The organism is Gordonia sp. NPDC058843 (genome assembly GCF_042743165.1).
Lineage (GTDB): Bacteria > Actinomycetota > Actinomycetes > Mycobacteriales > Mycobacteriaceae > Gordonia.
Window position 1 is genome coordinate 1 of record NZ_JBHYNC010000010.1, and the last position, 115,343, is coordinate 115,343.

Consider the following 115,343-nt stretch of genomic DNA (forward strand, 5'->3'; position numbering starts at 1 on the left):
GCCGGCAACATCGTCGAACGATGTTGCCGGCGGTCTCGTCTGTGGGTCAGGCCACGCGGTGCCGCTGCTCGGCGAGCACCGGCAGGATCTGATCACGGATGCGCCGCTCGGTGGCCACGCCGTCGATCGGGATGAGGATCACGGCGTCGGCCACCTCGGCCGCGTAGATGTCGCGGACCAAGGTGATCAGGCCGTGTGTCGTCCCGATGTAGCGGATCGTCCCGGAGTTCCCGTCCGACGGTGCCGCCACCGCGGCCGAGGCTGCGGCGCGGGCCGATGCGGCGTCCGGCGCGACGGCCACCTCCACCTCCAGGGCGACCACGAACTTCGCCTGATCGTGGCTGCCGGCGCGGAGCAGAGAGCGCGCACGCTGGGCATCACGCAGGGTCTCACGCCGCACGACGATCGGAAATGTCTGTGCGAGTTCATCTCCGGCGATGGCGACCTGGAATCCCGGGCGTCCGATGCTGATCGGGGCGGTCGGTGCGGAAGTCGGTGCGGCGATCACGGTTCCGTGGTCGGCACGTGCGTCGAGTTCGATGGTCATCGGTCACCCCTCGTCGAGTTCGGTAGGACGGTCTGTTCGGTCAGTGCGCGTAGTACATCGAGAAGCCGGTCGATGTCGTCGGAGGTGGTACCCGCGCCGAAGCTCGCGTGAACCGCGCCGGCCGGATGGCCGAGGCGCTTGAGCAGCGGGTGGGCGCAGAACCTGCCGTCGCGCACGCCGATACCGTGGTGCGCACTGAGGTGCTCAGCGACGACGCCTGGCGCGATCCCCTCGACGGTGAAGCCCGCGATCCCCACCCGATCGGTGGAATCGGCGAAGATCCGCAACGGCGTGACGCCGTGGATCGCGGCCAGTCCGGCATCGAGACGTTCGGACAACCGCAGTTCGTGTAGCCCGATCGCCTCCGGCCCGACGTCGGCGAGCGCACGACACGCCTGGGCGAGCGACACCGCACCGAGTACGTTCGGCGAGCCCGCCTCGTGCCGCGCTGCCCCGGTGTGCCAGATGCCGCCCTCTGCGCGACCGTCCGGATCGACGTCCGAGGTCGCCCCACCACCGGCGAGGTACGGGTCGGCGGCGTCGAACCAATCCCGCCTGCCGATGAGGACTCCGGCGCCGAACGGTATCTGATTCAGCCCGCTCGCTTCGCTCCCGGCGCCGAACGGTATCTGATTCAGCCCGCTCGCTTCGCTCCCGGCGCCGAACGGTATCTGATTCAGCCCGCTCGCTTCGCTCCCGGAGCCGGCATGTGCCGGGAGCCCGGAGAAGGCCAGGTAGTCGATGCCGTGACTGACGACGGACACCGGCCGGTGCGCGACGAGTTGGGCGGCGTCGACGAGGATACGAGCGCCGTGCCGGTGCGCGACCGAGGCGAGCCGACCGATCGGCAGCACCTCGCCGGTGACGTTCGACGCCGCCGTCACCGCGAGCAGCGACGCGGGCGCCGAGGCGAGTTCGGCCTCGAGCGCGACCAGGGTGTCCTCGATGGTGTCGCGCGCCGGGACGACCCGGGCCCGGTTACGACCGTCGCGGGGGGCGCACCACGGCAGGAGGTCGGCGTGGTGCTCGATGTCGAGCACCACGACGTCCCCGGGAGTGATGTGGGCGGCGAGGTCGATCGCATCGGTGGTGTCGCGGGTGAAGACGACCGTGTCGTCGACCCGTCCACGGACGAACTCGCGCACGGTCTCCCGCGCGGCCTCGTACCGGGCGGTGGTGATCTGCGACAGGTGGCCGGCGGTGGTCGGTGCTGACAGGACAGCGGTCAAGGCTGGAGCTCCTCTGAAATCCACGCTTGCCACGCCCGGTTGGTGCGCGGCCAGGTCGTCACCCGGAGCACCCCACCGCGGAGGAGGGTTGCCGACCAGCGAGCCGGGGCTTGTCACTGGCACTCATGACCTATCAGCAAGACTCGTCGATGCCTCGTAGACGTGTCAATTTTCACTCATCGTGATCGGAAGTTAGGGCACACTTACCTGTAGCGTGTCAGGGGTGTCAGCGACTGATGTGTTCGTGTTGTCCCGTCCGCACGGCACCGTGCGAGGCAAGGGTGCCGTCCGTACTTTCACCGACGTCGACGCGGCGTCGGCCGCCCTGCGTTCCGGGGCGATCGACGGGCTGACCGGCGCGATCCCGTTCGACGCCGCGGACCCGGCCGCACTGGTGGTGCCCGAGGTCCTGCACTTCGACGACGCGCCCTTGGCGGGCGGTCCACCGCTGTCGCGTACCCCCGTCTCGACCATCCTGCGCCCGTCCGCCGACGAGCACCGCGAGCGCGTCGCGCACGCGGTCAAACGGATCGTCGACGGCGACGTCGGCAAGGTCGTCCTCGCCCGCAGCGTCGACTTGGTGCTCGACGCCGAGGTCGCGCCCCACGAACTGCTCGACGCCCTCGCGGGCGGCAACGCGGGACACAATGCGTTCGGCGTCGACCTCGGCGCCGCCACCGGCTCGGGATCATGGCTACTGGGTGCGAGCCCCGAAGTGCTGCTGCGGAAGTCGGGTTCGACCGTCACCTGTCACCCATACGCGGGTTCGGCCCCGCGGTCGCCCGATCCGGCCGTCGACCGCGCCGTCGCCGACGAGTTGTTCGCCTCCGCAAAAGATCTCGCCGAGCACGCATTTGTCGTCGATCACCTCCGGGACCGGTTGGCGCACCTGTGCGATGACGTCGACGCGCCCTCGACCCCGCAACTGCAGTCGACCGGGGAGGTCTGGCATCTCGCCACCCCGATCCGCGCGACCCTACGCGACCCGTCTACCACCGCGCTGGACCTCGCATTGCTGCTCGGCCCCACCCCCGCCGTGTGCGGTACCCCGAGTGATGTTGCCGCGCAGATCATCCGAGAGGTCGAGGGCGAGCGCGGCTTCTACGCGGGCGCGGTCGGCTGGTGCGACGCCGCCGGCGACGGTGAGTGGATGGTCACGATCCGGTGCCTCGAACTCGACCGCGATCGTCGCAGTCTCCGAACGTGGGCCGGTGGCGGCATCGTCGAACATTCCGATCCCCAGGGCGAACTCGAGGAGACCGCGTTCAAACTCCGGACGGTCCTGAACGCGTTGGGGATCGACGGACTCGACTAGCGCGGGCGAACCCGCGGCCATCGCGTCAGCCCAGCGCCTGATCCAGATCGCCGAGCAGATCGTCGACCCCTTCGAGCCCGACCGACAACCGCACGACCGAGTCGCTGAGACCGATCGCCGCGCGTCCGTCGGGCCCCATCGCGCGATGCGTGGTGGTCGCCGGGTGCGTGATCAGCGACTTCGAATCACCGAGGTTGTTGGAGATGTCGACGATCCGCAGGCCGTTGAGCACCTCGAAGGCGCGCTTCTTGCCGTCGATGCCGTCGTGGTCGTTGAGTTCGAAGGTCACCACGGTACCGCCGCCCGACATCTGCGACGTCGCCAGCTGGTACTGCGGATGTGACTGCAGGAAAGGATATTTCACCCATCGCACACGCGGATCGGCTTCCAGGAACTCGGCGATCCGGAGCGCGGAGGACACCGAGGCATCGACGCGCAGACGTAGCGTTTCCAGACCCTTGACGAGGGTCCAGGCATTGAACGGACTCAACGCGGGACCGGTGTGCCGCATGAGTTGCTGCACGGGCCCGTCGATGTACTCCTTCGTTCCGAGTACCGCGCCGCCCATCACACGCCCCTGGCCGTCGATGTGCTTGGTACCCGAATACACGATGACGTCGGCGCCGAGTTCGAGTCCGCGCTGCAGCAGCGGGGTGGCGAAGACGTTGTCCAGCACCACCTGCGCACCTGCCGCGTGCGCCAGTTCCGACACCTTCACGACGTCGACGAGGCTCTGCATCGGGTTCGACGGGGTCTCGAAGAAGACCGCGTCGGTGGGCTTGGACAGAGCCCGCTCCCACTGCTCGAGGTCTTCACCGTCGACGAACTCGGTCTCGATCCCCCACCGTGGCAGGATCTCGTTGCACACCACGAAACACGAACCGAACAGGCTCCGGGCGGCGACGAGACGATCGCCCGCCTTCAACAGCGCGCCGAGCGCCACGAACACCGCGGCCATGCCGCTGGCCGTGGCGAAACAGGCTTCGGCACCTTCGAGCCGGCGGAGTCGTTCCTGGAACATCTCGACGGTCGGATTGCCGTAGCGCGAGTAGACGAATCGCTCGTCCTCGCCGGTGAAGGCGCGCTCGGCGGCCTCGGCGGAGTCGTAGACGTACCCGCTCGTGAGATAGAGCGCTTCGGCGGTCTCGTGGAAGCCGGAACGGGCCAGCCCGCCGCGGACCGCGATGGTGTCAGCCGAGAGTCCGCCGGGTAGTTCGCGACTCACGGGTAGGTCAGGACTCACGATTGCCTCCACGGCAGGTTCTCGGCACGCCAGCCCGACGTCCCACGATGGTCGTTCTCGTCGAGAGCGCCCTCGAATCCGTCGACCACGTTGTAGGCCTTCGCGATTCCGTCGGCGGTCGCGGCCTGTGCAGCGCCGATCGACCGATGTCCCGAGCGGCAGATGAAGATGACCTCCTGGTCGTCGGAGACGCCCGAGTCGCGCAGCTGGGTCACGAAGTCGTCGTTGCGACGGCCCTCGGGAAAAGTGGTCCACTCCGCGAAGATCGCGCGCTTGCCCAAGACCTCGAGGTCGGGCACACCGACGAAGGACCACTCGGCCTGCGTTCGACAGTCCACCAGGACCGCGTCCGGGTTCTTCTCGAGCTTCTCCCACGCCTCACGCGGGGTCAGGTCACCGGCATAGGTCATGAGGAACACACCTTCCATTCGCCGTTCTCGCGCACCACGGTCGTGTCCACGACGTTCACGTCGTCGGGGGTCTTGTCATAGTGCCAATGAACCTTCGCGGTCGCCCGGTCACCGTTGACCACCAGCTCGGTGATCTCCGGGATCTCGATGTGCCCGTTGGCGACCAGCGACTCCCGGTTGTCGGCGAGGAACTCCTCCTCGGAGACGAAGTCGGCCGCGTCGACGTCGGCCGCGCAGGTGTTCGCCCGGTACTCGGCGAAGTTCGGACCGTTGCGCGCGGTGTAGACGTCGTTGATCGCGTACTGGACCTGGGCGGAATCACCGGCCCGATCTTCGGCGGGGCGGGTCAGATTGGACAGGACGACGCCGAGCACGACGAGACCCACGACGCCGGCCGCGGCGAAGAACGGCCAGGCGTTCTTCCACGACGGGGGCGTCTGGTCACCCTCACCTGCAGCTTCGGCCATGGCGGGGAGTCTATCGAGCGTCCCATCGGCAGGTGAGACCGGCGTCGACGCTCGTCCGGGCACCCCGGGCCGGCGCCGGGCGACCTCGACATCGAACCCCTTCTGAGTAAGGTGGCCCTAAGTACCTCGGACAACGACGACGCCGAACGCAACGACCAGCGAGGACCCCGGATGCGCTCTTCCACCCACCGCCCACTGACCCTTCTCGTGGGGCTGCTCGCGGCAGCTCTCGTGGCCACCGCGTGTTCGCCGCCGGACGAGTCGGTCGACTCCGGGATGGCCCAGGTACCCGCCCCCGAGGCCGGCGCGATCCCGGTGACCGTGCAGCAGGCCTACGCCCCGGCGACGGTCTCGCAGGCACCGAAGCGCATCGCGGCGATGGGCGTCGGCGACGGTGACACCCTGCTCGCCCTGGGCGTCACCCCGACGACGATCGCTCCCTTCGCCGACCCCGATCAGGCGGCAGCCCCGTGGAACGCCGAACTGCTCGCCGATTCGACCCCGGTGGTCCTGCCCAACGCGTCCGGCGCCTTCGGCGACGAGATCCCCAAGACGCTGGCCACCGAACCCGACCTCATCACCGCCGTCGGGGCCGACCCCACTCGCGATCAGTTCGACCTGCTGAGCAAGACCGCACCGACGATCCTGCGGCCCGCGCAGTTCCAGCCCTGGCAGGTGCCATGGGACGCGCAGACCCGCCAGATCGGCGCGGCCGTCGGACTACCCGAACTCGCCGATCGTAAGGTGACCGAGACCGAACAGTTCCTCGCGGGCGTCCGCGAACAGAACCCGCAACTGGCCGGCAAGACCGCGGTCGTGGTGACCGCCAGCCCGACCGGTGGTGTCTCGATCTACGGCTCCGGCGACGGACGCGGACAGACCGTCGCGGGTTACGGCCTCACCTTCCCGCCGGCGTTGCAGCCCGCGGTCACCAGCGGCTTCTACGGTGAGCTGCCCGCGGAGAGCCTGAATCTCCTCGACTCGGCCGACGTCGTCATCGCCGTCGACTGGGAGGGATCCAACGACCGACTGAAGTCGAACGCGGCGTTCAACCGCCTGGCCGTCACCCAGTCGGGTCGCGTCGTCTACCTGCCACAGGAGGTCGGCAGCGCGATGTCGGTACCGACCGTATTGACCATCCCGTGGGTCGCCGACCAGGCCGTCGAACCGATCGCCGACGCCGCGGCGAAGGCGTGAACCGGCCCGCGACCTCCACAGTCGATCACCCGTTCAGGTGAGGGTTACCTCACAGACGGATTTTGGTCGTGGACAGCAAGCGCCTACCGTAGAAGGGATAGGCCTTATCCATACGCGCAGTGCCGGGGTATCTGGACTGTAAAGCCTCGTCGGCGCGTGCTGAGCAACGGAAGACACCTACTCCATGAGCGACAACAGCCGCCCGCTGCGGGTTGCGATCGTCGGTGCCGGTCCCGCCGGGATCTACGCCGCCGACGCGTTGATGAAGTCCGACACCGCCAAGGACCGCGGAGTCAGCATCGATCTGTACGAGCGCATGCCCGCTCCGTTCGGTCTGATCCGCTACGGCGTCGCGCCCGACCACCCGCGGATCAAGGGCATCATCACCGCCCTGCACAAGGTCCTCGACAAGCCGCAGGTGCGCCTGCTCGGCAACGTCGACTACGGCACCGACATCACCATCGACGAACTGCGCGCGCACTACGACGCGGTGATCTTCTCCACCGGCGCCACCGACGACCGCGTGCTCGACATCCCCGGCATCGACCTCGACGGCAGCTATGGCGCCGCCCAGTTCGTCGCCTGGTACGACGGCCACCCCGACTTCCCCCGCACCTGGCCCCTGGAGGCCGAGAAGGTCGCGGTCATCGGCGTCGGCAACGTCGCCCTGGACGTCGCGCGGGTGCTCGCCAAGACCGGCGACGAACTGCTGCCCACCGAGATCCCCGCCAACGTCTACGAGGGCCTCAAGGGCAACAAGGCCATCGAGGTCCACGTGTTCGGCCGTCGCGGACCCGCCCAGGCGAAGTTCACCCCGCTCGAGCTCAAGGAACTCGACCACTCCCCCAACATCGAGGTCGTGGTCAATCCCGAGGACATCGACTACGACGAGGGTTCGGCCGTGGCCCGGCGCGGATCGAAGATCACCGACCAGGTCGCCACGATCATCGAGAACTACGCGATCCGCGAACCCAAGCAGGGTGCGATCCACAAGCTGTTCCTGCACTTCTTCGAAAGCCCCACCGAGATCCTCGGCGAGGACGGCAAGGTCGTCGGTCTGCGCACCGAGCGCACCCAGCTCGACGGCACCGGCAACGTGAAGCCGACCGGGAAGACCACCGACTGGGAGGTCGGCGCCGTCTACCGTGCGGTCGGTTACCTCTCGGACAACCTGCCGCAGATCCCGTTCGACTCGCAGGCCGGGGTCATCCCCAACGAGGCCGGACGCGTCTTCGACGAGGGTCAGCAGCTCACCGGCATCTACACCACCGGCTGGGTCAAGCGCGGGCCGGTCGGCCTCATCGGCCACACCAAGGGCGACGCCAACGAGACCGTCGACTGCATCCTCAAGGACATGGAAGCCGGCACGCTGCTCGAGCCGGCACACCCGGGTGAGGACGCCATCGTCGAACTCCTCGAGTCGAAGAACATCCCGTTCACCACCTGGGACGGCTGGTACCGGCTCGACGAGCACGAGCGCGCACTCGGCGCCGCCGAAGGCCGCGAACGCGTCAAGGTCGTCGAACGCGAGGACATGCTCGCCGCTTCGGAGCCGACCAAGGTGTCACGCCCCTCCGCCTGACACACGCACAAGAGCGGCGGCCGAGATCTCTCGGTCGCCGCTCTTTCGCATGCGCCCGGCGGGTGCAGGGGCGTCCTCCCCGCACGCCGCCCGGCGCGAAATGCTCAGTTGTCGTGGACGTTCAGTTGTCCTCGTTCAGATGTCCTCGTTCAGTTGTTCTCGGATCGATTCATCGACCGGGGATCGCGGGAACGCCTGCGACGTCGGTGCCGCCGCCGGTCAGGGCCGACGACGCGGACGAGCCGGTCCCGAATCGGTCCAACGGGTTGTCGACGCGCCGGACGTTCCACCAGAAACCGGCGTTGTCGGTCAGGTTCTCGGCGTAGTCAGAGATCGCGTACCCGGCGATCGACGACGGGAAGCATCCGAACCAGACGGTCTTGATCGTGAGGGACTCGTTCTTCTTCAGCTGCGACTTGAACTTGGTCGCGCCGTTGATCTCTTGCAGTGTGACGTTGCGGAATTCGCCGTCGCGCGCCGTGACCCGCATGAAACGGGTCATGCTCCACGCCTGATTCCACGGCGTGCCCGGTGCTCCGAACTGGCAGTAGACTCCGCCCGTCATCTGGAGGTTGGGGACGGCGGCCTGCGCGGGCGCGGCGCCGACCAGCGTTCCCGCGGCGACTCCTGCGGCGACCACAACCCCTGTGAGAGCCCGTTTCAGCGATTTCATCGATCCTCCTCGTTCGTAGGCGACACTGTTGTGTTTCCCGACGTCGCCGTCATGGGCGGTTCACCCGTCCCACCGGCGACCGGTCTGGCTGCTGTCGGCCCCGAGATGCTCACCGACACCGGGACTATCGACCCAGCCTGAGCGAAGTGTTACCGCGCGCACAGCATTCCCTCAGCATTCGTCGGCAATTCGTTATCCGAACGACACCGAGTACGAGCGCGCGACACAGGGCGCGGAAAGGGACCGAGCAAGGTTGGTAAGGTTTACCTTCGTGCGCCGATCCCTCCGACTTCTCGGAATCCCGCTGCTGTTCGCGGTCCTCGCAGCGCTGGTCGTCGCGTCCGTACTCTTCGGCACCCGCCCCGTCCCCCTCGACGAGATCTGGCCCAGCTTCGCGGCCGGCACCCAGGAGATCTGGAACGCCCTGATCGACCTGCGGATGCCGCAGGTACCCAAGGACACCGACGTCGACGGCATCGTGTGGGATCTGCGTGTCCCCCGCACGCTGCTCGGTCTGAGTGCCGGGCTCGCGATCGGGGCGGCCGGCGCCATCACCCAGGGCCACACCCGCAACCCGATCGCCGACCCCGGGATGCTCGGCGTCAACGCGGGCGCCGCCTGCGCGGTGGTGGGCGGCATCTACCTGCTGGGGATCACGAGCCCGATCGCGTTCATGTTCTTCGGGCTCGTCGGGGCGATCATCGCCGCCACCGTCGTGTTCGGGTTGTCGTCCCTGAGCGGTTCGAGCCCACTGACCCTGGTCCTCGCGGGCACCGGACTGACCGCGATGCTGACCGCCATCACATCCGCGATCGTGCTCGTCGACACCAATTCACTGGACCAGTGGCGCTTCTGGAGTGTCGGGTCCACCGCAGGCCGGGGCATCGACGTGTTCTGGGCGAGCCTCCCGTTCATCTCGGTGGGGCTCGTACTCGCACTGGCCAGCGGATTCTTCCTCAACGTCCTGAGTCTGGGCGACGACATGACCAAGGCACTCGGTTCCCGGGTCGTGCTGATCCGCGCCCTCGGCGTCCTGACGATCACACTGCTCATCGGCGCCGCCACCGCCGCCTGCGGGCCGATCGTGTTCCTGGGTCTGGTCGTACCGCACATCGCCCGCGCCTTCGTGGGCGCCGACTACCGATGGATCATCCCGTATTCGGCGCTGCTGGGCGGCATCCTCCTCGTCGGGTGCGACATCCTCGGCCGGATCGTCGCCCGTCCCGGCGAAGTGCAGGTCGGCGTGATGCTGGCGCTGGTAGGCGCACCCTTCCTCATCGTCATGGTCCGCCGACAGAGATTGGGGACCGTGTGAACCCGCCGACCTCCATCAAGACCGAGACCGAAACCGCGGAGAAGGCCGGAACCAAGGCCCGGATCGCTCCTCATCCCGGCGGTTATCGGATCGCGGTCGAGCCGCTGTCGATGGTCGTTCGGCCGCGAATGCTCGCGGTCGCGCTCGTGGCCACGACCATCACGGTGTTCCTGTTCCTCACGAGCGTCGGCGTCAGCGACTTCCCCCTGACCCCGATCGACGTCGCCCGAATCCTGCTCGGCGGCGGCACCCGCGTCGAGAACGTCGTGGTCTTCGACGTCGCCCTGCCCCGTGCGCTGGTCGCGCTGCTGGTGGGATTCGGTCTGGGACTTGCCGGTTCACTGACCCAGCTCATCGCCCAGAATCCGCTGGCCACACCGGACATGCTCGGCATCACGGCCGGCGCGAGCGTGGCGGCCGTGACCGCGATCGCGTTCTCGACCACCAGCTGGGGCGCCTGGCTGGGCGATCTCGGTGTCCCGGCGGCCGCGATGATCGGCGGATTGGTCACCGCCGTCGCGATGTACGTCCTCGCATGGCCGGGACGTAAGGCCAACAGCGGCATCAACCCGTTCCGGCTCGTGCTGATCGGCGTCGGTATGACCTGGTTGCTGCAGGCGCTGACCCAATTCCTGCTCTCCCGCGCCGACATCCGGGATGTCGGTCGTGCGCAGGTGTGGATAGTCGGCTCGGTGGCGAACGTCGGCTGGTCCAACGTGTGGCCGGTCGTCACCGGGGTCTGCGCGAGCATCGTCGTGGTGATCATCCTCGCCCGCCAGATCGGGATGCTCAGCCTCGGCCCCGATCTCGCCCGTGGGCTCGGTGTCCGCACGGGCGCGGTGTCGACGACCTTGCTCCTGACCGCGGTCCTGGTCAGCGCCCTGAGCGTGTCCGCGGCCGGCCCGATCGCCTTCGTCGCACTGCTCGCCCCACAGATCGCCCTGCGGCTGGCCGGCACCGCCGTGCCGACCCCACTGGTGTCGGGTGTCATCGGTTCGGCACTGGTCCTGGGCGGCGACCTGCTCTGCCGCACGGTTCTGCCGGGCGGTCTGCCGGTCGGTATCGTCACCGCCGCGATCGGCGGTCCGTTCCTGATCTACCTGATGGTCGTCATGTCCCGAAAGGCGAGCGTATGACTGCGTCATCCCTCGAAACCTCCGCCACCACCGCGCGATTGCGCGGCGTCGGACTCACCGTCGGCTACGACGAACGGATCGTCATCGACGGCCTGGACATCGACGTACCCGACGAGCAGGTCACCACGATCATCGGCTCGAACGGATGCGGCAAGTCGACGCTGCTGCGGTGCCTCGCGCGTCTGCTGCCACCCCGGGCAGGCGCGGTGTACCTCGACGGCGACGACATCTCCTCGGTCCGGCCCAAACAGGTCGCCCGCACTCTGGCGATCCTGCCCCAGAATCCCATTGCGCCCGAGGGTCTCACCGTCGCCGACCTGGTCGGGCGCGGTCGCCATCCGCATCAGCGCTGGTTTGCACAGGCAAGCGCGGCCGACGAGGCGGCGGTCGCCCAGGCGATGGAGATGACCGACACGCTCGACCTCGCCGACCGCACGCTCGACGCCCTGTCCGGTGGCCAGCGCCAGCGGGTGTGGATCGCCCTGACCCTCGCCCAGGACACCGACCTCATCCTGCTCGACGAGCCCACCACCTACCTCGATCTCGCGCACTCCATCGACGTCCTCGACCTGGTCCGCCGGCTCCGCGACGAGCACGGCAAGACCGTGGTCATGGTGCTGCACGACCTCAATCTGGCCGCGCGCTACAGTGATTCGCTGTTCGTCATGCGCAACGGCGCGATCGTCCGGACCGGCTCACCCGCCGAGGTCATCGATGCCGACACCCTCGACGAGGCATTCGGCCTCCGGGCGCACGTCATGACCGACCCGATCACCGGCGGCCCGCTCATCGTGCCGCTGGACTCACGGACCCACGCCAAGTCCTCATCCGAAAGAACCGGATAACCACTGCTCCCGAGCCCGAGAGGCCTGCTGCGTCATTGTTCCCGAGCTCCGGAGGCCTACTGCGCGTCACTGTTCCCTAATCCGAAAGAACCGCATAACCCCTGCTCCCTGAGGTGCGAGGAGCGCAAGCCGCCGGGCCGAGCAAGCGACGAAGGAGCGCGTCGAGGTCGACGAGCCTCGAAGGGCCTGGTGAGACACGTTGCGAGACCCTTCGTGGCTCGCTCCGCTCGCACCTCGGGAACCAAAAGGCCGCTTCCCTCGCACCTCAGGAAGCAGAATCCGATCCCGGATCATCGTCCCGCCGCGCCGAATTCGCGAGCATCCGCTCGCGAAGCGAGTCGTAGACCGGCGGCGACCCGGACAGATGCGCGACGAGAACCGCGGCGGCCGTTGCGGCCAGCATGGGGAGGGCGACCGTGGTCGTCGCGGTCATCTCCATCACGACGACCATCCCGGTGAGCGGCGCCCGGACGACCGCACCGAACAGCGCCGCCATCCCGGCCAGGATCATCGCACCTCGAAACCCCGCGCCACTCGAATCCGGTTGCTGGACAATGATGTCCGCGACTTCGGCGAAGGCGGCACCCCACAGCGCGCCCAGCGCCAGCAGTGGCGCGAACAGGCCACCCGGGGTCCCCGCGGCGTACGACAACGGACCCGCGACGAACCGGACCAGGAAGAGCGCGACGAGCGCTGGGAGCACGACGCCACCGTCGACGACGGACTGGGTGAGTCCGTCCCCGCCGCCCGCGGTGCGCGCGTCGGCGGCGAGCAGAGCGCCGATCACGGCACCGATGAGGGCAGCGCGTCCGATCGGTGGCACCCGTGCGAACCGGCCGACGCAACCGAGCGTGCCGAGAACCAATCGGCTGTAGGCGACGCCGATCAGTCCCGACACCAGCCCGAACACCACGAAGACGGGCAGCACCGTCACCGAGGGCACGTCGAGGGCGGGTACGTCGAACTCCGGGCGGTCGCCGAGGATCACCCGCCCGGCGGCCACCGCCGCCACCACGGCGAACACCGTGGGCACCACGAGACGCAGCCGGACCGAGCGGCCCACCTCCTCGAGGGCGAACAGCGCGCCCCCGATCGGGGCGGTGAACGCCACCGCCAGCCCCGCGCCGCTCAGCGACGTCTGCATCACCCGGATGTCGGCGTCGTCGAGGCCTCCGCGCCTGCCGGTCTCGGCACCGACGACGGCGCCCATGTGCACCGTCGGTCCTTCCCGACCGAGCACGAGACCCGACCCGATCGCGGCGAGCGCGCCGGCGAACTTGGCCGGGATGAGCCGCAGCGGGGCCGGGGACGCCTCACCGCGCTCGACCGCCTCGACATGTTGGATTCCGCTTCCGGCCGCGGTCGGGACGAGACGGACGGCGACAGCCCCGAGGGCTGCGCCCGCCGCGGTGACCGCAATCGGGACGAACCACCCGGGGACGCCGAATCCCGCCGACCAGTCGAGCATCTCGATGCGCCAGCGGTCCAGGTGTCCCAGGCACCACCGGAACGCGCCGCCGAGCAGACCGGTCACGAGCCCGGCGACGACGGCCAGCACGCATAACCGCACCAGGCCTCGATCGGCACGCTGTGGCGAGATCACACGTGGACGCTACCGCGCCGGACCGGCTCCCGACGGCCGACTGCCGATGCCCGACCGACCACCCCGTGCCCGGCCCTCAGACCGGCTGAATCAGCCGTCCCTGCACCACAAGCGAGGCATTCTGCTTGAGCCTGCGCACCCGGATGCTCACGGCGTACCCGATGACTCCCTCGGTCGCGGCGACCCGGGTGCGCAGATAGTCGTAGAAGTGTGCGGTGTCCCGGCAGATCACCGACACCATGAGGTTGCGCTCCCCGCTGATCGCCGCCGCGAACGCCACCTCATCGTGGGCCGCGAGTTCGGTCCCCACCCGGTCGAGAGCCGACGGCGTCACCGTCAGCCAGAGTGTCGCGCTGAGGTCGAAACCGAGCCGGTCCGGCAGGATCTCGACGTCGTAGACGAGGGCGCCACCGCGTTCGAGCGCGCGGAGACGGCGGCGTACCCGTCCGACCGTCCATCCGCAGATACGAGCCAGCTCGCGGTGGGCTCGCCGGCCGTCCTGGACCAGGGCGTCGACCAACGTCGCATCGTCGGCGGTCAGGCGCCCGCCGACCGCAGGAGCATCCGATGCCGTCTCGTCGTGCTCGACCTCCTCCTGTGAATCGTCGCCGGCACCGGCCGCGCCGGACAGAAGGAGATCGCGGTCGGCGTCGGAGAGGTGGCCGCCGAATCCGGTCCATCTCGATGCGGGGTGCCCGGGGTCGTAGGCATGCAGGACGAGGTCGATGCTGACGTCGGTCACCGAGGCCCGGGCCGGGAAGGTCTTCGCGATCGCTTCCTCGCCCGCCGCGCCGAGTGGCGCCCGGATGAGACAGATGATCTCCGCGCCACCGGACGCGACGTACGCGAAGGCGACATCGCGGCGACGGGCCAGCGACGACGCGAGCGGTTCCATCCGGTCCGGACGGCAACGGACCCGCGCCACCCACTCCGACTGGCCACGCACCGACGGCTTGATGATGCCGACGACCTTCATCACGCCAGCTCGTCGCAGCGCCTGATAGCGGCGCGCCGCGGTCTGTTCCGAGATCCCGGCCACCTCACCCAGTTGACGGAACGTCGCCCGTGGCGCCACCTGGAGTGCGCGGAGGATCGTACCGTCGATGTCATCCATGGTGGAGGAAGTGTATCGCCGAGGCGCCCAGTACGACGCATTCGTTTCGCCTCAGCGAATCTGTCCGTGGTTTCGCGAACCCGACACAGACAATTGGGGCCTGCGCCGTTCGGCGACCCTCTTCCTCGACAGCGAAAGCGAGAGCGTGACCGCGACCACCTCCCCCGTTCACACCGGCGTACCCACACCTCCGGAACGCCGGACGGCCACCATCGTGATGGCCTGCCTGGGCGTCTTCGTCGCCTACCTGCCCATCACGAGCGTCGCCGTGACCCTGCCGGCCATCGGCGCCGCGTTCGGCGCGTCGACCGCTCAATTGTCCTGGGTCCAAGATGCTTTCGTGCTGCCGATGGCCGCTTTCATCCTGACTGCGGGCGTCTTCGGTGACGTGCACGGCCGGCGGAAGGTGTATCTGGTCGGCCTGTGCCTCACCGCATTGGGCGCACTGGTCGCGTTGTTCGCGCAGTCGATCGCGATGGTCTGGATCGGACAGGCCCTCGCCGGCACCGGGGCCGCAGCGTTGTTGCCGACGACCCTCGCGCTGATCAGCCACGCCGTCCCAGACGTTCGCGAACGCGGCAAGTTCATCGGCATCTGGGCGTCGGCACTGATGCTCTCGCTGACCGTCGGACCTCTCGTGGCAGGCCCGGTCGCCGAGTCGGCCGGCTGGCGCTGGATCTACCTGCTGCCGATCCCGGTGGCGCTGATCGCATTCGGAGTCGCGGCCGCGACACTGCCGGAATCTCGCGCACCGCATGCCCGCCGCCTCGACTGGCCCGGTCAGATCTCGGCTGCGGCTGCCGTCACCGCGCTCGTGTTCGGCGTCATCGAGGCCGGCGTCTACGGCTTCGGCGACCCCCGGGTCATCGTCGCGCTGCTGATCGCCGTGATCGCCGCGGTCGTGTTCGTCGTCACCGAGAAGCGTTCGCCGAGTCCGATGCTCGATCTCGACCTCTTCCGGAGTCGCGCCTTCACCGCCACGACGCTGGTCGCGATGATCACCTTCCTCGCCCTGATCGGTTTCATCTTCGTGCTGAGCATGTACTTCGGCTTGGTGCAGCAGCTCGGCACCATCCAGGCGGGCTGGCGACTGGCTCTCATGAACGCCGCCTCGATGCTGGTCGGCGCCCTCGCCGGCAAGATGATGCACCGGATCCACGCACGGTTCCTGATCGGCGGCGGTCTCCTCATGGTCGCGGTCGCGCAGTTCGCACTGCTGACCATCGATGCCGACACCTCGTTCGCGGCCATCTCCTGGCGTCTGGTCGTCCTCGGCCTGGGCATGGGCCTGGTGATGGCACCGATGACCGCGACAGCGGTGTCGTCGGTGCCGTACCACCTGTCGGGCATGGCCGCGGCCGGCAACAACGCGTTCCGTCAGGTCGGCGGCGCACTCGGTCCGGCCGTACTCGGCGCCCTCCTGACCGCAGGAGCCGTGAATTCGTTGCCGCAGAAGCTCATCGACGCCGGCGTCGACGAACCCGTACGCGATCGCGTGGTCGGCGCGGTGGATGCCGAGGGCCTGGCCGCCGCGAGCGGTCTCGACCTCGGCGCCGACACTCCCGCCGTGATGAGCGCCGTCGGCGACGCCTTCCTCGACGGGATGCATCTGTGCCTGACGTTCTCGGGAGTCCTCTCCGCGGGCGCGGCGATCCTCGCTCTCGTGATGTTGCGTCCCGGGCGGGCCGTCGAGCAGCAACCGGCCGGCTGAGCGACGGCCGACCACCTACGGCGCAACGGGTGGTGCCCCGCCGAGCCCCTCGGTGACCGCCGCCGCGGCGGTCCGCACCTTGCCGCCGAGTTCCATGACATCCCGCCCGAGCATCGTCGTTCGCGAATCGACGATCGCGACGATGACGGCGGGCACTCCGCCAGGCGCGAAAGCGACGGCGTTGACGGAGATGGGTCGGTACTCAGCAGCCGGATCGATCTCGCCGACAACGACATCGGTGGTCAGCCGGCGCTGCGCCTCCCGCAACGCGGTGACCGCACGCCGCCCTGCGACACCCGTCCCACGCAAATCGGCAACCGTCGCCGACAGCGACCGCTCTCGCTGGTCGGCGCACTCCACCGCGTACCCGCGGTCCCGGATCACCTCGAGGATCGGTCGGTACAGCTCGCGCAGCTCAGAATGGTCGATTCCGACGTTTCCCGCGCCGAGGAGCAACCACTCGTCCAATCGGTCCGGTGAGTACCACGCGGCCAGCCCGGCGCCCAGTGGTGGCGCGATCTCCAGCGTGTCACCCAGGCGCAGGCCGAGTGTGCCGCGACGGCCGGTCACCGGTTGCACGATCTCCCCGATTGCCAGATCGGCCCCGGTGGGGACGAAAGCGATTGCGGCCATGTCGCTCTCGTCGGCCAGGTCGCGCATCAGCGGGCGGGCGACCTCGACCGGGGCCATGGCTCGCGAGGCGGCCTCGCCGATCGGGACCACTGCCGGCCCGAGCCGATAGCCCTTGGTGACCGGGTCCCGGAGCAGCCACCCCGCTTCGGTCAGCGCGATGACCATCGGATAGCACGTGGGCTTCGAGACCCCGAGGTGCCGCGCGATGTCGGCGAGGCTCCGGGCCGTCGTCGGCTGATCGGTCAGCAGTTGCATCAGCATGACGATGCGTTCGGTCTGCGGGGAGGAGCGCGCCATGAACCCATCGTGCCATCGCCTGGGTGTTTGCATAATGCGACTCTGGCGTTGCACTGTGATCGCAGTTACTCTCGGCCGCATACATTGGACGGCTCTCGAAAGGTCCCACAATGGCAACTGTCAACGGCGGTCAACTTCTTGCCCGCGCACTCGCCCAGGCCGGCACGACGGAGGTCTTCACCCTCCACGGCGGACACCTCGACGCCTTCCTGATCGCCTGTGCCGGTGAGGGAATCCGGCTCACCGACACCCGGCACGAGGCCAGCGCCGGCCACGCCGCCGACGCCTACGCACGCGTCACGGGCGGCTTCGGTGTCTGCGTGGTCACCTCGGGACCCGGGTTCACCAACGTCTACACCGCGCTGGCCAATGCCTACCTGGACCGCTCGCCGACGCTGTTCGTCGTCGGGGCGCCTCCGCTGCGCGAGACCGAGACCAACCCGCTGCAGGGCGGATTCGACCAGATCGCCGCAGCCGACCCGGTCACCAAGTGGGCCTACCGGATCACCGACGCCGCCCGCGTCCCCGAGATCGTCGCGCTCGCGATCCGCAAGGCCACCAGCGGCGTGCCGGGCCCGGTTCTGCTCGAACTACCGATCGACGTCATGTTCGGCGAGGCCGACGACGACCACGTGCGCTTCCCCACCAACTACCGGGTCTCGGCGCGGTCCGGGGCGGACCCCCACGCCGTGACCCTGGCCCTCGACCTGCTGCACACCGCATCGAACCCCGCGATCGTGATCGGCGGCGGGATCACCTTCTCCCGTGCCGAGGAAGCGCTCGTGGCCTTCGCCGAGACTGTCGGCGTACCCGTCTTCTATCCGGGCAAGGCCGACGGTGCGATTCCGGCCGACCACCCGCTCGCCGGTGGCGGACTCCTGTCGATGGGCACCATCCCGGCCCTCGGGGCGCCCACCCCCGACGTCGTCGTCATGGCGGGCACGCGAGCTGGGATGTTCACCGGCGGCCGCGCCAGCATGTTCCCGGGCGCCAAGATCATCCAGATCGACATCGACCCCGCCGAGATCGGCCGGATCTACGACGTCGAGGTGCCGATCGTCGCCGACTGCCGCGCCGCGCTGGAGCAGCTCACCGCTGCGGCCGTCGGACGGAACTGGCCGGACTGGACCGAGTGGGCGAGCACCGTGAAGGCCGCCAAGGGCGCGCACGCCGCCGGATTCCCCGACGCCACCACCGACACCGGCAAGATGCACCCCTACTTCGCGGCCAAGGCCATCGTCGAGGCCTGCCCGCCGGACACCATCTTCGTGCTCGACGGTGCCGAGGCCCCGTCCTGGGCAGAGTTCTTCGTCGCCGTCGGCCGTCCGGGGAGCGTCCTGCGGCTGGGTTACCTCGGATGCCTGGGGGTCGGACCGGGATTCGCGATCGGAGCGGCCCGGGCCCGGCCCGGCGCACCCGTCGTGCTGATCACCGGGGACGGCGCGGCCGGTTTCCACCCGCAGGAATTCGACACCATGGCCCGTCACCACCTGCCGGTGACCACCGTCGTCTTCAACAACGCCGTCTGGGGTATGTCGATCCACGGGCAAGAGGCCGTCTTCGGGCCCGAGGGCGTGGTCGTGTCCGAGCTGGCCGACAGCGACTACGAGAAGATCGCGGAGGCCTTCGGCGGAATCGGCATGCGCGTCAAGCACCTCGACGATCTCGCGCCCGCCGTCGAGAAAGCTCTCGGCGCCGGTGTCCCCGCGTGCATCAACGCCGAGATCGAGCCGGGCGTCGTCCACCCGATCACGACCATGATGCTCGGCGACGTCACCAGCACCGACGAGATCGTCGTCCCCTACTACGAGAACCTGCCCCGATGACCACGGACCACACCCGTCGAGAGGGAGAGACCATGACGGACAAGCGTGTCGACGGCAAGGTCGCCGTCGTCATCGGCGGCGGCTCGGGCATCGGCGAAGCCGCGGCCCGGACCCTGGCCGCCCACGGTGCCACGGTGACCGTGGCCGACGTGAATCTCGAAGCGGCCGAATCGGTTGCGGGAGAACTCGCCGGCGGTGCGCGGGCTCGTTGGGTCGACGTGACCGACGAGACCGCGGTGGCCGCGCTCTTCACCGGAACGAAGGACGACCTCGGTGGTGTCGACATCGTGGTGAACTGCGCCGGGTTGAACATCCCCGGTTTCATCGTCGATCTCGAAGCGGCGCAGTGGCACACGACCATAGAGTTGTGCCTCACCGGCTCGTTTCTGGTCACCAAGCACGCGGGACGAACGCTGAACGACGGCGGATCGCTCATCGGCATCGCCTCGCTCAACGCCCGTCAACCGGCCGCCGGCTTCGCGGGCTACTGCTCGGCCAAGGCGGGCATGGTGATGCTCGCCGAGGTGGCCGCACTCGAGTTGGCCCCGCGCGGCATCCGGGTCAACTCGATCTCGCCGGGACTCGTCGAGACACCGCTGGTGCAGACTCTCACCTCGATCCCGGTCATTCAGGACGACTTCACCGACAACACCCCGCTCGGGCGGAACGGCCGACCGGGCGAGATCGCGGACGCTGTGCTGTATCTCGCCTCCGACGACTCGCGATGGGTCACCGGGGAGACGATCAACATCAACGGCGGCGCGCACCTTCGCCGATACCCCGATGTGATGCGCCACCTCGCCGAACTGTCGGCCGCCGAATGACGGCGCCGGCCGAGTACCGTCTCGCCGAGCAGATCCGACTTCGGGCCCGCCGGCGGGGAAGCGCACCCGCGCTGTCCGGAGCCGGGATACACCTCACCTACGAGCAACTCGACGATCGCACCAGTCGCCTCGCGAACGTGCTGCGCGACCGCGGTATCCGAGCCGGCGATCGGATCGCCGTGTTGGGGAAGAGTTCCCCGGAGATCATCGAGACGGTGCTCGCGGCCGCGAAGATCGGCGCGGTCACCGTTCCGCTCAACTGGCGGCTCTCGGTCCCCGAGCTCGACGAGGTCGTCGACGACGCACAGGCACGTCTGATCGTCTGCCACCGCGATTTTCTCGATGCGGTGACGGAGATCCGTTCCGGTGCAGATACTCTCACCGATCCGATCGTGTTCGGCGATCCACGACAACCGCTCTCCTACGAACAGTTGCTGGCAACGGCGGCCTCGCACGATCCGGGCCATGTCGGTGACGCCGACGACGTGGTGCTCCAGCTCTACACCTCGGGTACCACCGGCCGGCCCAAAGGCGTGCTCACCTCCAACACCAACCTGGGCGCGTGTACGCAGGCCGGTGGGCCGTGGGGTTTCGACGACTCGTCGGTCAGTCTGTGCGCCATGCCCCTCTTCCACATCGGCGGGCTGGGCTGGGCTCTGGTGGGGCTGGCCTACGGTGCACATAACGTGGTCATCGCCGACTTCACCCCGGAATCCCTCCTGGACACCCTGGTCTGCGAACGCATCACGAACGTCTTCCTGGTACCGACCGTCATCGGCATGCTCGTAGACGTACCGGGCGCCGACCAGGCCGATGTCGCGGCATTGCGGTCGATCGCCTACGGGTCCGCGCCGATCACCCCCGCACTCCTGCGACGGACCCTGCGCACCTTCGGCACCCCGCTGTTCCAGGTGTACGGACTCACCGAAACCCACGGCGCGGTCACCCAACTCGACGCCGCGGACCACAGCACCGACCCCGAGCACGCACACCTGCTCCGCTCCGTGGGCCGCCCGTACCCCTGGGTGGAGCTGACCGTCCGTACCGCATCTGGAATCGAGGCGCCGCTCGGCGAGCAGGGCGAGATCTGTGTGCGGACACCGCAGGCCACGCGCGGCTACCACCGGCGCGACGCCGAGACCGCGGCGACCATCGGTGCCGACGGCTGGCTGCACACCGGCGACATCGGCCGAGTCGACGCCGACGGATATGTGTACGTCACCGACCGGCTGAAGGACATGGTCATCACCGGCGGCGAGAACGTCTATCCCACCGAGGTCGAGGCCGTTCTCGGCGACCACCCGGACGTCGCGCAGGTCGCGGTGGTCGGCCTGCCGCACGACACCTGGGGCGAAGTGGTGACAGCGTTCGTCGTGCCCACGCCGGGGCACGAACCCACCGAGGCCGATCTCCGTGTCTTCGCCCGGACCCGGCTGGCCGGCTACAAGGTCCCCAAGACCATGCACATCGTGGAGGCGCTCCCGGTCGGAGCGACCGGGAAGATCCTCAAACGCACCCTGCGCGAGCAGTTCGCGTAACCCATCGCGCCGGTCGCGTCAGCGTCGGCGACCGCCGACCAGTGAGGTGACGTAGCGTTCGGGCACGTCGAACCACACCTCACGGGCCGGGAGACGGTCGAGCACCGAAGGCGGGAGTTCGGTCGCATAGGTCAGACTCAGTGTCCCGCTGAAATCGGGATGCACGCGGTCGAGTTCCGGGATCTCGACGACGAGCCCGTCGGCTCCGAGGCCGGCGCGGACCATCGTGCCCGCGGGGGAGATCCACTCGTGGTCGACAGCGCGGCCGGCCTTGCCGGGAACGGTCGACATCGTCCCCAGGATGCGCCGGGGCGTTAGCGCGAGTGCGCCGGTGAACGGCCGGACGTTACCCTGCGCCGACCGCCCCGGCACGCGTCCGCTGAAACGCAGTGCCACGGGGACGAATTCGACGATGTGGTGGGCGTGCTCGGATACCACCTGGCCACGCAGGTCGTCGGGGAGCTTGCCGATGCCGAGCATCCGGCGCAGGGAGGCCACGGCCACACCCTAGATCCCCGGGCACCGATCCGTCAGGCGAATGTCGCGGCCACGTCCGCGGCACGTCTCAGTTGATCGGGATCGGAGCTCGTCGGGATGAGTTGCACCTCGTCGGTGCCGATGTCGGCGAATCGTCGCAGGACCTCGGCGAGCTCGGCCTCGCTGCCCGCCCATCCCGTCGTCGGGGCGATCGCGTCGACGAACTCCGATGGGATCCAGTTCATGTAGTGGTGCAGGTGCCGGGTCACCTGGTCGCGCGGCGCATCACCCTCCCCGATCGCGAACCAGAACGACGTCGCCAGATGCGGTGCCGCCCGGCCCGCATCAGCCCACGCCGACCGGGCGACGTCGAAGAGCTCGTTCTGCTTGCGGGTGTCGAGGTCGAGGGTGACCCCGGCGATCCCGTCGGCCCACTCCACGGCACTGCGGATGGTCTTGGGTCCGGTGGTGCCGACGTGCAGCTCCGGACCGCCCTTGCGATACGGAGCCGGACCGACCGGCAGGACCGACTCGGTCACCTTCTCCCCGGCCCACACCCGCTTCATCGTCGCGGCACGATCAGCCAGTTGACGCATGGTCTGCGTCGACGGATCCGCGCCGACCGCCCGGTAGTCCTCGTGGCGTCCACCGACGCCGAGCGCCACCGTGAGGCGTCCCGCCGACAGCATGTCGCCGGTCGCCAACGACTTGGCGAGCATCACCGGGTCGTGCAGCTGCGGCACGATGACCGTCATCACCAGCGGAACCCGGCGGGTCCACGCCGCCAGCGCGCCGAGAAAGGTCAGGCATTCCGGATTGTCGAACGCGATGCGTTCACCCCAGCACAGGGAACTGAACGGACCGTCGTCGATGGTGGTGGCCCATGAGTGGAGCTTCTCTGCGTCGAGATCGGGCTCCATCACGGGCATAGTCATCCCGATGCGCACGAGCGCCATTCTGGCACGGACGCCCCATGCCCGGACGTGGTTTCGCAGATGTCGCGCACCGTTGCGAGAAACGCAACGATGCGCGACATCTGTTGTGTCAGTTCTGGTTCCGTCCCGGACTACCGGACGCGGCCCGGCCCACACTCGCCGCACGCACCGGCGAATTCTTCAGCTCCTTCAGCGCGGTTCGCAATCCGCGGCGCTTGCCGGTCTCCGGGTCGACGCCGAAGTGGTCGCTCATCCCCTCCCGGATCGCGAACCGCAGCTCCGACGCCGTCTCCGGCGCGTCGTCGGCGGTCGCCTTCAGCAGCGAGTTCGGCAACGCCAGTTTGGCGATCGTGCGGAACGACTGGAAGTACTGACCCAGTAGTGAACCCGTCGTGTACGGCAGGTCGTACTTGTCGCAGAGTTCACGGACCCGCACACCGATCTCCTCGTACCGACTGCTGGGCAGGTCGGGGAACAGGTGGTGCTCGATCTGGTGACTCAGATTGCCGCTCATGAACCGCATGAGCGGTCCCGCCTTGAAGTTCGCCGAGCCCAGCATCTGCCGCAGGTACCAGCGCGGCTGATCTTCGTTCTCGAACTCCTCGACCGTGAACTTCTCGGCTCCGTCGGGGAAATGTCCGCAGAAGATGACCATGTACGCCCAGTAGTTGCGCACGATGTTCGACGTGAAATTCGCCGTGAGCGTCGTCTTCCAGTTGGGTCCGGCAAGCGCCGGGAAGATCAGGTAGTCCTTGGCGGCCTGCTTGCCGACCTTGGTGCCGATCACCTGGAGATCCTTGGCGGCCTGCCGGTACGTCTTCTCCTTGTTCCGTAGCTTCTCGGTCTCGAGGTGGTGAAGGGCCACCCCGATCTCGAAGAACGTCCCGAGGGCGAAGTTGTAGAGCGGATTGCCGACGTTCCACCACTCCCAGCGCTGGTCCCGGGTGACGCGGAGGATGCCGTAGCCCACATCGTCGTCCATCCCGACGACGTTCGTGTACTTGTGATGGACGAAGTTGTGCGAGTGCTTCCACTGCACGCTCGGGCAGGTGGTGTCCCATTCCCACGACGCCGAGTGGACCTCCGGATCGTTCATCCAGTCCCACTGCCCGTGCATCACGTTGTGGCCCAGTTCCATGTTCTCGATGATCTTGGCCAACGAGAGCATCGCGGTACCGGCCGCCCACGCGACCTTCTTGTTGCTGAACATCAGGGCGAGTCGACCGCCGGCCGCGAGACTCCGCTGGATGGTGATCGCGCGCCGGATGTATCGTGCGTCGGCCTCGCCGCGCGACTCCTCGATGTCACGACGGATGGCATCGAGTTCGGCGCCGAGGGTCTCGACGTCGCTCTCCGTGAGATGTGCGTATTGATCGATGTCGGTGATGGCCATGAAGCCTCCTACAGATCGAGGGTGCATTCACCAGACACGGCGCTGATGCATGTCTGGATTCGTTCTCCTTCGCGACGCTCCTCGCCGGTCCGCAGGTCACGGACGTAACCTCCGGCGAGCGGCACGACGCAGGTCTGACAGATGCCCATCCGGCATCCGAACGCCATCTGGATCCCCAGGTTCTCGCCGGCTTCGAGCAGCGTTGTGGCGCCGTCGATTTCGGCTTCCTTGTCCGAGATCGCGAACTTCACGGTGCCGCCTTCACCGCCGTGATCGGTGCGGGCGATGGCGAAGCGTTCCACGTGCAGCCGCTCGCGCAGACCGCCGTCCTCGTAGTGGGCCTCCATCGCGTCGAGCAGCGCCACCGGTCCGCAGGCCCAGCACTCGCGCTCACGCCAGTCCGGCGCCCACTCGTCCATCCGCGAGACGTCGAACTTGCCCATGTCCTTGGTCAACTGGAGATTGAGGTCGTAGTCGTCGGCCTCGTCGGCGAGCTTCTCCATCTCGTCGAGGAAGATGACGTCGTCACGCGTGGGAGCGGAGTGGATGTGGACGATGTCGGGCGTCTGACCATGCGAACTCAACTGTCGCAGCATCGCCATCACGGGAGTGATGCCGCTGCCGGCAGTCACGAACAGGATCTTGCCCGGAACCGGTTCGGGCAGGTGGAAGTCGCCCTTCGGCGACTGCAACCGGATGATCGTCCCGGGGTTGACGCCGTCCACGAGGTGCGACGACAGGAAGCCATCGGGATTGGCCTTCACGGTGATCGCGATGGTCTTGTTCTCGTTGGTGCCGATCGACGTCAGCGAGTACGACCGCCAGTGCCACTTGCCCTCGATCTGCAGACCGATGCCGACGTACTGGCCCGGTTTGTAGGAATCGGGAAAGCCCCAGCCCGTCCGGATGGTGACGGTCGCGGTGTCCTCGGTCTCCTTGGAGACGTCGAGCACCTTGCCGCGGAGCTCGCGCGCGCTCCACAGCGGATTGATCAGATGCAGGTAGTCATCCGGCAACAGCGGAGTGGTGGCCCGTGCCACCAGACCCCGGATGATGTTGACCTCCGGCTTGCGGGCTTCGACCCCCGCAGCCGGCCGCTTGCTCCACTTCAATAGGTTCACACAGACTCCTCCCCTGGAATCCCCTCGGCTGGAGTTACTGGCGGGTATTACCCTTCGGTGAACGACTGTACACATCAATCGGTGACCGCGGTCACAAGCTTCCATAATGGCAGTTCGGGGCGCATTCGGCGACCCCGGCGGATCACCAGGTGAAGGCGCCGCCGGTCCAGATCCCGGTCGCGATCAGCGCGAAGAGGAGTTCGATGCCGATCGTCTTGACCGCGGCCTTGAGCGCCGAGAACGCGCCCCGCCAGGCACCGTCGAAGCTGCGCGTGCGGCCCAGTTCGGACGCCAGGGCACCGACGATGAAGCCGAGAAGCAGGCCGATGACCGGCACGACGAAGAACCCGACGATGCCGACCAGGCCCCCGACCACGACCGTGCGGTTCGGGATCGCGTCCGCGCGCAGGGACCGGCCGGCGACCAGGTACTTCAGCACCTCGCCGACGCCGATGACGACGAGGGCCAGGGCGAACACCGACCAGGCCCAGCCTCCGACGACGAGCGCCCAGACGAACAGCGCGCCGACGATGAGCAACGTGCCGGGCAGGATCGGCACGACGATGCCGACCAGGCCGACCATGATCACGGCTGCGACCAGCAGCTCACCCCAGAACGGCACGCGGGTGTCGTCCGGTCACTCGCCGGATCCCGACGACGCACCGGGGCGCGCGTCGGTGGGCCGGTCGCCGGTCTTGACCATCGAGGTCATCGCCGGGGCCTGTTGATTCGGGGCGGGTTGGTTCGGGGCGGGTTGGTTCGGCGCCTGACCGTCAGGGGCCTGACCGAGCGGGGCGGGGCGTCGCGGCGGAACCGCCGGACGCGGCGGGGTTCCCGATGGCGGCATCGGGCGCTGACCCCCGACCGGTCGGGGCGCGGGGCGGGGTCCGGGTGGCGGCCCCGGACGACCGGGCGGCGGCATCGACGGCGCCCCCACGGGTTTCGGCACCCCGGCGGGTGGACCCGCGGGTCCGCGGGGCGGACCGGCCTGTCCCGGCGGGGGGCCCGGGCGTCGGGGCGGCGCCGGCGGCGGGGTCGGTGGCAGCGCGGTGACCGTACGGACGGCGGCGCGGCCCGGCACCGGCGTGACGAGCGACGCGGCGCGGACGGCTCGCTCACGCGCGGCCGGGACGTCGTCGGCGGTCGCGGTGACCACGCCCATGCGCCGGCGATGGAAGCTCTCGGGCTTGCCGAACAGTCGGATGTCGGTCTCGGGCACGGCGAGCGCCGCGGCGACGTTCTCGAACCCGATACCCGGCTCATCGAGCTGTCCGTAGATGACGGCCGAGGCACCCGGGGACGCGAGTGTGACATCGACCGGGAGGCCGAGGATCGCCCGCGCATGCATCTCGAACTCCGACAGGCGCTGTGTCGCCATCGTCACGAGTCCGGTGTCGTGCGGCCGGGGGCTGACCTCGGAGAAGTAGACGTCATCCCCCTTGATGAACAGTTCGACGCCGAAAACACCACGCCCGGCGAGCTTTCCGTCGCCGAGAGCGGTGGCGATGCGTGCCGCGATCGAGGTCGCCGAGGCATGCGCGTCGGTACTCATCTCGTGCGGCTGCCAGCTCTCCACATAGTCGCCGTTGATCTGCCGGTGACCGATGGGTGCACAGAAGTGGGACGTGAGCCTTCCGGTGGCCGGATCGATCGCCCGGACCGTGAGAAGGGTGATCTCGTAGTCGAATTCGACGAAACCCTCGACGATCACCCGGCTGCCCTGCACCCGACCGCCGGTGTTCGCGGTCTCCCACGCCGACGCGAGATCCTCGGGTCCGCGCACCACCGACTGGCCCTTACCCGACGAGGACATGACCGGTTTGATCACGCACGGGAACCCGATCTGGCGCGCTGCGACGGTGAGTTCCTCGAGGGTGTCGGCGAAGAGGTACGGCGACGTCGGCAGGCCGAGCTCCTCGTCGGCGAGGCGCCGGATCCCCTCGCGGTTCATCGTTGCGACGACCGCGCTCGCGGTCGGGATCACCTCGGCGATACCTCGTTCGGCGACGTCGACCAGGGCCTCGGTGGCGATCGCCTCGATCTCGGGCACCACATACGCGGGCCGATGCTTGTCGATGACCGCGTGCAGCGCAGCGGCATCGGTCATGTCGATGACCTCGGCGTGGTGGGCCACCTGGTGGCCGGGCGCATCGGCGTAACGATCCACGGCGACGACCTCGACGCCGAGGCGCTGGAAGGCGATCACGACCTCCTTGCCGAGTTCACCGGCTCCGAGAACCATCACCTTGGTCGCGGTGGGACTCAGCGGCGTGCCGATGACGTCCGGTGGCCCGGTCGTCGGCGCCGGCTGGGCTGCGCTGATCGCGCTCTCGCTGTTCGACGTCATCCTCAAATCCTACTTGCCGTCAGCACAGATCCTGCCGGGAGCGGTGCGCTCATCCCGTCACCTCGTGCACGAAGCACCATCGCCACGCCTCGCCCGGCTCGGCCGACCGCATGACCGGGTGCCCGGTGTCGTGGAAGTGTCCCGTCGCATGCCGGCGCGGACTGGAATCGCAGCAGCCGATGTGCCCGCACGTCAAGCACTTCCGCAGATGGGCCCAGTGGGTCTCGCCGATCGCGACACAATCCTGGCAACTGCGGTCGTCACCCGACGCCGGTGCCGGATCGCCGGCCGGCGCGGCGTCGAACGCCTCGAGCTCGGCGCACCGAGCCGTGGATGTCGGGGCGTCGGAACCGGACTCCGGCGGTCCGGACGCGGCCCCGGTCGAGGACATCCGGCGAAAGATCTGCATGACCGACATTATCCACCGCGGCGCGCGGGATTAGAGTCGCTCGAATGGGCGCATCGCTACTTCTGGTCGCGGTCATCGCCGTGGCGATCGCCGCGCTGTGTCGGCGGTACGGGTTGTCCTCGCCGCTGGTCCTGGTCACCGTCGGTCTCGGGCTCGGTTGGATTCCCGAGCTGCCCTCGGTCGCCCTGGAACCCGAGCTCGTACTGTTCCTCATCCTGCCGCCGCTGCTGTATTCCGCCGCGCAGGAGAGCTCATACCAGGCGTTCCGCGCCAACTGGCGCGCGATCGGATTCCTGGCGGTCGGCCTGCCGCTGGTGACGACGCTGGTCGTCGGATATGTCGCCTACCTCGTGGTCCCCAACCTCCCGCTCGCCGCGGCCCTGGTCCTCGGTGCCGTGGTCGCGCCGCCGGACGCGGTGTCCGCGCAGGCCATCGGCCGGCGACTGGGACTGCCGCGCCGGATGATGACGCTGCTCGGCGGGGAGAGCCTGCTCAACGACGCGACCGCCCTGACCGCGTTCCGGATCGCGCTCGCCGCGGCGGTGGGCGCCACCGCGACGGTCGGCGAAGGGGTCCTGACGTTCGCGGTGGCGGCCCTGGGCGGCCTGATCGTGGGGCTCGTCGTCGGAGTGGTCGTGTCCTGGGTCCGCGTCTGGCTCACCGATCCGCCGATGGAGACCGCCATCGGCATCATCGTCCCGTTCGCCACCTACTACGCGGCCGAGGAACTGCACGGCTCGGGTGTCATCGCGGTGGTCACCGCCGGGCTGTATCTCGGGCACCGGTCGGTGCGGCTGGGCTACGCGACGCGTCTGCAGGACGAGGCGGTGCGCAAGTCGATCGACACGATCCTCGAGTCGTTCGTGTTCCTGCTGATCGGTCTCCAGCTCCCCATGCTCATCGAGGGGGTCGAGAACGAGTCGTGGACGCAGGTCGCCATCGACGCCGCGGCGGTCCTGGCGGCAACCATCCTGGTGCGGATCATCTGGGTCTATCCCGCGACCTACCTGCCCCGACTGCTCTCTCGCCGCATCCGCGACCGCGAGCCGTCACCCAGTCCGGCGTCGGTGTTCGTCGTGTCCTGGGCCGGCATGCGCGGCGTGGTCTCGCTGGCCGCCGCGTTCGCCATCCCGGTCTACACCGAGACGAACGAACCGTTCCCCGCCCGCGCGGAGATCCTGTTCCTGACCTTCGTCGTCGTGGTCGGCACGCTGCTGATCCAGGGCACGACCCTGCCGTGGGTCATCAGGTTCCTCGGGGTGAGCGGCGACGAGCGGGCCCAGGACCGTCTGGCCTATGCGGCCGCCCAGGACCGGGCGTCCCGGGAAGCCGAACGACGCCTCGACGACTACGCCGCCGAACTGGCCGACGATGATCCGCGCCGGCTCCAGGTGATGATGCTGCGCAAGTGGATCACGACCCAGCGCAACGTGGCGTGGGAGGAACTGGGCCGGGGCCCCGAGGACCTGGGCGAGAGTCCCACGTCCGCCGGCGCACGACTGCGGACCGAGGTCCTGCAGATCCAGCGCGCGGTGTTCATCGCCGAACGCGATGCCGGTCGCATCGACGACGAGGTGCTGCGGATCGCCCTGCGCCGCCTCGACTTCGCCGAGGGGCAGGGCGACCGCGACACCTAGCTCCCTGCTCCGAGAGAAGCGCAAGCGACGAGCCTTCTGCTCCCTAATCCGAAAGAACCGCATAACCCCTGCTCGCTAATCCGAAAGAACCGCATAACCCCTGCTCCCTGAGGTGCGAGGAGCGCAAGCGACGAGCCTCGAAGGGCCTGGTGAGACACGTTCGAGACCCTTCGAGGCTCGCTTCGCTCGCACCTCAGGGAGCAGTGGGGGTCTTTCGTGGACCACGACGGTCGCCAGGCCGCAGTTACTGAGGTCCGGCGAGGAAGGTTGCGAGGCCCGGCGAGGTCAGCCGGTGATGAGCCAGGCGATCAGGACCAGGATCAGCAACGCCAGCAATGCGATGGTGACCGGCGAGCGCAGCGTCTTCTTCACAATCCGGTCCCGTCGTCGTCGGCGAAGCGTCGTCGGTCGACCAGCGTGGCAGCGGCGTCGACCAGCAGACTGAGCAGATAGGCGATGAGTATCGCCACCGGGATCACGACGGCGACGGTCACCAGCAACTGGGGCACGAAGGACAGGCCCGTGAGCCACTCCTCCACGCTGTCCCACCAGGCGAAGAACGCCGACACCTCATCACCCCGTCATCCGAGTTCCCGATCGCGAACAGCAGTGCGTCTGTCCGCGTCCTGCGAGTTTCGAGGTCCGTGATCACCGCCACCGCCCGGCTCCCGAGAGCCGAGTGGCGTCGGCGAACGGCCGTCGCAATGATAGGACCCATGTCTGTCGCAGATGACTCCACCGTAACGTCCCTGCCGACCGTGTCTCCGCGGGCGTCCGGGACCGCGGCCGATGCCGATGTCTCACCGGTGGCTCCTCCGACGCCATCGCACACGAGCGCGTTCCCGCCGATCGGCGACTACGCGTTCCTCTCCGACACCGAGACCAACTGTCTCATCGCCCGCAACGGCTCGGTCGAGTGGATGTGCGTGCCCCGGCCCGATTCGCCGAGCGTCTTCGGCGCCGTCCTGGACCGCAGTGCGGGCCACTTCCGGCTCGCACCCTACGGCGTGAACGTCCCGGTGGACCGGCGCTATCTGCCCGGCAGTCTGATGGTCGAGACCACCTGGCAGACCGACACCGGGTGGATCATCGTCCGCGACGCTCTCGTCATGGGTCCGTGGCACGACAACGAACGCAGGTCCCGGACACACCGACGGACACCCACCGACTGGGACGCCGAGCACATCCTGTTGCGCACCGTGCGCTGTGTGTCGGGCACCGTCGAACTGCACCTCAGTTGCGAACCGGCCTTCGACTACCACCGCGGGACAACGAAATGGGAGTACTCGGGGCCCGCCTACGGTGAAGCGATCGCAACCGCCAAGGACACCGACGCCGACACCCCCACTCTGAAACTCACCACGGATCTCCGTCTGGGTCTGGAGGGTCGCGAGGCGCGGGCGCGTACCCGGCTCGTCGAAGGTGACAACCGATTCGTCGCACTCAGCTGGTCCCGCCAGCCCGCGCCGCAGAACTTCGAGGAAGCCGCCCACAAGATGTGGGCGACGAGCGAGTCGTGGCGGCAATGGATCAACATCGGCAGTTTCCCCGACCACCCGTGGCGCTCACATCTGCAGCGCTCGGCCCTCACGCTGAAGGGACTCACCTACTCCCCGACCGGCGCACTGCTGGCGGCCGCGACCACGTCACTTCCGGAAACCCCGCAGGGTGAACGCAACTGGGACTACCGCTACGCGTGGGTGCGCGACTCGACCTTCGCACTGTGGGGCCTGTACACGCTGGGCCTGGACAGGGAGGCCGACGACTTCTTCTCCTTCATCGCCGATGTCTCGGGCATCACCAACGGCGAACGCCATCCGCTGCAGGTGATGTACGGCGTCGGCGGTGAACGCACTCTCGAAGAGGAAGAGCTGTCCCATCTCTCCGGTTACGACGGTGCCCGTCCCGTTCGTATCGGCAACGGCGCGTACAACCAGGCGCAGCACGACATCTGGGGCACGATGCTCGACTCCGTGTATCTGAACATCAAGTCGCACGAGGCGGTGCCCGAAACCCTGTGGCCCGTGCTGAAGGCACAGGTCGAAGAGGCGATCAAGCACTGGAAGGACCCCGATCGCGGTATCTGGGAGGTGCGCGGGGAGCCGCAGCACTTCACGTCGTCGAAGGTGATGTGCTGGGTTGCGCTGGACCGTGGGTCGCGCCTGGCGACCATGCACGGCGAGCAGGCCCATGCACGCGACTGGGCCGCGATCGCAGACGAGATCAAGGCCGACGTCCTCGAGCACGGGGTCAACGACCGCGGGGTGTTCACCCAGCGCTACGGCGACGACGCGCTCGACGCCTCGCTGCTGCTCGTCCCGCTGCTGCGGTTCCTGCCGCCGGACGACCATCGCGTGCGCGCAACGGTTCTCGCGATCGCAGACGACCTCACCGAGAACGAACTGGTGCTTCGCTACCGGGTCGAGGAGACCGATGACGGCCTCACCGGCGAGGAGGGCACGTTCACGATCTGCTCGTTCTGGCTGGTGTCCGCGCTCGTCGAGATCGGCGAACTCGCACGCGCGAAGACGCTGTGTGAACGCCTGCTCTCCTATTCGAGCCCGCTCAAGCTGTACGCCGAGGAGATCGACGCCAAGACCGGACAGCACCTCGGCAACTTCCCGCAGGCGTTCACCCACCTCGCGCTCATCAACGCGGTGATGCATGTGATCCGCGCCGAAGAGGCAGCCCACCAGGCCACCTTCCAGCCGGCGAATCACTGACGCACCGCCGACGACCTCAGTCCAGCCGCCAGTCCTCGTAGGCCCGCGGGTCGCCGATCGGTTCGACGTGCAAGGTCACGCTGAGGTCGTCGACTGCGGCGCGCAGCTCGTCCTCGATCTGCTCGGTGAGGTCGTGCGCGCGCTGCACCGACCACTCGCCGGGAACGAGCATGTGCAACTGGACGAATCTCTCGTGGCCGGCCTCGCGGGTCCGGATGTCGTGGAACTCGATGCCGTCGGCACGATGCCTGGCGAGAACGCCGTCGATGGCGGCACGCTGGTCGTCGGGCAGGGCGGAGTCCATCAGTCCCGCACTGGATCGCCATACCAGTCGCCCGCCCACGATCAGAATGTTGACGGCCACCGCGATGGCGATCAGCGGATCGAGCGGCAGCCAGCCCGTGGCCGCGACCAGAAAGACGCCGACGACCACCCCGATCGTCGTCCACACGTCGGTCATGAGGTGCTTGCCGTCGGCTTCCAGAGTGAGCGACCGGTGGCGGCGGCCCGCCCGGATCAGCACCCAGCCGACGACCGCGTTCACGATCGTTGCACCAATCGAGATCGCCAGTCCCACGCCGACTTCCTCGAGCTCCTGTGGATCGAGGAGACGGTCGACTGCCGTCGCGATGATGACGACCGCCGCGACGACGATCATCACCCCCTCGAACACCGCCGAGAAGTATTCCGCCTTGGTGTGCCCGAAGTTGTGGCTCCGGTCCGGCGGCTTCGCCGCCAGGCGCAGGGCCACGAAGGCCCCCACCGCCGCAACGAGATTGACCACGGACTCCAGCGCGTCGGAAAGCAGGCCGACCGAGCCGGTGATCCGCCATGCGATCAGCTTGAGACCGATCACGACGATCGCGGTCACGATACTCAGTACCGCGAACGCCGAGAGGTCGCGGCGTGGGCTACGCGTCGTCACGGCCGGACCCCCGGTTCAGGCCGCGAGCCCCCGGCGCCGCAGCAGCGGGTCGATACGCGGTCGGCGACCGATCAGACCCTCATGTGCGACAAGCGGATCCACGCTGTCGCCACGGGAGAGGGTGGCTTCGGCGAACCGGCGGCCGTTGTCGCGCTGCAGCCCGCCTTCGGCGAGGAACCACTGTTCGGTCTCGGCGTCGAGTACCTCCGACCAGATGTAGCTGTAGTACCCGGCCGAGTAGCCGCCGCCGAAGATGTGGTTGAAGTACGAGCTCCGGTAGCGTGGCGGGATCAGCTCGGTGTGCAGTCCCGCAGCGGTGAGCGCCTGCGACTCGAACGCCTCGACGTCGGAGACCGCGGCGGCCTCGGCCACCGGCAACCGGTGCCACGCGAGATCCAGTGACGACGCGGCGAGGTATTCGATGGTGCTGTGCGCGGACTCTGCGCCCGCCGATTCGCGTGCCGCATCAGCCAGTTCGGCCGGGATCGGATCACCGGTCTCGTGATGTCGGGCATAGTTGGCCAGCACTTCCGGGTGCAGGGCCCACATCTCGTTCACCTGCGACGGGAACTCGACGAAGTCTCGCGGCACCGACGTCCCGGACTGCGACGGGTACTCGACCGACGACAGCAACCCGTGCAGTGCGTGCCCGAACTCGTGGAAGAGGGTGGTCAGCTGATCCATCGTGAGCAGACACGGTTGCCCGGCCTCGGGCTTGGTCAGGTTCAACACGTTCACGATGATCGGCTGGGTGTGCAGCACCGACGACTGGTCGACGATGTTGTTCATCCACGCCCCGCCGCGTTTCGAGGGCCGCGCGTAGAAGTCGCCGAGGAACAGTCCGATACCGGTCCCGGCGTCGTCGAGCACCTCCCACGCACGCACGTCGGGGTGGTAGACGGGCAGATCGGTCAGCTCGACGAAGCGGAGACCGTAGAGCTTGTTCGCGGCGAAGAACACCCCGCGGGTGAGCACGGTGTCCAGTTCGCAGTAGTCGGCGAAACCGTCGAGCGGCACCGACGACTGCGACCGCTTCTCCCGATCGAGCCAGTAGGTGAGATCGGCGGGCCCGATCGTCACGTCGCCCGCGAATTCGGTGAGGCGGGTGAGTTCGCGGCCGCCGGCCCGCATGGCCGAGGCGTTGAGCTCACGCAGCAGGTCGTCGACGGCTCCCGGATCGGGCGCCGTCTGTTCGGCGATCACGAACTCCGCATGGTCGCGATAGCCGAGCAGTTCCGCGCGCCGTGCCCGGAGACGGACGATCTCCAGGACCAGTTCGCGGGTGTCGTGCTCGTTGCGCCGTGCGCACCGATTCACCGACGCGTCGAACACCCGCTGCCGGACATCGGCATTCGTCAGCTCGGTCAGCACCGACTGACTCGTCGGCAACTCGAGTGTGATGAGGTGTCCGCTCTCGTGTCCCGCATCATTCGCCGCGCGGCGGGCGGCGGCGATCTGTCCGGCCGACAGTCCGTCGAGCTCGGCCGCATCGCTGACCAGAACCGCCGAGTCGTTGGTGTCGTCGAGGATCTTCTGGGAGAACGTCGTGGTGAGATAGGCCAGCCGGGAGGCGATCTCGCGCATCTCCTGCTGCGCGTCGGTGGCGAGGCCGGCTCCGGCGCGAACCGATTCCCGATACCGCTTGTCGAGGAGCCGGCGCTGCGGCTCGGTGAGGTCGAGGTCGTCGGCGCGCGCGTGGAGGTCGGAGATGCGCTCGAAGAGAACCGGATTCATCGCGATCGTGTTCGCGTGATCGGTGAGGAGCGTCGAGAGCTCTTGGGAGATCTCGTTCCGCTTCGGATTCGTGTCGGGTCCGACGAGGTTGAAGAAGATCCCCGACGCGCGGGTCAGGTCGCGACCGGAGAGCTCGAGCGCCTCGATCGTGTTGACGAAGGTGGGCGACGCGGGGTCGGCGGCGATCGCATCCACCTCGGCCACATGTGACGCCATGGCCGCCGTGAACGCGGGGAGGAAGTCGTCGTCGGAGATCGACGCGAAATCAGGCAGATCGTAAGGCAGTGCGCTCGGCGCCAGTACCGGATTCGCGCTCGACGTGCCTCGTCCGGCGGTCATCGCTTCCCCTTCGGTCATCACTTCCCCTTCGGCTTGTCACCTGCCGCGTCGGTGGAGAGCGCGGCCACGAAGGCCTCCTGCGGGACCTCGACGCGGCCGATCGTCTTCATCCGCTTCTTGCCCTCTTTCTGCTTTTCGAGCAGCTTGCGTTTACGGCTGATGTCGCCGCCGTAACACTTCGCGAGCACGTCCTTGCGGATGGCCCGGATGTTCTCGCGCGCAATGATCTTCGAGCCGACGGCGGCCTGCACCGGGACCTCGAACTGCTGGCGCGGGATGAGCTCTTTGAGCTTGATCGCCATTCGGTTGCCGTACGCGTAGGCGGCATCCTTGTGGACGATCGCGCTGAAGGCGTCGACCGCTTCTCCCTGGAGGAGGATGTCGACCTTCACCAGGTCGGCTTCCTGCTCGCCTGCCTCCTCGTAGTCGAGGCTGGCGTAGCCACGCGTGCGCGACTTCAGGGCGTCGAAGAAATCGAAGATGATCTCGGCCATCGGCAGCGTGTACCGCAGTTCCACGCGCGTCTCCGACAGATAGTCCATGCCGCCCAGTTCGCCACGACGCGACTGGCACAGCTCCATGATGGCGCCGATGAACTCGCTCGGCGCGATCACGGTGGTCTTGACGATGGGTTCGTAGATGTGCCGGGTCTTGCCCTCCGGCCAGTCCGACGGGTTGGTCACCACGTGTTCGGAACCGTCCTCCATGACCACGCGGTACACCACGTTGGGGGCGGTCGAGATGAGGTCGAGGTTGAACTCGCGTTCGAGTCGCTCACGCGTGATCTCCATGTGCAGCAGGCCGAGGAAGCCGCAGCGGAACCCGAACCCGAGCGCCACCGACGTCTCCGGCTCGAAGGTCAGGGCCGCGTCGTTGAGTTGCAGCTTCTCGAGCGCCTCGCGCAACACCGGGTAGTCGGACCCGTCGAGCGGGTAGAGACCCGAGTAGACCATCGGCCGCGGCTCGCGGTAACCCGTCAGTGCCTGCTCGGCACCACGGCGGGCGGTGGTCACCGTGTCACCGACCTTCGACTGCCGCACGTCCTTCACACCCGTGATGAGATAACCGACCTCGCCGACACCCAGCCCCTTGGTCGGCTTCGGCTCCGGCGACACGATGCCCACCTCGAGCAGCTCATGCGTCGTGCCTGTCGACATCATCAGGATCTTCTCCCGCGGCACGATCTTGCCGTCGACGACCCGGACGTAGGTGACCACGCCGCGGTAGGTGTCGTAGACCGAGTCGAAGATCATCGCGCGCGCGGGGGCGTCGGAGTCGCCCACCGGGGCGGGCACCGTGCGGATGACCTCGTCGAGCAGTTCGGTCACGCCGACGCCGGTCTTGCCCGAGACGCGCAGCACGTCCTCCGGTTCGCACCCCACGATGTGCGCGAGTTCGGCGGCGTAGCGCTCGGGGTCGGCCGCGGGCAGATCGATCTTGTTGAGCACCGGGATGATGGTGAGTTCGTTCTCCATCGCCAGATACAGGTTGGCGAGGGTCTGGGCCTCGATTCCCTGAGCGGCGTCGACGAGCAGGATCGCTCCCTCGCACGCCTCGAGCGCGCGCGACACCTCGTAGGTGAAGTCGACGTGCCCGGGGGTGTCGATGAGGTGCAGGACGTAGTCCTCGTCGCCCTCCGCCGACTTCACCGTCCAGGGCAGACGCACGTTCTGCGCCTTGATGGTGATCCCGCGCTCGCGCTCGATGTCCATCCGGTCGAGGTACTGCGCCCGCATCTGCCGCTCCTCGACAACGCCGGTGAGCTGCAGCATCCGGTCCGCCAGCGTCGACTTGCCGTGGTCGATGTGAGCGATGATGCAGAAGTTCCGGATACGTGCCGGATCGGTGAAGGTGGTGTCGGCGAAGTTGGGAATGGGAACTACTCCTCGAACGAGAACTGCGGTAGAGAACGGGCGCGGATACAGCTTGTGCACCAGTTTCTCATGTCCGACCGACGCACCGCGTCCGGCCACGTTCCCATCGGGTCCGCCGCCGGGTGGCGAGGCGCTACGGTGGCAGCCGTGTCCGCGTCCACCGTCACCACCATCGAGTCCGACGACGTCGCCGCCGAGGTGCACCGTCCGGGGGGCCCGGCGCGCGCCACACTCGTCCTGGCGCACGGCGCGGGCGGTGACCGCAACGCGGTGATCCTCCGGGTACTCGCCGAGGAGTTGTGTGCGCGCGGCTACGTCGTCGCCCGCATCGACCTGCCATACCGTCGCCGCCGGCCCAAGGGTCCACCCAGCCCGTCCACCTCACCGGCCGACCGGGAGGGCATCCGCGCCGCCTGCGCGGCCTTCCGCGTCGAATCCGACGGGCCGTTGATCGTCGGCGGGCACTCCTACGGCGGACGGCAGGCGTCGATGGCCGTCGCCGAGGACGGGACCGCTCTCGCCGACGGCCTCCTGCTGACGTCGTATCCGTTGCACCCGCCCGGCAAACCCGACCGGTTGCGCACCGAACACCTACCGTCGATCACCGTCCCCACACTCGTCGTTCACGGCAGCACCGACCCGTTCGGCACCACGGACGAGATGCGGCAGGCCGTCGACCTCATCGACGCGCCGACGCACATCGTCGAACTGGAGAAGGTCGGACACGACCTCAACCCGAAGAAGAAGCCCACCGCAGCCCTGACCGCCGATGCGGTCCGGGACTTCCTGATGCCCCTGTTCCCCGAGACCGAGGAGAACTCCCGATGACCACCCGCGACGTCCGGCCCACACTCCGGCCGACCACCGATCTGGCCCGCACCATCAGCTACTCCCCCGATCCAGACGGGGACGCCGATCCCGGCGAGATCGTGTGGACCTGGGTCGCCTACGAGGACGACCCGAACCAGGGCAAGGACCGGCCGGTTCTGGTCGTCGGCCGGGACGCCCGTGCCGAACAGACCGACACCGTCCTGGGTCTCATGCTGTCGAGCAAGGACCATCGGTCCGACGGCAACTGGCTTCCGGTCGGAGCGGGAGCCTGGGATTCCCAGGGCCGTCCGAGCTTCGTGCGCCTCGACCGCGTGCTCGTCGTCGAGGACGACAGCATCCGCCGGGAGGGCGCGATCGTCGACCGCCCGACGTTCGACGCGGTCGCGCACGAGCTCCGCGAGCACTACGGCTGGCAGTGACCGGCCGCCGAAAGCCTAGGCGAGCCTGGTGATCTCGACGATGACGTCGAGATCGGTTGCGCCCCCGCCGGTGTAGATGCCCTTCAGCGGCGACACGTCGGCGTAGTCACGACCCACACCCACCGAGACATGCTGCTCGGTGATGGGGGTGTCGTTGGTCGGGTCGTACCCCCACCATCCGCCCGTCCACGCCTCGATCCAGGCGTGGCTCTGACCCTGCACCGTCTTGTCGATCTCGGCGTCGGGTTCGGGATGGAGATAACCGGACACATAGCGCGCGGGGATGCCCAGACCTCGGAGCATCAGCAGGGTCAGATGCGCGTAGTCCTGACACACGCCTTTCCGGTCGGTCCACGCGTCGACGGCGGTGGTGTGCACGCCCGTCGTGCCGGGGACGTACTCCATCTCGGTGTGGACGAACCGGCTCACCGTCTCGACCGCCTCCTGGGGCGTCAGCCCTTTGGTCACCTTCTTGGCCGTCGACAGCAGTTGCCTGTTTCTCGCCACGAACTCTGTGTACGACAGCATCTCGTCGTACCGATCCTTCACGGCGTCGCCGTTGATGTCGTCCCACGACACCTCGTCCTCCTCGGACGGACGGTGTCCGCCCTCGGTCTCGACCACCGACAGGCCCGACACCTCGAGCTCGTCGTGGGGCGCATGCAGATCGAATGCCGTGACCGCCGTACCCCAGTAATCGGTGTAGCGGTACGACCGGGTCGCCGGGACGGTCTCGACCCGGTTCACGATCACGTTCTGCCGCGTGTCACTGCGCGGGGTGAGCCGGGCTTCGTTGTACGACGACGTGACGGGACTGTGGTAGGCGAAACCGGTGGAATGGACGACACGCAGACGCCAGCTCACAGCTCACTCTCCTCGATGACATGCCCGTCGCTCACCCGGGCGTCGGCCCATGAGACATAAGGCGACACATGGAAATACTGTTTCGTGACGGCTTCGTTCACCGCCTGGCAGGTGTCCTGCAGGTCGACCAGCCGGTCCTGCAGATCGTCGAGCAGCTTCCCGGGCTCGAGGAACTCCAGTGAACTGCGCGCGCGACCCAGCAGCAGTTGCGCCTCGGCCTGGGCCCCGACCCGGCTGGGGCCCTTCTCGAGCTGACCCAGATTGCGTTCGGCGACACTCAGGGCGTGGAAGATCGACCGCGGGAACAACCGGTCGAGAAGCATGAACTCGACGATGTTCTCCGCGTCCAACACACCGCGGTAGGTGCGCAGGAAGGTGTCGTGCCCGCCCGCGGACACGAGCACGTTGACCCACGCCGGCGACGACGTCCGATCCCCGGCGCGGGACAACAACATCCGGATGGTCATGTCGACGCGTTCCACCGAGCGGCCCAGCAAGAGGTAGCGGTAGCCGTCGTCGTGGCTGAGGGTGGCGTCGGCGAGGCCGGCGAACATCGCGGCGCGGTTCTTCACATACGACAGGAACTCGTGGGGGCCGAGTCGCCGTGAACGACGCTCGGCGGCGTCGAGCCCGTTGTACGTGGTGTTCAAGCACTCCCACAGCTCACTGGAGGTGACTTCGCGTGCGCCGCGGGCGTTCTCACGCGCCGCGCGGATCAGGTCGACGATCGATCCCACCGCGGCGGCGTCATAGGCGACACGTTCGGTCAGCGACCAGACGTCGAGTTCGTCGTCGTCCGCCGGCGCGGCGAGCCCGAGTACCTGGATGATCAGTCGCGCCTGCCGGTCGACATCGACCGTTGTGTCCTCGAGGATCTGGTGGATCGCGACGTCGAGGATCCGCGCCATGTCGTCGGCGCGCTCGACGTATCTGCCGATCCAGTACAACGATTCGGCGTTACGCGCCAACATCATCGGACATCACCGCCCTGTCGCTGCGTCGCCGAGCCGGACGGGGACATCGGAGTCAGTTGCTGCGTCATGCCACCCATGGACTGTGTCATCGCACCCTGCTGTTGCTGCTGGGTCTGGGTGTGCACGGGATCGGGGGCGCTCTCGGCGGGCCGGGCGGCGGCGACACCGCTCGTCGTGACGACCTTCGCGCCCGACAGCTCCCGATCCCCCTCCGACGTGCGCGAGGCCAATACCCAGGTGTCCTTGGAACCGCCGCCCTGACTCGAGTTGACGACGAGCGATCCCTCCGGCAACGCCACCCGGGTCAGACCTCCGGGCAGAACCCACACGGATTCACCGTCGTTGACCGCGAAGGGACGAAGATCGACGTGACGCGGCCGGATGTCGTCACCGATCTTGGTCGGCACCGTCGACAACTGCACGACCGGCTGAGCGATCCATCCGCGCGGATCGTTGCGGACCTTGCGTGCCAGCGCGTCCAGCTCGGCGCCGGTCGCGTCGGGTCCGAAGACGATGCCGTAACCACCCGATCCCTCAACGGGTTTGACGACGAGTTCGTCGATGCGGTCGAGCACCTCTTCGCACTCGTCGGGCAGCCAGCAGCGCAGCGTGTCCACGTTCTGCAGACTCGGCTTCTCACCGAGGTAGTACTGGATGATGTCGGGCACGTAGGTGTAGATCAGCTTGTCGTCGCCGACGCCGTTGCCGACGGCACTGGAGATCACCACGTTGCCCGCGCGGGCGGCGTTGAGCAGCCCCGCCACACCGAGCATCGAATCCGGCCGGAACTGCATCGGATCCAGGTAGTCGTCGTCGATGCGGCGGTAGATGACGTCGACTCGCTGCTCACCCTCGGTCGTGCGCATGTACACGACGTTGTCGCGGCAGAACAGGTCGCGGCCCTCCACCAGCTCGACACCCATCAGCCGCGCCAGGAGCGAATGCTCGAAGTAGGCGGAGTTCGCGACGCCGGGGGTGAGCACGACGATGTTCGGGTCGGCCTCGTTGAACGCCGCCGATGCCCGCAGCGCGCGGAGCAGGTGGCTCGGGTAGTCGGCGACCGCGCGCACCTTGTGCTTGGAGAACAGGTCCGGGAACACGCGCGCCATCGCACGCCGGTTCTCGAGCACATAGGACACACCCGACGGCGACCGGAGGTTGTCCTCGAGGACGCGGAAATCGCCGTTCTCGTCGCGGATCAGATCGATACCCGCCACGTGGATACGAACGCCGTTGGGCGGCCTGATGTTTGCGGCCTGCCGATGGAAGTGCTCGCAGGAGTGGACGAGTCGCTTGGGCAGCACGCCGTCACGCAGGATCTCCTGCTCGCCATAGATGTCGTCGAGGAAGAGTTCTAGGGCCTGCACGCGCTGGGTGATACCCGCCTCGAGCTTGTTCCACTCCGCCGCCGAGATCACCCGTGGCACAACGTCCAACGGGAACGGACGCTCCTTGCCGGAGAGCGAGAACGTCACACCCTGATCGAGGTAGGCACGCCCGAGCGCCTCCACCCGCGCCTCGACGAGGTCGGATTGATCCTCGTCGGCCATCGCCTTGTAGATGCCGCGGTACGGCGTGCGCACCTCGCCGGCAGCATCGAACATCTCGTCATATGCCTTGCCGTACGGGCCTTTTGCGTACCCGCCGAAGTTGCCGGTGAAGTTGTCCCCGGTGACGCCGTCGCCCGCCGCGCCCTTCGTCGACCGGCCGCCGGAGCCGGAACCCTTGGCCGACGCGGATCGACCGGAGGCCGTCCGTCCCGACGAGGTGGACGACGCCGCTTTCGCGGCTGCGGATTTACGCGCCGCCTTCTTGGCAGGCGCGCTTGTCGATGCGGGGGTCATAAACTGCCATGGTGCTACAGATCGCCGAAATCGGCAGGACGTCGACCGGCCGTGTCATCGACGAAGCCAGAACGGCGCTCGGACCGCCGATCAGAGTGAGCGTCGCGCGGCGATCACCCGCCGCTTGACCCTGCGCAGCACGTTCGCCGCCCGGGTCCGTGCACGGGGGCCGACCTTGGGCAGTGGCGCCGCGAGCACCATCGCCGCGATCGTGTCGAGCGCGACGTCGAGCACCTCACCGTCCGTCGGCTGCGGTACGTCGCCGGCGTCGTGTTCGGCCGAGACCACCAGATCGTCGAGGTCGCCGACGACGTCGTATCCGGCCTCGCGGACCGCCGCGACCATCCGCCGGGACTCACCCGCCGCCCATTCACGACTCTTGTCCGAGAGCCCTTGCGGAGGGCCGGAGGGCGCCTCGAACAGGATCTCCCCGATCAGTTGCCCCTTGATGATCCGCTCGTATCGGCGCCATTCGACGACCTCGGGCTGCAGGCGACGATTGAGCTCACGCAGGAACTCCGCCTGTGCGGCCGAGAGTGAACTGTTCAGACTGGGAACCGGGACACGCAGGGGTGCCGGATCGATGTGCATGACGCGCAGGAACCGATCCCACAGTGTGTCGCACGGCGCGGCGCCTTTCGCCGGCACGGTGACCACGTGCACGCGCTCGGGCCCGACGAATCGCGACCAGCGCTCCAGGATGCCGACGTGGTCCTGGAACTCCCAGAACGGCTCCTCGTCGGGGCCCACGGTGACAGGCCCGCCGTTGCGACGACCCTCGGACGCGAACGCCACCGAGTCGACGAACTCGTCGAACGAGGCCCGACGCTGGTTCTTGACGTTCTCCTGCCACACGGACGGGAGCTGACGACCGAGGTCTCGGACCGTTGCGATCACGTGGACCTCGTCGGCGAAGGACAGATCCGCCATCAACCGTTCGACCTGGTCGACGGTCGCGGTGCTGTACAGCTCGTGCGACAGCAACGAGATCTGCGGCCAGGCCCGGATCTGACCGAGCATCGTCGGCCAGGTGCCGGCGAAGGCGGGATCGACCCAGTCGAGGTACCGCTCCGGCTGCAGGTGAACCGCGGCGTGGAAGTGATCGGAGATCACATTGCCGGGATATAGCAGACCGGAGGACTGCAGGGCCAGGTCCCGGTTTCGCCAGAGGCGATCCTGGAGGTGCGTGGTCCCGGTCTTGGGCAGGCCGATGTGTACGTAAACGACGGACATGATGGGTCCACCGTAGACATAAGTTCACGATGATTCTTATTGGCGGGCGCGAACGCGTGGTGTGTCCTCGACGCGGATTTTGGCGGGCCGATCCCGGCTGGTAATGTTGTGCGCTGTTGCGGTGACGCCGTGGAGATGCTTCACGCGCCGACACCGCCCGGTGCGAGTTCGACCCCCTGTGGCCGACCGCCCGACCCGAACAGACAGACGTATCCACCAGCAACGACAGAGGTATCACGCGTGGCAAACATCAAGTCTCAGATCAAGCGCAATCGCACCAACGAAGCGAACCGCCAGCGCAACCAGTCGGTGAAGTCGGCCCTTCGTACCGCGATCCGAAGCTTCCGTGAGGCTGTCGACTCCGGCGACAAGACGAAGGCTGCCGAGCTCGGCCAGACCGCCAGCCGCAAGCTCGACAAGGCTGCCAGCAAGGGCGTCATCCACGCCAACCAGGCCGCCAACAAGAAGTCGGCCATCGCCCTCGCGGTCAACAAGCTCTGATCTGACACCACCGGCCCCGGCCGGTCCCCGACGGTTCGTCCGTCGTCACATCTTCATACCTTCGATCACCCCGGCAGCATCACGCGGCTGCCGGGGTGATCGGCGTTTCTTCGACCGTCCACCGGTCGAGCCGGCCCCCGCTGGTCGAGCCGGCCCCGCTGGTCCAGCCGCCCACCAACCGAAGTCGCATGCGACATCAATCGGCCGCCGCGACGGTCAGCTCCGTCGACGCCCGTCGGGTCTGAGGCCGGCGACGGTCGCGACCGCATGGGTGAGGCTGTAGTCGGGGTCGGCGGCCTGCCCTTTCACGTCGGCGTTGAGCGCGGCGACCACGCCGATCGCCCGCGCGATCGATTCCGCGTCCCACGCCTTGGCTTTCGCCTGCACGTTCTTGACCCGGTTGGGCGGCATACCCAACTCCCGGGCCGCATCGAAGTGGTTGATCGACCCCATGGGTCGGATCCGCGCGATGGCATGGACGGCCTCGGCCAGGGCATCGGCCAGCAGCACCCGCGGCACGCCGTGATGCAGGGCCCAGGCCAACGACTCCAGCGCGCCCGCACGGTCGCCCGTCACGGCGCGGTCGGCCACCTCGAAACCCGTCACCTCGGGACGACCCTGGTAGTACAGACGCACGGTGTCACGATCGACCTTGCCACCGGTGTCGGCCACGAGTTGCGCGCAAGCGGCGGCCAGCTCGCGCAGTTCCGATCCGACACCTTCGACGACCTGCTCGACGACGTCGGCACCGACCTTCACACCGAGAGCCCGGAACTCGTTGCGCACGAAAGTCATCCGCTCCGACGGCCACTTCGGGGCCGCGGTCTCGTGTTCGACGGCACCAGCCTTCTTGAGCGCCGGGACCATCGACTTGGCCCGGCCTCCGCCGTGGTGAACCACCATCAGCGTGATGCCTTCGGGCAACGACGACGCGGTCGCGGCGATCAGCGCGGCCGGCTCCTTGCCCGCGTCCGCCGCGGCCTCGAGGACGATGACCCGCTCCTCGGCGAACAGCGACGGGCTGAGCATTTCGGCGAGCTCGTGTTCGCTCACGTCGCCGGCACGCACCCGGGTCACCGGCACCGGGGTCCCGGCGGCCTTCGACGCGGCATCGACCACCGTCGAGATCACCCGGCCGGTGAGGAAGTCGTCGTCTCCGAGCAGCAGGTGCAGGCGATCGGTCACGGCGACAATGGTGCCAGACGGCCCCGACACGGCCCTCGGACCGCCACCCCGGCCCCCGAATACGACAAACTGGACAATCACTGTGGGTCAGTGAATCTGCCCGATCGTGGGTCGTTACCGTGAGCATCGGCCAGGAGTCCACCGACGTTCAGGAGTCGACCGCGTGACTGTCGAGCACCCCGGCACCGAGACGGGTGCCGACACCGACGAGGGATACGAGCGCGGACTCACCGCCCGCACCGTGCAGATGATCGCCATCGGCGGCGCGATCGGCACCGGGTTGTTCTACGGCGCCGGTGGCGCGATCGAGAAGGCCGGGCCGGCCCTCATCCTGGCGTACGCGCTGGCCGGCCTCGCGATCTTCATCGTGATGCGTGCCCTCGGCGAACTCCTCATCTACCGGCCGATCTCCGGCGGCATCAGCGAGTACGCTGACGAGTTCCTCGGGCGCTTCGCCGGTTTCAGCCAGGGCTGGACCTACTGGGCGGTGTGGACGACGACGTGCATGGCCGAGATCACCGTCGCGGGCAAGTACATCAACTACTGGTGGCCGTCGGTCCCGGTGTGGGTCACCGCCCTCGTCGCGCTCGTCGTGCTGTTCGGCGCCAACCTGATCTCGGTCGGGGTCTTCGGTCGCGCGGAGTTCTGGTTCTCCGCCATCAAGGTCACCGCCATCCTCGGCATGATCATCGTCGGCATCGGCGTGCTGCTCCCGATCGCGGGGCTGGGACCCGAGACCGGCCCGTCGGTGACGAACCTGTGGAACGACGGCGGGTTCTTCGCGACCGGGTTCAGCAACGCCCTGCTGAGCCTGCAGATCGTCATGTTCGCCTATGTCGGTGTCGAACTCGTCGGCGTGACCGCGGGCGAGGCCCAGAACCCGCGTGTGACACTGCGTAAGGCGATCAACACCGTGCCGTTCCGCATCGGTATCTTCTACGTCGGTTCGCTTCTGGTGATCCTCTCGGTCCGCAGCTGGAAGGACTTCCAGGCCGGCGAGAGTCCCTTCGTCTCCGTGTTCTCCTACATCGGCATCCCCGGCGCGGCCGGCATCGTCAACTTCATCCTGCTCACCGCCGCTCTGTCGTCGTGCAACTCCGGCATCTACTCCACCGGACGCATGTTGCGTTCCCTGGCCCACACGGGTGACGCCCCGCGGCAGTTGACGCGGCTCTCTCAGCGCAAGGTCCCGGCGGCGGGAATCACGCTGAGCGCCGCGGTGATGGCGATCGGCGTCGTGGTCAACGTCATCGATCCCGCGCACGCCTTCGCCTACATCACCGCGGTGTCGACCGTCGGCATCATCGTCATCTGGTCGACGATCCTGCTGTGCCAGATGGCCTATCGCCGTAAGGTCGCGCGCGGCGAACTGCCTCGCTCGGATTACCGGGTCCCCGGTGCCCCGGTGACCACGTGGCTCGCACTCGCCTTCCTCGCGATGGTGTTCGTCCTGCTGTTCTTCGACCGCGACGGCCGGATCGCGCTGATCGTCGGGGCGGTCTGGTTCGCCGCCGTCGGCATCGGCTACCTGGTGTGGAACCGCACCGCAGGCGAGTTGGCCGACCGCGAGGTCTGACCGCGAACCCCTCAGGGCTCACCCGAACGGGGACCACACGTCCACACTCGCCCAGCTCACCCCACCGAGGGTGCGCGCGCAGGCGACCATCCACCACAGCTCGGGCGCGAGTGCGCGCACGAGCAACTCGCCCACCAACGCGCCGACCCCATCGGGCGGTCCGATCGCACCGATGAGTGCGGCGAGGGTGCCGACCACACTGATCACTGCGACCACCGGGGCGACGAGAACGTTCGCGACGATCCCCACCACCGAGAACGTGCCGGTCACCACGACCACGATCGGCGCCGTCACCACCTGCGCGGTGACCGCCATCGCCAGCACCTCGGCAATGCCGGGCGGACAACGCCACTCGCGCAAGCGGTCACGGAGTCGTGGTGCCCACAGCACGATGGCCGCGGTGGCGGCGACCGACAGCGCAAACCCCGGTTGCAGCGCGAGTTCGGGCCACCACAACAGACCGCCGACGACCGCAGCACCCAGCGCCGGAAAGGCCTGCGCTCGACGAGAGGCGAAGAGCGCCAGCACTCCCACGGCGCCCATCAGGGCCGCACGCAGCACACTCGGCGAGGGCCGGACGAGCACCACGAAACCCGAGATCACCACCAGTCCGACGATCGCCGCCGCCCGCGGTGGCACACCCGCACCGCGGACCACCAGAAGTGCTGCGCCGCAGACGATGGCGAAGTTGCTCCCGCTCACCGCCGTGAGATGACTCAACCCCGCGTCGCGGAAGTCGTGCCGCAGTCCGTCGTCGAGCGCGCTCTCGTCGCCGAGTACGAGTCCGGGCAGAAGTCCGGCCGCGTCCTCATCGAGCCCGCGCGCGGCCAGCGTCTGCAAGCGTTCCCGGATCGCGCCGGCCACCTCCTGATGGGCGGGCGGTGAGCCGACCGGCCGCGGTCGCTGCGCCGTCAGCGTCGCCAGCACAAGTGAGTGCTCGGGCGGGGGTCGTACCCGTACGAGCGTGACCGCTCGTTGCCCGGGTAGCAGGCCCGCCCACTCCTGAACATCACCCATCAGATCGGCAGCGGCCGGTGGAACTCGTTGCCTTCCAACCTGTTCGACCTCGACACGGACCCGGACCCGTCCGGCGGACGGGGGGCCGACGACCGTCGGGTCGCTGCGCACGACCAGCACGACCGTCGCCTTGCCGGTCGCCATCGCGAGCGGGTGATCGGAACGGGCCTCCTGCCGAACCGTCAACGACGTCGCGCACACCGCCGCGAGTCCGGCGGCCACGACGACCAGACCGACCACCCCCCATCCGATCCGCCCGGTGAGGAAGACCAGCGTGCCGAGCAGGCCGACCACCCCGGCACCGATCGCGAGCCCGAGCGTGTGACCGGTCGGCATCACCAGCCCGAAAGCCGTCACCGACCACACCGCCGCCGCCGGCACCAGCAGGCGGTAATCCACCGGTCAGACCGTCACGAGGTCGCGCAGTCTGGCCAGGCGTGCCGGGCCGATGCCGTCGACCTCGGCGAGCTGGTCCACGGACGTGAAGCGCCCGTTCCGTTCTCGCCACGACAGGATGGCCTTCGCGGTCACCGGGCCGACCCCGGGCAGCTCGTCCAGGTCGGCCTCGGTGGCGGTGTTGAGGTTCACGAGTCCGCCGGTGTCGGGCGGGCTTCCCGCACCGTCGGCGGGAGCACCGGCACTCGCCGAGCCTGCGCCGGCAGGCGCGTCCGGCGCACCGGGTGCACCGGACGGACCGACCACGGCACTGCGCAGCGACATCTGCCCCTCACCGCCGGCGTAGCCGACGAGGATCTGGTCGCCGTCGCGCAGCACCTGCGCGAGATTCAAGGACAGGAGATCCGCGTCCTTGCGCGCGCCACCCGCCCGATCGATCGCCTCGGCGACCCGCGCACCGGGGACAAGCCGCACCAGACCCGGCTTGTGGACCAGCCCGACGACACTGACCACCAGCTGCGCCGGAGTCGACTCGCGCGGCACCGCAGGCGGCGATGAGTCCGCCACCCGCGTGGTGCCGGCCACTGCACCGAAATCGACGACAGGCGCCGACTCCGAACCGCGGAACAAGCCGAAGGCGGCCACCGCGCAGACGACGATGCCGACCGCGATCAGCGCGAGAGCGGCCGGCGGCGCGACCGCGAAACGACGTCTGGGGACAGCGACGTCATCGGCGTCGTCATCCTCGTCGTCATCGGCATCGGCGAGGCCGTCGCGGTCGGTGCGACGGCGTGGAGGGCGCGCCGGCGGGGTGTCGAGCCACGTCGGCATCCCCCCGATCCCCCATCCGGGGTGCGCGGGTTCGTCGACGGTCCCGCCCGGATGGTCGGGGTCCGACTCGCCCGTCGCGGAATCCGGATCGATGTCGGCTGCGCCGGTCCGGCGGCCCGGCAGCTCGGCCGCCGGAGCCAGTCGGTCCAGCGGGTTCCGCCGTCCTGATGCGCTCATGACGCCACACGTTAGGTGTCGTCGGCACCTCATCTCGGTGCATGAACGCCGAGGATCGAGATCTGTGGACGACTACGCCCTCGTGTGGATGAGCAGCCCGGCGCGCGCCGACCCTCAGTCTTCCTCGAGACCTTCGATCGGATCGAGATGTGCGGCGATCACGACCCCCACCGCGCCGGGTCCGACGTGAATGCCGAGGATGGGACCGAGATCGACGGTCAGCTCAGAGGTCACCACTCGCAGCTTGGCATGGACGGCCGCGCGCAGTTCCTCGGCGACATCGGGACTCTGGCAGTGCTGGATTCCGACCGTGACGGCGCGACCGCCCGCGGAGTCCGCCGCGGCGTCGACCATCTTGTCGAGCGCCTTGGAGAACGTCCGATGACGCTCCTTGAGCGTCAGGGTGCCGTCGACCATGTGGAGGATCGGTTTGATCGACAACGCCGACCCGAAGAGCTTGCCCGCCGCACTGATCCGGCCACTGTTGCGCAGATTGTCGAGTTGCTGCACGCACAACAGGGAATCCACGGTTGCGGCCTGCCGGATGGCGGACTCGTACACACGGTCGCGGTCGGCTCCGCCGGCGGCCGCCTGCGCAGCCGCGATGGCGGTGAAACCGACTGCGAGACCGACAGATCGGGAGTCGACGACGCGAACCTGCCCCGAGAACTTCTCCGCGGCCATCCGAGCCGAACTCCAGGTTCCCGACAACCGGCGGGACATGTGGACGGCGACGACCCCGGCGCCCTCACTCGCTTCCAGGGCCGCCTCGAAATACTCCGCCAGTTCGTTGGGGTTCGCGCCGGAGGTGGTCACACCCGGCGTCGTGACGATGTCGGCGGGGATGTCGTCGACGCCCTCGCGGTAGTCCTTGTCGTCGACGGTGACGTGCAGCGGGACCTGCCGGATCCCGTAGTGCTCGGTCACCGACCGCGGCAGTCGGGACGAGGAGTCTGTGACGACGACGACAGGCACGCGTCTACGTTAACGGGTTCACGCTCCGAGCTCACATGGGCGTCGGTGTCGGCCCCTCGGTGGCGGGGTCTCCGCTCTTCCGGACCGCATCGACGACCGGGAACACCAGGTCGGCGATCCGACGATGGCACGAGAAGCCCCAATGGATTCCATCGGGGTTCATCTCGACGTCGGGATCGTCGAACGAGTCGCGGGTGACCGGATAGAAGTCGACGCACGGTAGACCGTGGCCCGACGCCCACCGTGCCATCGCCGCGGTCGTCGGGATCCGGCCGGCATGGACGTTGCCGTAGTACGGACTGCGGTGGGTGGGCGGCAAGCACACCACGATGGGCAGATCCGGGCGCAGCTGGGCAAGCGCGGCCCGAACCTTCTCGAGGTACTCGATCGTGACGCGCGGCGGCAACGCCAGGGGCCAACCGAGGCGAGATCCGCGGGGTTGTATCCACCCATAGGCCTCACGGATCTTCTGCCGCAACCCATTCGGCCGGATGTACCGGATCTGCTCTCGGAAGGCCGTGGGCAGCGGTGAGGGCAGCGAGTCCATCCCACCGAACGCCAGGACCACCGCGTCGGCTCGAGGCACGGTGGCCCAGATGTTCGGGTCCTGGGTCAACGCCCACCAGACGTCACGACTCGTCCACCCGATCCGGCCGAACAGCCGGACCGACGAACCCGTCGCAGCCCCCACGAGCGTCGGCCAGATACGAGGGTCGTCCGCGGGCAGACCGCCCTGCGGGCCGTAGTACGCGAGCGAGTCGGAGAGGATCAGCACGCACCGTTCCTGCGCGTCGGCGCCGGCCGGCACCTGGTCGGCTGCGGCTGACCCGGTCATCGGAGGACGTCGCTCACTGCACCGCGGGGTCGGAGTCCTCGGCAGAGGCGTTCCACACGTCGAGCCGCCAGCGCGGCAGTTCGCCCGGTGCGCCGTGACCCGACAGCTGGACCCAACTCGTGTTCGCGAGGCCGCCGAAGGCCGGCCAGTTCTCGACCGGCAGTCCGAGCAGCGCCGCCGTCATCGCGGCGATGACGCCTCCGTGGGCGACCAGCACCACCGGAGCCTCCGGGTTGTCGCCGACACCCCACTCCGGCAGCTGCTCGATCAACTCGTCGACCAGCGGGGTGGAACGTCGCGCCACGTCGACACGACTCTCCCCGCCCGGCGGCGTCCAGGTCGCGTCGTCGCGCCAGATGACGCGAGCCCCCGGCATCGCGGCATCGACGTCCAGATGGGTCAGCCCCTGCCACTCCCCGAGATGTGTCTCGCGAAGACGCACATCGGTCGTCACCGGCAGCCCTGTTCGCCGCGCGAGCGCCTCGGCGGTGTCGCGCGCCCGTCGCAGATCCGACGACCAGATCACCACCGGCTGCCGCTTGGCGAGCTCCACCGCTGCCGAGTTGGCCTGCCGTACACCGAGCTCGGACAGATCGGTGTCGAGCTGACCCTGCATCCGACTCGCGGCGTTGTACTCGGTCTGCCCGTGCCGCAGCAGGATCAGGCGTCGGACCACCGGGGTGAGTCGTTCGACGGCGGTGTCGTGAGAATCCGGACCGCCACTCACGAGAGCCCTTCGACCTCGACGACCGGGCAGTCCTTCCACAGACTCTCCAGCGCGTAGAAGCGTCTCTCGTCGGTGTGCTGGATGTGCACCACGATGTCGGCATAGTCGAGCAGCGCCCAGCGACCCTCGCGAGTGCCCTCGCGTCGCAGCGGCTTGTGACCGGCCTCCCGCAGTTTCTCCTCGACCTCGTCGACGATCGAGTTCACCTGGCGCTCGTTGTCCGCCGAGGCGATCACGAACGCGTCGGTGATCACCAACTGCTCGGACACGTCGATCACGGTCACCTCGTGGGCGAGCTTCTCGGCCGCGGCCAGAGCGGCCACCTTGGCCATCTCCAGTGCTTGCGCTGACGCAGTCACACTTGTCCTCTCATTCGCTTACGGCCTGTTCGCCCACGCCCCGCGCCGACCCCTGGGCGTTCTCGGGCGGGGGCCTCTCGGGGCGGTTGGCTCCCGGCAGAGCCGGGGCGGAAACACCGGGCGACGATGCCCGAGCCGCACGATACAGCTTTCGCTTCGCGATGTACTGCACGACGCCATCGGGCACCAGATACCAGACCGGCCGGCCGAGCGACGCGCGCGTGCGGCATTCGGTGGACGAGATCGCCAGTGCCGGGATCTCCAGCAGATGCAGGGTGTCGGCGGGCATGGCCTCGAGATGATGCGCCAGATGTGTCGCGTCGAGTTCGTAACCCGGCCGGCTCACGCCGACGAACCGGGCGAGGCCGAACAGTTCCTCCCAGTCCTGCCACGAGAGGATCGATTCGAGCGCATCGGCTCCGGTGATGAAGTACAGCTGAGCATCCGGGAGCAGCGCGCTCAGATCGCGGAGCGTGTCCACGGTGTAGGTGTCGCCGTCGCGATCGATGTCGACGCGGCTCACGCTGAACTGCGGATTCGACGCGGTCGCGATCACCGTCATGAGGTAGCGGTCCTCGGGCGGACTCACGGTCCCCTGCTCGCCCATCTTCTGCCATGGACGGCCGGTCGGCACGAAGATCACCTCGTCCAACGAGAACCGGTGGGCGACCTCACTGGCCGCGACGAGGTGCCCGTTGTGGATCGGGTCGAACGTGCCGCCCATCACGCCGATACGGCGCGCACGTGGGCGGTCGGGTGACATGGACGGTCAGTCTACGCGTCGGCTCCGATCGGAGACGGCGGCGCTGGTCAGATCGGCAACAGGTCGGCGATGACCGTGCCCAATTGGGTGGCGTTGCGGCATTCGAACATGTCGATCACGTCCTCGTAGTCGGTCGCGATCGAGTCACCCGAACCCCAGTGCTGCTTGGCCTCCGGGTTCAACCAGTAGGCGTGCCGGGCCCGTTCCACCAGCGTCGCCAGCGCGTCGGCATGCGGGTCGTGGTAGTTGTTCCGGGCATCGCCGAGGATCAGCAACGCCCCCCGATGGGTCAGGGAGTCGCCGTAATCGGCGACGAACCCGGCCAGCATGTTGCCGTAATCCGAGTGACCGTCGCGGGTGGAGATGCGCGCGGTGGAGATCATGTGATGCATCGCCGCACCGAAATCCTCCTCGCCGTGGTCGAAGTACTCGGTCACCTCGTCGACGGTGTCGACGAAGGCGAACACCCGCACCTTCGAGAACTGCTGGCGCAGTGCGTACACCAGCCGCAACGTGAACTGGCTGAATCCGGCCACCGACCCCGACACGTCGCAGATGATGATGAGTTCGGGACGCCCCGGTCGTGGCTTGCGGTGACTCAGTTCGATGGGCACCCCGCCGGTGGACATCGAGGCGCGCAACGTCTTCCGGACGTCGACCGCACCGCGATGGGCTCGTCGGCGCCGCGTCTCGAGCTTCGCGGCCAGCAATCTGGCCAGCGGCTCGATGGTCTTGCGGATCTCGACCTGCTCCTTGGCGCCCGCCGACAGGAAGTTGACGTTCTCCGGCAGCGGCGGCACCGCGTAGGCGCCGACTTTCTCGCGACCGTTGCGGTCGGCCATGCGCCGCTGCGTCTCTCGCTCGATCGCCGCACGCAGATCATTGGCCTTCTGGCGCGCCGCCTGCCGGTACAGCGGTTCGGTGCCGGCGCGCCCGCCGTCCTCGTCGCCACCGCCGGCCATGGCCGCCGCGATCTTCGCGATCAGCGTCTGCGGGCTGACCGCCGTGATGGCCTGGTAGGCCGAGAACGCCTCACCCCGCGTCGACCCGTAACGCCCCAGCTCGTCGACGATCATGGCGATGGCCTGGTCGAGCCGACCGTCGTTGGCTGCCGCGTCGTCGGCGAGCATCTCCGCGAGCGCGTCCCGCACCGCGTCGACGTCGAGCTCACCGTCGGGAGTGCGTGGCAGATCCTCGGTGACCGTGCGCATCCCGGCGCCGACCGGGAACCACAGGTCGAAGACCCGGTCGAACACACCGCGATGAGCATGGTCGACGAGCAGCGTCGTCGCCAGACCCTCCCGCAACCGGGAGCGCTCGAGGAGGTCGAGGACTTCCATCGCGCTCGCCGCATCGATCAGCGCCGACGGCCCGACCACGATCCCGCGTCGGCGTAACTCGTCGACGAAGTCGGTGAGGTGCGCTACGAGCGGAGCCGTCATCAGCCCAGCTTGAGTTCTTTGAGGGCCGTCTTGAGGTCCGGTCGGTGCTTGAGCACCACACCCAGCGTCCGTGCGATGAGTCCGTCGTCGAATCCGCCACCGCTCTTCGCCGTCGCCTTCTCACCTGCACCCAGCGCCAGAAGGGTGTTGGCCCAGTCGATCGTCTCGGCGACCGACGGCTTCTTGCGGATGTCCAGGGTGCGCAGGACCCCGACGATCCGCACGAGTTCGGCGCTGAGCGAATCCGACAGGTTCGGCACCCGCGACGCGAGGATCTCCTTCTCGCGCTCGGCATCCGGGAAGTCGATGTAGAGGTAGAGGCAGCGGCGCTTGAGCGCCTCGGACAGCTCGCGGGTCGCATTGGACGTGAGCAACACGATCGGCCGCCGTTGGGCAGCAACGGTTCCCATCTCCGGGATGGTGATGGCGAAGTCGCTGAGCACTTCCAGCAACAGGCCTTCCATGTCGACGTCGGCCTTGTCGACCTCGTCGATGAGGAGCACGGTGGCGCCCTCGCGCGAGATCGCCTTGAGCAGCGGGCGCGGCAGGAGGAATTCGTCGGAGAAGATGTCGGCCTTGGCCTCATCCCACGCACGATCCCCCGTCGCCTGGATGTGCAGGATCTGCTTGGCGTGATTCCACTCGTACAGGGCGCGGGCCTCGTCGATGCCCTCATAGCACTGCAGGCGGATCAGTTCGGCATCCGTGGCCGCCGCGATGGACCGGGCCAGCTCGGTCTTGCCGACACCCGCCGGCCCCTCGACCAGCAACGGTTTACCGAGACGGTCGGCGAGGAAGGTCGACGTCGCAGTGGCGTCGTCGGCGAGATACCCGGTGGCCCGTAGACGTCCGACGACGTCGTCGACACCCTCGAACGAGGGCACGACGGCAGGTCCCGAGCCCGTGTACTGAGTGTTCCCCGCACCCGGGGTGCTGCCGCTCATCAGGCGGGCCGCACGTGGCCGTTGCCCCAGACCACCCATTTGGTCGAGGTCAGCTCCGGCAGACCCATCGGTCCGCGCGCATGGAGCTTCTGGGTGGAGATGCCGATCTCGGCACCGAAACCGAACTGCTCGCCGTCGGTGAATGCAGTGGACGCGTTCACCATCACGGCCGCGGCGTCCACACGCCGCGTGAACTCGTCGGCGGCCGCCAGGTCGGTGGTGATGATCGCCTCGGTGTGGCCGGTCCCGTAGGTGTCGATGTGGGCGACCGCGGCATCGAGACCGTCGACGACCTTCATCGCGATGTCCATCGACAGGTACTCCATCGACCAGTCGTCCTCGGTCGCCGGTTCCATACCCGGCTCGTCGCCGTGGATCACCACGCCCTGGGTCTGCAGGACCGAGGTGATCCGCGGGAGCGCGTCGGCGGCGACGGCCTTGTCGACGAGGACCGTCTCGGCGGTGTTGCAGACACTGGGCCTGCGGGTCTTGGAGTTCAGGATGACTCGCGCCGCTACGTCGAGGTCGGCGAGTGCGTGTACGTAGACGTGGCAGTTGCCGACGCCGGTCTCGATCGTCGGGACCGTCGCGTTCGACACCACGGCTTCGATGAGTCCCGCGCCCCCGCGGGGGATGACCACGTCCACGAGTCCGCGTGCCCGGATGAGCGCGGTGACGCTGGAGCGATCGTCGCTGGGCAGCAGCGACACCGCGTCGGCGCTGACACCCTTGGACGACAGGGTCTCCCGCAGCACGCGCACGAGCTCGGCGTTCGACGACGCAGCCGACGACGACCCACGCAGCAGGACCGCGTTGCCGGACTTGAAGGAGATCCCGAAAGCGTCGACGGTGACATTGGGCCGCGCCTCGTACACGATGCCCACGACCCCGAGAGGTACGCGCAGCTGCCGCAGTTGCAATCCGTTGGGGAGGGTCTTACCCGCGACGACCTCGCCGATCGGGTCCGGGAGCACCGCGACCTGACGCAGACCGTTGGCGATACCCGCGACGCGCGCCTCGTCGAGCCGCAGGCGGTCGAGCAGGCTCACCTCGATGTCGGCCTCTTCGGCACGGGCGATGTCCTCGGCATTGGCGGCGAGGATGGTCTCCGTGGCGGCCTCGATGGCGTCGGCCGCGGCGAGCAGGACCTCGTTCTTGCCCGCGGTCGTCAGACCGCTCAGTGAGCGGGACGCCGACTTGGCGGCTCGGGCGAGTCCGAGGACGACCTTCTCGATCTCGGAATTGCCCGCGGTCTCCTCGGCGCCGGGCCCGCCTTCTGCGACGGTCTGCTCTGCGGTGGGTGCGCTCATCAACATCCTCGACTTCGCGGTGGTTCCGGAGCGGTGCCGCCCTGGAGTGTGCCGTTCTCAAGAGTAGCCCTGGCGGTTTCTCGTCCCCAACGAGATACACCGGGTCCGCACTCAGGCGAGGGCGAGGAACAGCTTCTCCAGTTCGGCCTCGGTCAGCGGCGGCTGCTCTCCGTCAACGGTCTCGATGCACTGCCGCATTCCCGAGGCCACGATCTTGAAACCGGCCCGGTCCAGCGCCCGCGACACCGCCGCGAGTTGGGTGACGACGTCTTTACAGTCGCGGCCCGCCTCGATCATTGCGATCACACCCGCGAGCTGCCCCTGGGCGCGCCGCAGCCGGTTGAGCACGGCACTCATCGCTTCGTCGTCACCGGTCATCACCATCTCCTCAGTGTCGGTGCGCGGGGATCACGTGCCCGTGACCTGTCCGGTCGCGTTGTTTGGCTCCCCGCGATTGTCGGTACCCGATATCGGCTTAGACGCCCACCATACCCCTGGGGGTATAGTGGGCGGCGGTTGAATACCCCTAGGGGTATCTCGATCTCCCGAGCGACGACAGGAAGGAATCACGATGTCACTCGCACTGACCACCACACTGCCCGTCTCCTTTGCGGAGGCGGTCGAACGCACGCGAATCGCGCTCGCCGATCAGGGATTCGGCATTCTCACCGAGATCGATGTCCAGGCGACGCTCAAGACGAAGCTCGACGAGGACATGGAGCCCTACCTCATACTCGGCGCGTGCAATCCGCAGCTGGCGCACCGGGCACTCGGCGTCCAGCGACAGATCGGACTGCTGTTGCCCTGCAACGTCGTGGTGCGCTCCGACCCGGACCACCCCGACCACACACTCGTCGAGGCGATGAATCCCGCTCTCATGGTGCAGGTCTCGGACGAGCCCGGTCTCGAACCCGTCGCCACCGAAGCCGCAGAGAAGTTGCGCGCCGCGATCGACGCTCTGTCATCACCGGCGTGACCGACCGCATCTCGCTTCCGAGACCACCCGAGTTCAATTGACTTACTTCGATTCCACTTCGCCCCCCGTCTGCCCCTGGGTCCTAGCACCGCAACGCCTCCGACAAGACGCGTCGCGAGGGTTCGTCGATGGCCAGACCGTAGGTCTTGGTGACCGCTACGAACTGAATCGCGTACTGACACCAGAATCCGGTCGCGGGTGGCATCCATCGCGCCGGTTCCGAGTCGCTCTTGTCCTGATTCGAATGTCCGTCGACAGCAACGAGATTCGCCGGGTCGTTGGCGAAGTCCAGTCTCGTGGCGGGCGGCCACGACCATGCACCCATGTCCCAGGCATACGACAGCGGGACGATGTGGTCGATCTGCACCGCGGACGCGTTTCGGTCTCGCCGAAAGATGACGAAGTCGCCCGTGTAGGGACTAAGCAGATCACCCGCCAGCACCGCGCGCGGGCAACTCGACACCGGACCGGCTCGGACGTCGTGCAGATCGCGACCGAGAACGTCGTTGCGCGTGTCACAGCCGTTGCCACCGCCGGGTACTGACGCGGCATCGGACCAGGCGCTGCCGAACGCCGACCGGTCGTAGTCCTCGCGGTCGACACGGCTCGTCACGACCGGGATCGACGGCAGGGACGCCGCGGCCTGACTCGCCATCGCCCGCACCCTCGGGTCGACGTCGGGGTCGGCCGAGAAGCCGTCGACGCCGACCGCGACCGCCACCGCCGTGACGACGGCTGCGATGAGCACCACCCACTGGCGTGTCGACCAGGCCGGCGCATCCCGCGGAGTCCAGAGCATCCATCGCAGCCGCATGCGGGCGCGCCGCAGTGCGGGCCAACGCAGCCGAAGATCGCGCACCACCATGCCTTCTCAGACGCATACGGCGACCATCCGGTTCCGCGACGAACCCGGCTCATCGCGGAGGCCGCCGAGTATCGGTCAGGACTTGTCGAGATACGCGATCTTGTTCGGGACGAGGATGCCGTCGACCAGGTCGGCGAGGGGCCGATGCTCGATCAACGTGATGTCCTCGCTCACAACGTCTTCCGCGAGATCGCGGGCGTCCTCGATCACCTCGACGTCCTCGAGTAGCGAGAGGAACCGCAACGAGGTGTTCACGCCGGACTGCAGCGACCCGAGCAGGTCGCCTTCCCGTCGCTGTTCGAGGTCGACTCGCGCGAGTTCGAAGCCGTCGTTGGAACCCGCGACGGCGCGAAGTCGGTCCATCGACGGAGACCCGTCCCGTGCGTTCGTCATCAGCAGGCACAGGCCGGCATGCCGACCGCGTCCCACGCGTCCGCGCAACTGATGCAGCTGGCTCACGCCGAAGCGATCGGCGTCGATGATGACCATCGTCGTCGCGTTGGGCACGTCGACACCGACCTCGATGACGGTGGTGGACACCAGGACGTCGACCTCGCCCCGCCCGAAGGCGTCCATGACGGCGCTCTTCTCATCGGCGGGCAGCCGACCGTGCAGGAGCTCCACTCGCCGGTGCGCAAACGGACCGGAGACGAGCGCCTCGTACTGCTCGAGCACCGACGTCGTCTTCGGGCCCTTCTCCTCGTTCCCATCGGGTTCGGGTTCGGGACCGTCGCCGATGCGCGAACACACGACGTAGACCTGGCGGCCCGACTCTATCTCCTCGTTCGCACGGGACCAGACCCGATCGACCCACGAGGCCCTGCTGGTCGGCACCACGGAGGTGGTGATCGGCTGACGGCCGCGCGGCAGTTCCCGGAGGACCGAGGTCTCCAGGTCGCCGAAGGCGGTCATGGCGACAGTCCGCGGGATCGGGGTCGCGGTCATGACGAGGAAGTGCGGAACGCGACCGTTGCGACCCTTGCCGCGCAAGACGTCTCGCTGCTCCACTCCGAATCGGTGCTGCTCGTCGATCACGACGAGGCCGAGGTCGAAGAACTCCACCTTGTCCTCGAGGAGCGCGTGCGTTCCGATCACGATCCCGGCCTGCCCGGTCACCACGTCGAGCAGCGTCTCCCGCCGGCCCTTGGTCTTCATCGAACCCGTCAGCAGCGCGATGCGCGTCGCACCTTCGGCTGCGGTCAGTTCACCGGCCTCCGCGAGGTCGCCCAGCATCGACCTCATCGTTCGATAATGCTGTGCGGCAAGCACTTCTGTCGGAGCGAGGATTGCGCACTGGAACCCGTTGTCGACGACCCGCAACATCGCCAGCAACGACACGAGGGTCTTACCGGACCCGACCTCACCCTGCAGCAACCTCGACATCGGCTGCGCGCGGGCCAGATCCTCCGCGAGCTCCTCCCCCACCTCGATCTGACCATCGGTCAGCGTGAACGGGAGTCGGGCGCGCAGCTTGTCCTCGAGACCGCCCGGCACACGCGGACACGGTGGCGCCGACTCGCTGCGGCCCGCCAACCGACGCTGCGCGAGCACGGTCTGGATGGCCAGCGCCTCGTCGAACTTCAGCCGATGGGACGCCACCTTCACGTCGTCCTCGGAGTCGGGCAGGTGGATCTTGCGGATCGCCTCGTCGGTGCTGACGAGTCCGCGCGCTCGCCGTTCGGCCTCGGTCAGGGCGTCGGGGATGGGCGCACACTCACTCAGCAACCGCCGAACCGCGCCGAGGATGTCCCAGGTCTGAATGTTCTTGTTGGCCGGGTACATCGGCAGGATGTCCCGGTCGAACATCGTGACCAGCGGGTGGTCGCCGTGCTCTCCGGTGACCTGCTCCTCGATCGCGTACATCTCGGTGAGCATCTTGGAGCCGACGACATCCTCGATCTCCGGATCGCCGTCGGGGAGGATCATCCATTCCGGATGAGACAACTGGATCTGATCGCGAAAGTACTTCACCGCGCCGGCCATCATCACTCGCGCACCGGGCCGCAACAGCCCCTTGATCCGGTAGGCGTTGAAAAAGCTGGCCTCGTAGACGTCGTTGTCGTCGGTGACCTTGACCTTGAGGAACGAGCCCTTGCGACTCCTCATCTTGATGAGATCGGACTTCGTGATCCGCCCGACGATCGTCAGCCACTCACCCGGCTCGGGTCGCTCCTGGTCGGACACATGGCCGCGACGTATGTACCGGCGCGGGGTGTAGCGCAACAGTTCGCCGACCGTGTGCACGCCCACGGTGGCGAGCTGTTCGGCCGGCTTGACCCCCAGGACGTCGGCCAGCGAATCGGACAGTGCGGGTTCCGTCACTCCACACCCACCTGGACGAGGTCGGTGCGCTGACCGGTGCGATACACCGCCAGCTCGATACCGGGGTAGCTTCGCCGCATCTGCTCCCCCACCGCCTCGAGGGCCGCCTCGTCGACGTCGACACCGGCGAGCACCGTGACGAGTTCGCCTCCGGTGGAGAGCATGAGGTCGACGAGCGCGGTGCACGCCGACGTCTGATCCGGCGCCACGACGAGCACGTCGTCGCCGATCAGCCCCAGCACGTCACCCGCGTCGCTCATCCCGGCAAGCGTCATCATCTTCGTGGTCGCCGACTGCAGCGATCCCCAGCGTGCACCGGCCGCGGCCTCGGCCATCGCATAGGCATCGACGTCGGGCACCTCACTCGGATCATGCACGGCGAGCGCCGCCAGACACTGGGCCATCGAGGAGGTCGGCAGCATGAGGACCGAGCGCTGGGTCGAGCGCACCTCGGTCGCCACCGTGACGAGATCCTGAGATGTCAACGCGCCGTTGGCCATGACGACGACGTGTGCGCTGTCGGTGTCGCGGATCGCCCGCCCGAGGTCGTGGGCCGAGAGTCCGTCGTCTGCTCGCAGCACCACCGCGCCGGCCTCACCGAAGAGCTCGGCCGCACCGTCACCGGACACGACGGCCACCACCGCACGTTTGTGACGTGGGGGCGGCTCAGACGAATCCGCCTGTGCCCGTATGGCATCGAGGGCGAAGCAACTGATCCGAACATCCGACAGCTGCCCGATGCCCGCACCGGCCTCCACCGCCGCACCCGGATCGCAGGTGTGTACGTGCACCGAGAAGCGCTCACCCTCACCACTGGAACTGTCGCCGACGATGACCACCGCGTCCCCGAGGTCGTCGAGCCGGGCGCGTAGTTCGGCGATCTGCGCGCCCGCCGCCCCGTCGAGGAGGTACATGACCTCGAAGTCCTGGTCACTGCCGTCGAGGCAACTGTCGTCCGGGCCGTGACCGAGCGTGGTGCTGTCGGTGAGGATGCCCCGGTATCGCCGCCGCCGGTGGGAGACCCCGGTGATCACCTTCACCATCGCGTCGACGATGGCGAGGAATCCGCGCCCGCCCGCGTCCACCACGCCCGCGTTCGCCAGCACCGACAGCTGTTCGGGTGTGCGTTCGAGCGCCTCGGCGCAATCGTCGGCAACCGCACGCACCTGGTCGGCAGGCGACTCGGCCTCGTGCGCTGCGGCCGACTCTGCGGCCACCCGCACCAGGGTCAGAACCGTGCCCTCTCGCGGTTCGCTGACCGCTCGGGTGGCTGCGAGTGATCCGAGACGGAGACCCAGCGTCGACAGTTCGGCGAAGGTCAGGGCATCGGTGTCGCCGAGGATCTCCGCGCTGTCCGCGAGACCGACGAGAACCTGGGAGAGGATGATCCCCGAGTTGCCGCGCGCCTGCGCCACCGCACCGTCGGCCATCGCACGCGCGACCTCGGGGAGCGATGCATCGGGCGGCGTCTGCTCGACTGCCTCGGCCGCCGCGCGCATCGTGAAGAGCATGTTGCTCCCGGTGTCCGAATCCGGGATCGGGAAGACGTTGAGGTCGTTGATCTCGCCGCGCAGCGACTCGAGCTGGTCCACCGAGGCACGGGCCCAGTCGCGCAGCAACTGCGGGTTGACGGTGCGGGCGATCACACGGGAACTCTTTCTCGCAGACGCGGCGCGCGACGGGCGGTGCTCTCGCGGGCGGCGTGACCGGCTGGTGAAGTTGTGTGCAAGGCTACTCGGGGCGTCCGACGGTGCGACGCGTCCGAGCGGGACCGCGTGCGGCGAGTCGGCCCGGATTTGGTCACTCCCCCACGACCTGGTTATCCTTGCAGGGTTGCCTTTCGCCTCGGCGCGCACACCCACCGGTGGTGCCGATCGATCCGAGAGGCTGACCACCAGACCATGATCATCTACCAAGGGAGTTCGACGATGGCTGCCGTCTGCGATATTTGCAGCAAGGGCCCGGGCTTCGGCAAGTCGGTGTCTCACTCGCACCGCCGTACCAACCGACGCTGGAACCCGAACATCCAGTCCGTTCGCGTGGAGGTCGCCCCCGGCAACCGCAAGCGCAAGAACGTCTGCACTTCCTGCCTGAAGGCCGGCAAGACCGCAGCTGTCTGACCTCGTCACCCGTCGCGGGTGAGGAGTCCGGGAGCACGAGACCCGATGCCATGAGCGCAAGCTCCCCGGCGTCGGGTCTTTGGCGTGTGCGCGATAATGTTTCGCGCATGGCCTCATCGACTCCAGCCACCACCGCCACCACCGCCGAGAACGCCGACGCCCTGGTGAGCGAGAGCAACGGCGTACTCACCATCGCGGTCTCGACCGCGGGCGCGGGCAACTCGCTCGACGACGCCGCGCTCGCCGCCGGCGCCCAGGCCCTTCGCGAGGTCGCCCGCGGCCGGCGCGACGTGGGCGCCGTCCTGCTCGTCGGGCTCGGCAAGAACTTCTGCGCCGGCGGCAACGTCCGCGCCTTTGCCGGCGCCGACGACCGTCCGACCTACCTCCGCGAGATCGCCGACAACTTCCATCGGCTCGTCGGCGCGTTGTACGAGGCCGATCGCCCCGTGGTCGTCGCCGCCAAGGGCTGGGCCGCCGGTGCCGGGATGTCCCTGGTGCTGCACGCCGACGTTGCCATCGGCGGTCCGTCGACCCGGCTCCGGCCGGCCTACCGCGGTATCGGTCTCACCCCCGACGGTGGACTCACGTGGACGCTCCCGCGGGCCGTCGGCGCGGCTCGGGCACGACAGATCATCCTGACCGACCGCGTGATCACCGCCGACGAGGCCCAGCAGTGGGGCCTGCTGTCGGAGATCGTCGCCGACGACGAGGTCGAATCGGCCGCGCGAACGGCAGCCGAGACCATCGCATCGGGGCCCCGCGGAGCCGACGCCGCGACGAAACGCCTGTTGGCCGCCTCCGCGGACACCACGCTGGTCGAGCATCTCGCGCTGGAAGCCCGCTCGATCTCCGAGCGGTCCGGGTTGCCCGAGGGCATCGAGGGTGTCGACGCGTTCGTCGGCAAGCGCGCACCGGACTTCACCCGCGGGCGCGCCGACACCGCCCCCTGATCCGAAAGAACCAGAGCCGCTGGTTCTCTGCTCCCTAATCCGAAAGAACCGCATAACCCCTGCTCCCTGAGGTGCGAGGAGCGCAAGCGACGAGCCTCGAAGGGCCTGGTGAGACACGTTCGAGACCCTTCGAGGCTCGCTTCGCTCGCACCTCAGGGAGCAGAGGGGGGTCTTTCGTGGTCCACGACGGCCGACAGGCCGCAGATACTGAGGTGCGAGGAGCGCAAGCGACGAGCCTCGAAGGGTCCGCCACCCGAACGAATCCGGGGAGTTCTGCCCATTCCGCATTCGGAAGTCGTGTCCTACCTTCGGTTTCCATGACCACGACCCTCACCCGCCTGGCCACCGCCGGTGCCTGTCTCGCCCTCACCGCCGGTGCGCTCGCCGTCGGCACCTCCACCGCAGCCGCCGCGCCGGCCGCTCCATCCTGCGACGGCGCGCAACGGACCGTCACCTCCGTCGTCACCGCGCGGTCGGCGGCATCGATCTGTCAGTGGCGCACCGACGGCACGCTCGAATACCGGGGTGTCGCCCGCTCCAGCGGGAACACCCTGCACATCCCGGTGTCCGAGGTGCACGCGCAGGAGAACGGGAGCGGCCGGGCCTACTACGTCGCCTACAACAACGGATACAAGTACTCGGTCTTCGACGGACTGGGCCTGAGCATCGTCGGCCCCGACGGGTTGCTGATCAGCTCCGAGGACGCCATCGGCTGACCGGGACACTCACTCCTCGTCGACGAACGCGGCGAACACGGTGGTCTCCTCGGTCCGGCCACGCAACGAGGTGGTCTCCTGTTCCTCCCAGCGGCCGGCCTCCTTGCGTTGCGCGGCCTTCACCGCGCGCCCGGAGGCCAACGGACGCCGCGGATCCCGCTTGGCCAGCTCCGACAGGCGGGCACTCTCGTTGACCGGGTCGCCGATGACGGTGTACTCGAACCGCTCGATGGCACCCACGTTCCCGGCGACCACGGCCCCGTGGCTCACCCCGATCCCGGCCGACAGATCCGGTACCTCCTCGGCCAGACCGCGCGCGATGTCGCGGGCGGCGGCGAGTGCGCTGCCGGCCGCGTCGTCGAGGTCGATGGGCGCGCCGAAGATGGCGAGCACCGCGTCACCCTCGAACTTGTTCACCAGGCCGTCGTGTTCCTCGACCGACCGCACGATGACCGCGAAGAACTTGTTGAGGATCTCGACGACCTCGGTCGGGCGTCGCTGCGCGGCAAGCGTCGTCGAACCGATGACGTCGACGAACAACGTGGCGGCCAGGCGTTCGGTGCCACCGAGTTCCGGATTCGACGCCATGGCCGCGTCCGCGACCTCGCGTCCCACATGACGTCCGAAGAGATCCTGAATTCGTTCGCGCTCACGGAGTCCGGCGACCATCGAGTTGAATCCGACCTGGAGGTCGCCGAGTTCGGTGCCGTCGTAGACGACGAGGTCAGCGTTCTCGAGGTCGCCGTCGCTCACGCGGTTCATACCGGCACGCACACTGCGGATGGGCCCGGTGACGCTCATGCTCGACAGCAACGTCAGTAGCAATCCGGTGAACAGCGCGGTGATCCCGAGCACTGTGGCCCCGACGAACAGGTCCAGCTTGGAGGTCTCGTCCCGAGCGAGCCCGAAGGCAAGCACCAGCAGGATGCCGATGATCGGGATCGCCGATCCCACCATCCACGAGACGACCGACCGCGCCTTCACACCGGTGCGCTTACGCCTGCGGTGCCCGGCCGAGATCAGCTCCGCCGCAACGGGACGCAGCGTGAAGTCGATGAAGAGATAGGAGATCGCGACCACGACGACACCACTGAGGCTCACCACGAACAGCGTCTTCGGGATCAGCTGGGGGTCGACGATCCCGTACATGATCGTGAGCATGACGGTGGCGATGCCCCACAGGAAGCCCTGCACCAGCGACAACCGCCATGGCAGCCGCATCGTCCGCCGGGCATCGCGTTTGGTGGGGGCGACGTCACGGATCGCCCACCGCAGGTCGCGGACTCCGACGTAGGTACCCCACCCGATCCCCACCACGAAGGCCACGGTGATGTAGACGGGTACGACGATGAAGTTGACCCACCACAGCTCGGCGGTGAACACGGTCGGCTGCGGGATGCCGACCGCGGTGAGCGCGACCGCGACGATCGCACCGAACAGGTTGGCCACCACGATCGACGCGGTGAGCAGCGTCTGGATCCGGATCCGCTGTTTGATCGTGCTCTCGCCGACCGATCCGAGCAGGATGGATCCGTAGTCGCGACTCCCCCGCTTGGCACGCATGGGCACTAGCTAATCACGACTCGAGAAGCGAACCGTCTCCCCGCTCCCTCAGGAGCAAACCGCCCACCCCGCCCCCTGAGGAGCGCAGCGTCACCCCGCCCCTGAGGAGCGCAGCGTCACCCCGCCCCTGAGGAGCGCAGCGTCACGAAGGGTCAGACGATCTCGCGCCGCACGATCGTCTGGTCCCGGCCCGGACCCACACCCACGCACGAGATGTGCGCACCCGAGAGCTCCTCGAGCCGCAGGATGTAGTTCTGCGCGTTCTGGGGCAGTTCCTCGAAGGTCTTGCACTGGGAGATGTCCTCCCACCAGCCCGGCATCTCCTCGTAGATCGGCTTCGCGTGGTGGAAGCCGGTCTGGGTCATCGGCATCTCCTCGACGCGCTCGCCGTCGACCTCGTAGGCCACGCAGATCGGCACGGTGTCGAGGCTGGAGAGAACGTCGAGCTTGGTGAGGAAGTAGTCGGTGATGCCGTTCACGCGGGTCGCGTAGCGGGCGATCACGGCGTCGAACCAGCCGCAGCGTCGGGCGCGCCCGGTGGTGACGCCCACCTCGCCACCGGTCTTGGCCAGGTAGGCGCCCCACTCGTCGAAGAGTTCGGTGGGGAACGGCCCCGAGCCCACACGTGTGGTGTAGGCCTTCAGGATGCCCAGGACGGTGGTGATCTTGTTGGGGCCGATGCCGGCGCCCACGGCGGCGCCACCGGCCGTCGGGTTCGACGACGTCACGTACGGGTAGGTGCCGTGGTCGACGTCGAGCAGGGTGCCCTGCGATCCCTCGAGGAGAACCGTCTCGCCGTTCTCGAGGGCCTGGTTGAGCAGCAGCCGGGTGTCGGCGATGCGGTGCTTGAATCCCTCTGCCTGGCCGAGGACCTCGTCGACGACCTGCGCCGGGTCGAGGGCCTTGCGGTTGTAGATCTTGACCAGGATCTGGTTCTTGAGCTCGAGCGCGGCCTCGACCTTCTGGGTGAGGATCTTCTCGTCGAGGACGTCGGCGACGCGCACACCGACGCGGGCGATCTTGTCCTGATAGCAGGGTCCTATGCCGCGGCCCGTGGTCCCGATCTTCTTGTTGCCGAGGAAGCGCTCGGTGACCTTGTCGATCGCGACGTGGTACGGCATGAGCAGGTGCGCGTCGGCGGAGATCAGCAGGCCCGAGGTGTCGACGTCACGGTCCTCGAGGCCGCCGAGCTCGGTGAGGAGCACGCCGGGGTCGACGACCACGCCGTTGCCGATCACGTTCTGCACGCCGGGTGTCAGGATGCCGGACGGGATGAGGTGCAGCGCGAAGGATTCCCCGCTGGGCAGCACGACGGTGTGCCCGGCGTTGTTGCCACCCTGGTAGCGGACAACCCAGTTGATCCGGCCTCCGAGGAGGTCGGTCGCTTTGCCTTTGCCCTCGTCGCCCCATTGGGCTCCGATAAGCACGATCGCGGCCATGTCCGGTACTCCTTTGTGTGGCGCGCTTGGGACCAAACCCGACCAACACTACTGGGTCGGCGCGCTCGATACGCTATCCGCGTGCCGTTTGCCCTTCTGAGCCAGACCAGCCGCGCCGACGACAAGAAGGCCGTCCGCGCCGCGGTCGCCGATGCCCTGACCGATCCCGACGTCTCCCGCCTCGTCGTCGAGCCGCGCGTCGCGGAGCGGTTCGCTCCCACCGTGGCCCACGAGAACGACATTTTCCTGTCCCAGGTGCTGGCCGCCCTGATGGTCACCGAACGCCTCGACGTCGAGGTCGCATACGTCTCGGCCGAGGCCACCCCGGCGACGCGCCGCTTCGGGTTGCCGCACGGACCCGCTGCGCGCGAGCTGGCCGAGCACGGCACCGCGGTCGCGGTTCCACTCATCCGCGACGACGCCGCGACGGTCCTGGTCGGTAGCGCTCGCCACCTGGGCGCGGAGGGCGCGAAGCTGCATGGCGAGACCTACGTCGACAGCGATCGGCTGTTCGACGGCGAGGTGCGTTCGATCCTCATCGAACCGACCCTGACCGCACCCGGGTTGCGCGCACAGGTGGAACGGATGTTGTTGCCGGGCAAGTGGTTCACCGGACGCGCCTGCCAGACCGGTGGCACCAACGTCGTCGTCGAGCGCGAGGGTGTGGTGAACCCGCGCGTCCTGAAGCGATCGACGTTCTACCGGCACGTCACCGATCTGCTGCTCGTACGCCCCTGACCCGAAATCCCTAGCGGCAGTGCGGATATGGCGCGCATTGCCGCTACCGATTCCCGGCAACTCAGGTGACCGGTCGCGCCTCCGGACCCGTCGTGAGGTGGAGGTCGTCGCGCCGGATGAGCGCGGTCGCCACGACACTGATGATCGCGGTGAGCACGAGGTAGCCGGCCGCCAGCCAGGGCGACCCGCTCGCCGCCCCGATCAGCGCGGTGAGGATCAGCGGCGTCAGCCCCGAGGCGTAGATACCCGAGAACTGGTAGACGACCGACAGGCCGGTGTAGCGCACCGGGGTCGGGTACAGGCTCGCGAACAGCGTGCCCTGCGCGCCGTAGAAGAGCGCGTGGATGACGCCGAAGACGATCACCAGGCCGACGGTGAACCACAGCAGGTTCGACGTTCCGAACAGCGCGAACACCGGATAGACCGCCACGCCGTAGGCGGTGATCCCGATCAAGTAGATCGTCTTGGCGCCGTAGCGGTCGGTGAGCAGCCCGGAGAACGGCAGCAGGGCCGCCATCACGAGCGAGGCGATCGTCACGGCCACCAGGACCGGGACCTTCTCCATGTCGAGTTCGCTGGTCGCATAGGCGATCGCGAAGACACCCCAGGTGTTGAACGCCGAACCCTCACCCCACCGGGCGAGGAGGCCGAGAACGGTGTTGCGCGTGTTCGGCGGGACCACGACGTCGCGCAGGGGCGCGGTGGACTTCTTCGCGAGTTCGGCCACTTCGGCGAACGCCGGCGTCTCGTCGACCTTCAGGCGCACCACGAAACCGATGACCACGAGGACGATGCTCACCAGAAACGCGATACGCCAGCCGTAGGTCAGGAAGGCCTGCTCGTCGAGGGCCACCTGCAGCAGGGCGAAAACACCTGTGCCCAGGGCGAGTCCGAGCGCCAGGCCGATCTGCGGAATGCTCCCGAACAGACCGCGCTTGCCGTCGGGGCTGTGCTCGACCGACAGCAGGACGGCGCCCGCCCACTCCCCGCCCAGCGCGAATCCCTGCACGACGCGCAGGAGCAGCAGCAGGATCGGGGCGAGTACCCCGACCGACGCCGCGGTCGGCAGTACACCCATGAGGGCGGTCGCGACGCCCATCATCACCATCGTGATCGCGAGTGTGCGCTTGCGGCCGATGCGATCGCCGATGTGCCCGAACACGATTCCGCCGATCGGCCGCACCACGAATCCCACCGCGAACGTGGCGAAGGACAGCAGCGTGCCGACGAACGAGCTCTGGTCGGGAAAGAACAACTGGTTGAACACCAGGCTCGCGGCGGTCGCGTAGAGGAAGAAGTCGTACCACTCGACGGTCGTGCCGAGCAGGCTTGCCGCGACGACGGTCCGGAGCCGCTTGCGACGCTCGGCGTCGGTCTCGCCGGCCGGAGCGGGTGTGAGTGTGGAGGTAGCCATGACCGACACACGGTAACGACGCGACCTCCCGATCCGACGACTACGAATCAGCGTGAACGAAAAGTTGCGATAGTGGACCGGCGCCGCCGGTCAGGGCGTGCGGAGACCCGGCCGGGCGATCACCGGGCGGGCGCGAAGTAGTCGTCGAGGGTCACCATCCGCAGCTTGCGATGACGGATGATCTCGACGAGTTCGGGATACACCTTGGTCACCGGTTCGTGATTGGCATGGCCGATGACGATGCTCTGGGGGCGGAAGTACTTGCGCGCGCACCGGATCAGGTACTTCTCGGTGATCAGGCCGGAGTCCGACAGCGAGCCGTACCAGAGGGTCGGCACCGTGTAGCCCAGGTCGGCGGCCACCGCGTCGACGGATGCGTTGTGATAGCCGAACGGCGGCCGATAATACGGGGTGCCGTCGACCCCGAACTGTTTGCTCAGGAACCGTTTGGTCCGGCCGAGCTCGTCGGCCACCCCCCGCGACGACATCGAGGTGAGCGCGGGATGACTCCACGTGTGGTTGCCCAGCTGGATCTGGCCGGACTCGACGAGAGGCCGCAGATCGGCCCGGTGGTCGGTCCAGCCGTCGAACGAGCCGGTGACGAAGAAGGTGAACCTCGCACCCGTGTCCTGCGCGAACTTCACATACGCCCCGATCACCTCCGAGCTCGCGCCGTCGTCGACGGTGAGCGCGAGGTGCCGGCCGGGACCGGGCAGGGCGGTGATGGCCCCGTCGGGCAGCGGGTACCGGGACGCCACCGCCGGTGGCAGCAACACCGACGACGGGGCCTGGGTCGTGCTGACCGGCCGCGCCGGCGACGAGGCGTTCTCGACCGGTTCGATCTCGGCCGCCGGGACCGGCGCCGCACAGCCGGCGAGTGTGCTCGACGTCAGTGCCCCCACGGTCCCCGCGGCGAGAACTGCGAGGAAGTCGCGTCGTTCCATGCGCCGCAATGTAAGGCATAACCGACATTCACGGCTCTGCGACGCACGGTCACCAGGTCATCTCGTCCCGACAACGTCGCTGGTGGTCGTCGGGATCGATCTGCACCGTCGCATGCTCGAGGCCGTGGCGGGCCAGGACGGCCTGCGCGGCCGGCAGCACCTCGCCGTTGGGCCGGCTGCTGCCGAGATGCACGGTGGCCACGTCCATCCCGGTCGTGAGTGTCCAGACATGAAGGTCGTGGACGTCGTCGACGACGGGGATGTCGGCCAGATCGGCGCGCAGTGCCTCGACGTCGACGTGGGCCGGTGCCTGCTGGTTGAGGATGCGCAGCGCGTCGAGCGCGAGCCGCACCGCGCGCGGCACCACCCAGAGCGCGATCAGCACCGCGACGACGATGTCGGCGTACCCCCACCCGGTCGTCATCGCGACGATGCCGGCCACCAGCACGCCGACGCTGCCGACGGCATCGGCCAGCACCTCCAGGTAGGCGCCGCGGACCGCGATCGATTCCTTCGCGTCGGCCCGCAACAGCAGCATGACCCCGAGATTCACCAGCAGGCCCACGAGGGCCACGACGATCAGGGTGAGGCCCGGGACCTGCGGATCGCTGCCGATACGCTCCACCGCCTCGTAGAGAACGAAGGCGGCGACCCCCATCAGCAACACGGCGTTGGCGACCGCGGTGAACACCTCGGCGCGGTGCCAGCCGAAACTACGGGTGTCGGTGATCCGCCCGTGCCGCCCGAGCAACAGCGCGATCAGGCCCATGACGAGAGCGACGACGTCGGTCAGCATGTGTCCGGCGTCGGCGATCAGCGCGAGCGAGTTCACCAGGATGCCGGTGACGAGTTCGACGACGAAGTAGCTGCCGATCAGACCGACCGCCAGCACCATCGGCCAGAGCCGGCGCCGTCCGCCGCTCGTGGGAGCGTGCGAGTGCGAATGTGAGTGCCCCATGATGCCGGTCAATATATGCAGAAGTTCGCATATGTGGCAACAGGCGGGTCAGCGCCGAAGGGTCGCGAGCGCGGAGGAACGTCGCAGGCCGGCGATCATCAGCAGATCGAGGAGTAGCGATCGGATCTCGGCGAGCAGCGCGGCCTCGGACAACTCGCTGTTGGTGACCAGATCGGTGCGGGCCTTGCGCACGATGCTCCGGATCACCCGGGCCGCGTCGGCCTGGTCGGGCGCCTCACCCGGGTCGGCCATCATCATCGCGCGCAGCACCTCGAACGCCCCGCCGAGATCGTCGATGATCTCGATCAGCTCGGGCAGCACCGGCACGCCCCGCTGGGACATGCCGAGGGAACGCCGCGCGATGATCCGGAAGTTGCGGACCGCGTTGTCGATCGGGTCGGCGGTCGCCGAGATCCGGTCCAGCCGCATCCGGGAACCCCAGTAGAGGGGCGAGATCCGGGTGACCTCGCGGCCCCCGGTCATGTCCGACCGCATCGTGTTGATCGCGGCCTGCGTCCCGCGCCCGGACTCGAGTGCGGCCGAGATCTTCTCCTCGTCGTGCTCACGGAGCCCGGCGGCGAGGGTGCGCGCGGCATCGCGGACCGTTGCGAGGACACCGGCCGCATCGCGTCGTGCCCGGCTCGCCGGGTTGACCGGTAGCAGCGCGCCCACGAGGATGCCGACCAGCCCACCGATCAGAGCGTCGAGAGCCCGATGGAATCCGGCCACGCCCCCGGGCGGGAGAAGCGTCGCGACCAGCGCGGCCGACGAGGCGGCCTGCATGGGGACGAGCGGACCGTCGTCGAGGAAGACCGCCACTGTCATCGCCAGGGCGACCACGATCATGATCTGCCATGCGCCCTCGCCCACCAGACTGATGAAGAGGTCCCCGACCAGGATTCCGATCGCGACGCCGCCGACGAGTTCGGCCGCACGTCGCCACCGCTGCCCGAGGGACAGGCCCAGCGAGATGACCGCGGCGATGGGCGCGAAGAACGGGTCGGGATGGACGAAGACCTCTACCGCGATCCACCAGGAGACGCCCGCCGCCAGCGCGCACTGGACGATCGGCACGAGTGACACCCGGAGTCGGCGCAGCCGGTTCTTCAGCGGCGCGGGCAGCGAATTGAACACCCGGCGCAGATGGGACGGGTGGGCGGCACTCGGCGCCATCAGTCGGACGTCATCCCGGGATGCCCGGTCATCGCGGTGCGATCACACGAGCCCGAGTTCGGTGGCCGCGCGCGGATCGCTGTCGTTGAGGAGGTCGAGGCACCGCAGATGCTCGTCCTCCTCGCCGATCAGTTCGGCGGCCCGGGCCAGTGCCCCGACGCACCGCAGGAAACCGCGGTTGGGCTCGTGACTCCACGGCACCGGCCCGAAACCCTTCCAGCCGTGGCGCCGCAGCTGATCGAGGCCGCGGTGGTAACCGGTCCGCGCATAGGCGTAGGCCGCGATCACCGCAGCGGCGTCGATGTCGTCACCGGCGGAGACGGTCTTCGACGACTCGAGCGCTGCTTCGGCCAGGTGGGCCCAGGCGATCGAGGCGGTCGGGTGTGCAGCCGCGACCTCGGCCGCGACGGCGCCGTTGAGCAGGTCCGATTCGGCGTCGTCATCCCCGGTGAGCAGAACAGGTTGTGGGCCGAGAAGATCTCCGAAAGACGTCATGTCCTCTATTCAAGCACCGCGCCCCGACGGGACGCTCGCTCGATCCGGGCCGGGCGGGACGTCCATTCGATCAAACGCCCTAGTGCTGCACCGTCGGGCCGTTCGCTAGGGTGAATGGCGCAATCGGTCCTGCTGCCCTCGGAGATGAACGGCGACGCCGGGCGGCCGGGCCGAAGTCGTGCAATGGCGGAATACGGGGTGAATCAGTCGATGGCGCGATCCGACAGGCCGAGAGCTGCCGTCACCAAGGCAGTGTCGACCCTGAAGCAGGTACGGGAGGATCGCCGCGCTCGGCGGACGGGCACGCAGCCGATCCCCGATACTGTTCCGACCGGCGCCGACGCCGCTCCACCCAGCACCAGCAGAGAGGGCCTCGAGCCAGCCGTGGACGATCCCACCAAGAACGAGACCGCCGAGGACAAGGCCGCCGAGGAGAAAACCGCCGAGGAGAAAACCGCCGCGAACGAGGCGAACCCAGCGGAGTCCACGACCGAGGCGTCCACGACGGACAACGCCGCGAAGAAGCCCGCAGCACCCAAGCCGAAGGGTGGGCGTGGGATCGACGGCGCCACCCAGGTGATCAACCGCGACAGCCTCCCGTCGGTCGAGGACCTCGAAGACCTCGACGACATCGACCCGCTGAGTGAGGCTCCCGACGCCGCGGAGCCCGACGACACCACGACGACCGACGACGCCGCGCCGGTGCCGGCACGACTCGGCCCGAGCGACTCCAAGACCACGGTCATCCGCCGGTCGGACCTCCCCGACGCCGCTGAACTCGAGGACCTCGACGACATCGACCCGACAGCGCCCGCGGAGCCCGAGAACGAGACCCAGCCCGCCGGCACCGACGCCCCGGAGTCCGCGTCCGCTACGGAAGCCGACGCGGAGGCAGCCTCGGATGAGACTGCCGAACCCGCTCCCGCGGGGGACGACACGGACCCGTCGACGGGCACCGCGGTCAGCGCCGGCGTGGCGGCGGCCGGCGCAGCTGCGGTGGCAGCCGGAACGGCTCCGGGCAACACCGAAGACGACACCGCAGCCGGAACCGCAACTGACGAAACCGCCGCTGCGCCAGATGAATCCGAGGTCGCACCGGAAGCCGAGCAGGACTCCGTCGACGTCGAGTTGGGTGACGACGAGCCGGGTGACGACGAGCCGGCCGACGCCGCGGAGCTCGCAGAGCCTGAGAGCGAGACGACAACCGACGACACCGCGACAGACGGCACCGCAGCGGACGAGACCGCAGACCCGGAGACCGACTCCCCGACCGAGGCGATCGTCGTCCCCACCGGTGACGCCCCCGGCACCGACGCCACCCCAGACAACGACGCCGTCCCCGACACGGAAACCGACGCCGACGCCGACACGGAAACCGACGCCGACCCGGGGACCGATACCGATGCGGAGGCCAGGAGTGCCGACGAGAGCTCCGGACCGGATGCCGCAACGACGGTGATCCCTGCGGCTGCGGCAGCCGCGGCGGCCGCCTCGGCTCGAGACAGCAAGTCCGTGCCGGCCGACGAGGATGAGGTCCGGACCGCACCGGAGCCGGCCGCTCCGGCGTCGACCGCGGGGTGGACGACCACCGATCGCGAACCCCAGGTCATTCCCGGCAGCGGGCCCGCTTCGCAGAAAAAGAAGCGCGGCAAGGGCCTGCTGATCGCGGCGGCAGCGGTCGTGGTCGTGATCCTGGCCGTCGTCGGCGGCATCTTCGCCTACAACAGCCTGCAGGCCCCGGCACCCGCCGACGAGGCCGCGACCGTGGCCATGGACTACACGACCGCCCTCTACGAAGGCGACCTCGACACCCTGCGGTCGGTCACCTGCGGTGAGCTCAACGCGTTCTACACCGACTTCGACGACGCCGCGTACCAACGGACCTATGAGGCGCAGCGGGCCCGCAACGAGCTCGTGCAGACGCAGGCGATCAACGCGGTCCGGGTCGTCGAGGGCGGCGACCAGGCCGTCGTCGAAGTGGTCGCGGTGCACACCAACACGCCCGACCAGCCCGAGACCGTCACGCTGAACCTGCAGCGCGACGGGGACGACTGGAAGGTGTGCAACCCCACGTGACGAGCGGACACCGTCCGGGCCCGCCGCCGGCCGGCCTGGGTGACCGTTCTGCGCCGGGCTACTTCACGCCTCCGGCCCGGCCGGTGCCTCCCGCGAGCACGACGCCGCGCGGTGGCCCGTCGCCGACCGCCCGTCCCGCACCGGATGGCCGGGTCCGCAGCAACCGGATCCGGCCGTACCCGGTCGAATCCCCGCGCCAGACACGATCGCGGGTCGATCCGGCCGTCGTGATCGCCGCACTGGTCATGGTCGCGCTCGCCGGGGCGGTCGTCCTCGGCCTGGCCATCACCTGAGCCGGCCCCCGGCCGGCGATTCACCCTCCCGAAACACTTCTGCCCGCACCCTTGTCGGGGTGCGGGCAGACAAGTGGAAACGCGTCAGGCAGTCAGGGACTTACCGTTGGACTTGAGGTCGTTGCACGCCTCGACGACGCGCTCGCTCATGTTCGACTCGGCCTTCTTCGACCAGCTACGCGGGTCGTAGACCTTCTTGTTGCCGACGTCGCCGTCGACCTTCAGCACACCGTCGTAGTTGCCGAACATGTGGCCGGCGACCGGGCGGGTGTAGGCGTACTGCGTGTCCGTGTCGACGTTCATCTTGATGACGCCGTAGCTCAGGGCCTCGTCGATCTCGCTCTTCAGTGAGCCCGAACCACCGTGGAACACGAAGTCGAAGGGCTTGGCACCTTCGGCCAGACCGAGCTTCTTGGTCGCCACTTCCTGGCCGGTGTTGAGCACGTCGGGACGCAGCTTCACGTTGCCGGGCTTGTAGACGCCGTGGACGTTGCCGAAGGTCGCGGCAAGCAGGTAGCGGTTGCCGGAGTCGCTGGCACCCAGCGCCTCGATGGTCTTCTCGAAGTCCTCGGGGGTGGTGAACAGCTTGTCGTTGATCTCGTTCTCGACGCCGTCCTCCTCACCGCCGACCACGCCGATCTCGATCTCCAGGATGATGTTGGCCGCGCCGGCCTTGGCCAGCAGTTCCTTGGCGATCTCCAGGTTCTCGTCGAGCGGCACGGCGCTGCCGTCCCACATGTGTGACTGGAAGAGCGGGTTGCGGCCGGCGTCGACGCGCTCCTGCGAGATCTGCAGCAGCGGACGCACGTAGGTGTCCAGCTTGTCCTTCGGACAGTGGTCGGTGTGCAGGCCGATGAGAACGTCGTACTTCGCGGCGACGACGTGCGCGAACTCGGCGAGCGCGACCGCACCGGTCACCATGTCCTTGACACCCTGGCCGGACCCGAACTCGGCGCCACCGGTCGAGAACTGGATGATCCCGTCACTGCCGGCGTCGGCGAAACCCTTGATGGCGGCGTTGATCGTCGATGACGAGGTGCAGTTGATCGCGGGGAATGCGTAACCGCCCTTCTTCGCCTTGTCGAACATCTCGGCGTACTGCTCCGGGGTTGCAATGGGCATCGACGAATCCTCCAGGGTGTTGATGTGCTCTGGTGTTCGGGTTCTCTCGCCTCGATTGGTGCTTCGGTGGCGAGCAGCCGGACTTCCCGCGGCCGGACTTCTCCCAGTATGGCAGGTGCCACATCACCCGGCGCGGGCACCATTCGTGCCCGGACCTGCTGGAAAACGGCGGTGGCGGACCCGCGAGATTCTGTCCTCGACGGACGCGCAGGTACTCTGGGTCCCCGTGATCGACTCCGCGCTTGCCACCACGACCACCAACCTGGCACTCCTGCCGGGATTCCTGGACCCGGTGAACCTGCTCAATTCGTTCGGCACGTGGATGCTGGCCGGTCTGCTGTTGGTCGTGTTCATCGAGTCGGGCCTGCTGTTCCCGCTGCTCCCCGGCGACTCGCTGCTCTTCACCGCTGGTCTCATCGTCGCCGCGAAGTCGGCGGACATCGAACCCTTCGCCCCGCTGTGGGTGCTGCTGGTCACCATCCCGATCGCCGCGTTCCTCGGCGACCAGGTCGGATACTGGATCGGCAAGAAGGCGGGTTATTCGCTGTTCCGGCCGGACGCGAAGATCCTCAAGCAGGTCTACATCGAGGAAGCGCACGAGTTCTTCGAGAAGCACGGCCCGGCCACGATCATCCTCGCGCGATTCGTTCCCATCGTGCGGACCTACGCCCCGCTCGTCGCCGGCGCCGCCCGCATGCGGTACCCGATCTTCCTCGTCTACAACATCGTCGGCGCGATCGCCTGGGGTGCGGGTGTCACGCTGCTCGGCTACTTCCTGGGCCAGATCGAGTTCATCCGCGACAACATCGACTACATCTTCTTGTTCATCGTCTTCATCTCGGTCCTGCCGATCATCTCCGAGATCGTCAAGCGCATCCTGCGCTCGCGCAAGAAGCTCGTCGAGGAGGAGCCCCTCCCGGCCTCCGACGACGCTGAGAACTCCGCCCCTCCCGCCAACTGAGCCGAAGACCACATCCCGCTGGTTGAGCCGGCCCCGAGCGCAGCGAGGCGCCGAGTCGAAGCCACCCCGCTGGTCACCAGGCGTCGTCGAGGGCGGCGTGCTGACGCACCCATGCGTGCATGGCGATCCCGGCGGCGACGCCCGCGTTGATGCTGCGCGTCGATCCGAACTGCGCGATCGACACCGTGAGGTCGGCCGCACGCTGCGCGTCGTCGCTCACCCCCGGGCCTTCCTGACCGAACAACAGGACGCAGTCGCGGGGTAGGTCCGCCGTCTCGAGCGGCAGCGCACCGGGAGTGTTGTCGACGGCCACCACGGTCAGGCCCGCGTCGCGAGCCCAGGAGATGAGGTCGGACACCGTCTCGTGGTGCATCAGGTGCTGGTAGCGGTCGGTCACCATCGCGCCGCGACGATTCCAGCGGCGTCGCCCCACGATGTGCACGGCGGCCACGGCGAACGCGTTGGCGGTACGCACCACGGTCCCGATGTTCGCGTCGTGTGCGAAGTTCTCGATGGCGACGTGCAACGGGTGCCGGCGGGCGTCGATGTCGGCGACGATCGCCTCGCGCGACCAATACCGGTAGCCATCGACGACGTTGCGGGTGTCGCCGTGGGCGAGCAGCTCGGCGTCGAGGTGCGGATCGTCGGGTAGCGGTTCGTCGGGATGTTCGACGGCCCAGGGCCCCACACCGACGGTCGGTCCGGTCTGCCATTCGGTCGGACCGGGGTCGGCGCCGACGGGGTCCCGATCGGGACCGGAGGTGTCAGGCAAGCCCGAGATCGCCGAGATCGAGGAGGGAGCGGTACGGCACGCCCAGTGCGGTGATGACCGCATCGGCGCCGGTCGCGCGGTCGACGACGGTGGCAACCCCGACGACGTTGCCGCCGATACCGCGGACGGCCTCGACGGCCGTGGACGGTGAGGCGCCGGTCGTGCTGGTGTCCTCGACGACGAGCACGTCGCGGCCCACGATGTCGGGCCCCTCGATCTGACGTTGCATGCCGTGCGCCTTGGCCGCCTTGCGGACGACGAACGCGTCGACCGGCCTGCCGTCGGCGTGCATGATCGACGTCGCGACCGGGTCCGCACCGAGGGTCAGGCCACCGACGGCGGCATACTCCCAGTCCGCGGTCAGTTCCCGCATCAGCTGCCCGATGAGCCGCGAGGCCTGGTGGTGCAGTGTCGCGCGACGCAGGTCGACGTAGTAGTCGGCCTCCTTACCCGACGACAGCGTCACCTTGCCGTGGACGACGGCGAGTTCGCGGACGAGCTCGGCGAGCCGAGCCTTCGCGGCCGGGTCGACCCCGGGGGTCTCGGCGGGAACCGGGGCGGACGAGGACATGCGACTTCCCTCTCGGTCGAAGCTGCCGGGATCGACGATCTCCGACGGTGCGTGGCGTGGTGGCGCGGGTCAGCTGCGGTGGCGGTTGGGGCGTTCACCGGTGTCCCGACGAGGCGTCTCGTCGGACGTCCCGGCGGGACCGCGGGTGCCGGACCCGCGGACGGGCATCGGGGACATCCGCCGGCCGCCGGTGGTCGGCGAGCCCGACGGCGTCGTGCGCGTCGCGGTGGGCGCGGCCGGACTCTCGGGATCGCCCGTCGGCGGCGTTCCGGCGGCCTGGCGCCGACGCTTGTCCCGGAGGGATTCGGTCTTCTCGTCGGCGAGCTCGGCCCGGGTGGGCCCGTGGGGGTCCCGCGGATCGGGCGAGTCCTCGGGTTCCCGGACCGGCGGGAGCACCCGCAGCAGATCGGCGAATCGGCGGACGACCTCCAGGCCGGTGTTCAGCTTGGCCGGGTCGTTGGTCACCGGCATCGAACCGAGCGCCCAGTTGCCCTCGTTCCACAGGACCTCGACGAACGCGGGCGCCTTGTTGGCCAGCGCGACCATCCGCCGGTCGCAGACCCGGCGGGCGACGTCGAGATTGTTGGAGAACATGACACGCGGGCCCATCGCACCCAGCAGTTCCACGTCCTCCTCGGCGGGGGCGAGGACGTCCTCGTGACGCAGGTCGACGACGACGTGCGACGGCGAGGACCGCCGGACGGCGATCACGGTCGCGGTCTCGGCGAGGTCGAAGACCACGGCCTCCACCCCGGCGTAGTGTCCGTACGCGACGTCCTGGACCGGGATGTGGTCGCCCACGTTCATGGTTGCGCGTCGAAACACCTTGCGCAGCTTGGTGTCCGACTCGCGGAACTTGAACTCGTGCTCATCGCCCCAGACCGCACGCTGGTGCCGTGCGACACTCGACCGCTGCCGGTCGAGCCACAACAGGACACCCGCACCCAGTAGGGCCACGGCGGCGATCAGGAAATAGACGGTGGTCATCGCGCTACAGCCTACTATCGGCGGGCCCGCGGTGACGTCATGCGCCTACCCGGATGTAGCCGCGCTCCTTGTCTACGACGTTGACCAGCACGTCGGACGGCTCCTCGGTACCCGCCGCGACGTAGCGCCGGAGGTTGTCGAGGACCTGCTCGGCCAGCGCCTCGCGCCATCCGGTGGCGTCCCCGCTCATGTGCGCCGAGATCGCGACCCCGGGCAGGTCCCACAGTTCGCTGTCGGCGGGCAGCGGCTCGGTGACGAAGACGTCGAGGGTGGCCGCGCCGAGGTGTCCCGACCGGAGCGACTCGACGAGCGCCGCCTCGTCGACGAGTTCGCCGCGACCGACGTTGACGAGGTGTGCGCCGGGTTTCATCGCCGCGAGTACCGTCGCGTCGATCATCCCGGAGGTCTGCGCTGTCAGCGGCGCGATCGCGACGACGGTGTCGAAGTCGCCCACATGCTCGGCGAGGTCGTCGGTGGCGACGACGTGTCCGAAGTCCGGATCACCGTCGCGTGCCGTCCGGCCCGCTCCGACCACCCGGACACCCACGGCGCGCAGCAGTTTCGCGATCGCGCGGCCGATCCCGCCGGTACCGATCACGAGTGCGGAGGTGCGGTGGGTCGCCACGGTCTCGCGGTGTTGCCATTCATGGTCGCGCTGCAGCGCCATCGACTCGTGTAAACGCTTGTGCCGGGCCAGAACTGCGGCGAGCACGAACTCCGCGATCGGCTGGTCGAAGACGCCGTGGGCGTTGGTCACCACCACCTCGGAGGCCCGCAGTTCGTCGAAGAGCAACGAGTCGACGCCCGCCGCGCACACGTGCACCCAGCGCAACGATGCCGTCGCCTTTCCCCAGTTGTCGGCTAGCCCACGAGAGAAGAAGTCCCACAGCACCAGAACATCCGCGCCCGGCAGTGCGGCGCCGAGGTCGTCCGCTGTGCAGAGCCGCACCGTCGCGAGCTCCTCGATCTCGGCGAGGTTTCCCGGCGGAGGATCGTCAGCGGAGATCAGCAGGGCAACCACGGGTGCAGGCGGGGTCATGACCCCACCGTAGGTGACGGGTCGGTGCGTTCGTCGATGACGAAGAGCAGCAGCGTCACCGCGAGGAAACCGGCCGGCACCCAGGCGGCGCGACCACCCAACAGTTGGGTGCAGACCGCCCCGACGAGTGCGCCGCCGGCGAACGCCCCCACCAGACGGCCGTAGACCGCGAGGGCCTTGCTCGCCTCCGGCGTGCGGTCGACGGTCACGCCGTAGCCGGCCTCCACGAGCCGCATGAGATTCCCGGTCGTGGCCACCGCGATGTAGTTGAGGTCACCGATGTTGCGGAACAACTCGATCTGCATGGCCGTGATGAACGAGATGGGGATGGTGACGAACGAATGCGGGACGGAGGTGGGGACGAAGCCGATCGCCACGAGGATCGTCACCTGCAGCGCCATCGTCACCCGGATCGGGTAGACGAGCAGACGATCGAAGCGGCCGGCCTTCACGTGCACCGCGAGTACGACACCGACCAGGAACGCGAGGATCGGCCACAGATGTCCGGACGCCTGGTACCAGTGCCGCTCCGACAGATTCAGCGCGAGGAGGATGACGTTCCCGGTCTGAGCGTTGGCGAACACACCGCCCCGTGACAGGAATGTGTAGCTGTCGAGGAAACCGCAGGCCGCGGTGATCAGCAGGGCAAAGCGCAGCGAGGTCGATGTGGTCACGCCGGCCCTCCTCTCCGGTGCCTCACAGCACCACCGGAACCGACCCCGTGCGACATCCCGACCGGTCGAGGAGCGAGCCCAGCCTCTTCGGCGTCTCGAGGGTGACCGAACGGTCGGCGACCACGAGCCCCGGCACCCGGCTCTCGAGCTGCTGCTCGAACTCGGACAGTTCACCGATGGTGTGCAACCAGACGCCCATCAGGATGTTCGCGGTTCCGGTGACCTCGCAGCAGACACGCACCTGGGGCAGGTCGTCGAGCGCGTCGACGAGCGCCGAGATCGACCTCGACGACGCTCGTGCCCACACGTTCGCGGTGACCGGCCAGCCGCTGATGACGTGGGCCACCTCGCACCTGATCGACAGGACCCGTTCGGCGACGAGCGCGGTCAGCCGACGTCGGACGGTCGGCGCGCTCAGTCCGCTCGCGGCCGCCAGGTCGACCGCCGAGCGTCGACCGTCCTCGGCGAGGGCGGCGATGAGCCGCAGATCCATCTCGTCGGGTTCGTGTGCCAGCGGGCGATGCTCGGGACGGTGCTCGACGAGCACCGATTCGTCCGCATCGGAGAGCGTGTGCACCCGCCAGCGTTCGCTCTCACCGAAGACGCGCATCACCACCCTCGTCCTGGTCCGGGCGACGCCCTCGGTCTCGGCGAGGCGCTGTACCCAGTCGCCGAGGAAACCGAGGTCGGGGACCATGACCGTCAGCAGCAGGTCGCCGTCCCCGGCGGTGCGCTGGATCGTCGCCACATGCCGGTCGCCCGCGAGACGCGCGACGAGGGCTTCGCGTTGCGACGACGCCTGGACCTCGACGAATGCGCTGCAGCGGGTGTTCAGGTACGCGGCCCCGGGATAGGTCACGATCCAGGCGAGACCGCTGTCGACGAGCCGCTCCCAGCGGCGGGCGGCGGTCGCCGCGCTCACACCCACGACGTCGCCGACGACGCCCCACGGCGCCCTCGGCGCGACCTGCAGAGCGTGAACGATCTGATAATCGAGGTCGTCCGGCACGCAACAATCCTGCATCACGAGGTGAACTTTTTTCGGTATCGGCAGACGCCGGGACAGTCCGCGGCAGCGCTCCTACGTTTCCTCCCAACACCCCAGTGGCCGCGCGGGCGGCCCGAGATCTAGGAGGACGATTCGTGAAGGTCTGCGTCATCGGCGGAGGTCACGGCTCTTATGCAGCCGCGGCCGAGCTCAGCGAGAAGGACCACCATGTCACCTGGTGGCGACGGGACTCCGCGGCGTTCTCGTCACTCGTCGAGCGCGGTTCGCTCGACATCGACGACCACCGCGGCCGTCGGCAGATCGACGTCGACGGTGTCGGGAGCGGTGCCGGCGGTGGCATCTCGATCGTCGCCGACCTCGCCGAGGCGGTGTCCAACGCCGAGGTCATCGTGGCGCCGGTCCCGGCCTTCGCCCACGAGTCGCTGGCCCGTCAGCTCGCGCCGCACCTGCGCGACGGTCAGATCGTCTACCTGCCGCCGGGCAGCTTCGGGTCGATCGTCTTCGCGCAGGCCGTGCGCGCGGCGGGCAACCCCGCCGATGTCGCGTTCGCCGAGACCGGGACCCTGCCGTACCTCGCGCGCAAGCACGGTGACACCCGCGTCGTGGTGAGCGGTTACGCCACGCGTCTGCCCACCGGCGTCTTCCCGGCGCGGCACACCGATCGGGCGCTGGCGGTCCTCGGCGAGGTCTACCCCGCCGTCGAGCGCGTCGAGGACGCACTCAGCGGCGCACTGATGAATGCGGGCCCCATCATCCACCCGCCACTCATCCTGATGAATGCCGGTCCGCTGGAACACTTTCCGTCCTGGGACATCCACAATGAGGGCACCCAGGACTCGATCCGGCGGGTCACCACCGCGCTGGACGCCGAGCGCATCGCGGTCCGGGAGGCGCTCGGCTACCACGCGCCGCACTTCCCCCTCGCCGACCACTACACGGCCGACGGCGACGAGTGGATGTACGGCAACGCCGCCCACGAGAAGCTCACCGACAGCGGCGACTGGCGCGAGGACATCGATCTGCACACCCATCGCTACATGGTCGAGGACGTCGAGATCGGGCTGGCGCTGCTGAGTTCCGTGGCGCGGTGGGCATCGGTGCCCTCGCCGGTGGCCGTCGGTCTGCTCGCCCTGGCCGGCGCGGTCACCGGCCGCCCGGCAGCAGCCGGACCGCGGACGCTCGAGAGCCTGGGCCTGGCCGAACTCGATCCCGCCGGCATGCGGGCACTGCTCCAGGACGGACTGGCGCAGTGACGCCCCGGCAGGTCGCCGTGGTCGGCGCCGGCCGGATGGGCCAGGGCATCGCCGCGGCGCTGGCGTTCGGGAACGTCTCGGTGACGGTCGTCGACCTCCGCGACCGCGGCGCCGATGCCGCGGCCTACCTCGACGCGGTGCGCGAGTCGGTTCGGCAGGCACTGGCCCACAAGGTCACGCTCGGCCTCCTGGCGGTCGAGGACCTCGACGATGTCGCGGCTCTGGTGACGGTCGTCGGCGAGGTCGACGCCCTGGGCCCGATGGCCGGGGCGGAACTCGTGTTCGAAGCCGTCCCCGAGGTCGCGGAGGTCAAGCGAGACGCGCTCGCCTGGACCGAGGCCATGGTCGGCGACACCGTCCCCATCGCGTCGACCACGTCGAGTTTCCTCGTCGACGAGCTCGCCGGGGCGTTGACGGCACCCGAGCGATTCCTCAACGCGCACTGGCTCAATCCCGCCGATCTCATGCCGCTCGTCGAGGTCGCGCCGGGCACTGCGACGAGTCCCGGAGTCGTCGATGCCACCCGGGACCTGCTGGTCGCGGTCGGCAAGGTGCCCGTGGTGTGCGCACCCTCGCCCGGTTACATCGTGCCCAGGCTGCAGGCGCTCGTGATGAACGAGGCGGCGCGCATGGTGGACGAGGGCGTGGCCAGCGCCGAGGACATCGACACTGCGGTCCGCATCGGATTCGGTTCGCGGTTCGCGGTTCTCGGACTTCTCGAGTTCATCGACTGGGGCGGGGGCGACACCCTCTTCCACGCGTCGAACTACCTCCGCCGCGAACTCGGCGACAGGTTCGCACCGGCACCCCTCGTCGAGGCGAACATGACCTCCGGCCGCCGTGGGATATCCGACGGCGCAGGCTTTTACGAGTTCGACCCGGCCACCGTCGACGATTACCGCGCGCAACGGATCGCCGACTTCGCCCGTGTCCTCGACGCGGTGGGACGCCTCGCCCGCCATGAGGAGTTCAGCAGGGCCGACTGACGCCAGCGAGCGGGCCGGATTCGACCCGCCACCGGGAATCCCCGGTGGCGCGGTGGAGCGCGCCCGGGGCACCCGATCCGAACGGGTCCAATAAGTCGGCGCGGTAAAGCTTTTCCCGATTCCCCGCATCGTGCGGGTTCGACACAATCGATTCATCCACGAGTACAGCCAACGAACGCAGGCCTTGATGGCCCGTTCGCCCACCGATGAGGAGTGATCCGTGGTAACTCTCGACAACTCTGCACCGCCAGACCCCTCGGCAACCGGCATCGACCAGCCCCGGCGGGAGCGAACCACTCGCGTCGCCGTCGCGTCCGGCGTCGGCACGATCATGGAGTTCTACGACTTCGCGATCTACGGCACCGCGACGGCACTGGTCTTCAACAAGATCTTCTTCAACGTCGAAGATCCATGGTTCGGCACTTTCCTCGGATTCGCGACCTTCGCGGTCGGTTTCGTGATGGCGCCGATCGGCGCCCTGATCTTCGGACATTTCGGGGACAAGTTCGGCCGGCGCAAGGCGCTGACCGCGGCCTTCCTGCTCATGGGCGGGTCGACCTTGGCGATGGGTGTCCTCCCCGACTACCAGGCCATCGGGATCGTGGCACCGATCATCCTGATCTTCCTCCGCATGGTGCACGGCATCTCGCGCGGCGGTGAGATCGGCGGTGCCGCGCTCCTCGCCGCCGAACACGCCCCCGAGCGTCGGCGCGGCCTCTACGGCTGCTTCGTCACCCTCGGTTCCCCGGTGGGCGGCATCCTGGCCAATCTGTCGTTCGCGCTCGTGCTGCTGATGCCGATGGAGCAGGTCCTGGCCTGGGGATGGCGCATTCCGTTCCTCATCGGCGGAGTCGTCCTGGCGATCGGGGTGTGGACGCGATCCCGGGTCAGCGAGACACCGGACTTCGTCCAGTCCAAGCGGGCCGAGGAGAATTCGCCGCCGGCCTTCGCCGTGCTCCGGCAGAACTGGCGTCGTGTCGCCCTGGCAGCCGGGATCAACGTCGGACAGAACTGTTACGCCTTCCTGTTGTTCACGTTCATGCTCTCCTTCTTGACCGAGACCGATCCGGGACGCGGCTTCGAGCGGTCGCCGGTTGTCCTCGGCAGCACGCTGGCGCTCGCCTGTCACGCCGCGACCGTCGTGCTCGGCAGTTACCTGTCCGACCGGCTGGGCCGCAAGACGGTGATCGGATTCGGCATGGTCACCTCACTGTTGTTCGCGCCGATCCTGTTCTGGGTCACTGCATCCGGGTCGCTGACCGCCTGCATCACGGTCATCTCCATCGGATTCGCTCTGACCGGTTTCGTCTACGGTCCGATGCTCACCACCTTCGCGGAGCTGTTCCCGATCACGCAGCGCTACAGCGGTATCGGGATCGGATTCCAGGTCGGCGCGGTACTGGGCGGCGGTCTGGCCCCGATGATCGCGAACCGGATCGTCAGCGCCACCGGCAGCGTGGTTCCGGTCGGGATCTACGCGGCGGCACTGATGGCGATCAGCCTCTGCTGCCTGATGGTCATCCGGGAGACCGCACCCGCTCTCGCCGGGCGACCACCACTCCGGCAGCGCCTCCGCGGCTGACGCGACTCGTTCGGATATTGACAGCATCCTGTCATTAATGACAGGATGCTGTCATTGTCGTCAACGAGGAGACCTCATGAAGACCGTCCATCTCGCCCTGTATCCGACGCTCGCGGACTGGGAGTTCGGATACGTCGCATCGGGCATCAACAACCCCGATCACCAGGCCCGACCGGGATCGTTCCGGGTCGTGACCGTTGGCGTTTCCCGCGAGCCGATCCGCACGATCGGCGGGGTCACGATGGTGCCCGACACCACGCTCGACGCCGTCCGCCCCCAGGACAGCGCGATGCTGGTGCTGCCCGGCGCCCAGATCTGGGAGTCCAACGACGCCTTCGTCGACGCCGCGCGGACCTGGGCCGACGCCGACGTTCCGGTAGCCGGGATATGCGGCGCGACAATCGGTCTAGCGCGCGCCGGCCTGCTCGACGACCGACGTCACACCAGCAACGCTCCGGAGCAGCTGGCACCCACGGGGTACGCGGGCGCGGCGCACTACGTCGACGCGCCCGCCGTCACCGATCGCGGGGTCATCACCGCCGCGGCGGTCGCGCCCGTCGATTTCGCGCGCGAGGTCTTCGCACTACTCGGGGTCTATTCGCCGCCGGTGCTCGACGCCTGGTACCAGCTCTACGGCCACCAGGACCCCAGCGGCTTCTACGCCCTGGCCGGCGAACAGTGAGAGATCACCAGGATCTGCTGTCGGACTCGGCACTGACCGCCTTCCGCCTCAACGGCCAGTTCCTCGCTCTCGCCGAACGTCTCGCCGAACCCGCCGGACTGACCGCCACGCGATGGCAGGTGCTCGGGGCGGTCCTCGACGAGCCCCTGCCGGTCGCGGGCATCGCACGGGCGATGGGGATCACGCGGCAGAGCGTCCAGCGCACCGCCGACCTGCTCGTCGCCGACGAACTGGCCGAGTACCGGGACAATCCGGCCCACCGCCGGGCCAAACTCGTCGCACCGACAAAGGCGGGCCTCGCAGCCGTGCGAGCGATCAACCCGGGGCATCGCGCCACGGCCGATCGCTTGGCCGCAACCCTCGACGCCGCCCGGTGGGAACAGGCCCTGAACGCACTCCACGACCTCAGCGCCGCCCTCGACACTCTCGATGACCAGGGCTGATGTCTAATTGTTGACAATCGTACGATCGAGCGTCACCGTGTACCCATGACCGCCAGTGTTGACTCCCCGATCCGCTCCAGCCAGACCGCGTCGCTGAGCCCGGCGCTGAAGCAGGCGACGCCCGTCGTCGTCGACACCGCGGCGGGTTCGTGGATCCGGGGCACCGACGGTCGCGACTATCTCGACTTCACCACCGGCATCGGTGTGACCAGCACCGGGCACTGCCACCCGCACGTCGTCGCGGCCGCGCAGGCGCAGTGCGCCAAGGTCATCCACGCGCAGTACACCACCGTGATGCACACCCCACTCCTCGAGCTCACCGCTCGCCTCGGGGCGGTGCTGCCCGCCGGCCTCGACTCCGTCTTCTACGCCAACTCCGGTTCCGAAGCCGTCGAAGCCGCCGTCCGCCTCGCGCGGATGGCGACCGCGAAACCCAACATCATCGTGTTCCAGGGCGGTTTCCACGGCCGGACCGTCGCGGCTGCCAGCCTGACCACGGCCGGGACCCGCTTCTCCGCGGGTTTCTCGCCGCTGATGAGCGGCGTGCACATGGCACCGTTCCCGTATGCCTACCGCTACGGCTGGGACACCGACACCGCCGTCGACTTCGCCCTGCGCGAGCTCGACTATCTGCTGCAGTCGCGTGTGGCACCCAACGACACGGCCGCGTTCCTCATCGAACCGGTCCTCGGCGACGGCGGGTACCTGCCGACCCCGCCGCGCTTCCTCCACGGTCTGCGGGAACGAGCCGACCGCCACGGAATCCTCCTCGTCCTCGACGAGGTGCAGGCGGGCTTCGGCCGAACGGGCAGGTTCTGGGGCCATCAGCACGCCGAGGGCCTGACCCCCGACATCCTCGTCACCGCAAAGGGCCTGGCGTCGGGATTCCCGATCTCGGCGATCGCGGCGTCGACGGAACTGATGAGCAAGGCGTGGCCGGGGTCGCAGGGCGGTACGTACGGCGGCAACGCCGTCGCGGCCGCCGCCGCGATCGCCACGCTCGACGTGATCGAGTCCGAGGGCCTCGTCGAGAACGCCCGCGTGCGCGGTGAGCAGCTCCTCGCCGGTCTGCGCCGGGTGTGCGCGACGTTCCCCGGGGTCGGCGATGTCCGTGGCCTGGGGCTGATGGCCGGGATCGAGTTCATCACCACCGATGCCGCCGGCAACTCCGCCCCGGACGCCGCGGCCGCGCTCGCCGTCCAGCAGGCCACCACCGCCCAGGGACTGCTCTCGCTCACCTGCGGACCGTCGGCCAACGTCGTGCGGCTCATCCCCGCCCTGGTGGTCACGGCCGAGGAGATCGACCTCGGTGTCGACCGTTTCGGTGCCGCGCTCGCCGCGGCGCTCGGTTAGACCGACAGCTCGGTCACACATGCCACGGGCGGACATCGCAGCCGAACTCACCGAACTCGGTGTCGACGCGGACTCCTCGACACGGCGCCTCGCCGAATACTCCTACGACGCCTCCAATTACCGTGTCCCGCCCCTCGCGGTCACCTTCCCACGGACCGCCCGGGAGGTCGCCACGGTGGTCCGATGGTGTCACGAACACCGGGTTCCGGTGGTCCCCCGCGGGGGCGGTACCTCGATGGGCGGCAACGCGATCGGCCCCGGCGTGGTGATCGACCTGTCCCGGCACCTCGATCGCGTCCTGTCCATCGACGCCGAGACCTCGACAGCCGTCGCAGGCGCGGGGATCGTCTTGACCTCCCTCGCCGCCGAGGCACGCGAAGCCACCGGCGGAGAGTTCACGTTCGCGCCGGACCCGTCGTCGGCCTCGCGTGCCACGCTCGGCGGTGCAATCGGCAACGACGCCTGCGGCAATCACTCGGTGCGCCACGGCCGCACCAGCGATCACGTCATCGAGCTACACCTGGTCACCGCAGAGGGCCTGATGCTCACCGCGACCCGGAACGAGCTCCGGGCCACCGACGCCACCGACGCCGCGGCAACGGCGCGGGCAATCGAGATCACCGCATCGCTACGAGAACTGGCCGCGGCAAATCTGGCGATCCTGCGTACCCAGCTCGAGACCATTCCACGGCAGGTTTCCGGTTATCATCTCGCGAAGCTGCTGCCGGAGAACGGGTTCGATGTCGCGCGCGCCCTCGTCGGCAGCGAGGGGACCTGCGCAGTCGTCGTGTCGGCGACCGTCGCGCTGGTGCCGGTCTCGACATCCCAGCTCCTGCTGTGCGTCGGCTATCACTCCCCCGCCGACGCCGCGCGGGACGTTCCGGCGATCCTCCCGTTCGCACCGTCGGCCATCGAGGGCATCGACCGCAAGATCGTGGCCACGATGGCCGCACGGCGGGGCCACGACGCCGTCGCCGGACTGCCCGCCGGGTCGGCGTGGCTGTTCATCGACATCGACGAGGAAAGTGCGGCCACGCAATCGGAGTCGGATGTGCCGGCAACCGCCAAACGTCTCCTCGACCACCTGCGCGCAGAGGGTCGGATGGTCGACGCCGCCGTCGTCGACGATCCGGTCCGACGCAAGGCGCTCTGGCGGGTCCGCGAGGACGGCGCGGGTCTCTCGTCTCGGCTGGCCGATCCCGACGACGAGAGCATCGGCGACGGCTACGAATCGTGGCCGGGCTGGGAGGACGCCGCGGTCGCACCCGAGCGGCTCGCCGACTACCTCGACGACTTCGCCGGTCTGCTCGACCGGCACGGCCTCACCGGCGTCATGTACGGACACTTCGGCGCCGGTTGTATGCACGTCCGCATCACGTTCGACCTGCGCTCCCCCGAGGGGCGCGCGGCGATGGCGCGCTTCTGCACCGAGGCAGCCGAACTCGTGGTGCGGCATGGCGGTTCGCTGTCCGGCGAGCACGGCGACGGGCGTGCCCGGTCGGCGCTGCTACCGATCATGTACACCCCCGCGATGATGTCGGCCTTCGCGCGGTTCAAGTCGATCTGGGATCCGCGCGGAATCCTCAACCCGGGCAGCATCGTCGACCCGCCCCCGATCACCGCCGACCTCGCTCTCGCCGACGTGCCGCGCCGCACCTGGCCGACCGCCTTCACACTCGGACACGAGCTGCCGCTCGTCGACCCGTTCGTCCACGCCGTGCAGGGTTGCATCGGTGTCGGGCGGTGCCGCGCGGACTCCGGCGGAGTCATGTGTCCCAGCTACAAGGCCACTGGAGACGAGAAGGACTCCACCCGCGGCCGGGCCCGCGTGCTGCAGGACATGGTCCGCACCGCACCGAGCGTCGACGAGGGATGGCGGTCCACCGATGTCGCCGACGCCCTGGAACTGTGTCTGTCGTGCAAGGCGTGCTCCACCGACTGCCCGACCGGCGTCGACATGGCCACGTACAAGTCGGAGTTCCTCCACCACCACTACCGTCGCCGGCTACGGCCGCTGTCGCACTACTCCCTCGGCTGGATGCCGGCGTGGTTGTCGGCGGCGGGGCTCGCGGCGCCGGTCCTCAACCGCGCACTGCGATCCCGGTTCAGCGCCCTCGCCGCGCGGGCCGGCGGTCTCGACCCCCGCCGCACGATGCCCGCGTTCGCCACGCGGCGCATCCGTCGCAGCCACCTCGGATCACTCTCCCCCGTCGATGACAGTTCCTCGGTCGTGCTGTTCGTCGACTCCTTCACCCGAGCCTTCCGGCCCGAAGCGGCCACCGCCGTGGCCGAGGTCCTCAGGGCTGCCCACTCCGTCGACCGGGCACCCGATTTCGTCGACCGGGCACCCGATTTCGTCGACCGTGCGCCCGATTTCGTCGACCGTGCGCCCGATCCCGTCGGCTGTGCGGCCGACAACTGTTGCGGTCTCACGTGGATCTCGACCGGACAGCTCGATCGTGCCCGAAAAGTCCTGCGCCGGACCGTCGCCGACCTCGACGACGGGACGGACCGACCGATCGTGGTGGTCGAACCCAGTTGTGCCGCAGCGCTGGCGAAGGACCTGCCCGAACTCGTCCCGACCGAGGCCGCGCGTCGCGTGGCGGCACGTGTCCGGAGTTTCGCAGCCCACCTCCCCGCGCTGCTCGACGCGGGTTGGCGACCATCGGTCCTTCCCGACGAGGTGACGTTGCAGACCCACTGCCACGAATACTCGGTGTTCGGCGCACGAGTGGGCGTCGCGGCACTCGAAGCCCTCGGGGTCACCGTGCACACTGCGGACGGTTGCTGTGGTGTCGCGGGCAACTTCGGATTCGAGAAGGGCCACTACGAGGTGAGCATGGCCGTCGCCGAGAACGGCCTCGCACCCACGCTGCGCGGCGACCCCCGCCGACCTGTCGTCACCGACGGTTTCAGCTGCGCCATGGCCGTCGAACATCTCGCGACCGTCGACGACGCCCTCACCCCCGCCGGGGTGCGCGGAGTCCATCTCGCCGAGTTGCTCACCGCCTCCCCCGACACCGGCGGCCACACATCCCCCGACACCGACACCGACGCCCGAGGAGTACGACCATGACGGCCCCCGCCGAAGTCACCGCAGCCCCACGCACCGCTCCCGAAGCCGTGTCCCGCGTGCACACCGACCTCTTCATCGGCGGCACGTGGACCCCGGCCGCAGCGGGTGGCCGCTTCAATGTCGTCAATCCGGCCACTGGCGACGTGCTCGCGCGAGTCGCCGACGCCGACGCCGACGACGCCCGGCGCGCGCTCGAGACCGCGGCCGCACATCAGGCCGAATGGGCGGCCACCTCACCGCGCAGTAGGAGTGAGATCCTCTATCGCGCACATCGGCTCATCATGGATCGGGTCGACGAGATCGCCACCGTGATGACCGCCGAGATGGGCAAGCCCCTCGCCGAGGCCAAGGGCGAGGTCGCCTATGGCGCCGAGTTCTTCCGCTGGTTCGCCGAGGAGGCCGTCCGCATCGGCGGCGACTCCACCACCACCGGCGACGGATCCCACCGGATCGTGGTGAGCAGACAACCCGTCGGTCCGTGCATCCTCATCACGCCGTGGAACTTCCCACTGGCCATGGGAACCCGCAAGATCGGTCCGGCGATCGCGGCGGGCTGCACCATGGTCCTCAAACCCGCCGAGCTCACCCCCCTCACCACCCTGCTCCTCGCCGACATCCTCGTCGAGGCCGGTCTGCCCGCGGGTGTGCTCAGCGTCGTGACCACCAGCGACCCGTCGACCGTCGTCACCGAGTGGATGGAGAGCGGGCTCGCCCGCAAGATCAGCTTCACCGGGTCGACCGAGGTCGGCAAACTGCTCCTGCGTCAGGCGGCCGGCACTGTCATGCGGACCTCCATGGAACTGGGCGGCAACGCACCGTTCATCGTGTGCGCCGACGCGGACATCCCGCGGGCCGTGGACGGCCTGATGTTCGCCAAGATGCGCAACATCGGCCAGGCCTGCACGGCCGCCAACCGAGTCTTCGTGCACCGCAGCGTGATCGACGAGTTCAGTGAGGCCTTCGCCGCGAAGATGGCCGGGTTGCGGGTCGGCGACGGAGCGGCCGACGGCGTCCAGGTCGGCCCCCTCGTCGAACCCAAGGCCGTCGAGAAGGTCTCGACCCTGGTCTCCGATGCCGTGGCGAAGGGTGCGACGGTGCTCTGTGGCGGCGAAAACCACGACGGCCCAGGCTTTTTCTATCCTCCGACCGTCCTGACCGGTGTAGGTCTCGATGCGGACCTCATGCGCACCGAGATCTTCGGACCCGTGGCCGCGATCATCCCGTTCGGCAATGCCGACGAGCCGGACGACCCCGCGGCCGACGACGAGGTCCTCGCGCTGGCGAACGACACCCCTTGGGGGCTGGTGGGTTATCTGTTCAGCCAGGACGTCGACCGCTGCGCCAGGCTGTCGGCTGCGCTGGAAACCGGTATGGTCGGGGTCAACACCGGCGCCGTGTCCAATCCGGCAGCCCCCTTCGGGGGTGTCAAAGAATCGGGACTCGGCCGCGAGGGTGGACGCGTGGGCATCGAGGAGTTCCTCGACATGAAGTACACGGCCACGCCGATTCCCCGTCGCTGACAGCAGTTTCGGCACACCGACCGGCGTTCAGACAGGAGCGAGGAGACCATGTACCTGGGTGCTCAGCTGTTCAGCGACAGCGAGTATGAGCAGCGCCTGACACGAGTCCGGGAACTCATGGACCGTCAGGGTCTGTCGGCGATCATCGTCACCGATCCGGCCAACATCTTCTACCTGATCGGTTACAACGCGTGGTCGTTCTACACCCCGCAGATGCTGTTCGTGCCGATCGACGACGAGATGGTCTTCTACGCCCGCGAGATGGATGCTCATGGCGCACACCGGACGACGTGGCTGCCGGCCGATCAGATCGTCGGCTATCCGGAGAGTTACGTGCATCGGCCCCACCTGCACCCGTTCGACTGGGTCGCCTGGTCGTTGCGGCAGCGACACCTCATCGCGCCGGCCTCCAACACCGGATCCGTGGGCCTGGAGATGGACTCACACTTCTTCTCCCCCAAGGCCTACCGCGCACTGTTCAACGCGATCCCGGAATGGAAGCTCGTCGACAACTTCGAGCTCGTCAACTGGGTCCGGTCGGTCAAGTCCGACGCCGAGGTCCAGTTGATGCGCCAGGCCGGGATGGTGTGCTCCACGGCGATGCGCGCCGCCATCGACACCATCGACATCGGGGTCCGGCAATGCGATGCGGCCGCGGCGATCTCGCAGGCACAGATCACCGGAACCCCCGAGTACGGCGGCGACTATCCGGCCATCGTGCCGATGATGCCCACCGGCCCGGCCGCCGACACCCCGCACCTCACCTGGCATCAGGGCACGTTCGTCGAAGACGAGGCGGTGGTCATCGAATTGACCGGCGCACACAACCGATACCACTGCCCGCTCGCGCGGACGGTGTCCCTGGGCACCCCCAGCAAGGACCTCGACTACGTCGCCAAGGCCACCGCCGAGGGACTGAACAACGTGCTCGAGGCCATCAAACCGGGGGTGGCCACGCGCGAACTCGCCTCGACGTGGAACTGGACGCTCGCGAAGTACGGCCTCGAGAAGCCCTCCCGTCTGGGATATTCGATCGGGATCGGTTACCCGCCGGACTGGGGCGAGCGCACCATCAGCATCCGCAGCGAGGACGAGTCGGTGCTCGAGACCAACATGACCTTCCACATCGTCTGCGGAATGTGGATGGACAACTACGGTTTCGAGTTGTCCGAGTCGGTCCGCGTCAGCCCGACCGGCGTCGAGACCTTCACCGACTTCCCCCGCGAACTGATCCAGAAGTAGCCACAGCCATGCCCCCTGAGAGTCGACCCCAACACAACGACCGAGCACAACCCTGATCCCTGAGGTGCGAGGAGCGCAAGCGACGAGCCACGAAGGGCCAGAGACGAGGTGACGAGATGACCACAACCGAAACCGCCTACCAGAACCGACATTCGGCGCCGACGCTGCCGTTGGCGGGCCGCGCCAAGGACCTCGTCGGGTCGATGATCGACTCGTCGACCTCGCTGCTCGCCGCGCAGTCGCACGACATCGTGCGCTTCGCGATGGGCTCACCGGCGGACGAGGCGGTACCCGCCGACGAGTTCCGTCAGATCGCCGGCGAGATCCTCGACAACACGTCGTTCACCTACGGCGCCACCGAGGGCGAGCCCCGGTTGCTCCAGCTCCTCGTCGACTACCTCGCCACGACTCCCGACCCGTCCACCCTCGACCGGCTTGTCATCACCACCGGTGGAATGCAGGGACTCGATCTCGCCTGCAAGCTCTTCGTCGACCCCGGGGATCTGGTCGTCGTCGAATCACCCACCTACACCAACGGCAGCGCGACCGCACTGTCGTACGGCGCGCAACTGCTCGAGGTGCCGGTCGACGACGACGGCATGCAGGTCGATCAGCTCGAGTCGCTCGTTGCACGCACCCGTCAGACACCCAAAGCCATCTACACGATTCCGACGTTCCAGAATCCGTCCGGCGTGACGATGTCGGAGGAACGACGCAGCGAGCTGTTGCGTCTGGCGCACACCTGGGGCTCGGTCATCATCGACGACGACCCGTACGGGCTGCTGCGGTTCGCCGGCACCGACATCCCGACCTTCCAGACCTTGAGTCCGGGCGACCCGCTGATCTTCTCGGTGCGCACCTTCTCCAAGATCCTCGCACCTGGCTGGCGGGTCGGCTGGGTCGACGCCGACCCCTCCCTGCGCCAGCTGCTGATCAACGGCAAGCAGGCGATGGACACCTGCACCAACGTGCCCAACCAGCACATTGTCGCCGAGTACATCGCCCGCGGCGGTCTCGAGGACCATCTCGCCGGGATCCGGCTGCTGTATCGGGAGCGCAAGGACGCCATGATCGACGCCATCGCGCGCCATCTGGGCGATCGCGTGGTGACGACGAACCCCGAGGGCGGGTTCTTCCTGTGGGTCACGTTGCGCGAGGAGTTCGCCGAGATCGACACGCGGGAGCTCTTCGAGGTGGCCCTCGCCGACGGTGTGGCGTTCATCCCCGGGCCGGCGCTGTCGCCGGGCGGACGCTTCCGCAATTCGATGCGGCTCTGTTTCGCCTCGAGCACCCCCGATCGAATCGACGAGGGTGTCCGACGCCTCACGGCCAGTCTTGAGAAGATGGTCGGGTGAATGGTGAACCAGACCTGACCGCAGCCGAGTCCGCAGTACTCGGCTTCATCGACGAGGCCGCCATCACCTCGCTCACCTCGGCACTTGTCGAGGCGCCCAGCGAGAATCCGGGCGGCACCGAGGCTGCCGCAGTCGCCGTACTCGAGAAGGCCTGCCGCACCCTCGGTTTCGACGTAGCGACGCACGAGGTGGCACCCGGGAGACCCAACCTGGTCGCCACCGTGCGCGCCGGAACAGCACCGGGGTTGATGTTCCTCGGACACTCCGACGTGGTCCCGGCCGGGCCCAACTGGTCGGCCGACCCGTACGCGGTCCGCATCCGCGACGGCCGCATCTACGGCCGCGGCGCCACCGATATGAAGGGTGGGCTCGCCGCCGTCGTCGCCGCGATGACCGCTCTGAGTCGGGCCGGCGAAGTCGGCATCGCACTGTCCGGACCGGTCCGCCTGGTGTGCACCGTCGACGAGGAGGAGCACGGAATCGGGGTGCGCGACTTCGTCGGCCGTCCCACCGACCATGACTTCCTGGGTTGCGTGGTCGCCGAACCCACCGATCTGCAAGTGGTCCGGGGGTGCCGCGGCGCGTCGTACATCGAGGTCGAGGTGACCGGACGCGCCGCACACTCCGGACGACCCGCGGACGGTCGCAGCGCCATCGACGCCGCAGCAGCCATCGTCGAGATCATCCGCGCCGATGGCGCGCGGCTGGCCGAGACCGCCGACGACCTGCTCGGCCACGGCACCTGGAATGTCGGGACCATCGCAGGCGGACAGGGCATCTCGGTGGTCGCGCCCGGTTGTTCACTCGGCATCGACCGGCGCCTGATGCCCGACGAGGACCCCCATCGAATCGCCCAGGACCTGCGAACGACGATCCGCGACAGAGGAATCGACACCGACGGCATCACCGTCGACATCCGCGTGACGATGGAGATGCCCGGTTTCGCGACCGACGCGGTACATCCGCTCGTCACCACGGCCGTGGGTGCGGTCACCGATGCCGGTGCCGACACATCCGTCGGCGGCTGGACCGCCGCCTGCGATGGCGGCTTCGTCAGCCGCGACCTAGGCGTCCCGTCGATCGTGCTCGGGCCGGGGAACATCAACACCGACGCCCACCAGCCCGACGAATCGGTGGCCATTGCCGATCTGGTCACCGCGGCGAGGGCCTACGCCCTCGCCGCGATGCGCCTGCTGAGTTCCTCCGCCGGTTGAGCGCCTACTTCCCGACCTTCTGTCCCTGCAGAGTCGTGAAGTCGTTCTCGCGACTCGGGATCTCGGTACCGCGCAGCGAGCAGCCCGCGGTCTCCTTGAGGAAGCACAGGGCAACCATGCCGATGGCGCATGCGCCCATCATGTAGACCGCCGGGAACAGGTTCCAGTCGGTGCTCTCGACGACCGCGTCGTTGACCAGCGGTGCCGTTCCGCCGAAAGCAGCGGTCGCGACGTTGTAGGAGATCGCGAAACCGGCATAGCGGACCTGGGTCGGGAACATCGCCGGGAACGTCGCCGAGATGGTCGCCAGCTGAGGAATGTAGAGAATACCCAGGATGACGAATGCCACGATGGCCCAGGCGAATCCCTGCCCCATCAACCAGTAGAGCGGCAACGCGAGAACGAACAGGCCGATCAGCGACCCCCACCACATGGGTTTGCGTCCCGTCGAATCCGACCACCACCCGAAGAACGGGATCAGCAACATCATCACGAGCTGCCCGATGAGGTTGACGACGCTGGCCGAGGTCTCGGACAGGTCGATCGTGTTCTGCAGGTAGGTCGGTTGATAGGCCAGCAGGGTGTAGTTCGCGACGTTGAGCGCGATCACCAGGCCGAACATGGTGATGATCGGGCGCTTGTAGTTGACGAGCAGATCCTTGAAGCGGGTCCATGCCGAACCCTTGATCTCGTTGTCCTGCTCGAGTTCCTGGAACACGGGCGTATCTTCCATCTGCGACCGCAGATACAGCCCGATCAGGCCCATCGGCAGCGCGAGCAGGAACGGGATACGCCAACCCCATTGATCCATCTGGCTGTCGGTCAGCGCCAGTTGCAGCAGCAGGACGAACAGGGTGCCGCCGCAGAAACCCGCCAGGGTTCCGAATTCGAGGAACGACCCGTATTTACCGCGCTTGTTGTCGGGCGCGTACTCGGCCATGAACGTTGCGGCCCCGCCGTATTCACCACCGGTGGAGAAGCCCTGGATCACGCGGAGCAGGATCAGCAGGACGGGCGCCCAGAAACCGATCGATGCGTGGGTGGGTAGCAGACCGATCAGTGCGGTCGCGCCGGAGATGAGCAGGATCGTCATCGCGAGAACGGATTTGCGTCCGATGCGATCGCCGATGGGTCCCCAGACCATTCCGCCGAGGGGCCTGAGGACGAAGGAGATCGCGAAACCCAGCATGGTGCCGACGGTTCCGAATTCCCCCGGGAAGAACGCTTGGGTCAGATAGACCGAGGCGGCGGCGTAGACGCCGTAGTCATACCACTCGGTGGCGTTGCCGATCGCCGAGGCGCCGATGGCCTTGCGAAGGAGTTTCTTTCCCTCGGGAGAGTTCGGGTCCGGTGCGAGCTGCTCGTAACTGTCTGCTGTCGTCGTGTCGCTCATCTGCGCTTCCTGAGTCGTGGGCCTCTGAGGGTCGAGCTCTCGTGCTGCGCTCGGTGGACCCGGCCGTGGGCGATCAGCCCCTGGCCACCTGCAGGTTCGCGGCGTCCTCGCCGTCACCGATCAGGCGGCGCAACCCGTCGGCCATGTGCTCGATCATGAGAGCATCTGCCGCCGCGGCATCTCCCGCGGCGATGGCGTCCACCAACGCCTGGTGTTCGTCGATCCGGTCCTTTCCCGAGGAGTACGTCCCTCGCATGGCTCGCAAGCACATCCGCGTCTCCACGAGGATCGTCTCGTGCAGTCGCGAAAGCCTTTGACTTCCGGCATATTCCACCAGGGTCTGGTGAAAGGCCATGTCGGCCTCCGCCATCCCCGCACCGTTCGGCTCCTCGGTGAACGCGCGCATCGCGTCGACCGCCGCACCCAGCGCCTGCACCGCCTCCTGCTCGCGGTGTGTGATCACCTGCTGCACGGCAGCGCGCTCCACGGCGGTACGCGCGACGTACATGTCCCGGATGTCGTCTTCTTCCATCGAGACGACGAACAGGCCGCGGTTGCGGTGGCTGACCAGCAACCCCTCAGCTGTCAGACGCTGCATGGCCTCGCGCAGGGGGCCCCGACTGACGCCCAGGTCGGCCGCCAGCCCCGACTCCGTCAACTGCGAGCCGGGTGCGAAGTCCCCGTTTGCGATCGCATCGTGCAACTTACGCGCGATGATGGCCGGTGTCGATTCCTGAACCAACGGAGACAACACCCGGCGACGTGGCGATTTGCCTTGTTTCGGCTGGTGAACGACGGTTCGATCAATCCCCGGATCCTCCGGACCCGGACTCTCGGCCCCCACCTTCATCGTCACCGTCATTCCCTCTTTCTTACCGTGAAAGGCGCGCGTAGGTCAGCGTTTCCCCGCGCGCGCCGCCCATCCAGACGTCATTGCAGGCGGCCGCGAACTCGTCGAGGCCCTCGACGATGGAGGCGAAGACGTTGCCCGGAACCCAGCCCACGTCACCGTTGACCAGCAAATTGTTGCGGCCGTAGAAGACCGCGAGGTCGATGAGCAGGCGGTGTTCAGCAGGTGCCGATCCGAGTTCGTAGCCGTACGCGGGGTTCTCGAGCACCCCGTCGAACGTGAAATAACACAGGTCACCGGGGATCGGAGTGATGGTCGTGTTCTCCATGCCGGGTTCGGCCGCGGCGAAGGCCGGTAGCAATGTGTAGATCTCGTTGCGCGCGAACTTCCCATGGAAGACCTGTCCACCCAGCGGCAACGCGTCCCAGACCGCCGCTGCCGTGCGAGGCGCCTCGGCGTCGAGCATCCGCGCCACCGCCTGTACGCCGCGCCTCTCCAACGTCACGGTGATGAATCGGTCATTCCGGGACCCCGATCCGGCCCGGAGTTCACCCGTCTGCTGTTTTTCGGTCACGCGCGACCTCCCAACATGGTGAAGCCCGCAGCGGCCTCGTACGCCGCCGCAACGCGCAGCACGGTGGTGTCGTGATGTCGTGCACCGACGAACTGCGCGCCGGTCGGCAGGCCGTCGACGAAACCGCTCGGCACGGTGATCGCCGGCTGCCCGGTGAGGTTGAACGGGTAAGTGTACGGAGTCCATGAGGTCCAGTCCGGTGACGACGACCCGTCCGGAACCGTGCGCCCGGCCTCGAATGCCACGCTCGGCATCGACGGCGTCAGCAGGACGTCGAATTCCTCATGGAGGAGGCTCATCTGGGTGCCCATCTCCATCCGCAGCGCGGTCGCGCTCACGAAGTCGGATGCGCTGAGGCCGCCATGGCGCTCGAGCGCCTCGATCAGCAATGGGTCGACGTGTTCGGCGGCACGCGGTCCGAGCCCCCGGACGACGACATCCGCACCGGCGAACCAGATGATGTGGTACGCCCAGGCCGGATCATCCCACCCGAGGTCGACTTTCTCCACGGTCGCGCCGAGCTGCTCGAGAACCGATGCCACCCGATCGGTATTTGCCTGTACGCCGGCGTCATTGGCGCCGAATCCGAGATCGGCGCTGTACCCGACGCGCAGATCAGCAAGGTCACGAACATGCGCGACCGCCGCACCCGCACTGGTCTCCGGTGGCGGCAGGGCCGACCAGTCACGAGCGTCGAATCCGGTCAGGACATCAAGGAGCGCAGCACAATCGGCGACCGTTCGGGTCATCGGACCGACATGGGCGACCGGCGCGAACGGGCTCGGCGGATACATCGGCACCCGGCCCAGCGTCGGCTTGAACCCGACGATGCCGCAGTAGGCGGCGGGTATCCGAATGGAACCGCCACCATCGGTGCCGACCGACAGTGGCCCCAGTCCGGCGGCGAGCGCCGCGGCACTGCCGCCGCTCGATCCACCCGATGTGCGTGTCGGGTCCCACGGGTTGCGGGTGATGCCGGTACGGGGGCTGTCGGTCACGCCCTTCCATCCGAACTCCGGCGTGGTCACCTTCCCGAGCAACACCGCGCCCGCCTCACGAAGGCGGGCCACCGCGGGTGCGTCGGTGTCCCACACCATCTGGTCGGGCTCGATCATCAGCGAACCACGTAGTGTCGGCCATCCGGCAGTCAGGAGCAGGTCTTTGATCGAGACCGGTACGCCGTCGAGTGGGCCGACGGGCGTCCCGGCGGCAAACCTCGCACCGGACTCCCGGGCCTCGGCGATAGTGCGGTCGCGATCGACCAGGCAGAACGCATTGATCCGGGGATCGACCTCATCTATGGCATCGAGCAGTTCCGTCGCCACCGATTCCGGTGTGAGCGCGCCGGTACGGTAGGCCTCGGCCAGTTCCGTGGCGCTGAGCCATCGTGTGGCGTCCGACATGCGCCCCCTCGGAGACAGTTGGTAGATTGTTGACAATCTACCCCGGAGGTGTAGGCGTGACAACTGCCGTCGCCATGCTCTATCCAGGCCACGCCGCCGAGGACGACTACGAGTTCATCGAGGCAGCCATCGGTGCCGTCGCACCCGCCCTCGAGGTCCGGTTGCCGGTTCTGATCACCGAGGTGGAGTCCGACGATCACACCGTCGAGGCCATGGCCGCGGTAGGTGAGCAGGACCGCCTCGCCGACGGTGTGCGGCGAGCGCAGGACCACCGCCCGTCGTCGGTGATGTGGGCGTGCACCTCCGGCAGCTTCGTCTACGGCTTCGACGGCGCCAGACGTCAGGCCGCCGACGTCGCCCGCCGGGCGGGCCGTCCCGCGTCGTCGACCTCGCTGGCGTTCGCCGAAGCCTGCAGGCATCTCGGTCTGTCGCGGGTCGCGATCGCCGCGACCTACCCGGAGCCGCTGGCGGCGCGCTTCACCGAGTTCCTCACCGACGCCGGGATCGAGGTGATGGCATTGCGCGCCAACGACATCGGGACAGCCACCGAAGCAGGGACATTCGACGGCGATGGGTTGTTCGAGATGCTCGAGGCCGCCGATACAGCATCGGCACAGGCGATTCTGGTTCCCGACACCGCATTGCACACCGCCATGTGGATCACCGACCTGGAGGCCGAGTTCGGCAAACCCGTCCTGACTGCAAACCAGGTCACCGCCTGGGAAGGATTGCGGCTCGCCGGACTGTCGGTCGACGTGCCCGGCCTCGGCAGCTTGTTCACCACTCCCCCAGTCGGCTGATCGACCCGTCGCGGTCAGAAGGGTGGCGGGTCCAGCCGGTCGGCGTTCTGTTCGGCCTCGCGCTGCTTCTTGTTGCGGGCACGTTCGGTTCGCCGGCGGGCCAGTTTGGCGTCGAGTCGGCTGCGGGTGCGTTCGGGGTTGTCGCCCGGGGTGATCACGTGGGGTGTAGGCGGGGCCTGGGCGGCCTGTTCGAAACGGATGCGCCGCAGGTTGGGAAAGGTGTCTTCCAGCGTTTCAGCGTCGCCGGGCAGGGTGACACCCTCGGGGGTGAGGTATTCGGTGACCAGCCGACCATCGGAGTCGCGGTACTGCACATCAACCCAGTCACCGTGGGTTTTCAGCAGGTGCCCGCCGCGGCATTTCGCGTTGAGGTTCTCACTCGACGTCGACCCACCCTGAGTGGGGTCGACGTGGTCGTACTCGGTGACGTGGTCGAGATCGCAGGCGAACGCCGAACGGGTACAACCGGGTTCGGTGCAATACCCGTCGCGGACCCGCACGAAATCGGCACACGCGGTGGTGGGCCGATACCCGTTACCGGGATGGGTCGCCGGATACACCACCACCTCTGCGGCGGCGTCATCGGCGCTGGCGATATAGGTGGGTTGAGTGCGGGCCGGGGTGACCGGAGTGAGCGTGGCATCCGGGCGGGCGGCGAGATCACGCACATGCTCATCACTGATGAGGCCGTGCTCATCAAGGAACCCGACCCCGGATGCTCCGGCGAGGGTCGCGGCGTCGGTGACCACATGGATCACGACCTCAGCGCGGACCGCGTCGCAAACGCGCTGCGGATCCGGGACGACAGCTGTGCATTGCTGTTCGTCGTCGCACTGACACTCGAACGCCGTACGGGTCAGCAGCGCGAACATCGCATCAGACTGACGTATCCCCCGCGTGCGGCCATCCCGCTTACACACCGCATCGGCCAGAATGCCCACGGCCTTAGCCGAGATCCGCACGTTCTCCGCCGACATGACCGCAGTCAACTCTGCGGTGCCGTCGGGCAGTTCGTGGGTCCACACCCCACGTTGGTCGAGGGCGTCTTTCCGGCGTTGGCGTACCGCGTCCGGATCGTGCCGGAAGACGAGTCGGTCGACCATGTCCCGCAACCGGGCCCGATCCCACACACCCGTGCGGCGGCGCAGGGTTGCGGCGATCTCGGCGTCCAGGACAGGGGTGATGGGGTCGTCGGTGGGGATCAACTCGGTACGGGAGATGATCACCCGGATCTGCCACTGCGCCACGATCCCGTCACGCAGGGTGTCAGCAACCTCGGGCAGCCGGTCCCGCAAGGCGATCGCCTCCTCGATGAGGATCTCGGCGTGGCGGCGTGACACCCCGGCCTGGCGGGCGATGCGGGCGGCGCAGTCGGCGTGACCGTCCATCACAAACCCGGAGGCGTTGGTGGTGACCAGGCGGTCGGCCATCACCGCGATCGTCTGATAGCGATGCCAAGCGAGATAGGACTCACCACGCCGTGTCGCATCCAGCCCAGCCATCAACATCACCATGTCGGTCTCACCCACCAGGGCAGGATCGACCCCAGCAAACGAACTCGCCCGGAAGATCGGTCCACACCCTCACCCCACACCCCCCGACAGGTGACACGACCCGCCCCCACCGCGGCGGAATCTGTTACCAACCAATCTAAACCCCACCACCGACAAAACCCGGAGATCATCCACAGCCGATCGCACCGTCGTAGACACGTTGTAACGCATCCGGATTCACTGATTCACGGCCGACTGGCCGGGGCAGGCACTGGCAGACTTCATTTCGTCGACGCGACCTCGATCGAAGTCGCGTCGACGAAATGAAGTCTGGGAGTTGAGGGGTGATGCGGTCGGTCGGCCGCCAAGTGGTTTCGACACGGCTCCTCGCTACGCTCGTCACCTGCTCAACCAGCGGAGGCCGGCTCAACCAGCAGAGGACGCGGCTCAACCAGAAACCCGTCGACTGTGCGCGCGGCTAATCGATCACCGCCTTCGCGACGGTGATGCAGGTGGTGATCCACTCCCGGTCGGTCGCACGAAGCGGGCGCGACGCACGTTCGGCGTCCTGGATAGCCCAGTGCGCGTTCAGGATCATCCGCACGATGACCCAGTCACGAGCACGGTCCGGATCGAGGTCCGCCGCGTCGGTGATCGTGTAGAAGCGGCGTCGGATGTCGTAGCGCACGTCGGATTCGCGCGGACCGAGGCGATTCCACAGCATGGGAGCGAGTTCGTAGTGTGCGTCACCCGACATCGGGCTGGGGTCGATGGCGACCCATCGGCCGCCGGCATCCGCGAGGACGTTCTCGTGGTGCAGGTCGCCGTGCACGATGACACCCACAGTCGTCGTGTCGGTGAGGAAGTCCCGGCCGAGGGACAGTGCCTGCTCGACGAAGCGTCTCGGCACCGGCGCGTCCCGGGCGATCCGGGACAGGGCGTCGAGCCACTGCTCCAGGTGGACGGCGAGCGGTGTCAGACGCCCCGGCGCCGGGATGTGTAAGTCACCGTAGAGACCGGCCACCACCACGCAGGCCTCGTCGTCGTCGAGGGTCGTCAGGTCGCGTCGCGTCAGTCGTTCGAGCAGCAGCGCGCGCCGACGGGGATCGGCGCGCAGCATTTGCACCGCCCCGCGACCGTGCCAATGTTGCAGTCCCAGTGCCTCTTGCGCACCCTCGTCGTCACCGTCGAACGCCACCTTCAGGACGGCGCGCCCGCCCTGCCGGTCGAGCACCGGAACCACGAGCGACTCGAATCCATGCCACAACTCGTCCCCGTCGCGACGCAATCCCCACTCGTCGAGCAGTGTCGAGACCGTGCCCGGAAGGCGCTGCAGCCAGTCCGCCCAGAGCGGGCCGAGTTCGGCCTGCTCCGACAGTCCGGGCGGGATGTCCGACGCGGTGATCATCGCGGCCCGGATCGCACGAACCGGTATCCCATCCCCGCCTCGGTGATGAGATTGCGGGGATGTGCCGGGTCCTCTTCGAGCTTGCGCCGCAGACTCGCCAGGTACACCCGCAGGTAATTGCTCTGCCGCAGATATCCCGGACCCCACACAGCATTCAGGATGTCGCTCTGCGACACCAGTTTTCCCTCATGGCGCACCAGTATCTCCAGAATGCCCCACTCGGTCGGCGTGAGATGGACCGGCTCCTGCCCGCGCGTCACCTGTTTCGCGGCGAGGTCGACGACGAACGCACCCGCGTCCACCACCGGCGACTCCGACGTCGCGTTCGACGCGCTTGCCCGCCGTAGTGCGGCTCGCAACCGGGCCAGGAATTCCTCCATGCCAAAGGGTTTCGTGACGTAGTCGTCGGCCCCGGAGTCCAGGGCGACGACCTTGTCGGCAGCATCGGTCCGAGCCGACAGGACGATGACCGGTACGGTCGTCCACCCGCGCAGACCCTCCAGAACCGTCAGTCCGTCGATGTCGGGCAGACCCAGATCGAGGACGACCACATGCGGATTCTCCCGCGCCGCCGCCGTCAGCGCGGCGGCACCGGTCGCCGCGGTAGTCACCGCGAAACCACGCGCGTTGAGATTGATCCGCAAGGCCCGCAACAACTGCGGCTCGTCGTCGACGACCAGGACGCGCGTCTTCTCCGGACTCATCTTCTCCGGGCTCATCTTCTCCGGGCTCATCTTTTCCGGGCTCACCGGACCGGCCCACCCGTCTCGGTGGGGTCGTCGATCTCGTCGGTCGCAGGAAGATCGACGACCATGGTCGCGCCACCGCCCGGCGTGTCCTCGACGCTGAGCTCTCCCCCGATCGCCGTGACGAATCCCGATGCCACCGACAGCCCCAAGCCCACTCCCGACGACGCACCGCTGGTATCGCCGCCCTGATGGAACGCCGAGAAGACCTGATCGCGGTCCACGACCGGGAGGCCCGGCCCGTGGTCGACGACTCGGATCACGCACCGGGGCGGGTCGGCCGCAGTCAACCGGGCGGTCAGCTCGACCCGCCCGCCGCCGTGCCGGCGCGCGTTGTCGATGAGGTTCGCCAGGGCCCGCTCGAGCAATCCGGGGTCGGTGTATGCCCAGGCGTGACCGAGATCGAAGGTCAGAGCCGGCTCCTCATCGAGTCGGGCCACCGCCGCCGCCGCACGGTGCACGACCTCGGGGAGGAACGTCCGATGTCGGTGCGGCCGAACCGCACCCGCCGCGAGCCGAGAGGAATCCAGCAGGTTGCTCACCAGCGAGGTGAGATGGTCGACCGACTCGTCGACGGTCGCCAGCAGCTCCGCAGTGTCCTCGGGACTGAACGTGACGTCGTCGCTGCGCAGACTCGACACAGCCGCCTTCGCCGCGGCCAGTGGTGTCCGGAGGTCATGGCCGACCGCCGACAGCAGGGCGCGGCGTAGCTCATCGGTGCGGGCGAGCGCTTCCGCCGTCGCCGCCTCGGCTTCCAGCGCACGGCGCGCAACCGCGCCCGCGGCCTGCCCGGCCACGGCCGCCAACACGCGACGGTCTCGCGCCCCGAGCTTCGGGCCGCGTAGGAGCAGTTCGAACTCCTCACCCGGCACGACGCAGACGGTGTCGGCATCATCGGGCGTCGCAGGCGGCGAGTCGCCCACCGCGGCCTCGATCGCGCGGGCAGCCCGCGACGTCCGCCGCACGACCGACACCGCCGACTGATCGTAGGTTTCCCGGAACCGTTCCAGCAGGACCGGGACGTCGGCACCGCCGAGTACGACACTGGAGAACAACGCCAGTAGTTCGGCCTCGCGGGCGGCGTCCTGCGCCTGCGCGCGTCGAACGGTTGCCGAATCGACAAGCGCGGCAACCGCGATCGCGATCAGCAGCATGACCAGGATGGTGATCAGATTGTCGGGCTGGCTGATCGTGAACGTGAGCCTCGGGTCGGTGAAGAAGTAGTTCAGGAGCAGACCCGAGATCACCGCCGACAGGGCAGCCGGCAGGATGCCCCCGAGCATCGACACCGCCAGCACCGCAACGAAGTACAGCGCCGACTGACTGGCGAACCCCAACCACGGGTCGAGAAGCTGCAGCGCCCCGGTCAGGGCGGCCGGAACCAGGATCGCGAAGACCCAGCTGAGCGGCCGGTGGAAACGGGTGTCCCGGATGTCCAAGCGGGAGCGCCGCGACGTCTCGTCGTGGGTCACCATGTGCACGTCGATGCGGCCGCTCTCGCTGACCACGGCGGCTCCGACCCCCTCGTCGAAGATCCGCTGCCACCTCGGCCGCCGCGAGGTGCCGAGCACGAGCTGGGTGGCGTTGACCCCCCGTGCGAAGTCCAGCAGCGTGTCCGGGATGTCGTCGCCGACGACCGTGTGGATCCGCGCACCGAACCCCGCGGCGAGCTCTCTGAGCGCGTCGAGGTCGACCCCCGCACCGGTCAGGCCGTCCCCACGGACCACATGGACAGCGAGGAGCTCCGCGCTCGACCGTGAGGCTATCCGGCTCGCGCGTCGCAGCAGTGTCGGCGATTCGGCGCCGCCGGTGACGGCGACGACGACCCGCTCGCGCGCCTCCCACGTCTCGGTGATCGAGTGCGCGGCACGATAATCCGCGAGCTTGTCGTCGACCTGGTCGGCCAGCCACAGCAGCGCGAGTTCGCGGAGAGCGGTGAGGTTCCCCTGCCGAAAATAGTTGGCCAGGGCACCATCGACGCGTCCGCCCGGATAGACCTTGCCCGCGGACAGGCGCTGCCGCAACGCCTGTGGATCGATGTCGACCAGTTCGATCTCGTCGGCGCCGCGCACGACGTCGTCGGGCACGGTTTCGCGTTGGACCACTCCGGTGATCTGCGCGACGACGTCGTTCAGGCTCTCCAGATGCTGGATGTTGATCGTCGAGTACACATCGACACCTGCGCCGAGCAACTCCTCGATGTCTTCCCACCGCTTGTGGTTTCGAGAACCCGGCACATTCGTGTGGGCGAGTTCGTCGACGAGCGCCACCTGGGGTCGGCGGGCCAGCACCGCGTCGAGGTCCATCTCCTCCAGCGGCGTCCCGCGGTAGGACCGGCTGGTGCGTGGGATCACCTCCAGACCCTCGACGAGAGCGGCGGTCGCCACCCGGCCATGGGATTCGACGACCCCGATCACGACGTCGGTTCCTTCGTCGACAAGGGTTCGGGCCTGCGCGAGCATCTCGTAGGTCTTGCCGACGCCGGGCGCGCAGCCGAGGAACACCCGTAACGTGCCGCGACCCTCGGGGTGGGCGGCCCGCGCCGAGCTCGCCGCTGAGGTCATCGGCCGATTGTAGTGGTCACGGGGCGCGGCACCCCGGCGGCGCGTGACCCAGCGCGAGGTTCACCTCGAGCACGTTCACGCGGGGCTGCCCGAGGAATCCCAGCTGCCTGCCCTCGGTGTGGTCGTCGATCATCCCCCGGACCTCGGCGGGTGTGCGACCGTTCTCGCGTGCCAGCCGGGCGACCTGTAGCTCGGCATAGGCGGGAGTGATGTGCGGATCGAGTCCAGAGCCCGACCCGGTCACCGCGTCGGCCGGCACCTGCGCCGGCGTCACCCCCTCCCGTCGGGCGATCAGTTCACGGCGCGCGGTGACGCCTGCCAGCAGGACCTCGCTGTTCGGGCCCTGGTTGCTCGCCGCGGATGCCGAGGGATCGCCGGTCGCCATCGGCTCGCCCGCAGCACCCAGGACCCGAGCGTGGAGGTACGGGTCGGGTGTCCCCGGTTCGACCCGTGGGTCGACACCGATCAGCGTGGACCCGACGGGGCAACCCGCGGCGTCGGAGACCTGTGAGCCCTCCGCGCCGGCAGTGTTCACCCGCGAGATCGCCCACACGGCAGCAGGATAGGCGACTCCCAGGATGAGTGTGAGACCCAGGATCATGCCTGCGGCGGCGACGCATTGCCGGACGAAGCCGGACCAGACTGAGTTCATGAAGTCATCCCATTCCCGGAAAGAGTCGAACGACGAGGTCGATCAGCCAGATGCCGATGAACGGCGTGACGACCCCACCGACCCCGTAGACGAGTAGATTGCGGCCCAACAACTTCGACGCCGAGTCGGGCCGGTAGCGCACCCCGCGCAACGACAGCGGGATGAGTGCCACGATGATCAGCGCGTTGAAGATCACCGCGGACACGATCGCCGACTGCGCCGAATGCAGTCCCATGATGTTGAGGGCGTCGAGTTGCGGGTAGACGGCGGTGAACATCGCGGGCAGGATCGCGAAGTACTTGGCGAGATCGTTGGCCAGGGAGAAGGTCGTCAGCGCACCCCGGGTGATCAGCAACTGCTTACCGATGCCGACCACCTCGATCAGCTTCGTCGGGTCGGAATCGAGGTCCACCATGTTGCCGGCCTCTTTGGCCGCCGACGTACCCGTGTTCATCGCCAATCCGACATCGGCCTGGGCCAGTGCGGGGGCATCGTTGGTGCCGTCGCCGGTCATCGCGACGAGCCGCCCGGCGGACTGCTCGGAGCGGATGAGATCCAGTTTCTGCTCGGGCGTGGCCTCGGCGACGAAGTCGTCGACGCCGGCCTCGGCCGCGATGGCCCGGGCGGTGAGGGGATTGTCACCGGTGACCATCACCGTGCGGATGCCCATTGCGCGCAGCTGCGCGAAACGCGCTGTCATACCCGGTTTCACCACATCGGACAGCGCGATCACACCCATGACCCGGGCGGGCTGTCCGTCGGCACGCACGCCGACCACGAGCGGCGTACCGCCCGCCGACGAGACCCGTTCCACATCGGCGGCGACTGTGTCGTCGACGGTGCCCTCGCCGACGGCGACCCATCGGGTGACCGCGTCGGCGGCGCCCTTGCGGTACTCGACGCGCGCACCACTGTCCTGCGAGTCCACTCCACTCATCCGCGTCTGGGCTGTGAACGGGATGATCACGTCGGTGACAAGACGCTCTGGGCCCGTCGCCTCGTCCGCCGTCACCCCGTAGGCGGACCGGCAGAGGTCGACGATGCTGCGTCCCTCGGGTGTGTCGTCGGCCAGACTGCATCGGTGAGCGACGCCGGCCAGCTCCTCGACGGACACCCCGCGCGCCGGGTACAGGTCGGTGGCGCGACGGTTGCCGAAGGTGATGGTCCCGGTCTTGTCCATCAGCAGGGTGTCGATGTCGCCGGCCGCCTCGACCGCCCGGCCCGACATGGCCAACACGTTGCGCTGCACCAGACGATCCATGCCGGCGATACCGATGGAGCTGAGCAGGGCGCCGATGGTCGTCGGTATCAGGCAGACCAGCAACGCGATCAGCTTCACCGGATCGGGCGACTGCCCGGCGTACTCCTGCATCGGTCCGACGGCGACGACGGCGAGCAGGAAGATCACCGTGAGGCTCGTCAGCAGGATGTCGAGTGCGATCTCGTTGGGGGTCTTCTTACGGGCGGCTCCCTCGACGAGCGCGATCATCCGGTCGACGAAGGTCTCCCCGGGCGCCGTGGTGATCCGGACGACGATGCGGTCGGAGAGCACCACGGTTCCACCGGTGACCGCCGAGCGATCTCCACCGGATTCCCGGACCACCGGCGCCGACTCACCGGTGATCGCCGACTCGTCCACGGTGGCGATCCCGTCGACGACGTCGCCGTCACCGGCGATGATCTCCCCGGCCTCGACCACGACGAGGTCGCCGATCCGCAGGTCGCTGCCGGCGACCTCCTCGGTCGCGCCGGTTCCGGCGACATCGTTGTCGGCACACAAGCGTCGGGCGACCGTGTCGCGCTTGACCTTTCGCAGACTGTCGGCCTGTGCGCGTCCCCGTCCCTCGGCGACGGCCTCGGCGAGGTTCGCGAACAGCACGGTGAACCACAGCCAGGCGGTCACGGTCCAGCTGAACCACGACGGACGCAGCACCGCCAGCGCGGTGGTGACGACGGCTCCGAGGAACACGACGAACATCACCGGGTTCCTGGCCTGATCCCGCGGGGTGAGCTTCCGTAATGCCAATGGCATCGATGTCACCAGGGAGCGGAGGTCGAACGCGCCGCGCGACACCAGCGTCGGTCCGGCATCAGTGGGGGTCTCGACGTCCGGCGTCGCGGGTTCGTGTGTGGAGACGAGTTGTGTGGTCACAGCAGTGCCTCGGCGATCGGTCCCAGCGCCATGGCCGGGAAGAAGGTGAGTCCGGCGACGAGCACGATGGTCGCCGTCAGGAGGGAGCCGAACAGGAGTCCGGAGGTGGGCAGCGTCGAACGCGTATCCGGCGCCACCGCATTCGGGACGGTGCCGGTGGGGATGGGCAGGACCGCGGTCGATGTTCGGTCGGTGCGGTTCGTCGCAACGGCAACAGGTGAGTCGACACTGATCTCTGTGCCCCCACCGCCGCGCGGGGTCTGCCGCGCGAGGAGCCCGGCCAGCGCGAGCACGAGCACGATGGGCAGGAACCTGCCCATCAGCATCGCCATGCCGAGTGAGGCCTGGAACCAGTCACCGGTCACGGTGAGCCCGCCGAAGGCGCTGCCGTTGTTGTTGGCGGCCGAGGCGTAGGCGTAGAGCACTTCGCTGAATCCGTGGATCGACCCCGGGCTTCCCGCTTCCCCGCTGTTGCCCTGCGCATCGGTCGTCGATCCCAGGATCATGGAGATCCCGGCGCCGGTCAGGACCAGTACCGGCATCACCAGTACGTACAGCGCCGCCATCGTGATCTCGTGCTGTCCGATCCGCTTGCCGAGGAAGGTCGGTGAGCGCCCGACGAGCAGACCACCGATGAACACGGTGATCATCGCCATCACGAGGATGCCGTACAAACCCGAACCCGCCCCGCCGGGCGCGACCTCGCCCAGGAGCATGTTCCACAGGACGGCGCCGCCGCCGACCGCGGAGTAACTGTCGTGGGCGGAATTCACCGCGCCGGTCGACGTGCCGGTGGTCGAGACCGCGAACAGGACCGACCCGGGAACTCCGAACCGGACCTCCTTGCCCTCCATCATGGCCCCCGCCGCCGCGGAAGCGACTCCGGCAGTGCGGCTCTCGAAGACCCACACGAGTGTGAGCATCAGCGACCAGATCGCGGCCATCACCCCGAGCAGGGTCAGTCCCTGTCGTCGGTCACCGACCAGGGTTCCGTAGGTGCGTGTCAGGCAGACCGGGATCAGCAGCAGCGCAGCGATCTCCATGAGGTTCGACAGCGGTGTTGGATTGGAGAACGGGTGTGCCGAGTTCGCCGACAGGGTCCCACCGCCATTGGTGCCGAGTTCCTTGATCGCCTCCTGGGAGGCGAACGGCCCGACGACGCTGCGCGCATCGGCACCGTCGAGAGTGGTCCAACCGAACCCGGTGTGCCAGGATTGCACCACTCCCTGCGTGACCAGCAGTGTCGCGAGTACGAGACTGAGCGGCAACAGGATTCGGATCGATCCGCGCACCAGGTCCACCCAGAAGTTCCCGATCTCACCGGTCGCACTGCGGCTCGCGATCCCGCGGATGACCGCCACCGCGACCGCCATTCCCACCGCGGCGGAGACGAAGTTCTGGACGGCGAACCCGATCATCTGCGTCAGATTGCTCATCACCACTTCGGGCGAAAAGGACTGCCAGTTGGTGTTGCTGACGAAGGAGATCGCGGAGTTGAACGCCATCGATGCAGACACGCCCGACTTGCCGTCGGACCACGGCAGGACTCCCTGCAGGCGTTGCAGAAGGTAGACGACGAGGAAGGAGATGAGTGAGAAACCCAGCACCGCAAGGGCGTAACCCACCCAGGTCTGCTGTCGGCGCGGGTCGACTCGCGCCATCCGATACAGCAAGCGCTCTACGCGCAGGTCCCGTACGCCGCTGTACACACGCGCCATGTGGTCGCCGAGTGGGACGTATGCCACGGCGAGGACGATCACGAGCGCGGCCACCTGGAGCAGGCCCGCCACAGTTGTGTTCACGCCGTCAGAACCTCTCCGGGAACACGAGCGCGACGAGGAGGAACAGAGCCGTCGCGGCCGCGAGCGTGAGCAGCACGACGTTGATCACCCCGTCCGCGGTCACGACTTGGTCCTGACATCGAGGGCCCGCACCGCCAGCACGCACAGGGCGAACCCCGCGATGGCCAGCAGCACGTAGACGAGGTCCGCCACGCAGTCACTCTCCGATCACTTCGACATCCACCACTCCGGTGGTCAGATCGAAGGATCACGCAGCCCGACGGGCGGCGGAAGAGTCTTTAACGCGTTCCATACGCGATCCGCGCGATTATTGACGTCGCGTTGTCGTCCCGCCCGGTTCGTGGGGCCGCGCTGTTTCGGGTGCTACGGCGCAGGCGTGATGACGATCCCCACGCTGCCGGCCTCGCCCCGGCGGAGCTTGCTACCGAGGATGGTGATCTTGCCGAGGAGTCCGTACTTGTCGGCGATGGCCTTCTTGACGCGGCCGCTGTCCGCCGCGTCGAGCACTTCGGCGGTACCGCTGACAGGTTCGCCGATGTTCTTGTGGCCCCTGACATCACATGCCTGGACGACCACCCGCGGATCACGCCGCAACCGTTTCACCTTCCATGAATCGGCCACGGTCCACATCACCAGGCGGTCGCCGTCGAGCGCCGCCCACAGCGGTGAGGTCACGGCGGTGCCGTCCTTGCGGTAGGTCGTCAGGTTCACATACTTGGCGGTGCCTGCTTCGCCGAATGTCGCCGCGCTCGAGGTCATGCGGCAATGCTACGGGCAAACAGCGTCTGCGAATGACCGCTCGACGAGCCCGCGGGACTGTCGGACTCGCCGAACGCCCCGGCGTCGCAGAGTGTCGCCCACGCGGTGACCTGATTCGCCGACAGCACCGGCTTGCCGAGCTCGGCTTCGAGGCCGGCGAGGATGTCGTAGGTCCAGAGGTTGGTGCAGGACACGAAGATCGCGTCGGCGTCGGGATGGTCCGCGGCACGGATGAGGTCCGCGGTCACGTGGTACGGAATCGTCCAGATCTCGTGATCCCGACCGAGCCCGGCGTGCGCCACGACGCTCCGGCCGGATTCGGCGAGGAAGTCGCACAGCAGTCCGGTGAGGGCCGCGGTGTACGGCGTGGCAACCGACAGCGTGCCGATGCCCAGCGCGTCGAGGGCGCGGATCAAGGCCTCCGACGTCGTGACCGCCCGATGGGCGCCGGCCCCGACCATGCAGTTCGAGATCTCGAGCGCCCCCGCCATCCCGTAGACGAAGCTGCCCGACGCGCAGGCGTAACCGAAGGAACGTGGTCCGACCGACGACACGGCCCGCACCGCTGCGGCGATCTCGGCGTGATTGTTCAGGTCGCGACACAGTCCGACGTCGACCGGTGCGTCGATGAAGCCCGTACGGGTGAAGTACAGCGACACAGAATCCGGCATCCACCGCCACAGCTCACGATCGAGCGCCATGTCGAACGGGCACACCATCCCGATGCCGATCTGGGCTGTCATGGAGGGATGATGACATATTGTCGGATTGTCTACAATTGCTGCGGAGATGCACCTCGGAGCGCCGCGTCGACATCCTTGCGGATCACACAACCGTAGGCATGGTCGTTGACCATCCCCGTCGCCTGCATGAGTGCGAACATCGTCGTCGGGCCGACGAACCGCCAGCCGCGCTTCTTCAGGTCCTTGGACAGCGCGACCGACTCCGGCGAGGTCGTCATCGAGCCCGGCACGTGGTCCCGCTTCGGCGCATATTCCCAGAAGAACGACTCCAGCGACCCGCGCTCGTCGATGAGATCGAGGGCCCGCCGCGCGTTGTTGATCGACGCCTCGATCTTGCCGCGGTGCCGGATGATCCCGGCGTCGGCCAGCAACCGAGCGACATCGGCGTCGGTGAACCGAGCCACCCTCTCGACGTCGAATCCTGCAAACGCTGCCCGGAAGTTGTCCCGTTTCATCAGGATCGTCCGCCAGCTCAGCCCCGACTGGAACCCTTCCAGGC

General features: G+C 68.2%; 103 protein-coding genes, 1 pseudogene and 1 riboswitch (1 of these 105 running past the window's edge). Of the genes and pseudogenes, 36 read left to right on the top strand and 68 right to left on the bottom strand.

Features of this window, described 5'->3' with window-relative positions; translation table 11 throughout:
• Positions 1-46: 46 nt before the first annotated feature.
• Positions 47-547: a hypothetical protein gene (locus tag ACFW3F_RS09450; RefSeq protein ID WP_388056583.1), complete on the bottom strand. Its 501-nt coding sequence runs from the start codon at positions 545-547 to the stop codon at positions 47-49.
• Complete coding sequence (locus ACFW3F_RS09455) at positions 544-1,830, bottom strand: aminotransferase class V-fold PLP-dependent enzyme (RefSeq protein ID WP_388056804.1); 1,287 nt, start codon at positions 1,828-1,830, stop codon at positions 544-546. Before ACFW3F_RS09455 ends, ACFW3F_RS09450 begins: the two co-directional genes overlap by 4 nt.
• Positions 1,794-1,907, bottom strand: a riboswitch (SAM riboswitch). (Overlaps the previous gene by 37 nt.)
• 107 nt (positions 1,908-2,014) lie before the next feature.
• Here ACFW3F_RS09455 and ACFW3F_RS09460 point away from each other — a divergent pair.
• Positions 2,015-3,091 carry an isochorismate synthase MenF gene (locus ACFW3F_RS09460; RefSeq protein WP_388056806.1) on the top strand — a complete coding sequence of 359 codons (1,077 nt, stop codon included), beginning with the start codon at positions 2,015-2,017 and terminating at the stop codon, positions 3,089-3,091.
• A 25-nt stretch (positions 3,092-3,116) separates the two neighbouring features.
• On the opposite strand, the gene ACFW3F_RS09465 is transcribed toward ACFW3F_RS09460, so the two are convergent.
• Genes ACFW3F_RS09465 through ACFW3F_RS09475 form a run of 3 tightly spaced genes read right to left on the bottom strand, consistent with a single transcriptional unit; the run spans position 3,117 to position 5,211 of the window.
• Positions 3,117-4,334, bottom strand: a complete 1,218-nt coding sequence (locus ACFW3F_RS09465) for an O-succinylhomoserine sulfhydrylase (protein WP_388056585.1) — start codon at positions 4,332-4,334, stop codon at positions 3,117-3,119.
• On the bottom strand, positions 4,331-4,744 hold the full coding sequence (locus tag ACFW3F_RS09470; RefSeq protein ID WP_388056587.1) for a rhodanese-like domain-containing protein: 414 nt from the start codon (positions 4,742-4,744) through the stop codon (positions 4,331-4,333). Before ACFW3F_RS09470 ends, ACFW3F_RS09465 begins: the two co-directional genes overlap by 4 nt.
• Positions 4,741-5,211, bottom strand: coding sequence for a hypothetical protein (locus ACFW3F_RS09475; protein ID WP_388056589.1), 471 nt, complete (start codon positions 5,209-5,211; stop codon positions 4,741-4,743). The genes ACFW3F_RS09470 and ACFW3F_RS09475 overlap by 4 nt, the downstream gene beginning before the upstream one ends.
• Positions 5,212-5,382: 171 nt before the next feature.
• Here ACFW3F_RS09475 and ACFW3F_RS09480 point away from each other — a divergent pair, with 171 nt between their 5' ends.
• Positions 5,383-6,408 carry an ABC transporter substrate-binding protein gene (locus tag ACFW3F_RS09480; protein ID WP_388056591.1) on the top strand — a complete coding sequence of 342 codons (1,026 nt, stop codon included), beginning with the start codon at positions 5,383-5,385 and terminating at the stop codon, positions 6,406-6,408.
• Positions 6,409-6,592: 184 nt separating this feature from the next.
• Positions 6,593-7,990: an FAD-dependent oxidoreductase gene (locus tag ACFW3F_RS09485; RefSeq protein WP_388056593.1), complete on the top strand. Its 1,398-nt coding sequence runs from the start codon at positions 6,593-6,595 to the stop codon at positions 7,988-7,990.
• A gap of 169 nt (positions 7,991-8,159) precedes the next feature.
• Here the strand turns inward: ACFW3F_RS09485 and ACFW3F_RS09490 are convergent, their stop codons facing one another.
• Complete coding sequence (locus ACFW3F_RS09490) at positions 8,160-8,663, bottom strand: hypothetical protein (RefSeq protein WP_388056595.1); 504 nt, start codon at positions 8,661-8,663, stop codon at positions 8,160-8,162.
• 271 nt (positions 8,664-8,934) lie between these two features.
• Here ACFW3F_RS09490 and ACFW3F_RS09495 point away from each other — a divergent pair, with 271 nt between their 5' ends.
• From ACFW3F_RS09495 to ACFW3F_RS09505, 3 genes are read left to right on the top strand one after another with little or no spacing between them, the layout of a single operon-like run.
• Complete coding sequence (locus tag ACFW3F_RS09495; protein WP_388056597.1) at positions 8,935-9,978, top strand: FecCD family ABC transporter permease; 1,044 nt, start codon at positions 8,935-8,937, stop codon at positions 9,976-9,978.
• The gene (locus tag ACFW3F_RS09500) at positions 9,975-11,114 is read left to right on the top strand and encodes a FecCD family ABC transporter permease (protein WP_388056599.1); all 1,140 of its coding nucleotides are present in this window, start codon (positions 9,975-9,977) and stop codon (positions 11,112-11,114) included. The genes ACFW3F_RS09495 and ACFW3F_RS09500 overlap by 4 nt, the downstream gene beginning before the upstream one ends.
• Positions 11,111-11,959: an ABC transporter ATP-binding protein gene (locus ACFW3F_RS09505; RefSeq protein WP_388056601.1), complete on the top strand. Its 849-nt coding sequence runs from the start codon at positions 11,111-11,113 to the stop codon at positions 11,957-11,959. Before ACFW3F_RS09500 ends, ACFW3F_RS09505 begins: the two co-directional genes overlap by 4 nt.
• Before the next feature lie 265 nt (positions 11,960-12,224).
• Here ACFW3F_RS09505 and ACFW3F_RS09510 read toward each other — a convergent pair whose 3' ends face one another.
• Both ACFW3F_RS09510 and ACFW3F_RS09515 read right to left on the bottom strand, forming a co-directional pair.
• Entirely contained in the window at positions 12,225-13,562 is a 1,338-nt protein-coding gene (locus ACFW3F_RS09510) for a ClC family H(+)/Cl(-) exchange transporter (RefSeq protein WP_388056603.1), read from the bottom strand.
• 76 nt (positions 13,563-13,638) lie between these two features.
• A complete protein-coding gene (locus ACFW3F_RS09515; RefSeq protein ID WP_388056605.1) occupies positions 13,639-14,676 on the bottom strand; it encodes an Lrp/AsnC family transcriptional regulator in 1,038 nt (345 codons plus the stop codon).
• A 145-nt stretch (positions 14,677-14,821) separates the two neighbouring features.
• On the opposite strand from ACFW3F_RS09515, the gene ACFW3F_RS09520 reads away from it, so the two are divergent.
• Positions 14,822-16,387 carry an MFS transporter gene (locus ACFW3F_RS09520; protein WP_388056607.1) on the top strand — a complete coding sequence of 522 codons (1,566 nt, stop codon included), beginning with the start codon at positions 14,822-14,824 and terminating at the stop codon, positions 16,385-16,387.
• A gap of 15 nt (positions 16,388-16,402) precedes the next feature.
• On the opposite strand, the gene ACFW3F_RS09525 is transcribed toward ACFW3F_RS09520, so the two are convergent.
• Positions 16,403-17,317 carry a helix-turn-helix domain-containing protein gene (locus ACFW3F_RS09525; RefSeq protein WP_388056609.1) on the bottom strand — a complete coding sequence of 305 codons (915 nt, stop codon included), beginning with the start codon at positions 17,315-17,317 and terminating at the stop codon, positions 16,403-16,405.
• A gap of 110 nt (positions 17,318-17,427) precedes the next feature.
• Between ACFW3F_RS09525 and ACFW3F_RS09530 the strand changes: the two genes are divergently transcribed.
• From ACFW3F_RS09530 to ACFW3F_RS09540, 3 genes are read left to right on the top strand one after another with little or no spacing between them, the layout of a single operon-like run.
• Entirely contained in the window at positions 17,428-19,143 is a 1,716-nt protein-coding gene (locus ACFW3F_RS09530) for a thiamine pyrophosphate-binding protein (RefSeq protein WP_388056611.1), read from the top strand.
• A 32-nt stretch (positions 19,144-19,175) separates the two neighbouring features.
• Entirely contained in the window at positions 19,176-19,967 is a 792-nt protein-coding gene (locus ACFW3F_RS09535) for an SDR family NAD(P)-dependent oxidoreductase (protein WP_388056613.1), read from the top strand.
• A complete protein-coding gene (locus tag ACFW3F_RS09540; RefSeq protein ID WP_388056615.1) occupies positions 19,964-21,505 on the top strand; it encodes a long-chain-fatty-acid--CoA ligase in 1,542 nt (513 codons plus the stop codon). Before ACFW3F_RS09535 ends, ACFW3F_RS09540 begins: the two co-directional genes overlap by 4 nt.
• 18 nt (positions 21,506-21,523) lie before the next feature.
• Here the strand turns inward: ACFW3F_RS09540 and ACFW3F_RS09545 are convergent, their stop codons facing one another.
• The 7 genes from ACFW3F_RS09545 to ACFW3F_RS09575 all read right to left on the bottom strand — a co-directional run bounded on the left by ACFW3F_RS09545 (position 21,524) and on the right by ACFW3F_RS09575 (position 28,187).
• On the bottom strand, positions 21,524-22,003 hold the full coding sequence (locus tag ACFW3F_RS09545; RefSeq protein ID WP_388056617.1) for a hypothetical protein: 480 nt from the start codon (positions 22,001-22,003) through the stop codon (positions 21,524-21,526).
• Positions 22,004-22,035: 32 nt separating this feature from the next.
• Positions 22,036-22,917, bottom strand: a complete 882-nt coding sequence (locus ACFW3F_RS09550; RefSeq protein WP_388056808.1) for an LLM class flavin-dependent oxidoreductase — start codon at positions 22,915-22,917, stop codon at positions 22,036-22,038.
• Between the two features lie 109 nt (positions 22,918-23,026).
• Complete coding sequence (locus ACFW3F_RS09555) at positions 23,027-24,310, bottom strand: fatty acid desaturase family protein (RefSeq protein ID WP_388056619.1); 1,284 nt, start codon at positions 24,308-24,310, stop codon at positions 23,027-23,029.
• 8 nt (positions 24,311-24,318) lie between these two features.
• Positions 24,319-25,431 (bottom strand): ferredoxin reductase, encoded by a 1,113-nt coding sequence (locus tag ACFW3F_RS09560; protein ID WP_388056621.1) that lies wholly within the window; start codon positions 25,429-25,431, stop codon positions 24,319-24,321.
• Positions 25,432-25,573: 142 nt separating this feature from the next.
• Positions 25,574-26,053, bottom strand: a complete 480-nt coding sequence (locus ACFW3F_RS09565) for a DUF456 domain-containing protein (protein ID WP_388056623.1) — start codon at positions 26,051-26,053, stop codon at positions 25,574-25,576.
• Positions 26,054-26,068: 15 nt separating this feature from the next.
• Complete coding sequence (purT, locus tag ACFW3F_RS09570) at positions 26,069-27,778, bottom strand: formate-dependent phosphoribosylglycinamide formyltransferase (protein WP_388056625.1); 1,710 nt, start codon at positions 27,776-27,778, stop codon at positions 26,069-26,071.
• A gap of 49 nt (positions 27,779-27,827) precedes the next feature.
• Positions 27,828-28,187, bottom strand: coding sequence for a UBP-type zinc finger domain-containing protein (locus tag ACFW3F_RS09575; protein WP_388056627.1), 360 nt, complete (start codon positions 28,185-28,187; stop codon positions 27,828-27,830).
• Positions 28,188-28,231: 44 nt separating this feature from the next.
• Between ACFW3F_RS09575 and ACFW3F_RS09580 the strand changes: the two genes are divergently transcribed.
• A complete protein-coding gene (locus ACFW3F_RS09580) occupies positions 28,232-29,824 on the top strand; it encodes a Na+/H+ antiporter (RefSeq protein WP_388056628.1) in 1,593 nt (530 codons plus the stop codon).
• A 368-nt stretch (positions 29,825-30,192) separates the two neighbouring features.
• Here the strand turns inward: ACFW3F_RS09580 and ACFW3F_RS09585 are convergent, their stop codons facing one another.
• Entirely contained in the window at positions 30,193-30,393 is a 201-nt protein-coding gene (locus ACFW3F_RS09585) for a hypothetical protein (protein ID WP_388056630.1), read from the bottom strand.
• A gap of 147 nt (positions 30,394-30,540) precedes the next feature.
• Here ACFW3F_RS09585 and ACFW3F_RS09590 point away from each other — a divergent pair, with 147 nt between their 5' ends.
• The gene (locus ACFW3F_RS09590; protein ID WP_388056632.1) at positions 30,541-32,547 is read left to right on the top strand and encodes a glycoside hydrolase family 15 protein; all 2,007 of its coding nucleotides are present in this window, start codon (positions 30,541-30,543) and stop codon (positions 32,545-32,547) included.
• Positions 32,548-32,563: 16 nt separating this feature from the next.
• Here ACFW3F_RS09590 and ACFW3F_RS09595 read toward each other — a convergent pair whose 3' ends face one another.
• The 3 genes from ACFW3F_RS09595 to lepA are packed head-to-tail and all read right to left on the bottom strand — an operon-like array spanning position 32,564 to position 37,479.
• A complete protein-coding gene (locus ACFW3F_RS09595) occupies positions 32,564-33,472 on the bottom strand; it encodes a cation diffusion facilitator family transporter (protein WP_388056634.1) in 909 nt (302 codons plus the stop codon).
• A gap of 15 nt (positions 33,473-33,487) precedes the next feature.
• Positions 33,488-35,563, bottom strand: a complete 2,076-nt coding sequence (locus ACFW3F_RS09600; RefSeq protein ID WP_388056635.1) for a M3 family metallopeptidase — start codon at positions 35,561-35,563, stop codon at positions 33,488-33,490.
• Complete coding sequence (gene lepA / locus ACFW3F_RS09605) at positions 35,563-37,479, bottom strand: translation elongation factor 4 (RefSeq protein ID WP_388056810.1); 1,917 nt, start codon at positions 37,477-37,479, stop codon at positions 35,563-35,565. The genes ACFW3F_RS09600 and lepA overlap by 1 nt, the downstream gene beginning before the upstream one ends.
• A gap of 78 nt (positions 37,480-37,557) precedes the next feature.
• Between lepA and ACFW3F_RS09610 the strand changes: the two genes are divergently transcribed.
• Entirely contained in the window at positions 37,558-38,247 is a 690-nt protein-coding gene (locus ACFW3F_RS09610; RefSeq protein ID WP_388056637.1) for an alpha/beta fold hydrolase, read from the top strand.
• Positions 38,244-38,669 carry a type II toxin-antitoxin system PemK/MazF family toxin gene (locus tag ACFW3F_RS09615; RefSeq protein WP_388056639.1) on the top strand — a complete coding sequence of 142 codons (426 nt, stop codon included), beginning with the start codon at positions 38,244-38,246 and terminating at the stop codon, positions 38,667-38,669. The genes ACFW3F_RS09610 and ACFW3F_RS09615 overlap by 4 nt, the downstream gene beginning before the upstream one ends.
• 15 nt (positions 38,670-38,684) lie before the next feature.
• On the opposite strand, the gene ACFW3F_RS09620 is transcribed toward ACFW3F_RS09615, so the two are convergent.
• From ACFW3F_RS09620 to ACFW3F_RS09635, 4 genes are all read right to left on the bottom strand, one after another.
• Positions 38,685-39,533 (bottom strand): transglutaminase domain-containing protein, encoded by an 849-nt coding sequence (locus ACFW3F_RS09620; RefSeq protein WP_388056641.1) that lies wholly within the window; start codon positions 39,531-39,533, stop codon positions 38,685-38,687.
• On the bottom strand, positions 39,530-40,507 hold the full coding sequence (locus ACFW3F_RS09625; RefSeq protein ID WP_388056642.1) for an alpha-E domain-containing protein: 978 nt from the start codon (positions 40,505-40,507) through the stop codon (positions 39,530-39,532). Before ACFW3F_RS09625 ends, ACFW3F_RS09620 begins: the two co-directional genes overlap by 4 nt.
• Positions 40,504-42,351, bottom strand: coding sequence for a circularly permuted type 2 ATP-grasp protein (locus ACFW3F_RS09630; RefSeq protein ID WP_388056644.1), 1,848 nt, complete (start codon positions 42,349-42,351; stop codon positions 40,504-40,506). Before ACFW3F_RS09630 ends, ACFW3F_RS09625 begins: the two co-directional genes overlap by 4 nt.
• A 90-nt stretch (positions 42,352-42,441) precedes the next feature.
• Positions 42,442-43,584, bottom strand: a complete 1,143-nt coding sequence (locus tag ACFW3F_RS09635; protein WP_388056645.1) for a sulfotransferase family protein — start codon at positions 43,582-43,584, stop codon at positions 42,442-42,444.
• 240 nt (positions 43,585-43,824) lie between these two features.
• Here ACFW3F_RS09635 and rpsT point away from each other — a divergent pair, with 240 nt between their 5' ends.
• Positions 43,825-44,085 carry a 30S ribosomal protein S20 gene (gene rpsT, locus ACFW3F_RS09640; RefSeq protein ID WP_388056647.1) on the top strand — a complete coding sequence of 87 codons (261 nt, stop codon included), beginning with the start codon at positions 43,825-43,827 and terminating at the stop codon, positions 44,083-44,085.
• Between the two features lie 216 nt (positions 44,086-44,301).
• Here rpsT and holA read toward each other — a convergent pair whose 3' ends face one another.
• Positions 44,302-45,270 carry a DNA polymerase III subunit delta gene (holA, locus tag ACFW3F_RS09645; RefSeq protein ID WP_388056649.1) on the bottom strand — a complete coding sequence of 323 codons (969 nt, stop codon included), beginning with the start codon at positions 45,268-45,270 and terminating at the stop codon, positions 44,302-44,304.
• Between the two features lie 163 nt (positions 45,271-45,433).
• Here holA and ACFW3F_RS09650 point away from each other — a divergent pair, with 163 nt between their 5' ends.
• Positions 45,434-46,846: an amino acid permease gene (locus tag ACFW3F_RS09650; protein ID WP_388056651.1), complete on the top strand. Its 1,413-nt coding sequence runs from the start codon at positions 45,434-45,436 to the stop codon at positions 46,844-46,846.
• An 18-nt stretch (positions 46,847-46,864) separates the two neighbouring features.
• Here ACFW3F_RS09650 and ACFW3F_RS09655 read toward each other — a convergent pair whose 3' ends face one another.
• The 11 genes from ACFW3F_RS09655 to ACFW3F_RS09705 all read right to left on the bottom strand — a co-directional run bounded on the left by ACFW3F_RS09655 (position 46,865) and on the right by ACFW3F_RS09705 (position 57,000).
• A complete protein-coding gene (locus ACFW3F_RS09655) occupies positions 46,865-48,262 on the bottom strand; it encodes a ComEC/Rec2 family competence protein (protein ID WP_388056653.1) in 1,398 nt (465 codons plus the stop codon).
• A 3-nt stretch (positions 48,263-48,265) separates the two neighbouring features.
• On the bottom strand, positions 48,266-49,267 hold the full coding sequence (locus tag ACFW3F_RS09660; RefSeq protein WP_388056655.1) for a helix-hairpin-helix domain-containing protein: 1,002 nt from the start codon (positions 49,265-49,267) through the stop codon (positions 48,266-48,268).
• 114 nt (positions 49,268-49,381) lie between these two features.
• Positions 49,382-50,242, bottom strand: coding sequence for a DegV family protein (locus ACFW3F_RS09665; protein ID WP_388056657.1), 861 nt, complete (start codon positions 50,240-50,242; stop codon positions 49,382-49,384).
• Between the two features lie 31 nt (positions 50,243-50,273).
• Positions 50,274-51,077 (bottom strand): diglucosylglycerate octanoyltransferase, encoded by an 804-nt coding sequence (gene octT, locus ACFW3F_RS09670; protein ID WP_388056659.1) that lies wholly within the window; start codon positions 51,075-51,077, stop codon positions 50,274-50,276.
• A gap of 13 nt (positions 51,078-51,090) precedes the next feature.
• Positions 51,091-51,804 (bottom strand): histidine phosphatase family protein, encoded by a 714-nt coding sequence (locus tag ACFW3F_RS09675; protein ID WP_388056661.1) that lies wholly within the window; start codon positions 51,802-51,804, stop codon positions 51,091-51,093.
• A complete protein-coding gene (gene rsfS, locus ACFW3F_RS09680) occupies positions 51,801-52,163 on the bottom strand; it encodes a ribosome silencing factor (protein WP_388056663.1) in 363 nt (120 codons plus the stop codon). The genes ACFW3F_RS09675 and rsfS overlap by 4 nt, the downstream gene beginning before the upstream one ends.
• Before the next feature lie 10 nt (positions 52,164-52,173).
• Positions 52,174-52,926 carry a nicotinate-nucleotide adenylyltransferase gene (nadD, locus tag ACFW3F_RS09685; protein ID WP_388056665.1) on the bottom strand — a complete coding sequence of 251 codons (753 nt, stop codon included), beginning with the start codon at positions 52,924-52,926 and terminating at the stop codon, positions 52,174-52,176.
• A 47-nt stretch (positions 52,927-52,973) separates the two neighbouring features.
• Positions 52,974-54,368, bottom strand: coding sequence for a VWA domain-containing protein (locus ACFW3F_RS09690; RefSeq protein ID WP_388056666.1), 1,395 nt, complete (start codon positions 54,366-54,368; stop codon positions 52,974-52,976).
• On the bottom strand, positions 54,368-55,312 hold the full coding sequence (locus tag ACFW3F_RS09695) for an AAA family ATPase (protein ID WP_388056668.1): 945 nt from the start codon (positions 55,310-55,312) through the stop codon (positions 54,368-54,370). The genes ACFW3F_RS09690 and ACFW3F_RS09695 overlap by 1 nt, the downstream gene beginning before the upstream one ends.
• The gene (locus tag ACFW3F_RS09700) at positions 55,312-56,622 is read right to left on the bottom strand and encodes a glutamate-5-semialdehyde dehydrogenase (RefSeq protein ID WP_388056670.1); all 1,311 of its coding nucleotides are present in this window, start codon (positions 56,620-56,622) and stop codon (positions 55,312-55,314) included. Before ACFW3F_RS09700 ends, ACFW3F_RS09695 begins: the two co-directional genes overlap by 1 nt.
• A 111-nt stretch (positions 56,623-56,733) precedes the next feature.
• Entirely contained in the window at positions 56,734-57,000 is a 267-nt protein-coding gene (locus tag ACFW3F_RS09705; protein WP_388056672.1) for a metal-sensitive transcriptional regulator, read from the bottom strand.
• 193 nt (positions 57,001-57,193) lie between these two features.
• Between ACFW3F_RS09705 and ACFW3F_RS09710 the strand changes: the two genes are divergently transcribed.
• Positions 57,194-57,598, top strand: a complete 405-nt coding sequence (locus ACFW3F_RS09710) for a DUF302 domain-containing protein (RefSeq protein WP_388056674.1) — start codon at positions 57,194-57,196, stop codon at positions 57,596-57,598.
• Positions 57,599-57,680: 82 nt separating this feature from the next.
• On the opposite strand, the gene ACFW3F_RS09715 is transcribed toward ACFW3F_RS09710, so the two are convergent.
• The 3 genes from ACFW3F_RS09715 to ACFW3F_RS09725 form a co-directional block, all read right to left on the bottom strand.
• Positions 57,681-58,463 carry an HNH endonuclease family protein gene (locus ACFW3F_RS09715; RefSeq protein ID WP_388056675.1) on the bottom strand — a complete coding sequence of 261 codons (783 nt, stop codon included), beginning with the start codon at positions 58,461-58,463 and terminating at the stop codon, positions 57,681-57,683.
• A gap of 75 nt (positions 58,464-58,538) precedes the next feature.
• On the bottom strand, positions 58,539-60,785 hold the full coding sequence (recG, locus tag ACFW3F_RS09720) for an ATP-dependent DNA helicase RecG (RefSeq protein WP_388056677.1): 2,247 nt from the start codon (positions 60,783-60,785) through the stop codon (positions 58,539-58,541).
• Positions 60,782-62,431, bottom strand: a complete 1,650-nt coding sequence (locus ACFW3F_RS09725; RefSeq protein WP_388056679.1) for a DAK2 domain-containing protein — start codon at positions 62,429-62,431, stop codon at positions 60,782-60,784. The genes recG and ACFW3F_RS09725 overlap by 4 nt, the downstream gene beginning before the upstream one ends.
• A 282-nt stretch (positions 62,432-62,713) precedes the next feature.
• Between ACFW3F_RS09725 and rpmB the strand changes: the two genes are divergently transcribed.
• From rpmB to ACFW3F_RS09740, 3 genes are all read left to right on the top strand, one after another.
• Entirely contained in the window at positions 62,714-62,905 is a 192-nt protein-coding gene (gene rpmB, locus ACFW3F_RS09730) for a 50S ribosomal protein L28 (RefSeq protein WP_065632754.1), read from the top strand.
• A gap of 107 nt (positions 62,906-63,012) precedes the next feature.
• Positions 63,013-63,855: an enoyl-CoA hydratase/isomerase family protein gene (locus ACFW3F_RS09735; protein WP_388056681.1), complete on the top strand. Its 843-nt coding sequence runs from the start codon at positions 63,013-63,015 to the stop codon at positions 63,853-63,855.
• Positions 63,856-64,172: 317 nt separating this feature from the next.
• Positions 64,173-64,571 carry a hypothetical protein gene (locus tag ACFW3F_RS09740; protein WP_388056683.1) on the top strand — a complete coding sequence of 133 codons (399 nt, stop codon included), beginning with the start codon at positions 64,173-64,175 and terminating at the stop codon, positions 64,569-64,571.
• A 9-nt stretch (positions 64,572-64,580) separates the two neighbouring features.
• Here the strand turns inward: ACFW3F_RS09740 and ACFW3F_RS09745 are convergent, their stop codons facing one another.
• Positions 64,581-66,134: an adenylate/guanylate cyclase domain-containing protein gene (locus tag ACFW3F_RS09745; protein ID WP_388056685.1), complete on the bottom strand. Its 1,554-nt coding sequence runs from the start codon at positions 66,132-66,134 to the stop codon at positions 64,581-64,583.
• 152 nt (positions 66,135-66,286) lie between these two features.
• Positions 66,287-67,573, bottom strand: a complete 1,287-nt coding sequence (locus tag ACFW3F_RS09750) for an adenylosuccinate synthase (RefSeq protein ID WP_388056686.1) — start codon at positions 67,571-67,573, stop codon at positions 66,287-66,289.
• A gap of 81 nt (positions 67,574-67,654) precedes the next feature.
• Here ACFW3F_RS09750 and ACFW3F_RS09755 point away from each other — a divergent pair, with 81 nt between their 5' ends.
• Entirely contained in the window at positions 67,655-68,311 is a 657-nt protein-coding gene (locus ACFW3F_RS09755; RefSeq protein ID WP_388056688.1) for a hypothetical protein, read from the top strand.
• Between the two features lie 61 nt (positions 68,312-68,372).
• Here the strand turns inward: ACFW3F_RS09755 and ACFW3F_RS09760 are convergent, their stop codons facing one another.
• From ACFW3F_RS09760 to ACFW3F_RS09780, 5 genes are all read right to left on the bottom strand, one after another.
• Complete coding sequence (locus ACFW3F_RS09760; RefSeq protein ID WP_388056689.1) at positions 68,373-69,725, bottom strand: MFS transporter; 1,353 nt, start codon at positions 69,723-69,725, stop codon at positions 68,373-68,375.
• Positions 69,726-69,844: 119 nt separating this feature from the next.
• Positions 69,845-70,669, bottom strand: a complete 825-nt coding sequence (locus ACFW3F_RS09765) for a polysaccharide deacetylase family protein (RefSeq protein ID WP_388056691.1) — start codon at positions 70,667-70,669, stop codon at positions 69,845-69,847.
• 49 nt (positions 70,670-70,718) lie between these two features.
• Complete coding sequence (locus ACFW3F_RS09770) at positions 70,719-71,627, bottom strand: cation diffusion facilitator family transporter (protein ID WP_388056693.1); 909 nt, start codon at positions 71,625-71,627, stop codon at positions 70,719-70,721.
• Positions 71,628-71,675: 48 nt separating this feature from the next.
• On the bottom strand, positions 71,676-72,800 hold the full coding sequence (locus ACFW3F_RS09775) for an aromatic acid exporter family protein (RefSeq protein ID WP_388056695.1): 1,125 nt from the start codon (positions 72,798-72,800) through the stop codon (positions 71,676-71,678).
• A 42-nt stretch (positions 72,801-72,842) separates the two neighbouring features.
• Entirely contained in the window at positions 72,843-73,295 is a 453-nt protein-coding gene (locus tag ACFW3F_RS09780) for a DUF3151 domain-containing protein (RefSeq protein WP_388056697.1), read from the bottom strand.
• Between the two features lie 114 nt (positions 73,296-73,409).
• On the opposite strand from ACFW3F_RS09780, the gene ACFW3F_RS09785 reads away from it, so the two are divergent.
• Positions 73,410-75,371, top strand: a complete 1,962-nt coding sequence (locus tag ACFW3F_RS09785) for a hypothetical protein (protein ID WP_388056699.1) — start codon at positions 73,410-73,412, stop codon at positions 75,369-75,371.
• Positions 75,368-75,664, top strand: a complete 297-nt coding sequence (locus ACFW3F_RS09790; RefSeq protein ID WP_388056701.1) for a hypothetical protein — start codon at positions 75,368-75,370, stop codon at positions 75,662-75,664. Before ACFW3F_RS09785 ends, ACFW3F_RS09790 begins: the two co-directional genes overlap by 4 nt.
• A gap of 84 nt (positions 75,665-75,748) precedes the next feature.
• On the opposite strand, the gene fbaA is transcribed toward ACFW3F_RS09790, so the two are convergent.
• Positions 75,749-76,786: a class II fructose-bisphosphate aldolase gene (gene fbaA, locus ACFW3F_RS09795; RefSeq protein WP_004021344.1), complete on the bottom strand. Its 1,038-nt coding sequence runs from the start codon at positions 76,784-76,786 to the stop codon at positions 75,749-75,751.
• Between the two features lie 226 nt (positions 76,787-77,012).
• Between fbaA and ACFW3F_RS09800 the strand changes: the two genes are divergently transcribed.
• A complete protein-coding gene (locus tag ACFW3F_RS09800; RefSeq protein ID WP_388056703.1) occupies positions 77,013-77,747 on the top strand; it encodes a VTT domain-containing protein in 735 nt (244 codons plus the stop codon).
• Between the two features lie 73 nt (positions 77,748-77,820).
• Here ACFW3F_RS09800 and ACFW3F_RS09805 read toward each other — a convergent pair whose 3' ends face one another.
• The 6 genes from ACFW3F_RS09805 to ACFW3F_RS09830 all read right to left on the bottom strand — a co-directional run bounded on the left by ACFW3F_RS09805 (position 77,821) and on the right by ACFW3F_RS09830 (position 82,799).
• A complete protein-coding gene (locus ACFW3F_RS09805) occupies positions 77,821-78,519 on the bottom strand; it encodes a TrmH family RNA methyltransferase (RefSeq protein ID WP_388056705.1) in 699 nt (232 codons plus the stop codon).
• On the bottom strand, positions 78,512-79,090 hold the full coding sequence (pyrE, locus tag ACFW3F_RS09810; RefSeq protein ID WP_388056707.1) for an orotate phosphoribosyltransferase: 579 nt from the start codon (positions 79,088-79,090) through the stop codon (positions 78,512-78,514). The genes ACFW3F_RS09805 and pyrE overlap by 8 nt, the downstream gene beginning before the upstream one ends.
• Positions 79,091-79,159: 69 nt before the next feature.
• Positions 79,160-80,077, bottom strand: coding sequence for a hypothetical protein (locus tag ACFW3F_RS09815; protein ID WP_388056708.1), 918 nt, complete (start codon positions 80,075-80,077; stop codon positions 79,160-79,162).
• Between the two features lie 37 nt (positions 80,078-80,114).
• Positions 80,115-81,116, bottom strand: a complete 1,002-nt coding sequence (locus ACFW3F_RS09820) for a D-2-hydroxyacid dehydrogenase (protein WP_388056710.1) — start codon at positions 81,114-81,116, stop codon at positions 80,115-80,117.
• On the bottom strand, positions 81,113-81,790 hold the full coding sequence (locus ACFW3F_RS09825; protein WP_388056712.1) for a YoaK family protein: 678 nt from the start codon (positions 81,788-81,790) through the stop codon (positions 81,113-81,115). Before ACFW3F_RS09825 ends, ACFW3F_RS09820 begins: the two co-directional genes overlap by 4 nt.
• Positions 81,791-81,812: 22 nt before the next feature.
• The gene (locus ACFW3F_RS09830; RefSeq protein ID WP_388056713.1) at positions 81,813-82,799 is read right to left on the bottom strand and encodes an Lrp/AsnC family transcriptional regulator; all 987 of its coding nucleotides are present in this window, start codon (positions 82,797-82,799) and stop codon (positions 81,813-81,815) included.
• Positions 82,800-82,933: 134 nt separating this feature from the next.
• Between ACFW3F_RS09830 and ACFW3F_RS09835 the strand changes: the two genes are divergently transcribed.
• The 11 genes from ACFW3F_RS09835 (at position 82,934) to ACFW3F_RS09885 (ending at position 97,505) form a co-directional block, all read left to right on the top strand.
• Complete coding sequence (locus ACFW3F_RS09835) at positions 82,934-84,052, top strand: NAD/NADP octopine/nopaline dehydrogenase family protein (protein ID WP_388056715.1); 1,119 nt, start codon at positions 82,934-82,936, stop codon at positions 84,050-84,052.
• On the top strand, positions 84,049-85,038 hold the full coding sequence (locus ACFW3F_RS09840) for a 3-hydroxybutyryl-CoA dehydrogenase (RefSeq protein WP_388056717.1): 990 nt from the start codon (positions 84,049-84,051) through the stop codon (positions 85,036-85,038). The genes ACFW3F_RS09835 and ACFW3F_RS09840 overlap by 4 nt, the downstream gene beginning before the upstream one ends.
• A 220-nt stretch (positions 85,039-85,258) precedes the next feature.
• Positions 85,259-86,620, top strand: coding sequence for an MFS transporter (locus ACFW3F_RS09845; protein WP_388056719.1), 1,362 nt, complete (start codon positions 85,259-85,261; stop codon positions 86,618-86,620).
• Positions 86,621-86,696: 76 nt separating this feature from the next.
• Positions 86,697-87,302: a DJ-1/PfpI family protein gene (locus tag ACFW3F_RS09850; protein WP_388056721.1), complete on the top strand. Its 606-nt coding sequence runs from the start codon at positions 86,697-86,699 to the stop codon at positions 87,300-87,302.
• On the top strand, positions 87,299-87,745 hold the full coding sequence (locus tag ACFW3F_RS09855; RefSeq protein ID WP_388056723.1) for a MarR family winged helix-turn-helix transcriptional regulator: 447 nt from the start codon (positions 87,299-87,301) through the stop codon (positions 87,743-87,745). Before ACFW3F_RS09850 ends, ACFW3F_RS09855 begins: the two co-directional genes overlap by 4 nt.
• A gap of 45 nt (positions 87,746-87,790) precedes the next feature.
• Positions 87,791-89,098 carry an aspartate aminotransferase family protein gene (locus ACFW3F_RS09860; protein WP_388056724.1) on the top strand — a complete coding sequence of 436 codons (1,308 nt, stop codon included), beginning with the start codon at positions 87,791-87,793 and terminating at the stop codon, positions 89,096-89,098.
• Positions 89,099-89,117: 19 nt separating this feature from the next.
• Positions 89,118-92,174, top strand: a complete 3,057-nt coding sequence (locus tag ACFW3F_RS09865) for an FAD-binding and (Fe-S)-binding domain-containing protein (protein ID WP_388056726.1) — start codon at positions 89,118-89,120, stop codon at positions 92,172-92,174.
• A complete protein-coding gene (locus tag ACFW3F_RS09870; protein WP_388056728.1) occupies positions 92,171-93,694 on the top strand; it encodes an NAD-dependent succinate-semialdehyde dehydrogenase in 1,524 nt (507 codons plus the stop codon). The genes ACFW3F_RS09865 and ACFW3F_RS09870 overlap by 4 nt, the downstream gene beginning before the upstream one ends.
• A 48-nt stretch (positions 93,695-93,742) precedes the next feature.
• On the top strand, positions 93,743-94,936 hold the full coding sequence (locus tag ACFW3F_RS09875; protein ID WP_388056730.1) for a M24 family metallopeptidase: 1,194 nt from the start codon (positions 93,743-93,745) through the stop codon (positions 94,934-94,936).
• Positions 94,937-95,052: 116 nt separating this feature from the next.
• A complete protein-coding gene (locus ACFW3F_RS09880; protein ID WP_388056732.1) occupies positions 95,053-96,291 on the top strand; it encodes a PLP-dependent aminotransferase family protein in 1,239 nt (412 codons plus the stop codon).
• Positions 96,288-97,505 carry a M20 family metallopeptidase gene (locus ACFW3F_RS09885; RefSeq protein WP_388056734.1) on the top strand — a complete coding sequence of 406 codons (1,218 nt, stop codon included), beginning with the start codon at positions 96,288-96,290 and terminating at the stop codon, positions 97,503-97,505. Before ACFW3F_RS09880 ends, ACFW3F_RS09885 begins: the two co-directional genes overlap by 4 nt.
• 4 nt (positions 97,506-97,509) lie before the next feature.
• On the opposite strand, the gene ACFW3F_RS09890 is transcribed toward ACFW3F_RS09885, so the two are convergent.
• From ACFW3F_RS09890 to ACFW3F_RS09905, 4 genes are all read right to left on the bottom strand, one after another.
• Positions 97,510-98,898, bottom strand: coding sequence for an MFS transporter (locus ACFW3F_RS09890; RefSeq protein ID WP_388056736.1), 1,389 nt, complete (start codon positions 98,896-98,898; stop codon positions 97,510-97,512).
• A 73-nt stretch (positions 98,899-98,971) separates the two neighbouring features.
• Positions 98,972-99,760: a GntR family transcriptional regulator gene (locus tag ACFW3F_RS09895; protein WP_388056738.1), complete on the bottom strand. Its 789-nt coding sequence runs from the start codon at positions 99,758-99,760 to the stop codon at positions 98,972-98,974.
• A gap of 10 nt (positions 99,761-99,770) precedes the next feature.
• Positions 99,771-100,322 carry a DUF3830 family protein gene (locus ACFW3F_RS09900; RefSeq protein ID WP_388056740.1) on the bottom strand — a complete coding sequence of 184 codons (552 nt, stop codon included), beginning with the start codon at positions 100,320-100,322 and terminating at the stop codon, positions 99,771-99,773.
• Positions 100,319-101,725 (bottom strand): amidase, encoded by a 1,407-nt coding sequence (locus ACFW3F_RS09905; RefSeq protein WP_388056742.1) that lies wholly within the window; start codon positions 101,723-101,725, stop codon positions 100,319-100,321. Before ACFW3F_RS09905 ends, ACFW3F_RS09900 begins: the two co-directional genes overlap by 4 nt.
• Positions 101,726-101,781: 56 nt before the next feature.
• Here ACFW3F_RS09905 and ACFW3F_RS09910 point away from each other — a divergent pair, with 56 nt between their 5' ends.
• A complete protein-coding gene (locus ACFW3F_RS09910) occupies positions 101,782-102,525 on the top strand; it encodes a maleate cis-trans isomerase (protein ID WP_388056744.1) in 744 nt (247 codons plus the stop codon).
• A gap of 14 nt (positions 102,526-102,539) precedes the next feature.
• On the opposite strand, the pseudogene ACFW3F_RS09915 reads toward ACFW3F_RS09910, so the two are convergent.
• The 11 genes and pseudogenes from ACFW3F_RS09915 to ACFW3F_RS09965 form a co-directional block, all read right to left on the bottom strand.
• Positions 102,540-104,106: pseudogene (locus tag ACFW3F_RS09915) on the bottom strand (DUF222 domain-containing protein).
• Between the two features lie 390 nt (positions 104,107-104,496).
• Entirely contained in the window at positions 104,497-105,426 is a 930-nt protein-coding gene (locus ACFW3F_RS09920; protein WP_388056746.1) for an aminoglycoside phosphotransferase family protein, read from the bottom strand.
• A complete protein-coding gene (locus tag ACFW3F_RS09925) occupies positions 105,423-106,130 on the bottom strand; it encodes a response regulator (protein ID WP_388056812.1) in 708 nt (235 codons plus the stop codon). The genes ACFW3F_RS09920 and ACFW3F_RS09925 overlap by 4 nt, the downstream gene beginning before the upstream one ends.
• A 41-nt stretch (positions 106,131-106,171) precedes the next feature.
• Positions 106,172-108,736 (bottom strand): DUF4118 domain-containing protein, encoded by a 2,565-nt coding sequence (locus ACFW3F_RS09930; RefSeq protein ID WP_388056748.1) that lies wholly within the window; start codon positions 108,734-108,736, stop codon positions 106,172-106,174.
• Between the two features lie 16 nt (positions 108,737-108,752).
• Positions 108,753-109,388 (bottom strand): potassium-transporting ATPase subunit C, encoded by a 636-nt coding sequence (locus ACFW3F_RS09935; protein ID WP_388056750.1) that lies wholly within the window; start codon positions 109,386-109,388, stop codon positions 108,753-108,755.
• Positions 109,389-109,392: 4 nt separating this feature from the next.
• Positions 109,393-111,540, bottom strand: a complete 2,148-nt coding sequence (kdpB, locus tag ACFW3F_RS09940; RefSeq protein WP_388056752.1) for a potassium-transporting ATPase subunit KdpB — start codon at positions 111,538-111,540, stop codon at positions 109,393-109,395.
• Positions 111,537-113,342: a potassium-transporting ATPase subunit KdpA gene (gene kdpA, locus ACFW3F_RS09945; protein WP_388056754.1), complete on the bottom strand. Its 1,806-nt coding sequence runs from the start codon at positions 113,340-113,342 to the stop codon at positions 111,537-111,539. The genes kdpB and kdpA overlap by 4 nt, the downstream gene beginning before the upstream one ends.
• 4 nt (positions 113,343-113,346) lie before the next feature.
• Positions 113,347-113,445: a potassium-transporting ATPase subunit F gene (locus ACFW3F_RS09950; RefSeq protein ID WP_388056756.1), complete on the bottom strand. Its 99-nt coding sequence runs from the start codon at positions 113,443-113,445 to the stop codon at positions 113,347-113,349.
• 260 nt (positions 113,446-113,705) lie between these two features.
• Positions 113,706-114,101 (bottom strand): PPOX class F420-dependent oxidoreductase, encoded by a 396-nt coding sequence (locus ACFW3F_RS09955; RefSeq protein WP_388056758.1) that lies wholly within the window; start codon positions 114,099-114,101, stop codon positions 113,706-113,708.
• Positions 114,098-114,844 carry an Asp/Glu/hydantoin racemase gene (locus tag ACFW3F_RS09960; protein WP_388056760.1) on the bottom strand — a complete coding sequence of 249 codons (747 nt, stop codon included), beginning with the start codon at positions 114,842-114,844 and terminating at the stop codon, positions 114,098-114,100. The genes ACFW3F_RS09955 and ACFW3F_RS09960 overlap by 4 nt, the downstream gene beginning before the upstream one ends.
• Positions 114,845-114,873: 29 nt before the next feature.
• On the bottom strand, positions 114,874-115,343 hold the 3' portion of the coding sequence (locus ACFW3F_RS09965) for a DNA-3-methyladenine glycosylase I (RefSeq protein ID WP_388056762.1). 136 nt of this gene lie beyond the right edge of the window; 470 of the gene's 606 nt are visible here — the last part of the coding sequence; the start codon falls outside the window, past its right edge — the gene reads right to left on this strand; its stop codon occupies positions 114,874-114,876.

Bases quoted from the DNA above. Each gene is read 5' to 3' on its own strand.
- ACFW3F_RS09485 (WP_388056593.1), top strand. From the start codon at position 6,593: ATGAGCGACAACAGCCGCCCGCTGCGGGTTGCGATCGTCGGTGCCGGT.
- ACFW3F_RS09530 (WP_388056611.1), top strand. From the start codon at position 17,428: ATGGCAACTGTCAACGGCGGTCAACTTCTTGCCCGCGCACTCGCCCAG.
- ACFW3F_RS09850 (WP_388056721.1), top strand. From the start codon at position 86,697: ATGAAGACCGTCCATCTCGCCCTGTATCCGACGCTCGCGGACTGGGAG.
- purT (WP_388056625.1), bottom strand. From the start codon at position 27,778: ATGACGTCGAACAGCGAGAGCGCGATCAGCGCAGCCCAGCCGGCGCCG.
- ACFW3F_RS09695 (WP_388056668.1), bottom strand. From the start codon at position 55,312: ATGAGCGGCAGCACCCCGGGTGCGGGGAACACTCAGTACACGGGCTCG.
- ACFW3F_RS09700 (WP_388056670.1), bottom strand. From the start codon at position 56,622: ATGAGCGCACCCACCGCAGAGCAGACCGTCGCAGAAGGCGGGCCCGGC.
- ACFW3F_RS09875 (WP_388056730.1), top strand. From the start codon at position 93,743: ATGTACCTGGGTGCTCAGCTGTTCAGCGACAGCGAGTATGAGCAGCGC.
- ACFW3F_RS09540 (WP_388056615.1), top strand. From the start codon at position 19,964: ATGACGGCGCCGGCCGAGTACCGTCTCGCCGAGCAGATCCGACTTCGG.
- ACFW3F_RS09505 (WP_388056601.1), top strand. From the start codon at position 11,111: ATGACTGCGTCATCCCTCGAAACCTCCGCCACCACCGCGCGATTGCGC.
- pyrE (WP_388056707.1), bottom strand. From the start codon at position 79,090: ATGTCCTCGTCCGCCCCGGTTCCCGCCGAGACCCCCGGGGTCGACCCG.
- ACFW3F_RS09930 (WP_388056748.1), bottom strand. From the start codon at position 108,736: ATGACCTCAGCGGCGAGCTCGGCGCGGGCCGCCCACCCCGAGGGTCGC.
- ACFW3F_RS09920 (WP_388056746.1), bottom strand. From the start codon at position 105,426: ATGATCACCGCGTCGGACATCCCGCCCGGACTGTCGGAGCAGGCCGAA.
- ACFW3F_RS09955 (WP_388056758.1), bottom strand. From the start codon at position 114,101: ATGACCTCGAGCGCGGCGACATTCGGCGAAGCAGGCACCGCCAAGTAT.
- ACFW3F_RS09905 (WP_388056742.1), bottom strand. From the start codon at position 101,725: ATGTCGGACGCCACACGATGGCTCAGCGCCACGGAACTGGCCGAGGCC.
- ACFW3F_RS09765 (WP_388056691.1), bottom strand. From the start codon at position 70,669: ATGGAACGACGCGACTTCCTCGCAGTTCTCGCCGCGGGGACCGTGGGG.
- ACFW3F_RS09550 (WP_388056808.1), bottom strand. From the start codon at position 22,917: ATGACTATGCCCGTGATGGAGCCCGATCTCGACGCAGAGAAGCTCCAC.
- ACFW3F_RS09925 (WP_388056812.1), bottom strand. From the start codon at position 106,130: ATGAGTCCGGAGAAGACGCGCGTCCTGGTCGTCGACGACGAGCCGCAG.
- ACFW3F_RS09785 (WP_388056699.1), top strand. From the start codon at position 73,410: ATGGCGCAATCGGTCCTGCTGCCCTCGGAGATGAACGGCGACGCCGGG.
- ACFW3F_RS09625 (WP_388056642.1), bottom strand. From the start codon at position 40,507: ATGATGTTGGCGCGTAACGCCGAATCGTTGTACTGGATCGGCAGATAC.
- ACFW3F_RS09490 (WP_388056595.1), bottom strand. From the start codon at position 8,663: ATGAAATCGCTGAAACGGGCTCTCACAGGGGTTGTGGTCGCCGCAGGA.
- ACFW3F_RS09860 (WP_388056724.1), top strand. From the start codon at position 87,791: ATGACCGCCAGTGTTGACTCCCCGATCCGCTCCAGCCAGACCGCGTCG.
- ACFW3F_RS09590 (WP_388056632.1), top strand. From the start codon at position 30,541: ATGTCTGTCGCAGATGACTCCACCGTAACGTCCCTGCCGACCGTGTCT.
- ACFW3F_RS09600 (WP_388056635.1), bottom strand. From the start codon at position 35,563: ATGACCGAAGGGGAAGCGATGACCGCCGGACGAGGCACGTCGAGCGCG.
- rpmB (WP_065632754.1), top strand. From the start codon at position 62,714: ATGGCTGCCGTCTGCGATATTTGCAGCAAGGGCCCGGGCTTCGGCAAG.
- ACFW3F_RS09475 (WP_388056589.1), bottom strand. From the start codon at position 5,211: ATGGCCGAAGCTGCAGGTGAGGGTGACCAGACGCCCCCGTCGTGGAAG.
- ACFW3F_RS09770 (WP_388056693.1), bottom strand. From the start codon at position 71,627: ATGGGGCACTCACATTCGCACTCGCACGCTCCCACGAGCGGCGGACGG.
- ACFW3F_RS09815 (WP_388056708.1), bottom strand. From the start codon at position 80,077: ATGACCACCGTCTATTTCCTGATCGCCGCCGTGGCCCTACTGGGTGCG.
- ACFW3F_RS09740 (WP_388056683.1), top strand. From the start codon at position 64,173: ATGACCACGACCCTCACCCGCCTGGCCACCGCCGGTGCCTGTCTCGCC.
- ACFW3F_RS09735 (WP_388056681.1), top strand. From the start codon at position 63,013: ATGGCCTCATCGACTCCAGCCACCACCGCCACCACCGCCGAGAACGCC.
- ACFW3F_RS09820 (WP_388056710.1), bottom strand. From the start codon at position 81,116: ATGACCCCGCCTGCACCCGTGGTTGCCCTGCTGATCTCCGCTGACGAT.
- ACFW3F_RS09450 (WP_388056583.1), bottom strand. From the start codon at position 547: ATGACCATCGAACTCGACGCACGTGCCGACCACGGAACCGTGATCGCC.
- ACFW3F_RS09635 (WP_388056645.1), bottom strand. From the start codon at position 43,584: ATGTCCGTCGTTTACGTACACATCGGCCTGCCCAAGACCGGGACCACG.
- fbaA (WP_004021344.1), bottom strand. From the start codon at position 76,786: ATGCCCATTGCAACCCCGGAGCAGTACGCCGAGATGTTCGACAAGGCG.
- ACFW3F_RS09870 (WP_388056728.1), top strand. From the start codon at position 92,171: ATGACGGCCCCCGCCGAAGTCACCGCAGCCCCACGCACCGCTCCCGAA.
- ACFW3F_RS09555 (WP_388056619.1), bottom strand. From the start codon at position 24,310: ATGGCCATCACCGACATCGATCAATACGCACATCTCACGGAGAGCGAC.
- ACFW3F_RS09750 (WP_388056686.1), bottom strand. From the start codon at position 67,573: ATGGCCGCGATCGTGCTTATCGGAGCCCAATGGGGCGACGAGGGCAAA.
- ACFW3F_RS09705 (WP_388056672.1), bottom strand. From the start codon at position 57,000: ATGACCGGTGACGACGAAGCGATGAGTGCCGTGCTCAACCGGCTGCGG.
- ACFW3F_RS09575 (WP_388056627.1), bottom strand. From the start codon at position 28,187: ATGCAGATCTTTCGCCGGATGTCCTCGACCGGGGCCGCGTCCGGACCG.
- ACFW3F_RS09760 (WP_388056689.1), bottom strand. From the start codon at position 69,725: ATGGCTACCTCCACACTCACACCCGCTCCGGCCGGCGAGACCGACGCC.
- ACFW3F_RS09660 (WP_388056655.1), bottom strand. From the start codon at position 49,267: ATGAGCGCATCAGGACGGCGGAACCCGCTGGACCGACTGGCTCCGGCG.
- ACFW3F_RS09960 (WP_388056760.1), bottom strand. From the start codon at position 114,844: ATGACAGCCCAGATCGGCATCGGGATGGTGTGCCCGTTCGACATGGCG.
- ACFW3F_RS09615 (WP_388056639.1), top strand. From the start codon at position 38,244: ATGACCACCCGCGACGTCCGGCCCACACTCCGGCCGACCACCGATCTG.
- ACFW3F_RS09865 (WP_388056726.1), top strand. From the start codon at position 89,118: ATGCCACGGGCGGACATCGCAGCCGAACTCACCGAACTCGGTGTCGAC.
- ACFW3F_RS09880 (WP_388056732.1), top strand. From the start codon at position 95,053: ATGACCACAACCGAAACCGCCTACCAGAACCGACATTCGGCGCCGACG.
- ACFW3F_RS09480 (WP_388056591.1), top strand. From the start codon at position 5,383: ATGCGCTCTTCCACCCACCGCCCACTGACCCTTCTCGTGGGGCTGCTC.
- ACFW3F_RS09890 (WP_388056736.1), bottom strand. From the start codon at position 98,898: ATGAGCGACACGACGACAGCAGACAGTTACGAGCAGCTCGCACCGGAC.
- ACFW3F_RS09780 (WP_388056697.1), bottom strand. From the start codon at position 73,295: ATGACGTCTTTCGGAGATCTTCTCGGCCCACAACCTGTTCTGCTCACC.
- ACFW3F_RS09745 (WP_388056685.1), bottom strand. From the start codon at position 66,134: ATGCGTGCCAAGCGGGGGAGTCGCGACTACGGATCCATCCTGCTCGGA.
- ACFW3F_RS09580 (WP_388056628.1), top strand. From the start codon at position 28,232: ATGGGCGCATCGCTACTTCTGGTCGCGGTCATCGCCGTGGCGATCGCC.
- ACFW3F_RS09935 (WP_388056750.1), bottom strand. From the start codon at position 109,388: ATGAACTCAGTCTGGTCCGGCTTCGTCCGGCAATGCGTCGCCGCCGCA.
- ACFW3F_RS09630 (WP_388056644.1), bottom strand. From the start codon at position 42,351: ATGACCCCCGCATCGACAAGCGCGCCTGCCAAGAAGGCGGCGCGTAAA.
- ACFW3F_RS09515 (WP_388056605.1), bottom strand. From the start codon at position 14,676: ATGGATGACATCGACGGTACGATCCTCCGCGCACTCCAGGTGGCGCCA.
- octT (WP_388056659.1), bottom strand. From the start codon at position 51,077: ATGACCGGGTCAGCCGCAGCCGACCAGGTGCCGGCCGGCGCCGACGCG.
- ACFW3F_RS09525 (WP_388056609.1), bottom strand. From the start codon at position 17,317: ATGGCGCGCTCCTCCCCGCAGACCGAACGCATCGTCATGCTGATGCAA.
- ACFW3F_RS09715 (WP_388056675.1), bottom strand. From the start codon at position 58,463: ATGGTGGTGCGCGATCTTCGGCTGCGTTGGCCCGCACTGCGGCGCGCC.
- ACFW3F_RS09470 (WP_388056587.1), bottom strand. From the start codon at position 4,744: ATGACCTATGCCGGTGACCTGACCCCGCGTGAGGCGTGGGAGAAGCTC.
- ACFW3F_RS09775 (WP_388056695.1), bottom strand. From the start codon at position 72,800: ATGGCGCCGAGTGCCGCCCACCCGTCCCATCTGCGCCGGGTGTTCAAT.
- ACFW3F_RS09895 (WP_388056738.1), bottom strand. From the start codon at position 99,760: ATGACGGTGACGATGAAGGTGGGGGCCGAGAGTCCGGGTCCGGAGGAT.
- ACFW3F_RS09690 (WP_388056666.1), bottom strand. From the start codon at position 54,368: ATGACGGCTCCGCTCGTAGCGCACCTCACCGACTTCGTCGACGAGTTA.
- ACFW3F_RS09710 (WP_388056674.1), top strand. From the start codon at position 57,194: ATGTCACTCGCACTGACCACCACACTGCCCGTCTCCTTTGCGGAGGCG.
- ACFW3F_RS09535 (WP_388056613.1), top strand. From the start codon at position 19,176: ATGACGGACAAGCGTGTCGACGGCAAGGTCGCCGTCGTCATCGGCGGC.
- nadD (WP_388056665.1), bottom strand. From the start codon at position 52,926: ATGTCACCCGACCGCCCACGTGCGCGCCGTATCGGCGTGATGGGCGGC.